At 72.0% G+C, this 107774-nt stretch carries 87 protein-coding genes, 6 pseudogenes and 1 riboswitch; of the genes and pseudogenes, 69 read left to right on the plus strand and 24 right to left on the minus strand.

Annotation, left to right across the window (positions count from 1 at the left end):
* Window positions 1–143: 143 nt before the first annotated feature.
* The 4 genes and pseudogenes from AB0383_RS43060 to AB0383_RS43075 form a co-directional block, all read left to right on the plus strand.
* Window positions 144–1346: pseudogene (locus tag AB0383_RS43060) on the plus strand (serine/threonine-protein kinase); the annotation flags it as partial.
* A 102-nt stretch (window positions 1347–1448) separates the two neighbouring features.
* Window positions 1449–2462 carry a 4-hydroxy-tetrahydrodipicolinate synthase gene (gene dapA / locus AB0383_RS43065; RefSeq protein ID WP_366190296.1) on the plus strand — a complete coding sequence of 338 codons (1014 nt, stop codon included), beginning with the start codon at window positions 1449–1451 and terminating at the stop codon, window positions 2460–2462.
* Complete coding sequence (locus AB0383_RS43070; RefSeq protein WP_364190579.1) at window positions 2459–4156, plus strand: ribonuclease J; 1698 nt, start codon at window positions 2459–2461, stop codon at window positions 4154–4156. Before dapA ends, AB0383_RS43070 begins: the two co-directional genes overlap by 4 nt.
* 360 nt (window positions 4157–4516) lie before the next feature.
* Window positions 4517–6085, plus strand: coding sequence for a VWA domain-containing protein (locus AB0383_RS43075; protein WP_366190297.1), 1569 nt, complete (start codon window positions 4517–4519; stop codon window positions 6083–6085).
* Here the strand turns inward: AB0383_RS43075 and AB0383_RS43080 are convergent.
* Complete coding sequence (locus AB0383_RS43080) at window positions 6082–6654, minus strand: TetR/AcrR family transcriptional regulator (RefSeq protein WP_366190298.1); 573 nt, start codon at window positions 6652–6654, stop codon at window positions 6082–6084. The two genes, AB0383_RS43075 and AB0383_RS43080, sit on opposite strands and share 4 nt — an antisense overlap.
* 101 nt (window positions 6655–6755) lie before the next feature.
* Here AB0383_RS43080 and AB0383_RS43085 point away from each other — a divergent pair, with 101 nt between their 5' ends.
* The gene (locus AB0383_RS43085; RefSeq protein ID WP_366190299.1) at window positions 6756–7496 is read left to right on the plus strand and encodes an SDR family oxidoreductase; all 741 of its coding nucleotides are present in this window, start codon (window positions 6756–6758) and stop codon (window positions 7494–7496) included.
* Here AB0383_RS43085 and AB0383_RS43090 read toward each other — a convergent pair.
* The 3 genes from AB0383_RS43090 to AB0383_RS43100 are packed head-to-tail and all read right to left on the minus strand — an operon-like array spanning window position 7493 to window position 9969.
* Window positions 7493–8437: an EamA family transporter gene (locus AB0383_RS43090; RefSeq protein ID WP_364190569.1), complete on the minus strand. Its 945-nt coding sequence runs from the start codon at window positions 8435–8437 to the stop codon at window positions 7493–7495. The genes AB0383_RS43085 and AB0383_RS43090 overlap by 4 nt on opposite strands.
* 42 nt (window positions 8438–8479) lie before the next feature.
* Window positions 8480–9100 (minus strand): NAD(P)H:quinone oxidoreductase, encoded by a 621-nt coding sequence (gene wrbA, locus AB0383_RS43095; protein ID WP_366190300.1) that lies wholly within the window; start codon window positions 9098–9100, stop codon window positions 8480–8482.
* A 29-nt stretch (window positions 9101–9129) separates the two neighbouring features.
* On the minus strand, window positions 9130–9969 hold the full coding sequence (locus tag AB0383_RS43100) for a lysophospholipid acyltransferase family protein (RefSeq protein WP_364190564.1): 840 nt from the start codon (window positions 9967–9969) through the stop codon (window positions 9130–9132).
* A gap of 44 nt (window positions 9970–10013) precedes the next feature.
* Here AB0383_RS43100 and AB0383_RS43105 point away from each other — a divergent pair.
* Together AB0383_RS43105 and AB0383_RS43110 are read left to right on the plus strand one after the other, a co-directional pair.
* Window positions 10014–10286, plus strand: a pseudogene (locus AB0383_RS43105) (HD domain-containing protein); the annotation flags it as partial.
* Window positions 10287–10450: 164 nt separating this feature from the next.
* Window positions 10451–10792 carry a hypothetical protein gene (locus AB0383_RS43110; protein ID WP_364190561.1) on the plus strand — a complete coding sequence of 114 codons (342 nt, stop codon included), beginning with the start codon at window positions 10451–10453 and terminating at the stop codon, window positions 10790–10792.
* Between the two features lie 87 nt (window positions 10793–10879).
* Here the strand turns inward: AB0383_RS43110 and AB0383_RS43115 are convergent, their stop codons facing one another.
* Complete coding sequence (locus AB0383_RS43115; protein WP_364186435.1) at window positions 10880–11131, minus strand: hypothetical protein; 252 nt, start codon at window positions 11129–11131, stop codon at window positions 10880–10882.
* Here AB0383_RS43115 and AB0383_RS43120 point away from each other — a divergent pair.
* A complete protein-coding gene (locus AB0383_RS43120) occupies window positions 11103–13433 on the plus strand; it encodes a DNA translocase FtsK (RefSeq protein WP_366190301.1) in 2331 nt (776 codons plus the stop codon). The two genes, AB0383_RS43115 and AB0383_RS43120, sit on opposite strands and share 29 nt — an antisense overlap.
* Before the next feature lie 44 nt (window positions 13434–13477).
* The gene (locus tag AB0383_RS43125) at window positions 13478–13921 is read left to right on the plus strand and encodes a hypothetical protein (RefSeq protein ID WP_366190302.1); all 444 of its coding nucleotides are present in this window, start codon (window positions 13478–13480) and stop codon (window positions 13919–13921) included.
* On the opposite strand, the pseudogene AB0383_RS43130 reads toward AB0383_RS43125, so the two are convergent.
* Window positions 13922–14547, minus strand: a pseudogene (locus AB0383_RS43130) (nitroreductase family protein).
* A gap of 182 nt (window positions 14548–14729) precedes the next feature.
* Window positions 14730–15254, minus strand: coding sequence for an amino-acid N-acetyltransferase (locus AB0383_RS43135; RefSeq protein WP_220242269.1), 525 nt, complete (start codon window positions 15252–15254; stop codon window positions 14730–14732).
* Window positions 15255–15421: 167 nt separating this feature from the next.
* Between AB0383_RS43135 and AB0383_RS43140 the strand changes: the two genes are divergently transcribed.
* The 9 genes from AB0383_RS43140 to atzF all read left to right on the plus strand — a co-directional run bounded on the left by AB0383_RS43140 (window position 15422) and on the right by atzF (window position 28357).
* On the plus strand, window positions 15422–17470 hold the full coding sequence (locus AB0383_RS43140) for an acyltransferase family protein (RefSeq protein ID WP_366190303.1): 2049 nt from the start codon (window positions 15422–15424) through the stop codon (window positions 17468–17470).
* A gap of 608 nt (window positions 17471–18078) precedes the next feature.
* Window positions 18079–20823, plus strand: a complete 2745-nt coding sequence (locus AB0383_RS43145; RefSeq protein WP_366190304.1) for an AAA family ATPase — start codon at window positions 18079–18081, stop codon at window positions 20821–20823.
* Between the two features lie 118 nt (window positions 20824–20941).
* Window positions 20942–22390: a 30S ribosomal protein S12 methylthiotransferase RimO gene (gene rimO / locus AB0383_RS43150; RefSeq protein WP_364186413.1), complete on the plus strand. Its 1449-nt coding sequence runs from the start codon at window positions 20942–20944 to the stop codon at window positions 22388–22390.
* A 110-nt stretch (window positions 22391–22500) separates the two neighbouring features.
* Complete coding sequence (gene pgsA, locus AB0383_RS43155; RefSeq protein ID WP_366190320.1) at window positions 22501–23097, plus strand: CDP-diacylglycerol--glycerol-3-phosphate 3-phosphatidyltransferase; 597 nt, start codon at window positions 22501–22503, stop codon at window positions 23095–23097.
* Window positions 23097–23573: a CinA family protein gene (locus AB0383_RS43160; RefSeq protein WP_364186411.1), complete on the plus strand. Its 477-nt coding sequence runs from the start codon at window positions 23097–23099 to the stop codon at window positions 23571–23573. Before pgsA ends, AB0383_RS43160 begins: the two co-directional genes overlap by 1 nt.
* 99 nt (window positions 23574–23672) lie before the next feature.
* Window positions 23673–24143 carry a helix-turn-helix transcriptional regulator gene (locus tag AB0383_RS43165; protein WP_285965682.1) on the plus strand — a complete coding sequence of 157 codons (471 nt, stop codon included), beginning with the start codon at window positions 23673–23675 and terminating at the stop codon, window positions 24141–24143.
* 239 nt (window positions 24144–24382) lie between these two features.
* Window positions 24383–25228 carry a phage shock protein PspA gene (pspA, locus tag AB0383_RS43170; protein WP_326837207.1) on the plus strand — a complete coding sequence of 282 codons (846 nt, stop codon included), beginning with the start codon at window positions 24383–24385 and terminating at the stop codon, window positions 25226–25228.
* Window positions 25229–25264: 36 nt separating this feature from the next.
* Window positions 25265–26263 (plus strand): hypothetical protein, encoded by a 999-nt coding sequence (locus AB0383_RS43175; RefSeq protein WP_364186410.1) that lies wholly within the window; start codon window positions 25265–25267, stop codon window positions 26261–26263.
* Between the two features lie 348 nt (window positions 26264–26611).
* Window positions 26612–28357 (plus strand): allophanate hydrolase, encoded by a 1746-nt coding sequence (gene atzF / locus AB0383_RS43180; RefSeq protein ID WP_366190305.1) that lies wholly within the window; start codon window positions 26612–26614, stop codon window positions 28355–28357.
* Here atzF and AB0383_RS43185 read toward each other — a convergent pair.
* The 4 genes from AB0383_RS43185 to AB0383_RS43200 form a co-directional block, all read right to left on the minus strand.
* The gene (locus AB0383_RS43185) at window positions 28326–29357 is read right to left on the minus strand and encodes a quinone-dependent dihydroorotate dehydrogenase (RefSeq protein WP_366190306.1); all 1032 of its coding nucleotides are present in this window, start codon (window positions 29355–29357) and stop codon (window positions 28326–28328) included. The two genes, atzF and AB0383_RS43185, sit on opposite strands and share 32 nt — an antisense overlap.
* Before the next feature lie 78 nt (window positions 29358–29435).
* Entirely contained in the window at window positions 29436–30002 is a 567-nt protein-coding gene (locus AB0383_RS43190) for a GNAT family protein (RefSeq protein ID WP_364186406.1), read from the minus strand.
* Between the two features lie 537 nt (window positions 30003–30539).
* Window positions 30540–31343, minus strand: coding sequence for a DNA-formamidopyrimidine glycosylase family protein (locus tag AB0383_RS43195; protein WP_366190307.1), 804 nt, complete (start codon window positions 31341–31343; stop codon window positions 30540–30542).
* Window positions 31344–31346: 3 nt separating this feature from the next.
* Window positions 31347–32219, minus strand: coding sequence for a ParA family protein (locus AB0383_RS43200; protein WP_364186402.1), 873 nt, complete (start codon window positions 32217–32219; stop codon window positions 31347–31349).
* Between the two features lie 117 nt (window positions 32220–32336).
* Here AB0383_RS43200 and AB0383_RS43205 point away from each other — a divergent pair, with 117 nt between their 5' ends.
* From AB0383_RS43205 to AB0383_RS43215, 3 genes are all read left to right on the plus strand, one after another.
* Window positions 32337–33074 (plus strand): methyltransferase domain-containing protein, encoded by a 738-nt coding sequence (locus tag AB0383_RS43205; RefSeq protein ID WP_366190308.1) that lies wholly within the window; start codon window positions 32337–32339, stop codon window positions 33072–33074.
* Window positions 33075–33177: 103 nt separating this feature from the next.
* A complete protein-coding gene (locus AB0383_RS43210) occupies window positions 33178–34395 on the plus strand; it encodes a DNA polymerase IV (protein ID WP_366190321.1) in 1218 nt (405 codons plus the stop codon).
* Between the two features lie 244 nt (window positions 34396–34639).
* Window positions 34640–35047 (plus strand): DUF3040 domain-containing protein, encoded by a 408-nt coding sequence (locus AB0383_RS43215; RefSeq protein WP_364186400.1) that lies wholly within the window; start codon window positions 34640–34642, stop codon window positions 35045–35047.
* A gap of 257 nt (window positions 35048–35304) precedes the next feature.
* Here AB0383_RS43215 and AB0383_RS43220 read toward each other — a convergent pair whose 3' ends face one another.
* The 3 genes from AB0383_RS43220 to AB0383_RS43230 are packed head-to-tail and all read right to left on the minus strand — an operon-like array spanning window position 35305 to window position 40136.
* The gene (locus tag AB0383_RS43220; RefSeq protein WP_364186399.1) at window positions 35305–37875 is read right to left on the minus strand and encodes a transglutaminaseTgpA domain-containing protein; all 2571 of its coding nucleotides are present in this window, start codon (window positions 37873–37875) and stop codon (window positions 35305–35307) included.
* Window positions 37872–39143, minus strand: a complete 1272-nt coding sequence (locus AB0383_RS43225) for a DUF58 domain-containing protein (RefSeq protein WP_366190309.1) — start codon at window positions 39141–39143, stop codon at window positions 37872–37874. Before AB0383_RS43225 ends, AB0383_RS43220 begins: the two co-directional genes overlap by 4 nt.
* A gap of 33 nt (window positions 39144–39176) precedes the next feature.
* Entirely contained in the window at window positions 39177–40136 is a 960-nt protein-coding gene (locus tag AB0383_RS43230; protein ID WP_255638198.1) for a MoxR family ATPase, read from the minus strand.
* Between the two features lie 389 nt (window positions 40137–40525).
* Here AB0383_RS43230 and AB0383_RS43235 point away from each other — a divergent pair, with 389 nt between their 5' ends.
* From AB0383_RS43235 to AB0383_RS43250, 4 genes are read left to right on the plus strand one after another with little or no spacing between them, the layout of a single operon-like run.
* Complete coding sequence (locus tag AB0383_RS43235; RefSeq protein ID WP_366190310.1) at window positions 40526–40906, plus strand: hypothetical protein; 381 nt, start codon at window positions 40526–40528, stop codon at window positions 40904–40906.
* A complete protein-coding gene (locus tag AB0383_RS43240; RefSeq protein WP_364186396.1) occupies window positions 40899–41444 on the plus strand; it encodes a DUF3558 family protein in 546 nt (181 codons plus the stop codon). The genes AB0383_RS43235 and AB0383_RS43240 overlap by 8 nt, the downstream gene beginning before the upstream one ends.
* Window positions 41445–41478: 34 nt before the next feature.
* Window positions 41479–42045: a PPE domain-containing protein gene (locus AB0383_RS43245; RefSeq protein WP_364186395.1), complete on the plus strand. Its 567-nt coding sequence runs from the start codon at window positions 41479–41481 to the stop codon at window positions 42043–42045.
* The gene (locus tag AB0383_RS43250) at window positions 42042–42761 is read left to right on the plus strand and encodes an ESX secretion-associated protein EspG (protein ID WP_366190311.1); all 720 of its coding nucleotides are present in this window, start codon (window positions 42042–42044) and stop codon (window positions 42759–42761) included. Before AB0383_RS43245 ends, AB0383_RS43250 begins: the two co-directional genes overlap by 4 nt.
* Before the next feature lie 13 nt (window positions 42762–42774).
* Here the strand turns inward: AB0383_RS43250 and AB0383_RS43255 are convergent, their stop codons facing one another.
* A complete protein-coding gene (locus AB0383_RS43255; protein ID WP_364186393.1) occupies window positions 42775–43227 on the minus strand; it encodes an Lrp/AsnC family transcriptional regulator in 453 nt (150 codons plus the stop codon).
* A gap of 120 nt (window positions 43228–43347) precedes the next feature.
* On the opposite strand from AB0383_RS43255, the gene AB0383_RS43260 reads away from it, so the two are divergent.
* From AB0383_RS43260 to AB0383_RS43330, 15 genes and pseudogenes are all read left to right on the plus strand, one after another.
* Window positions 43348–44133 carry a hypothetical protein gene (locus AB0383_RS43260; RefSeq protein ID WP_364186392.1) on the plus strand — a complete coding sequence of 262 codons (786 nt, stop codon included), beginning with the start codon at window positions 43348–43350 and terminating at the stop codon, window positions 44131–44133.
* Window positions 44134–44231: 98 nt separating this feature from the next.
* Complete coding sequence (locus AB0383_RS43265) at window positions 44232–45335, plus strand: lysylphosphatidylglycerol synthase transmembrane domain-containing protein (protein ID WP_366190312.1); 1104 nt, start codon at window positions 44232–44234, stop codon at window positions 45333–45335.
* Between the two features lie 968 nt (window positions 45336–46303).
* Entirely contained in the window at window positions 46304–46735 is a 432-nt protein-coding gene (gene mraZ / locus AB0383_RS43270) for a division/cell wall cluster transcriptional repressor MraZ (RefSeq protein WP_220242238.1), read from the plus strand.
* 215 nt (window positions 46736–46950) lie between these two features.
* A complete protein-coding gene (gene rsmH, locus AB0383_RS43275) occupies window positions 46951–47907 on the plus strand; it encodes a 16S rRNA (cytosine(1402)-N(4))-methyltransferase RsmH (RefSeq protein ID WP_366190313.1) in 957 nt (318 codons plus the stop codon).
* Entirely contained in the window at window positions 47904–48617 is a 714-nt protein-coding gene (locus tag AB0383_RS43280; RefSeq protein WP_364186389.1) for a hypothetical protein, read from the plus strand. The genes rsmH and AB0383_RS43280 overlap by 4 nt, the downstream gene beginning before the upstream one ends.
* A pseudogene (locus tag AB0383_RS43285) lies at window positions 48617–50530 on the plus strand (penicillin-binding protein 2); the annotation flags it as partial. The gene AB0383_RS43280 and the pseudogene AB0383_RS43285, both read left to right, overlap by 1 nt.
* A 320-nt stretch (window positions 50531–50850) precedes the next feature.
* A complete protein-coding gene (locus AB0383_RS43290; protein WP_364186430.1) occupies window positions 50851–52395 on the plus strand; it encodes a UDP-N-acetylmuramoyl-L-alanyl-D-glutamate--2,6-diaminopimelate ligase in 1545 nt (514 codons plus the stop codon).
* On the plus strand, window positions 52392–53960 hold the full coding sequence (gene murF / locus AB0383_RS43295) for a UDP-N-acetylmuramoyl-tripeptide--D-alanyl-D-alanine ligase (protein ID WP_364186385.1): 1569 nt from the start codon (window positions 52392–52394) through the stop codon (window positions 53958–53960). The genes AB0383_RS43290 and murF overlap by 4 nt, the downstream gene beginning before the upstream one ends.
* On the plus strand, window positions 53957–55039 hold the full coding sequence (gene mraY, locus AB0383_RS43300) for a phospho-N-acetylmuramoyl-pentapeptide-transferase (protein ID WP_220242233.1): 1083 nt from the start codon (window positions 53957–53959) through the stop codon (window positions 55037–55039). The genes murF and mraY overlap by 4 nt, the downstream gene beginning before the upstream one ends.
* Before the next feature lie 3 nt (window positions 55040–55042).
* Window positions 55043–56464 (plus strand): UDP-N-acetylmuramoyl-L-alanine--D-glutamate ligase, encoded by a 1422-nt coding sequence (gene murD, locus AB0383_RS43305; protein WP_364186382.1) that lies wholly within the window; start codon window positions 55043–55045, stop codon window positions 56462–56464.
* Entirely contained in the window at window positions 56451–57956 is a 1506-nt protein-coding gene (gene ftsW, locus AB0383_RS43310; RefSeq protein WP_366190314.1) for a putative lipid II flippase FtsW, read from the plus strand. The genes murD and ftsW overlap by 14 nt, the downstream gene beginning before the upstream one ends.
* The gene (gene murG, locus AB0383_RS43315; RefSeq protein ID WP_364186378.1) at window positions 57953–59077 is read left to right on the plus strand and encodes an undecaprenyldiphospho-muramoylpentapeptide beta-N-acetylglucosaminyltransferase; all 1125 of its coding nucleotides are present in this window, start codon (window positions 57953–57955) and stop codon (window positions 59075–59077) included. The genes ftsW and murG overlap by 4 nt, the downstream gene beginning before the upstream one ends.
* Complete coding sequence (gene murC, locus AB0383_RS43320) at window positions 59070–60479, plus strand: UDP-N-acetylmuramate--L-alanine ligase (RefSeq protein ID WP_364186376.1); 1410 nt, start codon at window positions 59070–59072, stop codon at window positions 60477–60479. Before murG ends, murC begins: the two co-directional genes overlap by 8 nt.
* Window positions 60476–61345, plus strand: a complete 870-nt coding sequence (locus tag AB0383_RS43325) for an FtsQ-type POTRA domain-containing protein (RefSeq protein ID WP_364186375.1) — start codon at window positions 60476–60478, stop codon at window positions 61343–61345. The genes murC and AB0383_RS43325 overlap by 4 nt, the downstream gene beginning before the upstream one ends.
* Before the next feature lie 84 nt (window positions 61346–61429).
* Window positions 61430–62263 (plus strand): NAD(P)H-binding protein, encoded by an 834-nt coding sequence (locus tag AB0383_RS43330; protein WP_364186374.1) that lies wholly within the window; start codon window positions 61430–61432, stop codon window positions 62261–62263.
* A gap of 49 nt (window positions 62264–62312) precedes the next feature.
* On the opposite strand, the gene AB0383_RS43335 is transcribed toward AB0383_RS43330, so the two are convergent.
* A complete protein-coding gene (locus tag AB0383_RS43335; protein ID WP_366190315.1) occupies window positions 62313–63521 on the minus strand; it encodes an MFS transporter in 1209 nt (402 codons plus the stop codon).
* A gap of 489 nt (window positions 63522–64010) precedes the next feature.
* Window positions 64011–64445: an OsmC family peroxiredoxin gene (locus AB0383_RS43340; RefSeq protein WP_364186371.1), complete on the minus strand. Its 435-nt coding sequence runs from the start codon at window positions 64443–64445 to the stop codon at window positions 64011–64013.
* 134 nt (window positions 64446–64579) lie between these two features.
* Here AB0383_RS43340 and AB0383_RS43345 point away from each other — a divergent pair, with 134 nt between their 5' ends.
* On the plus strand, window positions 64580–65089 hold the full coding sequence (locus AB0383_RS43345) for a DinB family protein (RefSeq protein ID WP_364186370.1): 510 nt from the start codon (window positions 64580–64582) through the stop codon (window positions 65087–65089).
* Here the strand turns inward: AB0383_RS43345 and AB0383_RS43350 are convergent.
* Both AB0383_RS43350 and AB0383_RS43355 read right to left on the minus strand, forming a co-directional pair.
* Window positions 65076–65861 carry a DUF1295 domain-containing protein gene (locus AB0383_RS43350; RefSeq protein ID WP_366190322.1) on the minus strand — a complete coding sequence of 262 codons (786 nt, stop codon included), beginning with the start codon at window positions 65859–65861 and terminating at the stop codon, window positions 65076–65078. The genes AB0383_RS43345 and AB0383_RS43350 overlap by 14 nt on opposite strands.
* The gene (locus tag AB0383_RS43355) at window positions 65861–67147 is read right to left on the minus strand and encodes a cyclopropane-fatty-acyl-phospholipid synthase family protein (protein ID WP_366190316.1); all 1287 of its coding nucleotides are present in this window, start codon (window positions 67145–67147) and stop codon (window positions 65861–65863) included. Before AB0383_RS43355 ends, AB0383_RS43350 begins: the two co-directional genes overlap by 1 nt.
* Before the next feature lie 82 nt (window positions 67148–67229).
* Here AB0383_RS43355 and AB0383_RS43360 point away from each other — a divergent pair.
* The 11 genes and pseudogenes from AB0383_RS43360 to AB0383_RS43410 all read left to right on the plus strand — a co-directional run bounded on the left by AB0383_RS43360 (window position 67230) and on the right by AB0383_RS43410 (window position 77590).
* Window positions 67230–68500, plus strand: a pseudogene (locus tag AB0383_RS43360) (FAD-dependent oxidoreductase).
* Window positions 68494–69240 carry a DUF1365 domain-containing protein gene (locus AB0383_RS43365; protein ID WP_366190323.1) on the plus strand — a complete coding sequence of 249 codons (747 nt, stop codon included), beginning with the start codon at window positions 68494–68496 and terminating at the stop codon, window positions 69238–69240. Before AB0383_RS43360 ends, AB0383_RS43365 begins: the two are co-directional and overlap by 7 nt.
* The gene (sigK, locus tag AB0383_RS43370; protein ID WP_220242223.1) at window positions 69233–69841 is read left to right on the plus strand and encodes an ECF RNA polymerase sigma factor SigK; all 609 of its coding nucleotides are present in this window, start codon (window positions 69233–69235) and stop codon (window positions 69839–69841) included. The genes AB0383_RS43365 and sigK overlap by 8 nt, the downstream gene beginning before the upstream one ends.
* Window positions 69838–70602, plus strand: a complete 765-nt coding sequence (locus tag AB0383_RS43375; RefSeq protein WP_364186367.1) for an anti-sigma factor — start codon at window positions 69838–69840, stop codon at window positions 70600–70602. The genes sigK and AB0383_RS43375 overlap by 4 nt, the downstream gene beginning before the upstream one ends.
* Before the next feature lie 318 nt (window positions 70603–70920).
* Complete coding sequence (gene ftsZ, locus AB0383_RS43380) at window positions 70921–72222, plus strand: cell division protein FtsZ (protein ID WP_364186365.1); 1302 nt, start codon at window positions 70921–70923, stop codon at window positions 72220–72222.
* 85 nt (window positions 72223–72307) lie between these two features.
* A complete protein-coding gene (gene pgeF / locus AB0383_RS43385; protein ID WP_364186363.1) occupies window positions 72308–73015 on the plus strand; it encodes a peptidoglycan editing factor PgeF in 708 nt (235 codons plus the stop codon).
* A gap of 70 nt (window positions 73016–73085) precedes the next feature.
* Window positions 73086–73820, plus strand: a complete 735-nt coding sequence (locus tag AB0383_RS43390; protein WP_364186362.1) for a YggS family pyridoxal phosphate-dependent enzyme — start codon at window positions 73086–73088, stop codon at window positions 73818–73820.
* An 80-nt stretch (window positions 73821–73900) separates the two neighbouring features.
* Window positions 73901–74497 (plus strand): cell division protein SepF, encoded by a 597-nt coding sequence (sepF, locus tag AB0383_RS43395; RefSeq protein ID WP_364186361.1) that lies wholly within the window; start codon window positions 73901–73903, stop codon window positions 74495–74497.
* Window positions 74498–74623: 126 nt separating this feature from the next.
* Complete coding sequence (locus tag AB0383_RS43400; protein WP_091616814.1) at window positions 74624–74899, plus strand: YggT family protein; 276 nt, start codon at window positions 74624–74626, stop codon at window positions 74897–74899.
* Between the two features lie 52 nt (window positions 74900–74951).
* Entirely contained in the window at window positions 74952–75800 is an 849-nt protein-coding gene (locus tag AB0383_RS43405) for a DivIVA domain-containing protein (RefSeq protein WP_364186359.1), read from the plus strand.
* A gap of 1040 nt (window positions 75801–76840) precedes the next feature.
* Entirely contained in the window at window positions 76841–77590 is a 750-nt protein-coding gene (locus AB0383_RS43410; protein WP_364186357.1) for a hypothetical protein, read from the plus strand.
* 11 nt (window positions 77591–77601) lie between these two features.
* On the opposite strand, the gene AB0383_RS43415 is transcribed toward AB0383_RS43410, so the two are convergent.
* Window positions 77602–78339 (minus strand): metalloregulator ArsR/SmtB family transcription factor, encoded by a 738-nt coding sequence (locus AB0383_RS43415; RefSeq protein WP_364186355.1) that lies wholly within the window; start codon window positions 78337–78339, stop codon window positions 77602–77604.
* Between the two features lie 66 nt (window positions 78340–78405).
* On the opposite strand from AB0383_RS43415, the gene AB0383_RS43420 reads away from it, so the two are divergent.
* From AB0383_RS43420 to AB0383_RS43440, 5 genes are all read left to right on the plus strand, one after another.
* Window positions 78406–79749: an MFS transporter gene (locus AB0383_RS43420; protein ID WP_364186353.1), complete on the plus strand. Its 1344-nt coding sequence runs from the start codon at window positions 78406–78408 to the stop codon at window positions 79747–79749.
* Window positions 79750–79992: 243 nt separating this feature from the next.
* Entirely contained in the window at window positions 79993–83163 is a 3171-nt protein-coding gene (ileS, locus tag AB0383_RS43425; RefSeq protein WP_366190317.1) for an isoleucine--tRNA ligase, read from the plus strand.
* Between the two features lie 138 nt (window positions 83164–83301).
* A complete protein-coding gene (locus AB0383_RS43430) occupies window positions 83302–84942 on the plus strand; it encodes a penicillin-binding transpeptidase domain-containing protein (protein WP_364186350.1) in 1641 nt (546 codons plus the stop codon).
* A gap of 43 nt (window positions 84943–84985) precedes the next feature.
* Window positions 84986–85681 (plus strand): helix-turn-helix domain-containing protein, encoded by a 696-nt coding sequence (locus AB0383_RS43435; protein WP_364186348.1) that lies wholly within the window; start codon window positions 84986–84988, stop codon window positions 85679–85681.
* Between the two features lie 96 nt (window positions 85682–85777).
* On the plus strand, window positions 85778–87256 hold the full coding sequence (locus tag AB0383_RS43440; protein ID WP_364186346.1) for a potassium/proton antiporter: 1479 nt from the start codon (window positions 85778–85780) through the stop codon (window positions 87254–87256).
* Window positions 87257–87283: 27 nt separating this feature from the next.
* On the opposite strand, the gene AB0383_RS43445 is transcribed toward AB0383_RS43440, so the two are convergent.
* The gene (locus tag AB0383_RS43445; RefSeq protein WP_364186345.1) at window positions 87284–88654 is read right to left on the minus strand and encodes a PLP-dependent aminotransferase family protein; all 1371 of its coding nucleotides are present in this window, start codon (window positions 88652–88654) and stop codon (window positions 87284–87286) included.
* Window positions 88655–88738: 84 nt separating this feature from the next.
* On the opposite strand from AB0383_RS43445, the gene AB0383_RS43450 reads away from it, so the two are divergent.
* The 6 genes from AB0383_RS43450 (at window position 88739) to AB0383_RS43475 (ending at window position 94622) form a co-directional block, all read left to right on the plus strand.
* Window positions 88739–89950 (plus strand): Tm-1-like ATP-binding domain-containing protein, encoded by a 1212-nt coding sequence (locus tag AB0383_RS43450; RefSeq protein ID WP_364186343.1) that lies wholly within the window; start codon window positions 88739–88741, stop codon window positions 89948–89950.
* A gap of 1 nt (window position 89951) precedes the next feature.
* Window positions 89952–90773 (plus strand): phosphoenolpyruvate hydrolase family protein, encoded by an 822-nt coding sequence (locus tag AB0383_RS43455; protein ID WP_364186341.1) that lies wholly within the window; start codon window positions 89952–89954, stop codon window positions 90771–90773.
* Between the two features lie 79 nt (window positions 90774–90852).
* Window positions 90853–90967: riboswitch (SAM riboswitch) on the plus strand.
* Window positions 90968–91007: 40 nt separating this feature from the next.
* On the plus strand, window positions 91008–92351 hold the full coding sequence (locus AB0383_RS43460; RefSeq protein ID WP_364186340.1) for an aminotransferase class V-fold PLP-dependent enzyme: 1344 nt from the start codon (window positions 91008–91010) through the stop codon (window positions 92349–92351).
* A gap of 22 nt (window positions 92352–92373) precedes the next feature.
* Window positions 92374–92994, plus strand: coding sequence for a hypothetical protein (locus AB0383_RS43465; protein WP_364186338.1), 621 nt, complete (start codon window positions 92374–92376; stop codon window positions 92992–92994).
* Window positions 92995–93114: 120 nt separating this feature from the next.
* A complete protein-coding gene (gene lspA, locus AB0383_RS43470) occupies window positions 93115–93696 on the plus strand; it encodes a signal peptidase II (protein WP_364186424.1) in 582 nt (193 codons plus the stop codon).
* Window positions 93693–94622 (plus strand): RluA family pseudouridine synthase, encoded by a 930-nt coding sequence (locus AB0383_RS43475; RefSeq protein WP_364186336.1) that lies wholly within the window; start codon window positions 93693–93695, stop codon window positions 94620–94622. The genes lspA and AB0383_RS43475 overlap by 4 nt, the downstream gene beginning before the upstream one ends.
* On the opposite strand, the gene AB0383_RS43480 is transcribed toward AB0383_RS43475, so the two are convergent.
* Window positions 94619–95641 carry an AsnC family protein gene (locus AB0383_RS43480; protein ID WP_366190318.1) on the minus strand — a complete coding sequence of 341 codons (1023 nt, stop codon included), beginning with the start codon at window positions 95639–95641 and terminating at the stop codon, window positions 94619–94621. The two genes, AB0383_RS43475 and AB0383_RS43480, sit on opposite strands and share 4 nt — an antisense overlap.
* A 222-nt stretch (window positions 95642–95863) precedes the next feature.
* Between AB0383_RS43480 and AB0383_RS43485 the strand changes: the two genes are divergently transcribed.
* Together AB0383_RS43485 and fahA are read left to right on the plus strand one after the other, a co-directional pair.
* Complete coding sequence (locus AB0383_RS43485) at window positions 95864–99193, plus strand: DUF885 domain-containing protein (RefSeq protein WP_366190319.1); 3330 nt, start codon at window positions 95864–95866, stop codon at window positions 99191–99193.
* The gene (gene fahA, locus AB0383_RS43490; protein ID WP_364186332.1) at window positions 99190–100395 is read left to right on the plus strand and encodes a fumarylacetoacetase; all 1206 of its coding nucleotides are present in this window, start codon (window positions 99190–99192) and stop codon (window positions 100393–100395) included. The genes AB0383_RS43485 and fahA overlap by 4 nt, the downstream gene beginning before the upstream one ends.
* 253 nt (window positions 100396–100648) lie before the next feature.
* Here fahA and AB0383_RS43495 read toward each other — a convergent pair whose 3' ends face one another.
* Window positions 100649–101920 (minus strand): MFS transporter, encoded by a 1272-nt coding sequence (locus AB0383_RS43495; protein WP_364186331.1) that lies wholly within the window; start codon window positions 101918–101920, stop codon window positions 100649–100651.
* Between the two features lie 292 nt (window positions 101921–102212).
* Between AB0383_RS43495 and AB0383_RS43500 the strand changes: the two genes are divergently transcribed.
* The gene (locus tag AB0383_RS43500; protein ID WP_364186329.1) at window positions 102213–102806 is read left to right on the plus strand and encodes a TetR/AcrR family transcriptional regulator; all 594 of its coding nucleotides are present in this window, start codon (window positions 102213–102215) and stop codon (window positions 102804–102806) included.
* Window positions 102807–103179: 373 nt separating this feature from the next.
* Here the strand turns inward: AB0383_RS43500 and AB0383_RS43505 are convergent, their stop codons facing one another.
* The gene (locus tag AB0383_RS43505) at window positions 103180–104487 is read right to left on the minus strand and encodes a glycosyl hydrolase family 8 (protein WP_364186328.1); all 1308 of its coding nucleotides are present in this window, start codon (window positions 104485–104487) and stop codon (window positions 103180–103182) included.
* A gap of 140 nt (window positions 104488–104627) precedes the next feature.
* Here AB0383_RS43505 and AB0383_RS43510 point away from each other — a divergent pair, with 140 nt between their 5' ends.
* The 3 genes and pseudogenes from AB0383_RS43510 to AB0383_RS43520 form a co-directional block, all read left to right on the plus strand.
* The gene (locus AB0383_RS43510; protein WP_364186326.1) at window positions 104628–105791 is read left to right on the plus strand and encodes an ROK family protein; all 1164 of its coding nucleotides are present in this window, start codon (window positions 104628–104630) and stop codon (window positions 105789–105791) included.
* Window positions 105792–106174: 383 nt separating this feature from the next.
* Entirely contained in the window at window positions 106175–107215 is a 1041-nt protein-coding gene (locus tag AB0383_RS43515; RefSeq protein ID WP_364186324.1) for an LLM class F420-dependent oxidoreductase, read from the plus strand.
* A 206-nt stretch (window positions 107216–107421) separates the two neighbouring features.
* A pseudogene (locus AB0383_RS43520) lies at window positions 107422–107774 on the plus strand (exopolyphosphatase); the annotation flags it as partial.

Below are 107774 nucleotides of genomic sequence, written 5' to 3' on the forward strand. Positions count from 1 at the left end.
TCCGGAAGACATTCGCCGATCACACAGGACAACCGGAGTGGGGACGGGCCAGCGAAACAAGAAGTCGCCAAGCGCTCCATCGACCGGCCCGTCCAACACCCACGCTAAACCCCACCAAGCGACTTGACATCCCTTAGGAACGCAACGGCACCACGTTCATCGTGATGGAGCTCGTCGAGGCCCCGACGCTGGCCGACCTCGTGCGCCGCCAGGGCCCGATGCCGGCCGCGCACGTCGCGGTGATCGGCGACCGCGTGCTCGCCGCGCTGCAGGCCGCGCACGCAGCCGGGATCGTGCACCGCGACGTGAAGCCCGCCAACATCATGGTCGCGCCCGACGGCCGCGTGAAGCTCACCGACTTCGGCATCGCGCACGCCATCGACGACCCACGTCTCACCACGAGCGGCGTGATCGTGGGTTCGCCGGCGTTCATGGCGCCCGAACGCGTCGAGGGCCGTGAGGCCATGCCCGAGTCGGACCTGTGGTCACTCGGCGCGACGCTGTTCTTCGCCGTGGAGGGCATTGTCGCGTTCGAACGCCCGACCACGGCCGCGACGCTGCACGCGATCATGACCGAGGTCCCGTACCTCACCCGGGGCCAGGGGCCGCTCGCCGCGGCGATCCTCGGACTGCTGGTGGCCAAGCCGGAGGCGCGGCTCACGGCCCCGCAGGCCCGGAACCTGCTCGCCACCGCGGCCGGTCAGCCGCCCACGCCGCCGTCGGACAGCATCGCCCCGGCACCCGGCGCCGCCCCGACGCGGGTCGCCGCGCCGCCGAAGCGCCCGCGCCGGGGCTGGTGGCTCGCCGGCGCCGCCGTGCTCGCCGTCGCCGCGCTGGTCGGCGGCTTCTTCCTCGGCAAACCCGTGTGGACGCCGAAGGTCGACCCGCAGCTGCAGCCCACCGTCACCTACGGCCCCGACGGCTTCCTCAAGACGCAGATCGGCCTGTCCTACCGCTGCTTCAACGCGGCAGTGCAGCAGGGCGTCGTCATCGGCGACGACAACAGCGCGACGTGCGACAAAAGCCACACCCTCGAGGTCTACGACGTCGGTGAGGTGCTGCCGACCGAGAACTACAGCAGCGACGACGCGCAGGTCGCCGCCTACCCCGGTCTCGAGTCCGTGACCCGGCTCGCCGAGGCGCGCTGCGCGGCGTCGTTCCACTCGTCGGTGGTGCCGGAAAACCAGCGGGCGGACCTGACCTACCAGGCGATTGTGCCCACGCAGCGCCAGTGGGAGCTCGCGCCGCCCAACGACTACAGCCAGCCCAGCCGCGAGTTCTACTGCGTGCTCGCGAAGCCCGGCAACGCCCAGATCCCGGCGCAGATCACCACCAAGGTCAAGTAACCGCGCGAGATGTTCCGCCCGGCGCCCGCCCACCCGGGAAAATCTCCGCTCTTCACCAGGTCGGGCCCGGGTTCACCCCTTCGACGAGGTACCGTCAACACCATGTCCACTCCACCTACCGCCGCGCCCGGACGCCCGTTCGGCCGCGTGCTCACCGCGATGGCCGCGCCCTTCGACCGCGACGGCGCGCTGGACCTGAAGCGGGCCCAGGAGCTCGCCGAGCACCTCGTGGAGCTGGGCAACGACGGGCTGGTCCTGAACGGCACCACCGGCGAGAGCCCGACCACGAGCGACGAGGAGAAGACGGCGCTGATCCGCGCCGTCGTCGAGGCCGTCGGCGACCGGGCCACTGTGGTGGCAGGCGCCGGCACCAACAACACCGCGCACAGCGTCGAGCAGGCCCGCGCCGCCGCCGAGGCGGGCGCCCACGGCCTGCTCGTGGTCACGCCGTACTACTCGCGGCCCAGCCAGGCCGGCCTGTTCGCGCACTTCACCACGGTCGCCGACGCCACCGACCTGCCGGTGATGCTCTACGACATCCCGCCGCGCTCGATCGTGCCCATTGAGGTCGACACGCTGCTGCGGCTGGCCGAGCACCCGCGGATCGCCGCGGTGAAGGACGCCAAGGGCGACCTCATCGCCGGCTCCGAGGTGATCGCCAACACGCACCTGGCCTACTACTCGGGCGACGACGGCCTGAACCTGCCGTGGATCGCCGTCGGCGGCGTCGGCGTGGTCAGCGTGATCGGCCACGTGGTGGCCGGGCGCATCCGCGCGATGATCGAGGCCTACGAGAGCGGCGACACCTCCACCGCGCGGACCAACCACCGCGCCATGCTGCCGGTGATGCGCGCGATGTCGCGCGTCGGCGGCGTCGCGTTCGCCAAGGCGGCGCTGCGGCTGCGCGGTTTCGACATCGGCGACCCGCGGCTGCCCGTCGTGCCCGCCACGGAGGAGCAAAGTGCCCTGATCGCCGCCGATCTCGCCCAGGGCGGCGTGCCGCTGGGCGACAGCGCGGCCCAGGACTGGCATGGTGCACGGGTGGCACAAGCGGATTCCCAGGCGGCCTACGTCGCCCCCACCTCACACACCAGCGTTGGGACCTTGCCCCGGTGAGCTCACTTCCCCCCGGACCCGGACCCACGAACCTCCCGCCCGCCCTTCCCGAAGGCGCCCTGCGCGTCGTCGCGCTGGGCGGCATCGGCGAGGTCGGACGCAACATGACCGTCTTCGAGTACGACGGCAGGCTCCTGATCGTCGACTGCGGCGTGCTCTTCCCCGAGGACGACCAGCCCGGTGTCGACCTGATCCTGCCCGACTTCCGCGCGATCGAGGAGCGGCTCGACGACGTCGACGGCCTCGTGCTCACCCACGGGCACGAGGACCACATCGGCGCTGTCCCGTTCCTGCTGAGGCTGCGGCCCGACGTGCCGATCTACGGCTCGCGCTTCACCAACGCGCTGCTCGCGGCCAAGGCCAAGGAGCACCGTCAGCGGCCGAACCTCATCGAGGTGCGCGAAGGCGAGCGCCGCAAGGTCGGCGTGTTCGACCTCGAGTTCTTCGCCGTGAACCACTCGATCCCCGACGCGCTCGCGGTCGCCATCCGCACGCCCGCCGGGGTCGTGCTGCACACCGGTGACATCAAGCTCGACCAGCTGCCGCTCGACGGGCGCCTCACCGACCTCGCGGGTTTCTCGCGCCTGGGAGACGAGGGCGTGGACCTGTTCTGCGTCGACTCCACCAACGCCGAGGTGCCCGGGTTCGTCATGCCCGAGCGTGACATCGGCCCGGTGCTCGACGACGTGATCCGGCGGGTCGACCAGCGCGTGATCGTCGCGTGCTTCGCGAGCCACGTCCACCGCGTGCAGCAGGTGTTGGACGCCGCGGTGCGGCACGGTCGCCGGGTCGCGTTCGTGGGCCGCTCGATGGTCCGCAACATGGGCATCGCGGCCGAGCTGAAGCTGCTCGAGGTGCCGGACGGCCTGCTCGTGGACCTCGACCAGGCGAGCACGCTGCCCGAGAGCAAGGTCCTGTTCGTCTCGACCGGTTCGCAGGGCGAGCCGCTTTCGGCACTCTCGCGCATGGCGCGTGGCGAGCACCGGCAGATCTCGATCCGCGCGGGCGACACCGTGGTGCTCGCCAGCTCGATGATCCCGGGCAACGAGACGGCCGTGTTCGGCGTGGTCAACGGCCTGACCCGGCTCGGGGCCAACGTGGTGCACCAGGGCAACGCCAAGGTCCACGTGTCCGGGCATGCGTCGGCCGGTGAGCTGCTCTACCTGTACAACGCGGTGCGCCCGAGCAACGTGATGCCGGTGCACGGCGAGTGGAAGCACCTGCGCGCCAACGGAGAGCTGGCCATCCGCACGGGTGTGTCGCCGGAGAACGTGGTGATCGCCGAGGACGGCGTGGTCGTGGACCTCGTCGACGGCAAGGCTTCGCGGACCGGCCGCGTCGAGGTGGGCCACGTGTACGTGGACGGCCTGTCGGTGGGCGACGTCGGCGAGTCGACGCTGTCCGACCGGCTGGTGCTCGGCGAGGGTGGGTTCATCTCGATCAGCGTCGCCGTCGACTCCAGCACGGGCCGCGCGGTCAGCAGTCCGACGGTGTCGGGGCGCGGCTTCTCCGACGACCCGAAGGCGCTCGACAGCGTGGTGCCGCTCGTCGAGATGGAGCTGGCGCGCACGGAGGCCGAGGGCATCACCGACACCCACCGCATCGCGCAGGCGGTGCGCCGGGTCGTCGGGCGCTGGGTCGCCGACACCTACCGGCGCCGGCCGATGATCGTCCCGACGGTCATCCCGGTCTGAGTTCTCGCGTCAACGGCCGCCGCCGCTCTCCTCGTCAGGGGAGCGGCGGCGGCCGTTTCGTCAGCGCTGCCGGCCGGGTTTTTCAGCGGGTGATGGCGGCGATCAGCAGTGCGAAGGCGACGACGGCGCCCTGGCGGGCGAGTGCGTTGCGGGCCCGGCGCTGCTCGGACTTGTTCGGTCTGGTCACGGCTGCCCCCGTTTCTCGTGGTCGGTCCCATGGTCGCTCGTCCGGCGGCGCGGCACATCCCGCGTGAGGCGGGTCCTGGCTCCCCCTCAGGTACGAGTCCGGCTTTGAACCGTTCGTCCTACGGCTGCAGGCCGCGGCGGCGTTAACCTGCGTTGAGCAGGAGGGCTGCGCCGATGGGGCGTCATTCGAGCGTACGGGGACGAAGCCGGCTGCTGGTGCCGCTGGCCGTCTGCGTGCTGCTCGTGCTCGGCGGAGCGGTGTGGGTCGCGGCCGCGCTGGAGACCCGGTGCGCGCGGGGGCACGTCGTGGTGTCGGCTTCGCCCGACATCGCCCCGGTGCTTTCCCAGGTGGCTCAAGGACTTTCAGCGAGGTGCCGGTCGTACGAGATCCGCCCGCGCAATACCGCGCAGGCCGTGGCCGAGTTCGCCGCGCCCGGCGGGGAGCGGGCGCAGGTCTGGGTGCCGGACTCGACGATCGCGTTGCAGGGGGCGCGGCAGCTCGGCGCGACGGACGTGCCGGAGTCGGGACCGTCGGTCGCGAGCTCCCCGGTGGTGCTCGCCGTGGCGGAAGGCGCCGCACGCGGCCTCGGCTGGCCGGGTCGCACGCTCACCTGGACCGACGTCGTCGCCGCGCCGGGCGCCGTGCTCACCCTCCCGGACCCGGCCCGCGACCCGGTGGGCACCTCGGCGCTGGTCGGGCTGCGTGACACGGTGGGCTCGGCGCCGGACCCGGCGGGGGCCTTCGCGGCGGTGCTGCGGCGGTTCACCGTCGGTGGTGGCGAGGGAGCGACGGCGTATCCGGCTTCGGAGAGTTCCGTGGTGCAGCACAACGCCGCTTCCGGCGCCGCGCCGCTGGTGGCGGTGTATTCGGCCGGTGCGCCCGCGCTGGACTACCCGTTCGCGCGGCTGACCGGCGGCGGTGGCGAGCAGAGCGCCGCGGTCGACGCGTTGCAGCAGGCGATGCTGGGCGGCGCGGGAACGGCGGCCCTCGAGCGCGCCGCCCTGCGCGTGCCCGGGCAGGCCCTGACCGGGCACGAGGACGACCCGCACGTGCAAGCGGCCGCGCAGCGCAGCGCCCCCGTGCCGTCGAGCGCCGATCTCAAGGCGCTGCTCACCCAGTGGGCGGGGGTGAACCTCGACGCACGTGTGGAGGTGCTGCTGGACGTCTCGGGCTCGATGGAGGCGCGCGTGCAGGGCACGAACCTGAACCGGATGCAGGTGACCGTGGCCGCCGCCGAGCAGGCGCTGCACCTGTTCCGGCCCTCGACGCAGCTGCGGATCTGGGAGTTCGCCACAAGGCTCGACGGGACCAAGGATTACCGCGAGGTGCTTCCCCTCACGCCTGTCTCGCAGCACCTCACGCCTGGTGACATCGCGCGGCTCACCGCGGTGCGCGCCATCCCTAAAGCGGGCACCGGCCTCCACGACTCCGTGCTCGACGTCTACGCCCTCGCCCGCCGCGACTGGCAGCCCGGCGTGCTCAACGTCGTGATCGTGATGACCGACGGCCGCAACGAGGACACGTCCGGCATCACCCGCGACGCGTTCCTGGCCGGCCTCACCCGCCTCGCCGACCCGGCGCACCCGCTGCCGGTGATCGCGATCGGCATCGGCGAGGACGCCGACGAGACCGAGCTGTCCGCCATCACCGCGATCACCGGCGGCGGCGCGTACGTGACGCGCGACCCGGCGAAGATCGGCGAGGTGTTCTACGGGGCGCTGGCCCAGCTCGTGGCGCGCTAGACCGGCTCTCTCGGCGGACGGAGCCCGTCGACGATGACCGTGACCACGGTGCCGGCCCGCGGCTCCCACTCCGCCTCGGGGATCCGCGACAACGCGCCCAGGAGCAGGATGACGTCGGCGGCGTCGACCCCACCACGCACCTGACCGGCGGCTTTCCCGCGATCGAGCAGTGTGCCGAGCGCTTCGTCGAGCCGGTGGTGCTGGCCGGAGTACAGGTCGTGCCACGCCGAGGCCTCGATCGCCGCCATGACCCCGCGTTTGACGCGCGCGTATTCGACCAGCCGGTGCAGCCAGTGGGTCAGGGCCATCAGCGGCGGGTGCTCCGCCAGCAACGGCGGCACGGCGTCGACGAGCTGGGTCAGCTCGTGGCGGTACACCTCCGCCAGCAGGTGCTCGCGGGTGGGGAAGTGCCGGTAGAGCGTGCCCTGGCCCACGCCCGCGGCCTTCGCGACCCCGTGGAGCTTGAGGTCGTCGATCGCCCCGTTGGACCTGCTCAGCTCGGCCCGGGCCGCCTCGACGATGCGGTCCCGGTTGGCCACCGCGTCGGACCGCAGCTCACGGCTCGCCACCGGCGTCACCTCGCTTCCGTTCGACTAAATGGACAAGTGTCCGGTACGGTACGGTGGGAGCCGTAAGCGGACAGTTGTCAGTTTAGGGCGGAGAAGTCGAGATGAGCACAGTGGAAGGCAAGGTCGTCGCCGTCACCGGCGCGAGCAGCGGGATCGGGGAGGCGACGGCACTGGAGCTCGCGGCCCGCGGTGCGGCCGTGGTGCTGGGCGCGCGGCGCACCGACCGGCTGGCCGCGCTCGTGGCGCGGATCCGGGCCGCGGGCGGGCGCGCGGAGATGCTGGACGTCGACGTGACGAAGCGGGCCGATCTCGAGCGGCTGGTCGCGCTGGCCGTGGACCGGTTCGGCCGGCTCGACGTGCTGGTGGCCAACGCCGGCGTCGCGCGGATCGCCCCGGTGGGCGATCTCGACGTGGACAGCTGGGACGCGATGATCGACGTCAACCTGCGCGGGGTTCTGCACGGCATCGCCGCCGCGCTGCCGGTGTTCCGCGAGCAGGGCAGCGGGCACCTCGTGACCACCGCGTCGACGTCGGGCCTCAAGATCGTGCCGGCGCAGGCTGTGTACGCGGGGACCAAGAACGCCGTGCGCACGCTGCTCGAGGCGCTGCGCCAGGAGTCCACCGACGGCGTGCTGCGGACAACCTCCATCTCGCCGGGGTACGTCCGCACGGAGCTCGTCGACTACGTCGAGGATCCCGGGCAGCGGGCGCAGGCGCGCGAAGCCATGGCGGCGCTGGGCATCGCGCCCGAGGCCGTGGCGCGCGCCATCGCGTTCGCGATCGAGCAGCCGGACGACGTCGAGATCGGCGACCTGACCATCCGGCCCGCCCGGCAGGGTTAGGTCACGCCTTTCGAAAACCGTTGCACCACATACGCTCCGCCGAGCAGGATCGCCGCGCCGAGGGCCTGGGGCCACGCCAGCGCCTCGCCGAGCAGGGCCCACGCGAAGGCCGTCGCCGTGACGGGTTCGAGGAGGCCGAGCACGCTGGCGACCGAGGCGGGCAGGTGACGCAGCGCCGTGATGCCGAGCAGGTAGGACAGCACGGTCGAGAGCAGCACCAGCAACGTCAGCAGCAGCCAGATCGGCGGCGTCCACGGGCCGAACTCCACGGCGTGGTCCAGCAGTGACCACGGGATCGTCCACGGTGGACTGACCACGGACACGATCACGGCGCCGATGACCATGCCCCAGGTGACCAGGCCGAGGGGATCGCGGTCGGCGACGGCGCGTTCGCCGATGAGGAAGTAGCCGGCGGAGCAGACCGCGGCGCCCAGGCCCGCGAGGACGCCGATCGCGTCGAGGGTGAGGCCCTGCCAGACCTGGCCGACGAGCGCGAGGCCGGCGATGGCGAGCCCGATGCCCGCCCACATCGCGCGCGGCAGGTGGGTGCGGCGGACCACTCGCACCCACAGTGCGATCAGCACGGGGGAGAGGAACTCGAGCAGGATCGCGATGCCCACGGGCACGCGGTCGGCGGCGATGAAGTACGCGAGCTGCGTGCCGGCGACGCCGAGCAGGCCGTACGCGAGCAGCATCGGCCACTCGCCGCGGCGGACCTTGAGCGTGCGCGGCGCGATGGCGGCCGTGCCGGCGAGCAGCAGCAGGCCCGCGAAGCCGATGCGGAACGTCGCGACCTGCTCGGGCGTCATCCCGGCGGCCATCGCGGGCTTGCCGAGCGTGCCCGACGTGCTGAAGAACAGCGCGGCGAGCAGCACGAACGCCACCCCGCGGGCGCGGTGCGCGACGCGGGGTGGCGTGAAAACGGGCAGTTCGGTGGTCACGCTCGTCGACAGTACGACGTCCGCGTCACCACCGAAACCGATTTAGCGGTTATCGTCCGCTTTCAATCCGGTGGCGACGTGGGTGGTGATCGTCGCGAGGCGCTTGCCCTGCCGGGTCAGCGCGCCGAGCGCGAGATCGTCGGGCGCGGCGGACTTGCGCGAGACGAAGGAGCCACCGTACGGGTTGCCCGACTCCTTCAGGTGCGTGTCGCCGTAGCCGAGCGGCAGGACGATGGCGCCCCAGTGGTAGAAGATGTTGTTCGTGGCCAGCACGGTCGCCTCGAGGCCACCGTGCGCGGTCGACGCCGTGGTGAACGACGTCGCGACCTTGTCGGCCAGCTTTCCCTGTGCCCACAAGCCTCCCGTGCTGTCCAAAAAGGACTTCAGCTGGGCCGCGGGACCGCCGAAGCGGGTGGGACTGCCCACGGCGATCCCGTCGGCCCATTCGAGGTCGGCGAGGGTGGCGTACTCGTGGTGCGGACCGGAGTCCACCCACGCCTGCCAGCGCGGGTTGCTCGCGACGGCCTCGGGGGGCGCGGTCTCGCGCACGGTCCGGACCCGGACTTCGGCGCCGGTCTCCCGGGCGCCCTCGGCCAGCGCGGAGGCGAGGGCGGCGGTGTTGCCGGTGGCGCTGTAGTAGACGACGAGGATGCGTGTGCTCACGCCCTGCGACTCTAGGCGAAAGCGCGGGTTCAGGACTGTGGTGTCCGAGGGGTGGGCGGACCCGGCTTCCACGGGCTCACGGTGTCCGTCGGCCGCGTCGGGTCGTTGAACCGCGGCCGCACGGGCTCGTCGCGGCGCAGCGGCACGAGGCCGTCGGTGATCGCCTGCATGATCTTCGCGTGCGCGCGCACCCCGGCGCCCGGCCGCTCCGGCTCGACCTCCGCCAAGTCCACCGGCGCCCCGAAGTGCACCTTGAACCTCGGCCGCCGCAGGGGCGCGCTCAGGCCCGAACGTGCGAGCGGCACCAGGTCGGCCGGGCCGTTCACGGTCTCGGTGCCCCAGTACACGGCCTCGTGCGCGCCCCACTGGCTGATCGGGATCACCGGCACACCGGCGGCCAGCGCCAGGCGCGCCGCCCCCGTCTTGCCGCGCTCCGGCCACAGCCCGGGGTCGTGGCTGATCCGTCCCTCCGGGTAGACGACGATCGGCTCCCGCGTGGTCTTGAGCTCCTCCACGGCCTCGGCGAACTGCCCGATGGCCGTCGCCGCGTGCTTGCGGTCCACCCGCAGATGCCCGCTCACCCGCAGCGCCGGCCCGATCACCGGCGCGTCCAGGATGCCCCCGGCCAGCATGAACCGCGGGTTGATGCCGATCCTCTTGCACGCCGCCATCAGCACGAACGCGTCGAACACGCCGATGTGGTTCGCCGCCATCAGCAACGGCCGCCCCCGCAACTCCCTCGGCACCGCCCCGGACACCGTCAGCCGGCCCACCATGTTGACCAGCCCGCGGTCGATGTTGAGCATCGTCCGCCAGATCGCCGGGGCACGACGCGGGGCCGGGAAGTCGTCCTGTTGCAGCGCGAACATGGGCAGAGCATGTCACGGGGGTCGATCACGCCCCGAAAGGGTGGGCCGACCAGACGGCCGCCTTGCCGGACGCCTCTCGCGCCATGGTCCGGACCGCGGTGGACGAGTACGAGACCCGGCAGACCCTCGAAGCGCGGTGCGCCAAGGACGCGGACAAGCTCGAAATGCTGCTCCAAGCCGTCGAGTACCGAGACATCGGAGTCGAGCGCGTCGCCGGCTGGATCGACTCCGCCCGCAAGGGCCTCGCGACCGAGACCGCCCGCCGTGTCGCCGAGGCCGCAGCCACCCTGTCCCCGCTGGCCTGGCGGGACCGTTGAGCGCTGGGCGGCGGATCTACGCCGACGTGGTGGCGTGGAAGCGCGGCACCTGACGACACGAAAGTGCCCCGGCCACCGCGAGGGTGACCGGGGCTCCGCGCCGTCGATCGCTACTGCCACCTCGGCTTCGTAACGAACCGGCGCGGATCCACGCTGTAGCGCCCGTGCGCACTCGTCTCCTGATTCTCGGCACCCTGGTTCTGCTCACGGGCTGTGCTGGCCCGGACCCCGCCCCTGCGCCGGCGCCCCGGCCTTCGCGGCATTCCGTCGCGATCGGACCCCGCGAGCGGGCCTACCTCGCGGCCCTCGGCTCGATCGACCCCGGCCTCGTCGAGAACCAGGCTCGCGCGGTCGTGCATGCGCACGATCTGTGCGATGACGTCGCGCAAGGCAAGGACCACTCGACCGTGATCGCGAACGCGATCTGGGACTTCACCGGCGCCGATGTGTCGGTGGACCAGCCGATGGCCGAGCGGATCGTCGCGACGGCCGAAATGATCTGCTAGCCGGAGACCCACAGGTCGGCCGGGATATCCGTGACGATTGTTTCCCCTGCGCTGCGAGTGGCGCATGGGACTATCGCGCCCGGGCCGTTACCGTGGAGGCATGTCTGGGTCGGCGACGAGGAAGCGGAGCACGGCGAGCGGCGGCGGGAAGGCGCCGGCGCGGGGGTCGCGCACGCCGGCGAAACCGAGGTCGTCCGGGGCCCGGCCGGCGAAGGCGAGCCCGGCGCGCAGCAGTTCCGCGCGCGGTAGCTCCGCGCGTAAGCCCCCGCCGCGGCGGGGAAAGGCGAAGCCCGGCGCGTTCGGGCGCGGGGTGCGCGGCACGTGGAACCTGGTGGCCAAGGGCGTCGGTTCGCTGGCCCGCACGGTCGGGCGCACGCGGGAGCTGGAGCCGGAACACCGTCGTGACGGGCTGGCGCTGGGGCTGATCGCGCTGGCGATCATCGCGGCCGTGGGCGTGTGGTGGCGGGCCGCGGGGCCGATCGGGGCGGCCGTGGAGGTCGCGACGCGCACGGTGCTGGGCGCGGGCGCGGTGACATTGCCGCTGGTGCTGGTGGTGGTCGCGGTCGCGTTGATGCGGTCGGAGCCGAACCCCGAGACCCGGCCGCGGATGGTGATCGGCACGGTGCTGGTCGTGCTGTCCGTGCTGGGGATGCTGCACATCTTCACGGCGCTGCCCGAAACCAACGACGGCCGCATGTACGCCGGCGGCATCATCGGGCTGTTGTCCGGCGGGCTGCTGACCAAGGGCGTCACCACGTGGGTCGCCGTGCCGTTGCTGATCCTGGCGCTGCTGTTCGGCGTGCTGGTGTTCACCGGCACGCCCGTGCGCGAGATCCCGCACCGCCTGCGCACGTGGGGTCTCGACGAAGACGAGCTGGCCGACCTCGAGGGCGACAACGCGGAACCCGAGGCCGACGAGGTCATCGAGGCCGACCCGAAGGCCGTGCGGCTGCGCAAGCCGTCGCGTCGGCGCCAGAGCAGCGCCGACACCGAGGGCGAGCAGCTCGACCTCGACGCGATGCTGGCCGAGCCGCCGATGCCGGTGCGCCCGCCCAAGCCGAAGCCCGCCGAAGAGGTCCCCGAGAAGAAGCCGAAGAAGGCGCCGGAGCCGCCGCTGGCGATGACGCGGACCGTCGAGGGCGACTACCAGCTGCCCTCACCCGATCTGCTGAAGCTCGGCGACGTGCCGAAGTCCCGCAGCAAGGCCAACGACGCCATGATCGAGGCGATCACGGGCGTGCTCGACCAGTTCAGCATCGACGCGCAGGTCACCGGCTTCACCCGCGGCCCCACGGTCACGCGCTACGAGGTCGAGCTCGGCCCGGGTGTGAAGGTCGAGAAGATCACGGCGCTCACGAAGAACATCGCGTACGCCGTGGCCACGGACAATGTCCGGCTGCTCGCGCCGATCCCCGGCAAGTCGGCTGTCGGCATCGAGGTGCCGAACTCCGACCGCGAGATGGTGCGCCTGGGCGACGTGCTGCGCGCGCCGTCCACGGTCAAGGACAACCACCCGATGGTGATCGGGCTCGGCAAGGACATCGAGGGCCACTTCGTCACCGCGAACCTCACGAAGATGCCCCACCTGCTGGTGGCGGGCTCGACCGGTTCCGGTAAGTCGAGTTTCGTCAACTCGATGCTGGTGTCGCTGCTCGCCCGCGCGACGCCGGACGAGTGCCGCATGATCCTCATCGACCCGAAGATGGTCGAGCTCACGCCGTACGAGGGCATCCCGCACCTGATCACGCCCATCATCACCCAGCCGAAGAAGGCCGCCGCCGCGCTGGCCTGGCTGGTGGAGGAGATGGAGCAGCGCTACCAGGACATGCAGGTCAACAAGGTCCGCCACATCGACGACTACAACCGGAAGGTCCGCTCCGGCGAGATCACGGCGCCCCCGGGCAGCGAGCGCGAGTACCGGCCGTACCCGTACATCATGGCGATCGTCGACGAGCTGGCCGACCTCATGATGACCGCGCCCCGCGACGTGGAAGACGCGATCGTGCGCATCACGCAGAAGGCGCGCGCCGCCGGCATCCACCTGGTGCTGGCCACGCAGCGGCCGTCGGTCGACGTCGTCACCGGCCTGATCAAGACCAACGTGCCCTCGCGGCTGGCGTTCGCCACGTCGTCGCTCACCGACTCACGGGTCATCCTCGACCAGCCGGGCGCCGAGAAGCTCATCGGCATGGGCGACGCTCTGTACTTGCCGATGGGCGCGGGCAAACCGGTGCGCATCCAGGGCGCGTTCGTGGGCGACGAGGAGATCGCGGCCGTCGTCTCGTTCGCCAAGGACCAGGCGCAGCCCGACTACACCGACGGCGTCACGGCTCAGAAGGCCGGCGAGAAGAAGGAGATCGACCCCGACATCGGCGACGACCTCGACGTGCTGCTCCAGGCCGCCGAGCTCATCGTCACCTCGCAGTTCGGCTCCACGTCCATGCTCCAGCGCAAGCTCCGCGTCGGCTTCGCCAAGGCCGGCCGCCTCATGGACCTGCTCGAAAGCCGCGGCGTCGTGGGCCCCTCGGAGGGCTCGAAGGCCCGCGACGTGCTCATCAAGCCGGAAGAGCTGGACGGCGTCCTGTTCATGATCCGCGGCGGCGACGCCCCGTCGGGCGACTCGGACGACGAAGACTTCTGACGCGGTGGTGCAACCAGTACCGGTGATCGTTCCGTCCTGATCACATGGACGCGCACAAGCTCGCTCTGGCCATCGGGACCGTCGCCGTGCTCGCGGTGGGCGCGGGGAGCTCGGTGGCGCTCGCGCACACGCTCGACGGTGCGGGCGGCGCGCCGCGGCCGGCCGCGGCGGTGGGGACCGTGCCGGCGGAGCCCGGCCGGGACGTGACGCTCAAGGTCGGTCAGGAGGCGCAGCTGAGCACGAAGGACCTGACCGTGCGGTACACGCGCCTGGTCGAGGACTCGCGGTGCCCGGCGAACGTCACGTGCGTGTGGGCCGGCGACGCGGTCGTGGCCGTGTCGTTGAGCCAGCCGGGACGAGGGGAGCAGACCGCGGCGCAGCTGCACACCGGCCGGCGCGGGCCGCACGACCTGACGTACGCGGCGGCTCACGTCGAGCTCGTCGACGTGAGCCGCGCGGGCGAGCGGATCACGCTGCGGGTGAGCTGATCAGCCGAGCGGCTTTCCCCAGTGGTCGAGGTAGGCGACCTCCGACAGCGGGCGGCGCGGGGTGGTCTTGAAGTCGGTCGTGGTCGTGTAGGCGACGGGCAGCAGGCAGGCCTGCGTGTAGCCCTCGGGGCGCCGAGGATCTCGGCCGCCTCGGCCTCGGTCTGCAGGTGGTACGTGGTGAGCGTCGAGCCCAGGCCACGCGAGCGCAGCGCCAGCTGGAAGCTCCACACGGCGGGGAAGATGCCTCCGTAGAGCACCGCGTCGGCCACGTTCGCGCCGGTCGTGCGGCCTTCGACGCACGGCACCACGAACGCCGGGACCTGCTCGATCACGTCGATCAGGTGCCGGCCGGAGGCGACCGAGCGGGCCATGGCCGGGTCGGCGGCCGCGACGTCCGCGTACTGCTCCAGGTACGCCAGGCCGACGCGGCGGAACAGCTCGCCCAGCCGGTTCTTCACGCCCTGGTCGCGCACGACGAGCCAGCGCCACGACTGCTGGTTGCCGGGCGTGGGCGCGTGCAGCGCCAGCTCGAGGCACTCGGCGAGCACCTCGTTCTCCACCGGACGCCGCAGGTCCAGCTTGCGCCGCACCGACGGCGTGGTGGTCAGGACGTGGTCGAACTCCATCAGGGCTCCCTGTCGCGAGGCGAAGATCGTCTCGGCCGCCGCGGCGGCCGCACTCGATCTTGGCCGCCGGGAGGCCGGCGCGCGCCCGCAACCGGCCGAGCGTGAGCGAAGGGCCCGAGGTTTTCGGCTTTCCGGACGGACCAGGCTGCGCGCCGGCACCTCGTCCCTGGCTCGGCGCCGGTCTAGAACTCCAGCAGCATGCGCGAGTTGCCCAGGGTGTTCGGCTTGACGTAGGGCAGGTCGAGGAACTCCGCGACACCCGGGTCGAGCGAGTGGCGCATCTCCTCGTAGACCTCGTGCGACACGGGTGTGCCGTCGATCTCGACGAAGCCGTGGCGCAGGAAGAAGCCGGTCTCGAACGTGAGCACGAACAGCCGCTTGAGGCCCAGGTCGCGCGCCTCGTCCACGAGCCGGCCCACCAACGCGTGACCGATGCCCCGGCCGCGCGCGGCCTTGTCGACCACGACCGTGCGCAGCTCGGCGATGTCCTCCCACAGCACGTGCAGCGCGGCGGCGCCGAGCACGTCCTCGTCGCCGGTGCCGTCCTCGTCCACCGCCACCCAGAACTCCTGGATCGCCTCGTACAGCGTGACCAGGTCTTTCTCGAGCAGCACGCGGCCGGCGTCGGCGTCGACCAGTGCTTTGATCTTGCGGACGTCGGCTATGCGCGCGCGGCGGACAGTGGGTCGGACGGAGTCAAGGGGCACACGGTCCAAGATATCGATCGCGGCGTCCGGCGCCCCGGACGGCTCGATCGAGGTACCCCGGATGCGTGAGCTTAACGGCCTTCACGTATAGCTATTGCACGCCCCGATCGATCAGTAGCCGCTCAGAACATCTGGCCGCCCCGTGTGGCCTCTGGGGGAGGAAGCGCATGTCCGGGACCACCGTGGTCGCGCCTGAACGACCCGGTAAGCCTCCGGCGCCCAGCGCGGCGCAGAGCCGCTTCAGGCCCGAGCTGCAGGGCGTGCGAGCCCTCGCTTCGCTGCTGGTCGTGGTCTACCACGTGTGGCTCGACCGGATCTCCGGCGGCGTCGACGTGTTCTTCCTGGTGTCGGGCTTCCTGATCACCGGCCAGCTCTACCGCGCGCTGCTGCGCGGGAAGATCGAGCTGCGGCCGATGTGGGGCCGGATGATCAAGCGGCTCTTCCCGGCGGCGATGACCGTGCTCCTCACGGTGGTGGTCGTCTCCACGCTGCTGCTGCCCGAGGACCGCTGGTTCCAGAGCATCCGCGAGGTCTTCGCCTCCGCGCTGTTCTACGAGAACTGGCAGCTGGCCGCCGACTCCGTCGACTACTTCGCCCAGCACAACAGCGCGAGCCTGGTCCAGCACTTCTGGTCGCTGTCGATCCAGGGCCAGTTCTACCTGCTGTGGCCGCTGATCTTCGTCGCGCTCGGCTTCCTCGTGCGCCGCCTCGGGCTGTCGCTGCGCCACACCGTGAACACGCTGCTCATCACGCTGTTCGTGGCTTCGCTGGCGTACTCGGTGTACCTCACCGCGGTCGACCAGCCGCTGGCCTACTTCCACGGCCTCACCCGCGTGTGGGAGTTCGCGCTCGGCGGCCTGATGGTGATGTTCCTCGACGCGTTCACGCTGCCGCGGAGCCTGCGCGTGGTACTCGGCTGGATCGGCGTGGCCGGGCTGGTGCTGTGCGGCATCGTGCTGCGCGTCGACTCGGTGTTCCCTGGCTGGATCGCGCTGTGGCCGACGCTCTCGGCCGGGCTCGTGCTCGTGGCCGGCCAGACGAACACCGTCTTCGGCGCCGACCGCTGGCTCAGCTCGAAGCCGCTGGGCTACCTCGGCAACCTGAGCTTCTCGCTGTACCTGTGGCACTGGCCGGTGCTGGTGTTCTACCTGGTCGTGCGCGACCGCGCGGCCGTCGGCCTGCTCGGCGGCGCGGTGGTGATCGGCGCGTCGTTCGTGCTCTCGATCCTCACCTACCACTTCATCGAGAACCCGATCCGGCTGTCGAAGATCGGCACGGTGAAGCGCTGGGGCGCCTACCGGTTCGGCATCCTCGCGCTGGCGCCGGTGCTGATCGCGGCCGGTGTGTGGGGCACGTACACCTCGGCACAGGCCAATTACACGATCTCGCTCGCGGACGCCGACCACCCCGGAGCCGCCGCGCACGCGCCCGGGTTCGCCTACCGCGGTTCGGCGGAGCCTTCGATCGTGCCGCCGACGCTGAAGCTGCCCGAAGACTGGGCCGGCATCACCGACGACAAGTGCACGATGTCGCCGCGCAACGAAGAACTGAAGGTCTGCACACAGAACCCCGACGGCCCGCCGAAGAAGCGCGTGGTCCTTGTCGGCGACTCGCACATGCAGCAGTACATCGCCGCCTTCCTGCCGATGGTCCAGACCGAGGGCTGGGCAGTGACGTCGATGCTGAAGGGCGCGTGCCCGTTCTCCAGCAACGCCGATCTGATGCCCGGCGACCAGGCCTGCATGGACTGGAACAAGGCCGCGGCCGACGAGATCGTCGCGATGCACCCCGACGCCGTGGTCACCCTGGCGAGCGTGAACACCCACGCGGGCATCACCGAGACGACCCCGCCGGGGTTCGTGAACCAGTGGTCGGTGATGGACAAGGCGGGCATCCCCGTGGTGGCCTTGCGCGACAACCCGCGGTTCGCGTTCAACATGGCCGCGTGCGTCGCGCAGCAGGGCCCGACCAACCCGGCATGTGTGCTCGACCGCGACGCCGTGCAGCCGGCCACCCCGTCGTACACGAGCACGCGCGGCGTGCCGGGCAACGTGTCGTTCCTCGATTTCACGGATTACTTCTGCGACAAGGACACCTGCCCGCCGGTGGTCGGCAACGTGCTGGTGTACATGGACGACAACCACCTCACCGCCACTTTCCTGACCACGCTGGCCCCCATCGCCGACAAGCAGATGAAGGCCGCCCTGAAGTGGTGATCGCCCCGGTTCCCTGAGCCCCGTATGCTGCGGCACCGGGAGATCGACAGGGGGAAGCGGGGGAGATGACACGCGCGGGGTGGGACGCGTTCCAGGCCGCCCAGGCCGAGGCTGCGGCGGGCCGGACGACGATGCTGGCCGGGCCGGACGGCACTTCGTGGCTGTTGGTGCCGGGACAGCCGTGGCAGTGGTCACGACCGGGTGGTGCGTGGCAGTTCGGGGTGGTGCCGCCGGATCCGGCTTACCGGGCCGGGACGCGGATGGTGCCGCCCAACGGTGGCGGGCAGCCAGGTCCGGGGCCTTCGGGCCGAGGTGGTCCGCGGGGACCGGTCGCGGCGCCCGCCGGCCCTGGTGGTCAAGGCGGACGGCCGATACCGGCCGCGCCACCGCCCGCACCACTGGTCCAGGCCGGGCCGCCGCCGGCTCAGACCGGGTTCCCTCCCGCACCACCGGTCCAGATGGGACCGCCGCCGGTCCAGTCCGGGTTCCCGCCCGCGCCGCCGGTTCCGTCCGGGCCGGTGCCCGCACAGCCATGGCCGGGTCGATCCGCGCCACCGCCGGTCCCGTCCGCGCCGATTCCTGCTCAACCGCCGGCCCAGTCCGGGCCAGTGCCCGCCCAACCCGCGTCGCCGCAGAGCGGTCCGGCCGGTCCCGGCGCGCCGCCGATGCCCGTGCGGCCGGCGGAAAGCCCGGTGCGGGTGGAGAACCTGAGCGGCACAGCGTTCGTCTCGGGCGACGAGTCGGCAGCCGAATTCGTGCGCCGCGTGGTGCAGGTCGTCTCGTGGGCCGACCGCACGCGCCACGGCCAGGGTGGCTCGGGTGAACCGCCGCCGCCGGAACCCGAGCGACCCCAGAGCAAGCAGGGCGGGCTCCTCGACGACCTCGCCCGCAACACCCGCTCGATGACCTTCGACCTGCTGGCCGCGGGCAATCGCGCGCGGGGCCGGAAAGAGCAGGAGCGGTACGACCAGGCGCACGCCGAGTGGACCGTCGCGTACCAGGAATGGGAGCGGCGCAACGCTTCCGGCAACCGGCAGCCGAACCCGCTCGTGCTGCTCGTCGGCGAACCGCACACGGGCCAGCGCCGGCTGTGGCGCTCGGTGCGTGACGAGCTCGGCGCGGCCGACGTCGGGTTCGAGGACTTCGTCACGGCCGGCGCGGCCGAGGTACTCGGCGACGAAGATTCGGCCGGCGACGCGCTGCGCGGGTTCGTCTCGCAACGCACCGACCCGGCACTGGTCCTGATCGAAGACGTCGATGTGCTGTTCGACAAGGACCTTGCCGGCGTGCTGCGTGCGTTGCGGGACTACGCGCACGACCAAGGCAGCTGCCGCCTGCTCGTGCTCGCGGGCACCGACCGCGTGATCGAGCGGCTGCGCACCGAGGCGCCGGACCTGGTCTCCGCCGTGCTGCAGTACCGGCTGCCGCGGTTCACCCGCCCCGCGCACGCGGCCGCGCTGCTGGACGTCGTCGCGACCGAACGCTCCTTCGTCCTGCCCCCGGACGTCCGCGACCGGCTGGCGCAGCTGGCAAACCTCTCCGCCGGCGCCCGCGGTGTCGAGGCGCTGCTGGACGCCGCCGGACGGGAGGCCGTCGCGAGCGGTCCGTCACCCGACGGCCGGATCCACCTCGCGGCGCAGCACGTCGCGCCGCTGGTCGCCGCGGCCGAGCACCGCGCCGGGCGGCCGATCGAAGAGCTGCTCGGCGAGCTGGACGGGATGATCGGCCTCACGTCGGTCAAGCAGCGCGTGCGCGCGCTGGTCGCCGAGGCGCAGGTCGACGCCCGCCGCCGCGACGCGGGCCTGCCCGTGGCCACGCGCAGCCGCCACCTCGTGCTCACCGGCAACCCCGGCACGGCGAAGACCACTGTCGCGAGACTGGTCGGCAAGATCTACCAGGCGCTCGGGATGCTGCCCAAGGGCCACGTCGTGGAGGTCACGCGGCCGGACCTGGTGGGCGAGTACCTCGGCGAGACGTCGAAGAAGACCCGCGCGGTCTGCGAACGGGCCTCCGGCGGCGTGCTTTTCATCGACGAGGCCTACAGCCTCGCGCAGGACGCCGACGACGACTACGGCCGCGAAGCCGTCGCCGAAGTGCTGGTGCAGATGGAGAACCACCGCGACGACCTCGTGGTGTTCGCCGCCGGCTACCCGAAGGAGATGGACGCGTTCCTGGAGACGAACCCGGGCCTGCGCTCGCGGTTCGCCGCCCGGATCGAGTTCCCGGACTACACCGCCGAGGAGCTCGCCGGGATCTTCCGCGCGCTCGCGCAGGGGCAAGGTTACGAGCTCGACGCCGATCTCGTCGCCGCGCTGCCCGAGGCGATGCGCCAGATCCCGCGTGGCCGCGGCTTCGCCAACGGCCGCTCGGCGCGCGGCGTGCTGGAGACCACGATCAGCCGCCAGTCGGCCCGGCTCGCCGCCCAGCCGGACGCCCCGGCGGCCGCACTGTCCACTTTGGTCGCCGCCGACCTGCCCGCCCGCGGCGAAGCCGGCGTCTCGGCCACCGACGACGCCGGGCCGCCCCGTGGTCTCGACGAGCTACTGGCCGAACTCGACGGCATGATCGGCCTGGACGCAGTCAAGCAGCGCGTCCGCGCGCTCGTCGCCGGGGCGCGGATGGACACGCGGCGGCGCAAGGCCGGGCTGCCCGTCGGGGCGAGCAGCCGTCACCTCGTCTTCACCGGCAACCCGGGCACGGCGAAGACGACCGTCGCGCGGCTGATGGGGCGGCTGTACCGGGAACTGGGCCTGCTCTCGTCCGGGCACCTGGTGGAGGTGGCGCGGCCGGACCTGGTGGGGGAGTACCTGGGCCAGACCGCGCCCAAGACGCGTGAGGTGTGCGAACGCGCGCTCGGCGGCGTGCTGTTCATCGACGAGGCCTACAACCTCGTGCAGACCTACGGCAACGGCGGCGCCGACTACGGCCAGGAGTCGGTCGCGGAACTGCTGGTCCAGATGGAGAACCACCGCGACGACCTGATCGTCATCGCCGCCGGCTATCCCGCCGACATGGACCGCTTCCTCGACGCCAACGCCGGCCTGCGCTCGCGATTCGGCGGCACCGTCGAGTTCGCGGACTACACCGACGAGCAGCTGGCCGCGATCTTCACGGCGATGACCACCCAGCGCGGCTACCGGCTCGCCCCCGACCTCACGGCGGCGCTGCCCGCGGTCATGGCCGGGCTCGACCGCGGCAGCGGCTTCGCCAACGGCCGCTCGGCCCGCGGCTTGCTGGAGCAGGCGATCGCCGCGCAGGCGCTGCGCCTCGCCGGCCCGGACGTCGACCTCGAGTCCGTCGACGACGCCGAACTGACGCTCCTGACACTGGCGGATTTGCCCGCGCACGGGTGACTTTCGGCGCGCGCCGCCGATGGGGGAGCGGGAAAGCCCGCCCACCGGCGGGGCCGGGCCACCGCACTGGGTGACGCCGTCGCCGACCGGCGCGGGTGCGGCGGCTACCCTGAACGTCGTGCCTTCTCCCACCACTGAGCCAGCCCGCAGCCGTCGTGTCTCCCTCGTGACCCTGGGCTGCGCCCGCAACGAGGTCGACTCCGAGGAGCTGGCCGGACGGCTCGCGGCCGGGGGCTGGGAGCTGGCGGCGGACCCCGAAGACTCCGATGTGGTCGTGGTGAACACGTGCGGCTTCGTGGAGTCGGCGAAGAAGGACTCGGTCGACACGCTGCTCGCCGCGTCCGACACCGGCCGCAAGGTCGTGGCCGTCGGGTGCATGGCGGAGCGCTACGGCACGGAGCTGGCCGAAAGCCTGCCCGAGGCCGACGCCGTGCTCGGGTTCGACCACTACGCCGAGCTGTCCGACCGCCTCGACGACGTGGTGGCCGGCCGCACGGTCGCGTCGCACACGCCGTCGGACCGGCGCAAGCTGCTGCCGATCAGCCCGGTGCAGCGGCCCGCGGCCGCGGAGGCCGTGGAGGTCCCCGGGCACGCCCAGCACGGCTGGGGCCCGCGCGTGCTGCGCACCCGGCTCGACGATTCGCCCGTGGCCGCGCTGAAGATCGCGTCGGGCTGCGACCGGCGCTGCTCGTTCTGCGCCATCCCGTCGTTCCGCGGCTCGTTCGTGTCGCGCCAGCCGGACGAGATCGTGGCCGAAGCGCAGTGGCTCGCGGAGAACGGCGTGAAGGAGCTGTTCCTCGTCAGCGAGAACTCCACGTCCTACGGCAAGGACTTCGGCCGCGACGGCACGCGCGCACTGGAGCTGCTCCTGCCGCGCCTGGCCGAGATCGAGGGCATCGACCGCGTGCGCGTGTCCTACCTGCAGCCCGCCGAGACGCGCCCGCAGCTGGTGAAGGCCATCGCGACCACGCCGGGCGTAGCCGACTACTTCGACCTGTCCTTCCAGCACTCGAGCGAGCAGGTGCTGCGCCGGATGCGCCGGTTCGGGTCCACCGACTCGTTCCTCGCGCTCACCGAGCAGATCCGCGAGTACGCGCCGGAAGCCGGGATCCGCACCAACGTGATCGTCGGGTTCCCCGGCGAGACCGAGGACGACCTCGCGGAGCTCGAACGCTTCCTCACCGGCGCGCGCCTCGACGCCGTCGGCGTGTTCGGCTACTCCGACGAGGACGGCACGGAGGCCGAGACCTTCGACGGCAAGCTCGACCCCGCCGTGGTCGCCGAGCGCGTCACCCGGATCTCGGCGCTGGTCGAAGAGCTCACCGCCCAGCGGGCCGAGGATCGCATCGGCACGTTCGTGGACGTGCTGGTGGAGCAGCCGGCCGAGGACGGCGACGACGCCGTCGGCCGTGCCGCCCACCAGGCGCCCGAGGTCGACGGCGAGTGTGTGATCCTCGAAGACCCGGACCGCGCCGCCGTCGAGGTGGGCGATCTGGTGCGCTGCGAGGTCGTCGACTCCGCCGGGGTCGACCTGATCGTCCGCCCGGTGCCGGACGCGGACCGGTGAGTGCCGCACCCAGCGACGCCGGCGAGGGCATGACCCGCGCCGCGCAGGCGTCGTCCCAGGGAGCGGCCCCCCAGACCCACGAGGTGCCTGCTGAAACGGGGGCCGCCCGCATGCCCGAGCCTGCCGTACCCGAACCGACGCCCGTCCCGACGCTGAACGTCGCGAACCTGCTCACGCTCTCGCGGCTGGTGCTGGTGCCGCTGTTCGTCCTCGCGCTCTTCGCCGGCGACGGCGTGGACACCACGTGGCGCGCGATCGCCACGGGCCTGTTCGTCATCGCCTCGGCCACCGACCAGGTCGACGGCTGGGTGGCCCGCAAGTACGGCCTGATCACCGACTTCGGCAAGATCGCCGATCCCATCGCGGACAAGGCGCTCATCGGCGCCGCGCTCGTCGGGCTCAGCGTGCTCGGGGAGCTGCCGTGGTGGGTCACGATCGTGATCGCGGTCAGGGAGATAGGCGTCACACTTCTGCGCTTCTGGGTGATTCGTCACGGTGTGATCCCGGCGAGCCGCGGCGGCAAGGCCAAGACGATGACGCAGATCCTGGCCATCGTCGTCTACCTGCTGCCGCTGCCGGCCGGGGCGGACCCGCTGCGCTGGGTGCTGATGGGGCTTGCCGTCCTGCTGACCGTGGTCACCGGCGTCGACTACCTGATCCGCGCGATCCGCCTGCGCGCGGCGGCCCGCCGGGCGACGGGCGCTTGATGGCGGAGCTCGACGAGGCGGCCGCGCAGCTGGTGGCCGTCCTGACCCGGCGCGGGGAGACCGTGGCCACGGCCGAGTCGCTGACCGCCGGACTGGTGTGCGCCACCGTCGCCCGCATCCCGGGCGCAAGCGTGGTGCTGCGAGGCGGGCTCGTCGTCTACGCCACGGAGCTGAAAGCCGCGCTGGCGGGCGTCGACGAGAAGTTGCTGGCCGAGCACGGCGCCGTGCACCCCGAGGTCGCGGCGCAGCTGGCCGACGGCGCTCGTGAGCGGTGCGGCGCCACGTGGGGCCTGGGGCTGACCGGTGTCGCGGGCCCGACAGCCCAGGACGGGGTGCCGCCGGGCACCGTGTACATCGGTCTCAGTGGGCCGTCGACCCGGATCGTCCGTACCCTGGCGGAGACCGGTGACCGGGACATGATCAGGACCGCGTCGGTGCGTTCGGCGTTTTCCCTGCTCGGGGAACATCTACACTGAAGGGGGCGTTCGCCCTTGGCGGACGCACGTGTCAAGTCCTGCGCTCGGGGCACCGCTCTGGGTAACGTAGGAGGCACCAGTTCGGGAAGGAGGCGCGTGATGACCGTGCTGTTGCGTGAGGCGATCGGTGATCGGCTCCGTCATGCCCGCACCAACCAGCGTCGGACGCTGCGTGACATCTCCCGCGCCGCCAGGGTGAGCCTCGGCTACCTGTCCGAGGTCGAGCGTGGTCAGAAGGAGGCCTCCAGCGAGCTGCTGGCTTCCATCTGCGACGCCCTGGACCTTCCGCTCGGCGAGTTGCTCCACAAGGTCGCGGCCGACGTGACGGCCCTCGAGTCGGTGGAGGTGGCTCCGGTCGACGAGCGCGTGGTCGACGGTGCCCCGAGGGAGACCGTGCCGGCGGAGCGGGAAGCCACCGCGTCGGCGAGCGGGTTCGAAGGTGGCCGCCTGGTCTCCGAGCTGGTCGGCGACGACCTGTCCGACCTGCGGCTTTCGCCCGCTCCGCGGATGAACACCCAGCTGCGGACCACGATCGGCGCGCCGAAGCTCGCGTCCACGATCGCCGCCTAGGAACGCGCAGAGAAACGCTTCGTACACGTACGGCCCCGGGTTGTGACCCCGGGGCCGTACGCGTATCCACAGAATCGATCAGGGTCGTCCCTGAATTCCCCCGGGGTCGCCTGGAACGGCAGGGGCTGACCTGACACGATGGAACCCAACGCCGGGGTCGGGACGTTGTGAACTAGGGGAGCGACGCCCCACCTCGAGACACACAGGGCCCGTGGGACGCAAGAAGGCAGGCGGAGGAGATGGCCAACCCGTTCGTGAAGTTCTGGAAGTACCTCATGGCGTCGTTCTCGTCGAAGATCGACGAGCACGCCGACCCGAAGGTGCAGATCCAGCAGGCCATCGAGGAGGCACAGCGCAACCACCAGGCGCTGACGCAGCAGGCCGCCTCCGTGATCGGCAACCAGCGTCAGCTGGAGATGAAGCTCAACCGGCAGCTCGGCGAGGTCGAGAAGCTGCAGGCGTCGACCCGGCAGGCCTTGGTGCTCGCCGACGAGGCCCGCGGCAAGGGCGACGAGCAGAAGGCGACCGAGTTCGAGACGGCGGCGGAGAGCTTCGCCGCGCAGCTCGTCACGGCCGAGCAGAGCATCGAAGACCTCAAGACGCTGCACGACCAGTCGCTGCAGGCCGCGGCCCAGGCCAAGAAGGCCGTGGAGCGCAACGCCACGATGCTGCAGCAGAAGCTGGCCGAGCGCACCAAGCTGCTCTCGCAGCTGGAGCAGGCGAAGATGCAGGAGCAGGTCTCCGCGTCGCTGAACCAGATGAGCCAGCTGGCCGCGCCGGGCAACACGCCGTCGCTGGAAGAGGTTCGCGACAAGATCGAAAAGCGCTACACCACCGCGCTGGGCCAGGCCGAGCTGGCGCAGAACTCGGTGCAGGGCCGCATGCTCGAGGTGCAGGAGTCCGCCACGCAGATGGCGGGCCACTCGCGCCTGGAGCAGATCCGCGCGTCGATGCGTGGTGACTCGGTCGCGCAGGTCACCGACGGTGGCGGCGCCGCGAAGTCGGCCGGCACGGCGGGCAGCGCGGACATCCAGCGCGAGATCCAGGCCCGCGTGCAGGCCGAGCAGGGCAAGAACCCGGCCTGACCGCCGGACGCGAGGACGACTACCGGGGGGTAGGGGATGGCCGGCAGCAGCGGACGGCGGGACTTCAACGAGTTCAACGCCAAGCTCGAGAAGCACATCGAGAAGCTGCCGGAGTACGCCCAGCGTGCCCAGGAGAAGCTGCAGCGGTACTTCCCGCCGGCCGATGAGGCCGGCGGGAAGCCCGCCGCGAGGCCGTCCTCGCCGAGGCGTCCGGCACCGAAACGTCCCGCGCCGCCCGTGGTGCGCCGGACCGCCGTGCCCACCGCGTTCGCGCAGGTGGCCGGCCAGGTCCCGGCCGTTGCCGAAGTGCGCGCGAAGTGGCAGCGGTGGAACGAACCCGCGGCCAAGCACCAGCGGCGCATCACCCGCACCTCCCGGGTGCTCACGTTGTGGCTGCTCATCACGATCCTGCTCGGCGTCCTGACCGTGCTCGCCGGAACCGGCCTGATGGGCGCCGGCGGCACCGACGTGGCCCAGACCGTGCTCGCGGGCTTCGGCACTGTCGTGTTCGGCACGTTCAGCGTGCGGACCGGCCTGAAGCTTCGTCAGCTGAAGAAACTCGAACTCCCGGCGGCGAGCAGCGCGGCCCCGCCGCCGCTGCCCCCGGCCGCCTCGGCCGCCCGTGAACCGATGGAACGGCTGGCGGAGTCCGAAGCCTCCCTCGGCGAGCTGTTGCGGCAGCTGTCCGTGCCGACCTCGCTGGGCACCACCGCCGTCCCCGAGGTCTCCGTGGCCGACGCCCGTGCCACGGCCCAGGAAGCGGCCCGCGCCCTGCGTGGTCTGGCCGCCCGCATCCAGGCCATCGAACGCGGCCGCAACTCCGCCCCCGAACGTGAGCGCGGCGCGCTGGACGCGGCCGTGGCGAAGCTGCGCGAGCAGCTGGACGACGGCATCGAAGGCTTCGGCAGCCTGGTCGCCGCGGCGGGACGCGCGGTCGCGGCCAGCAGCGACGGCATGGGCACGTCCAAGCAGGCGCTGACCGACGCGACCGACCACCTCGCGGGGCTCGCGCTGGCGTTGCGGGACCTGTCCTAGGGGCTGCGACGCGGTTCGGCGGGTTTTTCCGCGGGTGATTTTTCCCGCGTGCACGGATTCCCGTGCGGTGACGGGGTGCTGTGCACGGCACCGGAACGAGCCGGATGGCGCAGTTTGGGTTTCCGGTCGGCCTAGTCCCCGGCACCCCGCGCCGACGGTGGGTGAGTGTCCCCGAATACCGAAACAATGGCGTAATCCGAAACAGCTGGTTACGGAAACGCGTGCGGTTTAACGTTTTTCTCATGAAGTCAGTGGTGGCACCCGCCAGGATCGGCGCCTTGGCCTGAGGTTCCGCGGCGCCGGACGTACACAGTGGACTCATCCGTTCCGTCGAGGAAAGGACCCCCCGTGACCACGCTCCCGCCCGAACCGGAACCCGTGCCCGTCCCGCCACCCAGCTCGCACCAGAGGGTGGTGGCCGCGTTCGAACGCCTCGCGCAAGTCGACCGCCCCGAGCTGTGGATCAGCCTCCGCACGCTGGAAGAGGTGCTGGTCGACGCGAAGGCCGTCGACGAGCGCGTCCGCGCTGGGGAGGCCCTCCCGCTGGCCGGGACCGTCGTCGCGGTCAAGGACCTCATCGACGTCGCCGGGCTGCCCACCACCGCGGGGTGTCCGGGTTTTTCGCGGGTGCCCGTGACCAGCGCCACGGCGGTCACGCGGCTCACCGGCGCGGGTGCCGTGGTGCTGGGCAAGACGAACCTCGACCAGTTCGCCTCCGGGCTGGCCGGCACGCGCAGCCCGTACGGCGCGGTGGCTTCGGCCGGCGACCCCCAGAAGGTCGCGGGTGGGTCCAGCAGCGGTTCTGCCGTGGCCGTCGCGCTCGGGATCGCCGACCTCGCGCTCGGTACTGACACCGCCGGCTCCGGCCGGGTGCCGGCGGCGCTGAACGCCGTCGTCGGCCTCAAACCGACCCTCGGGCTGGTGCCGAAGACCGGGGTTTTCCCGGCGTCGCCGTCGTTCGACTGCGTTTCGGTGTTCGCGAGCAGCCTCAAGCTCGGCCAGCGCGCGCTCGCCGTGCTGACCGGCCCGGACGGCCAGGACGCGTCCGTGCGCGAGTGGCCCGCCGACGTCCGCCTCGGCGCGGGGGAGCGGCCGCGGGTCGCGATCCCCGACGACGCCGGGCTCGCCGCGTTGTCCGGACCGGCGAGGCGCGCGTTCGGCGTGGCCGTGGCGTCGCTGGAGGCGTCCGGCGCGGTGATCGAGCCGATCGATCTCGGTGTGTTCTTGGAAGCCGGGGAGCTGCTTTACGGCAGCGCGCTGGTGGCCGAGCGCTACGCGTCGGCCGGAGACGTGCTGGCCGGGAAACCGGAAGGCGCCGATCCGACGGTCGCCGGCCTCGTCGCGGCGGCGGGCACCCACCTCGCCCACGAGCTCGCCGACGCCCACGGCCAGGTCGCCCGGTTGCGCGCGGTGGCCCGCGAAGCGCTCGGCGAGTGCGACGCGCTGCTGCTGCCCACCGTGCCCGACCACCCGGATCTCGGCGAGGCGTTGGCCGATCCGCTCGGCGTGAGCGCGCGGCTGGGGAGGTACAGCGCGTTCGTGAACGTCCTCGACCTCGCCGCCGTGACCGTGCCGGTCGCGCCGGGGGACCAGCGGCCGTTCGGCGTCACGATCGCCGTGCGGGCGTTCGAGGACCAGATCGCGCTCGACCTCGCCGCGGTGCTCACCGGGGAGCAGGCGAGCGAGCCGTACCCGCCCGAAGGGGTCGACCTGGTCGTGTTCGGCGCGCACCTGCGCGGCCAGCCGCTGCACGACGAACTGCGGGGCGCGCGGTTCGTGACGCCGGTTCAAACCGCCGAGCGGTACCGCATGGTGCTGCTCGACACCGAGCCGCCGCAGCCCGGCGTGATCCCCGGCCACGGCGCGCTCGACGGCGAACTCTGGCGGCTTTCGCCGACGGGCTTCGGCCGGTTCGCCGCGGCGCTGCCGGAGCCGTTCGTGCTCGGGCACGTGGAGCTGGAGGACGGCAGCACGCCGCTCGCCGTGCTGTGCCGACCGGCCGCCACGGGCGGCGCGCCGAACCTCGACCGGTACGAGTCGTGGCGCGGCTACCTGCGGTTCGTCAGCACGGCCGGCCTGCGATCCCCCGGCTGATGCGGCGCACCAGCGCCGGTCCGTGCAGTGCGAAGCCGGTGTAGAGCTGTACGAGGCTGGCGCCGGCGTCGAGCAGCCGGCTCGCGTCGTCGGGGCCGAGGATGCCGCCGACGCCGATGATCGGCAGCTTGCCCTCGGTGCGCTCGTGGACGAAGCGGACGACTTCGAGCGAGCGCGCCGTGAGCGGGCGGCCGGACAGACCGCCGGCCTCGGTGGCGAGGTGCGCTTCGGCCGGGGCGACACCGTCGCGGGAGAGCGTGGTGTTGGTGGCGATGAGCCCCGCGACGCCGTGGCCGAGGCACACCTCGAGCAGCTCCGCGAGCGCCTCGTCGGTGAGGTCCGGCGCGACCTTCACCAGCAGCGGCGTGTCCCCGCCCAGCTCGGCGGACGTCTTGCGCAGCTCGGCGAGCAGCTCGCCCAGCGCGGCCTTGTCCTGCAACGCGCGCAGCCCCGGGGTGTTGGGTGAGCTGACGTTGATCGCGAAGTAGTCGGCGTACGGGTGCAGCGCGCGCAGCGAGAAGCGGTAGTCGGCCACGGCCTCGTCGAGCGGGGTCACCTTGGACTTGCCGATGCTGATCCCCAGCGGCACGCGGGGCTTGCCCTGCGCGGCGAGCCGGCGGGCCAGGGCTTCGGCGCCGTCGTTGTTGAAGCCCATCCGGTTGATCACGGCGTCGCTCTGGGGGAGGCTGAACAGCCGCGGCTTCGGGTTGCCCGGCTGCGCGTGCCGGGTGACGGTGCCGACCTCGACGAACCCGAACCCCAGCGCCGGCCACGCCGTGAGCGCGCGCCCGTTCTTGTCCATGCCCGCGGCCAGCCCCACGCGGTTCGGGAACCGCAGCCCCAGCACGGTGACGGGGTCCTTGGTGCCGTAGACCCGCGCGAGCGGCCCGAGCGCCGGGCCCACGCGGCTCAGCAGCCGCACGGTGCGCTCGTGCACCAGCTCGGGGTCGTGGTAGGCCAGCCGGTACAGCCCGGGGCGGGCGATCTTCTCGAAGAGCACGCGCCCATGCTGCCTCATCGGCTCCGCAGCGGCGTCCGGAACCCGGGCCACCTGTGGCGCGGGTCGCCGCAGAGACGCTCAGCCGGCGGCGCCTTCCTTCCACTCCTCTTCGAGCATGGCGTAGACCAGCTCGTCGGTCCACTCGCCCTTGACGATCTCGTTCTCCTTCAGGTGTGCTTCCTTGCGCATCCCGAGACGTTCCATCAGGGCGCTCGACGCGCTGTTGCGGCCGTCGCAGCGCCCCACGACACGGTGCAGGCCCAGGTCCTCGAACCCGAGGCGCAGCAGCTCTTTCGTGGCCTCCAGCGCGAGGCCGCGGCCGTGGTGGTCGGGGTGGAAGACGAACCCGATCTCGCCCTGGCGGTGCTCGGAGCTGAGGTACTCGAGGTTCAGGTCGCCGATCAGCTGGCCGGTCTCGGCGAGCTCGACCGCGACGGCGAGGAACTGGCCCTCCTGGGTCAGCGTGGAGCTGTGCACGCGCTTCGCGAGGGCGGCGGCGGATTCGGCCCGGCTGCGCGGTCCCCAGTAGAGGTAGCGGGCGACGTCGGCCCGGGACTGGAAGGAGTTCAGCGCGTCGAGGTCCTCGAGCTTGAACGGGCGCAGGAGCAACCGTTCCGTCGTGATCGGGTAGTCGGGCCGGAGCATGCCGTTCAGGCTAGCCACGTACGGCCGTTCGGGGTATGCGCCCGTGCCGATCGATCGGCGAAGAAGGGGGATCGATCGCCGGACGGTCGCCCAGCGGGGCCCGGCGGCGAGATCTCGTATATGAAGGGGTGCTCCCGGGGCGGCTCTCGGACGCCGTCAAACGTCCGAGTCCAAGCCGGACCGGTGCTCGAAAGCCCCGGGAGCCCGGTGGCTGCCTGGTATTCGCTATCAGGCAAACACGCGAAGCAGGCGATGAGCCGAAGGTGGCTCAGGTTGTATCGCTGCTCAAAGTCCCTACGCGTGCCATCCGCTAGCGGACAGTCACCTCACGAGTCCTGTGAGAATACAACTTAGGACCACCTCCTCTCTCGTGTAAGACCACGCTAACCGCGAATGCCGGTGCCCGGCAACATCATTTGGGCCAACTCACGGTTGCCTGCCTGGGATGTCCGAATCCGTTCGCCCGGCGCGAACAGCGGGCGGCGGACAAGGGCCGGCGGGCGCGGTCGGTTTGGCGTCGTTGCCCGGCGTGGCGGTTCAGTCCACCGGGCGCGGACCGGGCTGGCAGCGCGGGCAGAACCACGTGGGCCGCCGGTGGACGCCTTCGCCCTGGTCGTGGACCTCGACCCGGCCGCCGCAGCGGAAACAGCCCTGGCGCGTGCGCTCGTAGACCCAGTTGCGCCGGCCGCGGCCGAGGTCGCCGGTGGTCACCTGCTCGTGGCGCCACGCGTTGGCCAGCAGCAGCTTCCGGGCCAGCGCCACGACCTTCCGGGTGTCCACTTCGGACACCGGCGTCCACGGTGACACCTTGAGCAAGTGGCAGATCTCGACCTTGTACAGGTTGCCGACGCCGGCCATCGCCCGCTGGTCGAGCAGTGCGTCACCCAGCTCACGGTCCGGCTGCGCGGCCAATGCGGCCGCGGCTTTCTCCGCGTGCTCGTCGCTCCACTGTGGATCGAGCAGGTCCGGACCGAGGTGCGCGACGAGGTCGTGTTCCGCCGTCGTGGGCACGAGTTTCAGGTCGTGGACGCGGAAGCCGATCGCCTGCACGTCGGCCGTCGCGAGGATCACGCGCGCGTGGTGGGCCGGGGTGCGCCAGCGGCCGCCGGCGGGGTAGATGTCCCAGCTGCCGTCCATACGCAGGTGGCTGTGGAGCGTGAGGTCGCCGGAGAAGCGCGTGAACAGGTGCTTGCCGACCGTCCCGACGCCGAGCACGTCACGACCCGAGAGGTCCACAGTGGCCAGTTCGGGATGGCGGAACTCCCCGCGTAGCAGCGTCTTCCCGGCCAGCGCCTTGTCGAGCAGCTTGCCGGTCAGGAAAACGGTGTCGCCCTCGGGCACGGCTCAGCCCGCGGCGTCGGGCACGGTCGCCGACGGCTCGGCGGTGGTCTCGAGGGCCTCGTCCTCGTCGCCGCGCACGCGGTGGCGCCCGGCGCGGTTGGACCGCAGAATCTTGGCCAGCACCATGTTGAACGTCAGCGCGATCTCCTGGGCGCCGGGGGAGTGCCACTCGTGGATGGGGCTGCACGCGCCCTGCGCCTGCTGCACGGCCAGCCGGTCGGGGATCGCCGTGGGCATCACCAGCGAGCCGAAGTTCTCGCGCAGCTCGGCGACGCGGAACTGGTGCTCGTAGGAGCGCACGCGCAGCTTGTTGACCAGCACGCCGATCGGGCGCAGACCCGGGTTGCTCTCCTCGCGGATGCGCTCGATGGCCTCCAGCGCGCGCTGGGCGCCCGCCACGGCGTACATCGTGGGCTCGGTGACGATCAGAGCGCTGTCGGCCGCCACGAGGGCGGACTTCGTCAGCCGGCCGAGTGACGGCGGGCAGTCGATGACCACGAGCTCGTACGGCTCTTCACGCAGCGGGTTCTGGTGGAGCTCGTCGAGCGCGCGCGAGAGGTTCTCCAGGCGCCGGCCGTCGGAGTCTGGCTCGTTGAGCAGCTCCAGCTCCTCGGTGCCGACCAGCACGTCGACCTCGTCGCTCCACACGCTGGGCGCGATCGCGCGTTCGAGGACCGCCCGCGCGGGGGTCTCGAGGACGTCGGCGAGCGTCGCGTCGGTGTAGGGCGGATCGAGCGAGGTGGTGGCGTTGCCCTGCGGGTCGAGGTCGGCCACGAGCGTGCGGGTACCCCTACGCAGAGCGGCCGACGCGATACCGAGCGCGACCGTCGTTTTACCGACGCCACCCTTGAGGCTGAGAACGGCGACCGTGTGCACTCGGCACAGCCTACGGGCCGCGGGCGGGGCGGGTCGCGAGGAAGGTGCCGAACACCTCTTCCGGGCAGGCCCGGGTGACGGCGGGTGACCGGCAGGCGGGCACTACCCTGTCCGACTATGAAGACGGACACCGTGGCGGCCCGGGGTTCGGGCGCCGTTCGCCGGGCGCTCGAGGCGGAGCTGCGGGCTGCCCGCGCCCGCGGCGTGGAGCAGCCCTCCGTCGTCGACGTCGGCGGCGGCAGTGGCGGCTGGGCGGTGCCGTTCGCGTCGGCGGGCTGCCTCGTGACCGTGGTCGAGCCCAATCCCAACGCGCTGGCGACGCTGCGCCGGCGCGCCGAGGAGGAGGGCGTCTCGCACCGGATCACGGTGATCGCGGACGACTCCGACGCCCTCGGCGCCAACGTCGAGGCCGGCTCGGCCGACCTCGTGCTCGCCCACGGCCTGCTCGAGGTCGTCGACGATCCGGCGGTGGCTCTCGCCGCGCTGGCCGCGGCCGTCGCACCCGGCGGGGCGCTGTCCGTGCTCGTGGCCAACCGCAACGCGGCCGTGCTGCATCGCGCGCTGGCCGGCCGGATCGCCGAGGCCCAGCGGCTGCTCGACGGCGCCGACGGCGTGGTGCCCGGCGGGCGCGACACCGTGCTGCGCCGCTTCGACAGCGCCGGCCTGACCGACCTGCTGGTGGCGGCGGGCCTCGAGGTGACGCTGCTGCAGGGCGACCGCGTGATCTCCGACGTCGTGCCCGGCGAGGTGCGCGAGGACGAGCTGGCGGAGTTCGAGCTGGCGGCGGCCGCGGTGCCGGCGTTGCGCGACGTGGCCGGGCGCCTGCACGCGATAGCGCGGCCCGCGCAGGTCTGAACCTGCGAGCTTCCGGCGCTGAGCAGGGCGTTCCCGGAATTGTCGGGGGTCCCCGGTAGCGTCGGTTCCCGTGGGGAGCAGAAACACCGAACTGCCCAGCGGCATGGGCCGCTACCGCGTCACCACGGGTGCCGAGACGCTGCCGGACGACACCGGCTGCGGGATCCTGCACGTCGACATGGACGCGTTCTTCGTGTCGTGCGAACTGAGGACCCGGCCTGAGCTGGTGGACAAACCCGTCGTGGTGTCCGGCGGCGGGCCGCGGTCGGTGGTGGCCGCGGCCAACTACCCGGCGCGCAAGTACGGCGTGCAGTCGGCGATGCCGTTCTCCACGGCGAAACGGCTGTGCCCGCACCTGATCTGCATCACGCCCACGTCGGGGCTCTACGGCGAGGTCTCGCGGCAGGTGATGGACATCTTCCGCGAGCTGACGCCGCTCGTGGAGCCGCTGAGCCTCGACGAGGCGTTCCTCGACGTGAGCGGGGCGTTGCGGCGGCTGGGGGCCACGCCCGCGCGGCTGGGCGCGCGGATCCGTTCGCGGGTGCAGGCCGAGCACGGGATCACGTGCTCGGTGGGCGTCGCGAAGGTCAAATTCGTCGCGAAGCTCGCGTCGGGGATGGCGAAGCCCGACGGGATGGTCGTGGTGCCGGCGGCCGAGACGCTGGCGTTCCTGCACCCGTTGCCGGTCTCGGCGCTGTGGGGAGTGGGGAAGCGCACCGAGGAGCAGCTGCGGGGGCAGGCGCTGCACACGATCGCCGACGTCGCCGCCGCGCCGCCCGCGCGGCTGCGGCGGTCGCTGGGCAACGCGATGGGGGACCAGCTGTGGGCGCTGGCCAACGGGCACGACGACCGCGCCGTGGTCCCGGAGGCGGCGGAGAAGTCGATCGGGGCGGAGCGGACGTTCGACGTCGACCTGCACAGCCGCGACGAGCTCGGGCTGGAGCTGCTGCGGCTGTCCGAACGGGTCGGCGCGACCCTGCGGGCGCGCGGGCTGCGTGGGCGCACGGTGTCGATCAAGGTCCGCTTCGCCGACTTCACCACGATCACCCGGGCGCGCACGCTGTACGCGGCCACGGACGTCGCGCGCGACATCCACCGGACGGCGGTCGAGCTGCTGGCCGAGCACGCGCCCACGGGGGCCGTGCGGCTGATCGGCGTGCGCGTGGAGGGCCTCGACACGGGCGAGGGCGGCGAGCAGCTCCAGTTCGCCTCCGCCGAGCCGCGCTGGCGCGACGCGGAAGTGGCCGCCGACGTGGCGAGGTCGAAGTTCGGGTCGGCCGCGGTGCGTCCGGCGTCGTTGCTGACGCCCCGCGAGACGTGAACTGCGTGGCCCATTGTGTCGTCTATTGTGTCGCCCGTTGTACCGTCACCGGGCCGTCGTGACCCAGTGTCAACCCACGTCAGTCGTGATTTCCCCCAATTCGATCCCTTCTGGATGCGGGATCGGGTAGTCGGACGCGCGCGGGGCTCGTATCCTGGACAGTGCCGCCCCGCCTGGGGCCGGCAGTTGGGTCCAGAACGTTGCGCGGCCCGGCGCCCGCGACAGCTGTGCCGGAGGAGGAAAGATGCCACTCTCCGAGCATGAGCAGCGGCTGCTCGATCAGATCGAGCGCGAGCTCTATGCCGAGGACCCCAAGTTCGCATCCACGGTGCGTGGCACCCGGTTGCGCCGCCCCGCCCGTCGACGGCGCATCCAAGGGATCGCGCTGTTCGTGGTGGGGGTAGCGCTCCTGGTGCTCGGCGTGGTGGTGCCCGTGCTGCGGGTCGCCGACATCCCGTTGATCAGCGTGCTGGGGTTCCTCGTGATGTTCTTCGGGGTCATGTTGGCGGTCACGTCGATACGGCACGGCGACAGCGGTGGAGGCGGCAAAGACTCCGGCCGCGGCGGTGGTGGCGGCAAGGGATCGGGCGGCAAGAGCTCGTTCACGCAACGGATGGAAGAGCGCTTCCGCCAGCGCTTCGAGGAGCAGTAGCTCCCTTCGGCCACGTCGTGGGATCCGCGCTTCACCCGGCTGGGGTGGAGCGCGGATTCTCGTGTGCGCGGGTCCAGCCGAAGCAGCCACGGCGCGGGCGTTGTCCGAGGCCTGTTCGATCGTGCACCACCGGGTGACTCTTCGGCCCCGGGCCGCACGTGCCGGGCCGGGTCGTCACACCCCTGCCGGCTCACCCAAGACAAGCCGCCGGCCCCGGTCGTCAGGGCCGACGAGCCGGGGCCGGTAACCGCGTCAGGTCAGGAGCGGCGTCGGAGGATCGACTTCGGGAACAGCCGTCCCCGCCAGGACAGGGGGGCCGTCGTACGCAGGCTGTGGCGGAGGCGGTCGAAGGCCGGGGCCAGTTCCGGGTCCGCCGTGGTCGCGCCGCTGTACCAAGTGCGCTCGACGGCGCCGATCACCGTGCGCAGGCTGTCGCGGCCGGAGTCGTCGAGGTGGTGGCGTTCGGCGATCTTCTGGCCGGCCACGCGGACGGTGTCGCTGCCGGCCAGCGGCAGGCCGCGGTCGGCGCACTCGGCCTTGAGTTCGCGCCACGCCGCGTCGGCGGAGCCGGGGGCGTGGGTGACGATCGCCTGGAGGTGGCGGCGGCGGGAGAAGTCGCGCAGGGCCGCTGGGCCGCCGAAGCCGACCAGGAGCAGCACGACGATCACGGCGAACCACCAAGCCACGAGGCCGGCCAGGAAACCCAGCGCGGCAACGAGGAGCACGCCGCCCGCCAGGGGCAGCCACAGGGCGACCTGGCTGGTGCGTGCGGCCGTGGGAGCCGGGGCATGGACCAGGACGTCGCCGTCCGGGACGGCGCCGGGCGGCAGGCCCGGAGTCGCGGTACCCGGAGCGGGAGGCCGCCGCCGCAGGACGTACGCCGTGACCACCGCCGCGGCACCCAGGACGGCGAGCACGGCGGCGAGGATCGCGAGCCAGCCGTCGTGCGATTCGGCCGTGGCCGTGGTGGTCGGGGTGGCCTCGTTCTGGCCCTTGTCGAGGGGCGACTGCGTGGCCGGGGCGTTGGAGCGCGGCGCGGTGGGCAGATCGTCGGTGGCGTCTGGCTGCTGGGAGTTCTTGTTGTTCTGCTGCAGGTACGCCGGGACGATGCCGCGGCCGTCGGCGAGCGGCGTCGGATCGAAGCTGACCCAGCCCTTGTCGCCGAAGTACGCCTCGACCCACGCGTGCGCGTCCTGTGAGCTGATCGACTGGTAGTCACCCTTCGGCACGCCCGGCGTGAAGCCGATGGCCACTCGCGCGGGGATGTGGGCGACGCGCAGCATCACGGCCATCGCCGACGCGTACTGCTCGCAGTAGCCGCGCTTGCCGTTGAGGATGAAGTCGGCCAGTGCGTCCGCGTCGGTGGCGTCCGCGGTCTTCGTGTCGTACACGAAACCGTTCTGCGCGCTGAAGAACTGCCACAGCGCGGTGGCCTTGTCGAAGTTGTCGGTCTTGCCCGCGATGAGCTGGTTGGTCTTCGCGACGACCCGTGGGTCCACTCGGCCGATCTGCGAGTAGAACGCCGGCACCTCGTCGGACTTCGGATCAGTGGCCCGCAGCTCGGCGGCCGTCGGTTCCTTCAGCGACGCGACCTCGGTGTAGGTCGGCGCGGACTCGCTCTTCGTGGTGAACACGGCGCCACTGACCCGGTCGTACAGCCACTGCGGCGAAAGCCCGCGCAGCGCGCGCGGTGCACCGTAGACGGGCAGCCAGTTGTCAACCCACTGCGTGGGCTGGATCTGGATCTGCCGCGACACGCCGGTGCCGTCGTCGCCGGGCGCCGCGGGCAGGGTGCTGTTGGCCAGCACACCCGTCTGCGCCTGACCGCCGCCGCGCAGGCCCCAGCCCTGGTTGGGCGTGTAGGTGTCGAGCGTGAACGCCCGGAGGTACCGCCGGTCGTTGCCGAGACCACGGACCTGGAACAGCTCGGTGTTTTGACCCTGGTCGAGCAGGCCGCGCAGCTGCGTGAACGGCGCGACGCCGAACCCGCCGCTGCCGTCACCGCCCGCGCCCGAGCCGGCGCCGAAGGGGATCTTCCCGACGGTGCCCACCCACGTGATCCCGCCGCCGAGCAGACCGAGCACGACGGCCGCGCTCACCACGGCCACGGGCGCCTGCAACGCTCGCGCGCGCCCGCCCGAACCCGGTGCCTCACGGTTGCGCCAGCGCCGGTGCCGGTGGTTGCCGTCGAGGGCGAGCAGGCACGCGAACGCGGCCGCGCCGAGCAGGAACGTCCACCACGGCAGCATTTCGTCGGACAGCGCCGCCGGCACCGCGTACACACACAGGAGGACCAGACCGGTCGCCGCCGGTGCCGCGGCGGCCACCGCGAGCGTGTCGACGAGCACCGCGACCAGCCCGATCGCGATCGTCACCAGGCACAGGATCGGCTGCGTGCCCTCGACCGGCGGCAGCCCGGTGCGGATCTGCTCGGCCGACGCCGCGAGCGTCGCCTGCAGCTCGCCGAAGGCCATGGGCCCCGGAATGATCTTGAGGACGCCCTGCGTGGTGAACGCGCCCGTGACCAGGAACAGCAGCACCAGAAGCTGGCCGAGACCGACCAGCACGGTCGGGGCGCGCAGCGAGCGCAACGCCAGGCCGGTCGACGCGATCAGGATGACCGCGACGAACAGGTAGCCGAACCACGCCCACCCGGAAACGACGCCGGTGAGCGACGTGGCCGCGCACAGCGTCGCGATGCCTGCGGCGACCGGCGGCAGGATCCCGCTGGACCAGACCGGCGGCTGGGCGGCCGGCTGCGGGGTCGGCGTGTGCGGGATCGGCGGGGGAGCCTGGGAAACGGGCGGACGGGGTGCCGTCGTGGTCATCGCGCACCGCCGATCAGGGCGCCGCGGTGGGCACCCGTGCGGCACAGCTCGGCCCACGCCTGCGGCATCTGCGTCTGCGGGCCGGCGATCACGACGCCCCAGCCGTTCGCGCGCAGCAGCTCGGCGGCGTCCTTCGTGGCCGCGGCCTGGTGGTCGGACGAGCCGGATCCGGCCCAGCTCGGCGTGTCCAGCACGACCGCGAGGCTGCGCACACCGCGTGGGCGGTAGCGGGCCAGCTCGTGCACCGACTCCGCGCTGACCGTGCCGAGCACCGCGATGAGCTCCTGTCCTTCGGCCGGGTCGTGGCCCAGTGTCACGTCGCGCTGATGCGCGGGCTGCAGCCCGGCCAGCGCGTCGAGCACCACGTTGTCGTAGCCTTCGCCGCCTTCACCCGGGGTGTCGGCGAGCGCGATGCCATGTTCGGTGACCAGGCGGACGCGGTGGCCGGAGCGGCGCAGGTGCAGCGCCACCGAAGCCGCGAAAGACACCGCCCACTCGAGACTGGCCGTAGGCCCGGTGCCGTGGTGGGCGGCGGCGCGGTGGTCGACCAGCACGGTCGTGCCGCCCCGCCACGGCCGTTCCTCCACGCGCACCATGACCTCGTCACGGCGGGCGGTGGAGCGCCAGTGGACCTTCCGCATGTCGTCGCCGGTGCGGTAGTGGCGCACGATCACGTCGGGCTCACCCTGACCGGCGTGCAGGCGGACGGTGCCGTCGTCGCCCGCGCCGACCCCGGCGCCGCCGGGCAGCCCCCAAAGACCGACCACGCGGGGCACCACCACGAGCCGCGAGTGCCCGATCAGCTCGCGTTCGAACTCGCACAGCCCGAACGGGTCGGTGATCGTCGCGCGCAACGGGCCCACCTGCTGGATCCCGCGCAGCGGCGGCTGCAGCGGGTAGCGCAGCAGCACCCGGCGATCGTGTGGCAGCCGCTCGACCACGAACCGCGGCTTCGAGCCCAGCGCGTACGGCACGCCGTCCTCGAGCAGGACCTCACCGCCCGGGAGCCGGCCGCTGCGCCACAGCTCGAGGTGCACCTCGCCGCTCGCGCCGACGGCCACACGTTCCGGCCGCAGCGCCCGCGTGGCGCCGAGCCTCAGCCGGGTCGCCGAGATGAACGCCGCGACCAGCAGCGGCAGCGCCACCACGAAGACGGCGACGCGCAGCAAGTCACGCTCGTTGAGCACCAGCGAGCACACGGCCGCGGCGATCCCCGCGGCCAGGAGGCAGCGGCCACGGGTGGTGAGGCCGGACAGTGCACGCAGCATGCGGTTCTCGGATTCGGGTAAGGGGATCGCCGGTCAGCGGGTGCCGGTGGAGCCCTGGGGGACGGGGACGCGGTGCAGCACAGCGCGGACCACGTCGGTCGCCGAGCGGCGGGCGGCGTGCGCCTCGGTGGTGAGCACGAGCCGGTGCGCCAGCACGGGCACGGCGACCGTGTGCAGGTCGTCCGGCACCACGTACTCGCGGCCCGACAGCGCCGCCTGCGCCCGCGCGGCGCGGACCAGGTGCAGCGTCGCGCGCGGCGAGGCGCCCAGCCGGATCTCCGGCACCTGCCGCGTCGCGGAGACCAGGTCCACGGCGTAGCGGCGGACCTCGGGCGCCATGTGCACCGCGCGCACGGTCTCGATGAGCCGCTGCACGGTCGCCCCGTCGGACACCGCCGACAGCTCGGCCAGCGGGTTGTGGCCCGCGTGCTCGTCGACCATGGCCAGCTCGGCCTGCTGGTCGGGGTAGCCGATCGACACCCGCGCGGTGAAGCGGTCGCGCTGGGCCTCGGGCAGGGCGTAGGTGCCCTCCATCTCGATCGGGTTCTGTGTGGCGATCACCATGAACGGCGCGCCGAGTAGGTACGTGCTCGTGTCGACCGTGACCTGGTGTTCTTCCATGCACTCGAGCAGCGCCGACTGCGTCTTCGGCGAGGCGCGGTTGATCTCGTCGCCCACCACGATGTTCGCGAACACCGGGCCGGGCCGGAACTCGAACTCGCCGGTCTGGCGGTTGTAGATCGACACGCCCGTGACGTCGCTCGGCAGCAGGTCGGGGGTGAACTGCACGCGGCTCACGGTGCAGTCGATGGACCGCGCGAGCGCCTTGGCCAGCGAGGTTTTGCCGACGCCCGGCACGTCCTCCACGAGCAGGTGACCCTCGGCGAGGAGGGTCACCAGCGCGATCCGGATGACGTCGGGCTTGCCGACCAGCACGCGTTCGACGTTGGCGGCGATCCGGCGGGCCGTGTCGTGCAGCTCGTCGAGGGACACTCTCGGGGCGTACCCGTTGCCTCGCCCGTTCGGGGCATCCGCCGAGGGGTAGGGCGGCTGCCCGGCCCCGCCGCCCTGCGGTCCGGCAGGGGTGGCGGACTGGATTCTCGACGTCACTCGTCCTCCTGGTGGCGCATGGCTGTGCGGCTTCCACCGGCTCCGCCGGGTCGCTCGCTGTCCGCGCAGCGATCAGCCTTCCATGCAGTGTGTCAAACTCGGGCGAACTCGGCGCCGGAACCCCGCGAACGGCCGCCGATGACTCTCCGGTAATGACCTCCGTCCACCGTTCGGGTGTACGGAGGCCCGTTTTCGGGTGCTCCCGCTGACGGACTGCTCTCACGTATGCTCCGAAACCGAGGTCGCTCGACTACGGAGAGGCGTAACCGCTCATGAGCGAGGTGGGGGCCGCACCGCTGCCCGACGTGCCGGGCCTGACGAGTTCGGGATCCGGCTCCGGCCGGTTCGCGGTGGCGCTGGAGCTGGCGACAGCCACCTACACGAAGCTCGGCGAGCTGCAGGACGTGGTGGGCGAGATGGTCCGCGAAGCCAACGTCCTGGGTCGCTCGGTGCCGCTCGGCAGCGGGTACGCCGGCGAGGTCGGCGCCTTCATGGCGCAGTACGGCTTCGGCCGAGACGGGTCGGCGGTCGCGCAGCTGACCGCGTTCGGCAAGCAGATCGAAGACCTCAAGGAACGCATCGCGAGCGCGTTGAAAAAGTACCAGCGCGAAGACGACGCGGCGGCCGCCGGCGTGGACTGCGCCGGTGGCTGAGCCCGTGCGCAAGCTCCTGCTGCTCGTGCCGGTCGTCCCGGCCCTCGTGGTGCTCGCCGCGTGCGGCCGCCCGGTGACCCCGAAGGCGGTCGCGGCCGACGGCGGCCCGGAGCCCGCGCCGTCGAGCGCGGCCCGCGAGACGCTGGCCGATCTGGACCCGTGCGCGCTGCTCTCGCCGAGCGACCGCTCGAGCGCGGGGCTCACCGAGCTGGGCAAGCCGAAGACGATCGGCCCGGCGCGCGCGTGCGACTGGACCGTGCCCTCGACGTTCGGCGTCACGGTCACGCTCGACGAGACCGCCGGGCTCGCCAACCTCGACGTCTCCCACGGCACCCGCACCAACAAGAAGGTCGGCGCGCACCAGGCACTGCAGGTGGCGGACAAGAAGGCCGCCGCCGGCACGTGCGCCGTGCTGCTCGGCGTCGGGGAGTCCGCGAGCGTGCAGGTGGACGTGAGCAACGCGAGCTTCTCCGACACCACGCTGGCGTGCTCCCGCGCGGCGACCGTCGCCGGGCTGGTCGAGCCGAAGCTGCCCTGAGCGTTTCCCGATCCCGTCAACCGGAAGGTGTGCCGTGTCCGCAGCCGTGCCCGAGCCGACGGCCCGTTACGAGTCCTTCAGCCACGAGGCGCTGGCGGCGCAGGTCGAGCACGGCAACGACCCCGTCGCCGCCGGCCAGGCCGGGGCGCGCTGGACCGAGCTGGCGCGCAAGTTCGAGGACTCGACCGCGTCGCTGGCCGCGCTGTCGGCGGGCAGCCACGAGACGTGGGAAGGCGAGGCGGGCGACGCGATGCGCGCGGTGCTCGCGCAGGCGGCCGGCTGGCTCGGGGAGTCCGCCGCCGTGTCCACTGTGGTCGGTGACTCGGTGGCGGGGCAGGCCGACGTCGCGGCACGGGCGCGGGCCGAGATGCCGCCACCCGTCGAGTTCGACCCGGCGGCGATGATCCGCTCGGCCGCCGCGAGCGGCAACGTCCTGGAGCTCGCCGGGTTGTCCTTCGCGATGGACGCGCGCCGCGCGGAAGCCGAAGCGGCGCGGCAGAAGGCGATCGACGTCGTGCGCACCCGCGATACGGCGTTGCACGGGCTGGTGCCGGGCATCGCGTTCCCGGACGCCCCGGCGCTGGGCTCGGGGCCGGCTTGATCCGGCTCTCCGCGTCGGCCTTCGACGTGGTGTGGCACGACCTCGGGCTCGGCCACGTGCCGGTGCCCTTGGCGGTGCCCGGCGTCGGCGCGACGGAGGCCGAACGCGCGGCCGTGCGCGCCGAGGTCTACCGCGGCCTGACCGACCGCGGCCTCTTCGACGGGCAGCTCGCGCCCGAGCTGCAGAACCGGCTGAGGCTGCTGGACAGCGGTTCGCGCTACGTCGCGTGCGAAGCCCTGGTGGACATGACGGCCGACACGCCGTTCCGCGCCGTGACCGCCGTGCGCGGACGCAACGGGGTGCTGGCGGTGCAGCCGGAACGGACGATCGGGCTCAGCGAGATCCGTGAGGGGGAGCTCGTGTCGGCGCTCGTCGAGGTGCTGCCGGAGCTGTCCGCCGGGCCCGGGTTCGGTGTGAGCCTGCCGGCTTCGGGGTGGGATTCGACGTCGGTCGCGACCTCGGCTTCGACGGCGCGCCAGGCGGAGGAGGTCGCCGCGATCCAGGCGCGGCCGGTGTTCGCGGCGGGGCAGTTCGGCGTCTACACGCGGGACAGCGGCGGGCGGATCGAGCGCTGCGGCGGGCTGACCTGGTTCGACACCGACGTGGGCGCGTACTCCGCCGGCGTGTCGAGCGGGCGGGGTGGCCAGGACTGGGTCAACGTCGCCCCGGTCGACGGGCCGCGGCTGGTCGAGCGGGTGCTGGCGCTGTTCTGCTGAGCCGGCCGGCACCTCACGCGAGGTCGAGCAGGCCGGTCGCGCTCACGTCGAGCTCGTGGAGCACCAGGCGGCTGCGCAGCTCGCGCACGCCGTGCTCGCGTTTGAGGCGGTCGACGACCGTTTCGAACTCCGCGGGGTCCAGGCAGGCCAGGCGGAGCTGGTAGTCGTACTCGCCGGTCATGCGGGCGCCCGACACGACCTGCGGGACGCCGTGCAGGTCGCGTTCGAAGTGGGTGCGGTCGATGTCCTCGCGCAGGCGTATGTCGCTCACCATGGTCAGGCCGCGGCCCAGGGCGGCGGGGTCCAGATCGGCCCGGAAGCCGCGGATGACACCGGCGGCGCGGAGGCGGCGGACCCGGTCCGCGACGGTGTTGGCCGACAGGCGCACCTGGGCGCTGAGCTCGTTGTAGGTGCGGCGGGCGTCCTCTTCGAGGAGCCGGACGAGCGAGCGGTCGATGGCGTCCACCCGGTCGATTGTGCAGAACTCGGTGTGACCGGGCAAGGGCCGAGGAAAGCTCGGCGGTGACGCGGCGGGTCCCGTGATTTCCGAGCCACCTTCGGCGGACTTCCTGGAAACGTTCAGGGCATGGAAGTCCTGCTGCCGCCCGTTCTGCCCGTGTTCAGCGTCCTGCTCGTGACCGTCGTCCAGCGCCGCTACGGCCCGCGGCTCGGCGGGCGGCTCGCCGGCTTCCCGACGACCACCTTCCCGTTCCTCCTCGTCCTCCTCGCGCGCGACGGCACCGCCGCCGTGGCCGACGCGGCGCGCGGGATGATCGCCGGCCAGCTCGTGGTGGCGGCCTTCTGCCTCGGCTACGGCCGGGTCGCCCGCCGGGTGCGGCGCCCGGCCGTCGCGGTCACGATGGCGCTCGCCATCGCCGCCGGGGCGTTGTCGCTGGTGGCCGAAGTGCGCTCGCCGTGGCTCGCGGCGGCGGTGACCGGCGCGGTCGTCCTCGTCGGGCTGGTGACCTGGCCGCCGGCGCCCCGGGTCGACACCGTCGCGCCGGCCCCGCGCTGGGACGTGCCCGTGCGCGTCGGCGCCGCGGCGGCCGTCGTGACGGCGCTGGCCGTCCTGTCGAGCCTGCTGGGCCCGCACCTGGCCGGCGTGCTCGCCTGCACGCCGGTCGTGCTGGCGATCCTCACCCCGACCACCCACCACGGGTCCGGCTTCGCCGCCGCGGAGACCCTGGTGCGCTCCGCCTTGCGCTCGCTGCCTGGGACGCTGGTGTTCGCCGTGGTCACGGCGTGGTGCGTGGTGCCGCTCGGGCCGGTGGTGGCGTTCGCTCTGGCGGGGGCCGGGCTGCTGACGGCCGACCACCTCGTCGGCCGGTTGCCGGCCGCACGGCAGCCGGTCGGGGCAGGTCAACCCCGCTGACCCCACTTCGCGGCGTGATACTTCACGCCGTGGCGGTCGGAATGCCCGGCCGCACACTGGGGTTGTCGCCAGTAAGAGAAGCGTGGGAGGAGGCGGGCGTGACGAGCCTTGAAATGGCGGACACGGAGTCCGGAGCGGTCGAGCACCGCACGCGGGCGCGGCGCCGCCTACCCTGGCGGCCCGCGCTCCACTGGGCTGTCGTGGCCGCCGCCCTCGGGTACCTCGTGTGGCGCGTGCCGGAGCTGGCCACGGAGTTCTCGCAGCTCGACCACGTGCAGTGGGGCTGGGTCGCGGCCGCCGGGCTCGCCGGGCTCGCGGCGCTGGCCGTGTACGGCGAACTGCACCGCCAGCTGCTGCTGGTCGGGGGAGCGCACGTGCCGGCCTCGACCGTGCAGGGCATCACCTTCGCGCAGAACGCCGTGTCCACCACGGTCCCCGTGGTCGGCGGGGCGGGCTCGCTCGCCTACGCGATCAACCAGCTGCGCCGCCGCGGCGTCGACAGCGCGCTGTCGGCCTGGGCGGTCCTGCTCGCCGGCGTGATCACCACCGTGCTGCTCATCGTCCTCGGCTGGTTCGGGCTCGCCTGGGCCGGCCGGGTGCCGCTGCGTCTGGCGGTGCCCGCGGCCATCGTGGTCGCGGTGGGTTCCGCCGGGGTGTGGGCGCTGCTGACGCACCCGGCCGTCCTGCAGCGCGGGCTCACCTCACTGCTGCGTGTGTTCGGCCGCACCCCGGGCACCTGCGCCACCTGCCGCAAGACCTGGCTCGAGAAAGCCGACGCCGCCGCGCTGCAACTCTCGGAACGCGTCGCGCGGCTGCGCCCGGGCGGCACCCGCTGGACCATTCTGCTGGTCCTCGCGCTCGCCAGCTGGGGCTTCGACTTCTTCGCCCTCATCGCCAGCGCCGAGGGCACCGGCGCGCACATCCGCTGGGACGTCCTCGCCGTGGGCTTCCTGGTCGTCCAGGCCAGCATCGCCCTCCAGATCCTTCCCGGCGGCGCCGGCCTCGCCGAAGCCGGTCTGCTCGGCGTGCTGGTGGCCGCGGGCGTCCCCGCCGCACCGGCCGCCGCGACCGTGCTCATCTACCGCGCGATCAGCTGGGCGGGCCTGTCGCTCGTCGGCTGGGTCGTCTACGCCCTGCAACCGCACGCGACGCCGGCCCACGGCCACGAGCCGACCGCGGCCGCCGCCCTGCCCCAGGCCTGATCCGCCCTCACGTTCGAGCCCGGTGGCCACGGGCGCCCGGTGACTGCGAGGGTCCGGTGGCCTTGAGTGCCCGGCGGCTGCGGGGTGCACGGTGACTGGGAGAGTCCGGTGGTCATGAGTATTCGGTGGCCAAGAGCGCACGGTGGCCGCGAAGGTCCGGTGGCCACGGGTGATCGGTGACCGCGAGGGCCTGGCGACCACTGGCGTCCGGCGACCGCGAGTGCTTGGTGACCACGAGGTTCCTGGGCCACCGGCGATCGGTGACCGCGAGGCCCAGCGACCGCGAGGACCGGCGGCTGCCTGGGTAACTACGAGGTCCGTCGAATACGGCGACCACGGGCGTCCGGCGACTGCGAGGGTGCGCGGTGACTGCCGAGCGTCCGGCGACCGCGAGTGCTGGGCGACCGCGAGTGCTGGGCGACCCCGAGGGTCCGGTGGCCACGGGCGCGCTGCAACTGCCAGGGCCCGGCGACCGCGAGTGCCCTTTGACCAGGTGTTTCCCGGAGTCCCCACGTCGCTCCACCGCAAGCCCCGGCCCGGCCCCGCCGGTCTCCCCACCTCACCCCACCCGCGTCGCCACCGCGCCTCACTGCGATCCCCACCGCCCCCACCCGCGGCCCCACCCGCGGCCCCCACTGCGATCCCCACCGGGCCCCACCGGGGTCCCCACCGGGCCCCACCCAGGGGATCCCTGGTCTTCACGCTGCCGTTCCGCGGACGTCCGGCACCCGGTCGGGTTGCTCCGAGACCCCGGCGCGGGGGATCTTGACCACGGGCCCCCACCCACCCCCCACCAGGCCCCACGGCGCTGACCTGCGTAAACGCGTGACACGACGGAGTTAACGCGAGGCAGGTCGCGTTGACTGTGGTGAAAAGTGGGGTACGGTGGTGACCAGTGGGGCAGAAGGGAGCCCCGGGGCCGGAGTCGGGTGGTTCGCCAGCCGGAGCCGGTAGGGAGGTGGAGGCCGGTGTTCCTCGGCACCCACACCCCGAAGCTGGACGACAAAGGGCGGCTCGCGCTGCCCGCGAAGTTCCGCGACGAGCTGGCCGGCGGGCTGATGGTCACCAAGGGGCAGGACCACTGCCTCTTCGTCTTCCCCCGCGCCGAGTTCGAGCAGATGGCACGGAAGGTCGCCGACGCCCCGTTCACGAACGAGGCGGTTCGGGCCTACCAGCGCTACCTGTTCGCTGGAACAGACGAACAACGCCCGGACGGGCAGGGGCGCATCACCATCGCGTCCGAGCTCCGGCGCTACGCCGGGCTGAACAAGGAGTGCGTGGTGATCGGCGCGATCACCAGGCTGGAGATCTGGGACGCCCAGGCGTGGCAGGGCTACCTGGACGAACACGAGGACAGCTACGCGAAGGCTCGAGAGGAAGTTCTACCGGGCGTCTTCTAGGGGACACGGACACCGGAGCACCTGCGTCGTCGGGGGACGCGGGTCCGCCGAGGCCGTGGAACCGGAAAACGTCCCCGCGGATGCCGTGAGGCCTCTGTCCGCTCTTTGGCCCTGGCGCACCTTCCCCGGTGCCAGGTCGGACCGCGGGCGGGCAGGGACCTGACGGCATCCGCCGCATCTTCCCCGGGAATTCGGAGCACGAAAGGGGGAGGGGCATGGCGACCGAACACGAGCACGTTCCGGTGCTGCTGGACCGCATCGTCGAGCTGTTCACCCCCGCCTTCGCCGACCGCGACGCGGTGCTGGTCGACGCGACCGTCGGCCTCGGCGGCCACTCCGACGCGCTCCTCACGGCTTTCCCCCGCCTGCGGCTCGTCGCGCTGGACCGCGACCCCGCCGCGCTCGAGCGCTCGGCCGAGCGGCTCGCGCGGCACGGTGACCGCGTCGACCTCATCCACACCGTCTACGACGGGCTCCCCGAAGCCATCGAGGGCTTGGGACTGTCCCGTGTGGACGGCATCCTCTTCGACCTCGGCGTGTCCTCGATGCAGCTGGACCGCGCCGAACGCGGCTTCGCGTACTCGAAGGACTCCCCGCTGGACATGCGAATGGACCCGACCACCGGGTTCACCGCCGCCGACGTGCTCAACACCTACACACCCGGCGAGCTGATCCGGATCCTGCGCGACTACGGCGAAGAGCGCTTCGCGCAACGGATCGTGCGGGCGGTCGTCGCCGAGCGGGAGAAGGAGCCGTTCACGCGCAGCGCGCGGCTCGTCGAGCTGCTTTACGACGCCGTGCCGGCCGCGAGCCGCCGAACCGGCGGGCACCCGGCCAAGCGCACGTTCCAGGCGTTGCGGATCGAGGTCAACGGCGAGCTGGAAGTGCTGCGGCGGGCGATGCCGGCCGCGCTCTCGGCGCTCGCGATGGACGGCCGCATCGTCGTGGAGTCCTACCAGTCGCTCGAAGACCGCCTGGTGAAGCAGGCGTTCGCGGAGCTCGCGAAGTCGCGGACCCCGGAGGGGCTCCCGGTCGAACTGCCCGGGCACGGCCCCGAGCTGAAACTCCTGACCCGAGGAGCCGAGAAGGCAGGCGAAGGCGAGATCGAGCACAACCCGAGGGCCGCCTCCGTGCGGCTGCGGGCAGCACAGAGGATCGGAGAGCCGCGATGACCGCACCCACGAAGTCCCGCCGCCGCTCCGGCGCGCCGGCGACGCGCCGGAGCGCGCAAGCGGGGACCACGGTCGAGCAGGAACCGCAGACCACGACCGGCCGCACCACCGCGCAGCCGGAAACCACGCCGCGCCGGTCCTCGCGCGGCCGCACCACGGCCGCGGAGCGGGCGTACGCGCGCCGCGCGCAGCGGGCCGACCTGCTGCAGCAGCGGGAGCCGAAGAAGCCCCAAGCCCAGGTCGAACGCACCGAGGCCGAGGTCAAGCCGAAGCGGCTGCTGCTGCGCTGGCCGCGTTCGCGCGCCTCGTTCGTGCTGGTCATGATGGGGCTGCTGGCCGTCGGCGTCGCCTCGACGCTGTGGCTGACCACGCAGGCCATCGCCGACTCCTACCGCCTCGAGCAGCTGCGCACGACCAACGCCGGCCTGGCCGAGGCCAAGGACCGGCTCGAGCGCGACGTCGCGAAGGCGCAGTCGCCCGCGTCGCTGGCGCCGGCCGCGAAGCAGCTGGGCATGGTGCCCGGCGGCGACCCGGCCCGCATCGTGGTGGGGCCGGACGGCAAGACCACCGTCGTCGGCGAGCCGACGAAGGCCCAGCCTGCCGCCGGCTCGACGAACGAGACGCCGCCGCAGCCCGGTAACACCGGTCAGCCCGCTTCGGGTCAGCAAGAGGGCGGCATCGAGGGCGACCTGCCGTCCGCGGGACAGTGATGGTGGCTTCGGGGGCGAGCCGGGCGCGTGCCGCGGGCAGCGCCCGGCGGACCTACGCCGCGGGCACGCGCCGCGCCGTGGCCAAGCGCGGCAACGGCGGGCAGCGCAGCCGCTTCTCGGCGGTGCGCATCCTGCTGGTGGCGCTCATGGTCGTCGCGGGCGTGAAGCTGGTGCAGGTGCAGTGGTTCGAGGCGCCCACGCTCTCGGCCGCGGCCGAGCGGCAGCGCAGCCTCACCATCGACATCCCCGCGCAGCGCGGGTCCATTGTGGACCGCAACGGCAACAAGCTCGCCTTCAGCGTGGAAACCCGCACGCTGTCGGTGAACCTGCGCGTGCTGCACAAGACGATGGACGACTACGCGAAGAAGAACCCCGCGAAGGGGGTGAACTTCGAAAGCGAGGTGACGCAGGCGGCCAAGTACATCGCCGCCAAGGTGCCGAACCTGACCACCGAGCAGGAACTGTTGACGAAGCTGCACAAGCCGCAGTCGTTCACCTACCTCGTGGACAACGTCGAGCCGTCCGTGGCCACCGACATCGTCAAGCAGTTCGCGTGGATCGGCGTGGAGAACCGCGCGATGCGCGAATACCCGGGCGACACGCTCGCGTCGAACATCGTCGGCCTCGCCAACTGGCGCATGGACGACCCCGACGTGTCCAAGCACAACCTCCACGGCGTGGTCGGGCTGGAGCAGTCGCGCGACAACGACCTGGCGGGCACGCCGGGCCGCGAGATCGTGAACACCCAGAACGGCAACGACAACCTGTATCTGCCGGGCTCCGAGCACGTGCTGCAGGCGGCGATCCCCGGTTCGGACCTCGAGCTCACCATCGACTCGGACCTGCAGTACGAGCTGCAGCGGCAGCTGAGCGACTACGTCGCGCAGTCGCACGCAAAGGGCGGCCAGGCCGTGATCATGGACTCGAAGACCGGCGAGATCTACGCGCTGGCCGACGACAAGACGTTCAACCCGAACGACCAGTCGACCTTCCAGGACGAACTGCTCAACGACCGCGCGGTGACCACACCGTACGAACCGGGATCGGTGAACAAGATCGTCACGGCCACCGCGGCCATCGACGAGGGCATCGCCACGCCGCAGTCGACGATCGCGGTGCCGGGCGAGATCAAGATCGCCGACCGCACGGTGCACGACGCCTGGGTGCACGGCACGCAGAACTTCACCACCACGGGCATCTTCGCCAAGTCCTCCAACGTGGGCACGCTGGAGCTGGCGCAGAAGATCGGCCCGGACCGCTACTCGGACTTGCTGAAGAAGTTCGGCATCGGCCAGCGCACCGGCCTCGGCCTGCCCGGTGAGAGCCCTGGTTACGTGCCGCCGCGCAGCCAGTGGTCGGCCAGTACGTTCGGCAACCTGCCGATCGGCCAGGGCCTGTCGATGACCGTGGTCCAGATGGCCGGGATGTACCAGACGATCGCCAATAACGGCCTGCGCGTGCCGCCGCGGATCGTGAAGGCGAAGAAGAACCCGGACGGCACGGTCGTGCCCGAGCCGGCGCCGAAGCCGGTGCAGGTGGTCAGCCCGCAGACCGCGACGACGGTGCGCGACATGCTGCGCGCGGTGGTGCAGAACGCCAAGAGCCCCAACGCGGGTACGGCGCCGTCGGCCGCGCTGGAGGGCTACCAGATCTCGGGCAAGACAGGCACCGGCCAGCAGGTCGACCCGCGCACGAAGGCCTACAGCCAGAGCCTGGCCAACATCACCTTCGCCGGGATCCTGCCCGCCGACCACCCGAGGTTCGTCGTCGGCATCCGCCTCGACGCCCCCGACACCACGCTGCCGGCCGGGCACTCGGCTGGCCCGCTGTTCCACTCCATCGCCTCGTACCTCACGCAGCGCTACCAGATCCCGCTGTCCGACGGTCCGTCGCCGGAGGTCCCGCTCATCATCCCGTACGGTTCCGCGACGTTCCCGCGACACGACCGGAACGCCTTCGCAACACACGGCCCGGGGCCGCCTCGCACCGAGCGAGGCGGCCCCGGGCCGTGTGTTTCCGGCTGCGATAGTCCACATCGGCTGGTGGCGGCGGGCGGAAACGCTTGCCCCGCAACGACGTTGCGCGCGCCGCATAGCACACACGGTGCGCGGCGGCGCTTTCGCCGTACCGCCTTGGGTCACCCGATCGCGCTCTCGGTAACCTCTCGGACGTGTCCGTGTCCTCGTCCAAACCCCAGAGCGGGCCGGCTGCCTCGTCGCTGCCGGAAAGCCCGGTGAAGGCGGTCGCCGCCCCGCCCCGCCCGGCCCGGATCGACCCGGTCCCGCTGGCCACCCTGCTCGCGCGCGCGGGCGCCCGGCTGATCGCCGAGAGCCCCGAGGCCGCCGACCTCACTGTCACCGGCACCACGCTGCGTGCGCAGCACGTGCTGCCGGGCGACCTGTTCGCCGGCTTGCCCGGCGCGCGCGCCCACGGCGCCGACTTCAGCGACCAGGCCGTGGCCGCCGGCGCGGCCGCGGTGCTCACCGACGCCGAGGGCGCCGAGCGCCCCGCGTTGCGCGACGCCGGTATCCCGGTCCTCGTGCACCCGGACCCGCGCGCCGCGCTCGGCGAGATGGCCGCGTGGATCTACGGGGAGCCGTCGCTGCACCTGTCGGTGCTGGGGGTCACCGGCACGTCGGGCAAGACCACCACCTCCTACCTCGTCGACTCCGGGCTGCGTGCTGCGGGCCTGACCACGGGCCTGATCGGCACGGTCGAGACGCGCATCGCGGGCGAGCGCCTGGTCAGCGGCTTCACCACGCCGGAGGCGCCGGACCTGCAGGCGCTGCTCGCGGTGATGCTGGAGCGCGGCGTGACCCACGTGCCGATGGAGGTTTCGAGCCACGCGCTGTCGCTGGGCCGCGTCAACGGCACGCGCTTCGCGGTCGGCGCGTTCACGAACCTCTCGCAGGATCACCTCGACTTCCACCACGACATGGAGGAGTACTTCGCCGCCAAGTCGCTGCTGTTCGACGGCCGTTCGACCACCGAGGTCGTGGTCGTGGACAGCGCGTGGGGCCGGGCGCTGCTCACGCCGCAGACGGTGACGGTGTCGATCGAGCAGGGCGTCGACGCCGCGTGGCGCGCCTCCGACATCGAGCCCACCGCGGCGGGGGAGCAGACCTTCACCCTCCACGGCCCGGACGGGCTCACACTCGCCGCGAAGATCCCGCTGCCGGGTACGTTCAACGTGGCCAACGCCGTGCTCGCCGCCGCGATCCTGGGCAGCGCCGGCGTGGACCCGGCGGCCATCATCGCGGGCCTCGGAGCCGTGGAGGTGCCGGGCCGGATGGAGCGCGTGTACCTGGGCCAGGACTTCACCGCCGTCGTCGACTACGCGCACAAGCCCGCGGCCGTCGCGCAGGGACTCGACGCACTGCGCGCCCGCACCGACGGCCGCATCATCACGGTGCTCGGCTGCGGTGGTGACCGCGACACGGCCAAGCGCCCGATGATGGGCGAGGAAGCCGTCCGCCGCAGCGACGTGCTGATCGTGACCGACGACAACCCGCGGTCCGAGGACCCGGCCCTGATCCGCGCCGCGATGCTCGCCGGTGCGCGGGGCGTCGGGCCGTCCCACGGCGGTGAGATCGTGGAGATCGGCGACCGCCGCGAGGCCATCACCCACGCCGTGTCGCTCGCCCGCGCGGGTGACATCGTCTTCATCGCCGGCAAGGGCCACGAGACCGGCCAGGAGGTCCAGGGTGTCGTGCACCCGTTCTCCGACCGCGACGAGCTCGAGGCCGCCATTCGCAAGCATCTCGAGGTGAGTGCGTGATCGAGCTCAGCCTGGCCGAGATCGCCGACGTCGTCGGCGGCCGGCTGCACGGAGCCGACGGCTCGTTGACCGTCACAGGGTGTGTCGAGTTCGACACGCGCAAGGTCGGGCCCGGCGGCCTCTTCGTCGCCCTTCCCGGCGAGCGCGTGGACGGACACGACTTCGCCGCGAAGGCCGTGGCGTCCGGTGCCGTCGCGGTGCTGGCCGGCCGCGAGGTCGACGCGCCCGCGATCGTGGTGCCGCCGCTGCCCGAGGGCCAGGCCAACGACCGTTCGGTCGCGCTGGCCGGCGACACCGACGGGTCCGGCGCCGCGGTGCTGGCCGCGCTCGCGAAGCTGGCGAACCACGTCGTCGGTCGGCTCGCCGCCGAGGGCCTCACGGTCGTGGCGCTGACCGGCTCGTCGGGCAAGACCTCGACCAAGGACGTCATCGCGCAGCTGCTGGAGCCGATGGGCCCCACGGTCGCGCCGCCCGGCTCGTTCAACAGCGAGCTGGGCCACCCGTGGACCGCGTTGCGCGCCGACCACCGCACCAAGTACCTGGTGCTGGAGATGTCCGCGCGCGGGATGGGGCACATCGCCGACGCGGCCGCGATCACACCGCCGCGCATCGGGGCGGTGCTCAACGTCGGCAGCGCGCACGTCGGCGAGTTCGGCTCGCGCGAAGCCATCGCGAAGGCCAAGGGCGAGCTCGTGGAGGCGCTGCCGAGCGCCGACGCGGGTGGAGTCGCCGTGCTGAACCTCGACGACCCGCTGGTCGCCGCCATGGCCGGCCGCACGAGCGCCCGCGTGGTCGGCGTCGGCGAGACCGCGTCCGCGCAGGTCCGCGCCGCCGACATCACGCTCGACGCCGAGGCCCGCGCATCGTTCCGGCTGATCACTCCCGACGGCGAAGCGTCGGTGACGCTGCCGTTGCACGGCGAGCACCACGTCGGCAACGCGCTCTCGGCCGCCGCCATCGCGCTGGAGCTCGGCGCGACGCCGGCCGAGGTCGCGCAGCGGCTGTCCGCCCTCGAGCGCCGCTCGGCCCACCGCATGGCCGTGACCACGCGCGCCGACGGCGTCACCGTCCTCAACGACGCGTACAACGCCAACCCCGAATCAGTGCGAGCCGCGCTGAAGGCCCTCGCGTCGATGCGCCGGACCGGCCGCCGCGCGTGGGCCGTGCTCGGGGTGATGGGCGAGCTCGGCGCCGACTCCGTGACCGAGCACGACTCCATCGGCCGCCTCGTGGTGCGCCTCAACATCGACAAGCTCGTCGTCGTCGGTGACGAGGCCGCGCCGATGCACCAGGGCGCCTCGCAGGAGGGCTCCTGGAACGAGGAGTCGGTGCAGGTACCCGACGGCGACGCCGCCGTGGCCCTGCTGAATGATCAGCTCCGTCCCGGAGACGTGGTGCTGGTCAAGGCCTCCAACGCCGCCGGCCTGTGGCACGTGGCCGAGGCGCTGCTCGCCCCCTCCGGGCCGGGCTCGCAGTCGACTTCCTCTTCCCCATCTCATTCCTCCCTGTCTCTTTCCTCCTCCCCGTCCCCCTCCTCTGAACGCTCGAACGGTGGTCACGCGTGATCAACATCCTGATCGCGGCCGCGGCGGGTCTGCTGGTCTCCATCCTGCTCACGCCCTACCTGATCCGGGTCTTCTCCCGGCAGGGCTTCGGCCAGGAGATCCGCGAAGAAGGGCCCCAGGGCCACAAGTCGAAGCGCGGCACCCCGACGATGGGTGGCGTCGCGATCATCATCGCGATGGTCGTCGGCTACTTCGTCGCACACCTGATCAGCTGGCTCGGCAACTCCCACAGCTCGGCGCCGTCGGCGTCCGGCCTGCTGGTGCTCATGCTGGCCGTGGGACTCGGCATCGTCGGGTTCCTCGACGACTTCATCAAGATCCGCAAGCAGCGCAACCTCGGCTTGAACAAGACCGCGAAGCTGGTCGGCCAGCTCGTGGTCACGATCCTGTTCGCGGTGCTGTCGCTGCAGTTCGCCGACGAGCACGGCCTCACGCCCGCGTCGCAGAGCCTCTCCTATGTGCGCGACCTGGCGCTGATCACGTTCCCGTGGATCGTGTTCGTGATCTTCTGCTACGTGGTCATCTCCGGCTGGTCGAACGCGGTGAACTTCACCGACGGCCTCGATGGCCTGGCCGGCGGCGCCGCGGCGATGGTGCTGGCGACCTACGTGATCATCTCCTTCTGGCAGGCGCGCCTCTCCTGCGCCGACGGGCCCACGACCGCCTGTTACGACGTGCGCGACCCGCTGGACCTCGCTGTGGTCGCCGCCGCGGCGACCGGCGCGTGCGTCGGCTTCCTGTGGTGGAACGCCGCGCCGGCCAAGATCTTCATGGGCGACACCGGTTCGCTGGCGCTCGGCGGTCTCGTCGCCGGCCTGTCGATGACCACCCGCACGGAGCTGCTCGCCATCGTGATCGGCGGCCTGTTCATGGTCGAGATGATCTCGGTGGTCACCCAGATCGCGGTGTTCCGCACAACGCGGCGAAGGCTCTTCCGGATGGCGCCCTTCCACCACCACTTCGAGCTCGCCGGGTGGGCGGAAACCACGGTGATCATCCGCTTCTGGCTGCTGTCGGCCATCTGCTGCATGTTCGGCCTGGGGCTGTTCTACAGCGAACAGCTCGGTGTCGGGAGCTAGGTCGTGACCGACAGGGAGCTCCTGCTCGAAGGCAAGAACGTGCTCGTGGCAGGCGCCGGCGTCACCGGGAAGTCGGTGGTGCCGGTTCTGCGGGAGCTGGGCGCCCACGTGACGGTCACCGACGGCAACGCCGAGCGGCTCGAAGAGCTGGCGGGCCTCGGTGCCGAGCTGGTGCCGGGGCTGAGCGCTCCGCCGCCGGGCACCGTGCTCGTGGTGACGAGCCCGGGCTGGCGGCCCACGTCGCCGCTGCTGGCCGCCGCGGCCGCTGCCGGCGTCGAGGTGATCGGCGACGTCGAGCTGGCCTGGCGCCTCGGCCAGCTGCGGGAACACCCGCCGTCGTGGCTGGTGATCACCGGCACCAACGGCAAGACCACCACCGTCGGCATGCTCGAGTCGATGCTGCGCGCGGGTGGCGTCGACGCCGTGGCCTGCGGGAACGTCGGCTACGCGGTGCTCGACGCCGTGCGGGCCGGCCACGCCGTGCTCGCGGTGGAGCTGTCCAGCTTCCAGCTGCACTGGTCCTCGACGCTCGCGCCCGACGCGTCGGTGGTGCTCAACCTCGCCGAGGACCACATCGACTGGCATGGCTCCATGGAGGAGTACGGCGCCGCGAAGGGCCGGGCTCACGAGCGCTCGCGCGTGGTCGTGCACAACGCCGACGACGAGTGGTCCACCCGCATCGCCGACGAGCACGCGCCCGAGAGCGCCCGGCGCATCGGGTTCCGCCTGGACACGCCGTACGCCGGTGAGCTCGGGTTGGTCGAGGACCTGCTGGTGGACCGCGCGTTCGTCGCCGACCCCGCCACGAGCGCGGAAGAACTGGCGACCATCGCCGACGTCCGCCCGGCCGGGCCGCACAACGTCGCCAACGCGCTGGCCGCCGGCGCCCTCGCGCGCGCCCACGGCGTGTCACCCGAGGCCGTGCTCAAGGGGCTGCGCGAGTACCAGCCGGCGCCGCACCGCGCTCAGGAGGTCGCCGAGATCGGCGGCGTGCGCTACGTGAACGATTCGAAGGCCACCAACCCCCACGCCGCGGGCGGTTCGCTGCGGGCCCACGAGAGCATCGTGTGGATCGCCGGGGGCCAGCTCAAGGGCGCCGCGGTCGACGAACTCGTGGCCTCGATCGCTGGCCGGCTTCGCGGAGTTGTGCTACTCGGCGTGGATTCACCCGTGATCGCAGCCGCTGTTGCGCGACACGCGCCGGATGTCCCGGTGAACCGCCTCCGTCCGGGTGACCATGAACCCATGACTGCGGCGGTGGATGCGGCCAGCGCGATGGCTCGCCCTGGTGACGTGGTGCTGCTCGCGCCCGCCGCCGCCTCGTTGGACATGTTCCGCAACTACGGCGAGCGCGGCGACGCGTTCATCGCGGCGGTGCGTGTCCTCGCGGGCGGTGCGGCGGGGGCGGCGAATGACGGTAGTTGACGACAAACGGACCCAGGACCGGCCCGAGCGGCCGCGGCGGCGCGAGCGCAAGGAAAGCCCGTTCGTGGCGTTCCGCACCGCGCTGACGGCGTGGCTCTCACGGCCGCTGGCGTCGTTCCACCTCGTGCTCGCGCTCACCGGCGTGCTGATCGTGATCGGCATCGTGATGGTGCTGTCGGCGTCGTCGGTCGCCTCTTACGACCCCAAGACCGGCAGCGGCGTGTACTCGCTGTTCTTCCGGCAGCTGATGTTCGTCGCCATCGGGTCGGTGGTGTTCTGGGTGGGGCTGCGGATCAAGCTCGAACGCATCCGCCGGATGTCGGCCACGATGGTGGTCGTCTGCCTCGGCATGCTGATGCTCGTGCTGACGCCGCTGGGCGCCACCGTGAACGGCTCGCAGGGCTGGTTCAAACTCGGCGTGTTCACGTTCCAGCCGGTGGAGGCCGCGAAGGTCGCGCTGGCGTTCTGGGGCGCGCACATCCTGGTGATCAAGTACAACGTGATCCACCAGTGGCGCCACCTGCTCGTGCCGGTCGTCCCGGTCGCGCTCGTGATGTTCGCGCTGGTCATGCTGCAGCCCGACCTCGGCGGCACGGTCACACTCGCCGTCGTGCTGCTGGCCCTGCTGTGGTTCGCCGGCGCGCCGAAGCGGCTCTTCGGCGTGATCCTCGCCGGCGGTCTCGCCGGCATCCTGGTGCTGGCGATCATCGCCCCGTACCGGCTCGCGCGCGTGATGTCGTTCCTGTCGCCGAACGCCGACACCACGGTGGAGGGCTACCAGGCCAACCAGGCCAAGCTCGCGCTCGCCGACGGCGGCCTGTTCGGCAAGGGCCTCGGCCAGGGCGCGTCCAACTGGGGCTACCTGCCCAACGTGCAGAACGACTTCATCTTCGCCCTCGTCGGCGAGGAACTCGGGTTCGTGGGCTGCGCCGTGGTGCTGGCCCTGTTCGCCCTCGTCGCCGTGGTGGGGCTGCGGATCGCGACGCGGAACATCGACCCGTGGATCCGGATCGTCGCGGGCACGCTCACGATGTTCCTGGTCGCGCAGGCCGCCATCAACATCGGTTACGTCGTCGGCCTGCTGCCCGTCACGGGCGTCACGCTGCCGTTGATCTCCTACGGCGGCACCTCCCTGGTGATCACGATGCTCATCATGGGCGTGCTCGCCAACGCCGCCCGGCACGAACCGGAGGCGGTGGCCGCACTGCGTTCGCAGGGCCCGGGTAAATTCGGACGCCTGCTGAGGCTGCCCGCGCCCGACCCGTACCGCCCGCCCACGACCACCCGCAAGGGACTGGCCGGGCGGGGGACCGGTTCGGGGGCCAAGGCGGCCCGGCCGGCGCCTCGCGCGGCCCGGCCCGCACCGGCGCAGGAGCGCCGCAGGTCGGTCCGCCAGCCGACGCGGCGCAGCACTGCCGCACGGACGAACGCGGCGCGGACAACAGCGAACCGCGGTGCCAGGGGTACCGCGAACCGGAGAGGTCATTGGTGAGTAACCCCGTCAAGGGAGCCGAGCGATCACCCTCGGGCAAGGTGCCCGTGGTGGTCGTCGCCGGAGGTGGCACCGCAGGACACATCGAACCCGCCCTCGCCCTGGCCGACGCCGTCATGCGGCTGCGCCCCGACGCCAAGGTGATCGCCCTGGGCACGGCGCGCGGCCTGGAGAACAAGCTGGTGCCGGCTCGCGGTTACCCGCTGGAGCTCATCCCGCCGGTGCCGTTGCCGCGCAAGCCGACCCCGGAGCTGCTGCGGCTCCCGCTGAAGGTCCGCGACTCCGTGCGCCGGACCCGCGACGTGCTGGAGCGCGTCGGCGCCGACGTCGTGGTGGGCTTCGGCGGCTACGTCGCGCTGCCCGCGTACCTCGCCGCGCGCGGCCGTACGCCGATCGTGGTCCACGAGGCCAACCAGTCGCCGGGCCTGGCCAACAAGGTGGGCGCCCGCTTCGCCGCGCGCGTCGCCGTCGCCGTGCCGGGCACGCCGCTGCCGAAGGCCGAGGTCGTCGGGATCCCGCTGCGCCGGTCGATCACGTCGCTCGACCGCGCCGCGCTGCGCGCCGAGGCCCGCGAGTTCTTCGACCTCGACGCGGACGCCCCGACGCTGCTGGTGTTCGGCGGCTCGCAGGGCGCGCAGTCGATCAACAGCGCCGTTTCCGGCGCCGCGAAGGAGCTGGCCGAGGCCGGCGTCGGCGTCCTCCACGCCCACGGCCCGAAGAACACCCTCGTGGTGCAGGAGTTCCCGGGCAAGCCGGCCTATGTGCCGGTGCCCTACCTGGAACGCATGGACCTCGCCTACGCCGCGGCCGACGTGGTGCTGTGCCGCTCGGGCGCGATGACCGCGGCCGAGGTATCCGCCGTCGGGCTGCCCGCGGTGTTCGTGCCGCTGCCGCACGGCAACGGCGAGCAGGCCGTGAACGCCCGTCCCGCCGTCGACGCGGGCGCCGCCTTCCTGGTGCCCGACGGAGAGCTGACCCCGGCCAAGGTGGCCGAGCTGGTGGTGCCGCTGATCACCGACGCCGCGCGCGTCGCGAAGATGAGCGAGGCCGCCGTGGGGATGGGACACCGCGAGGCCGACGAGACGCTCGCCAAGATCGTGCTGGAGGCCGCAGGTGCCTGAGCTGCCCGAAGAACTGCGCCGCGCGCACCTGATCGGCATCGGCGGGGCCGGCATGTCCGGCATCGCGCGGATCCTGCTCGCCCGCGGGGCGGCCGTGTCCGGTTCGGACGCCAAGGAGTCGCGCGCGCTGCTGTCGCTGCGCGCCCAGGGCGCCGAGCTGTTCGTGGGCCAGCGCGCGGAGAACCTCGACGCGCTCGCCGAAGCCCCGTCGGCCGTCGTGGTGTCGACGGCGATCAAGGAGTCCAACCCGGAGCTGGCCGCGGCCCGTGCGCGCGACATCCCGGTGCTGCACCGCGCGCAGGCGCTCGCGGGGTTGATGGAGGGCCACCGCGTGGCCTGCATCGCCGGCACGCACGGCAAGACGTCGACCACGTCGATGCTCACCGTGGCGCTGCAGCACTGCCGGCTCGACCCGTCGTTCGCGATCGGCGGCGACCTCAACGAGTCGGGTGCCAACGCGCACCACGGCGAGGGCGGGGTCTTCATCGCGGAGGCCGACGAGAGTGACGGTTCGTTCCTCACGTACTCGCCGTCGGTCGCCGTGGTCACCAACGTCGAGCCCGACCACCTCGACCACCACGGCACGGCCGAGGCCTACGTGAAGGTGTTCACGGAGTTCGTCGGGCGCCTGCAGCCGGGTGGCCTGCTCGTGGTGTGCGCCGACGACCCGGGCGCCGCGAAACTCGGCGACGAGGCCGCGGCCGAGGGCGTGCGCGTGCGCCGCTACGGCCGCACCGCCACCGGCGAGGGCGACGCGCGCGTGCTCGACTACAAGCCCGCCCCGGACGGCGGCCAGGTCCGGCTTTCGCTCGACGGCGAGGAGCTCGACCTGCGCGTGGCCGTGCCGGGCGAGCACATGGCGCTCAACGCGGTCGCGGCTCTGCTGGCCGGGCTCGAGCTGGGCGCGCCCGTGGCCGGCCTGGCCGAGGGGCTCGCCGCGTTCGGCGGGGTGCGCCGGCGCTTCGAGTTCAAGGGCCGCTCCGGCGATGTCCGCGTGTACGACGACTACGCCCACCACCCGACCGAGGTGGCCGCTCAGCTCAGGGCCGTGCGCACGGCGGCCGGGCTCGGCCGGGTGCTCGTGGTGTTCCAGCCGCACCTGTACTCGCGCACGCAGACCTTCGCGGCGGAGTTCGCCGAAGCGCTGTCACTGGCCGACGAGGTCGTGGTGCTCGACGTGTACGGCGCTCGCGAAGAACCGGTGCCGGGCGTGACGGGCACGCTGATCGCCGACCGCGTGACGAGCCCGGTGCACTACCAGCCCGCATTCGACCTCGCGGCGAAGCTCGTGGCCGACCTCGTGAAGCCGGGTGACCTCGTGGTGACCATGGGCGCGGGTGACGTGACGCAGCTGGGCCCGGAGATCCTGGCCGAGCTCGACCGGAGGACCGCGGGCGCATGACGTCGACCAGGGAGCGCCGCAACCCGCCCTCGTCCGAAGAGGACGAGCGGGATCGCGCTGCCCTGGCCCGGGCCCGGCGGGGGCGGCGCTCGGAAGAGGAGCGCCGCCGTACCCGTTCGAGCCGCTCGACGGCACCGCGCTCGGGCCGGGCGACTCGGGCGGAGAGCCTGCGCGCGCGTCCGACGCGGAAGAAGGAGATCCGGCGCCGCTGGGTCGCGCTGCTCGTGGTCGTCACGCTCGTGGGCCTGGGGTATCTGCTGTTCTTCAGCTCCATGCTCGGGGTGAAGGACGTGGCCGTGCAGGGTGCGAAAGCGGTGTCGGCGGAGCAGATCCGGGCCGTCGCGGCCGTGCCGGCCGACAAGCCGATGCTGCTCGTCGACGTCGACGGGATCCGCGACCGCGTGGCGGAGATGCCGGGTGTCGCGACCGTGGACGTGTCGCGTTCGTGGCCCAACACCGTGGACATCGCGGTGACCGAGCGCACGGCCATCGCGTTCTTCGACAGCGGCCCGGGCGGCGACGGGGTGCACCTCGTCGACGGTGGCGGAGTCGTGTTCAAGACCGTGAAGACGCGCCCGGCGGGGCTGCCGGAGCTGAAGCTGCCGAAGGTGTCGGCCGACGACCCGGTGACGCGTGCGGTGACCGCGGTGCTCGGCGTGATCCCGCAGGCCCTGCTCAAGCAGGTCACCACCGCGACGGCCCAGACGCCGGCCAGCGTCCAGTTCACCCTCACCGACGGCAAGACCGTCCGCTGGGGCGACGCCGGCAAGACCGATCGCAAGGCGAAAGTCCTGGCCGCCCTGCTCACACAGAAGGGCAAGGTCTACGACGTCTCGGCGCCCGAGCTGCCGACCATCACGTCCTGACCTCGTCTTTTCCACTGGCACCACCTTCTCCGTATGCTGTACGCTGTTTTATTTCGTACGGCATACGAGAGAAGGTGGGGCAGCATGCCGATCCTGGTGACGGGTGCGACCGGAAACGTCGGGCGGCTCGTGGTCGACGAACTCCTGGCCCGCGGCGCGGCGGTGCGCGCGCTGACGAAGGACCCTGAGCAGGCGGCGCTGCCGGCCGGGGCCGAGGTGGTCGTGGGGTCGCTCGCGCGGCCGTCGACGTTGCCGCAGGCGCTCAAGGGGGTCGAGGAGGTGTACCTCGCGCCGATGGCGCGCACGGTCACGCGGTTCTGCGAGCTCGCCGCCGAGGCGGGAGTGCGGCGGGTGGTCGCGCTGTCCGGCAGCAGTGTCGGCGACGAGCACGACGGGTCGAGCGGGCCGGAGTTCGCGGCGGTGGAGGCCGCCGTGACGAAGGCCGGGTTCGCCAGGACGTTCCTGCGGCCGGGGGTGTTCATGGCGAACTCGCTCGGTTGGGCGCATTCCGTGCACACGCACGGGGAAATCCGCACCGCGTATGCGGAAGCGGCGCAGACGCCGATCGACCTGGCCGACATCGCGGCCGTCGCCGCGCACGTGCTCACCACCGAAGGCCATGACGGGCAGACTTATGTCCTCAGTGGACCGGAGGCGCTCACGTTGCGGGAGATGGCCGGGAAAATCGCCGAAGCGCTGGGCCGCGACGTGCCGTTCGTGGAGCTGACCCGGGAGCAGCAGCACTCCGAGTGGGTCGAGCTGGGGATCCCGGGGGAGATCGCCGACTGGCTGCTCGACGGGTTCGCCGCCGCGGTGGCGCGGCCGGAGGTACCGACCGGGGTCGTGGAGGACCTGCTGGGCCACCGCGGCGTGACCTACGCCGAGTGGGCCGCGCGTCACACCGGCGCGTTCTCCTGAGCGCGGGTCCGTTGTCAGTACTCAGTTGTCGGCGCTCAGTTGTCGGCGCTCAGTTGTCAGCAGAGCGCCGTTCGGTTGTCCACCAGGCCAGCGCGATCAGCGGGATGGCGGCGCCGAACACCGACACGGCCGTCCAGCCGCCCAGGTGGTAGAGGACCGACCCGATCTCCGACCCGATCGCTCCGCCCACGAAGAACGTGGCCAGGTAGATGCTGTTCACGCGGGCGCGGGCGTTCGGGTCGAGCTGGTAGATCACGTGCTGGCCGGACACCATCGTGGTTTGCACGGCCATGTCGAGGGCGATCGCCCCCACAGCGAGCAGGATCACGCTGTGCGCGCCGAACCCGCCGACGGCGAACGCCACCGCGCACAACAGGAAGGACGCGCCGGTGGCCACGCGGCCGTGGCCGTGGTCCGCCCAGCGCCCGGCGAGCGGCGCGATGGCCGCCCCGGCCGCGCCGACGAGCGCGAACAGTCCGACGCCGAGTTGCGAGTAGCGGAACGGCGCGGAGGTGAGTACGAACGCGATCGTGGTCCAGAAGGCGCTGAACACCGAGTAGAGCGCGGCCTGGTACAGCGCGCGGCGGCGCAGCGCCGGGTGGTCGCGGGCGAGCCGCAGCGTCGAGCGCAGCAGCTCTCCATAGTGGACGGACGTCTTCGGCGCGCGCCGCGGCAGGCTGAAGCGCAGTGCCACGGCGAGGATGGCCATCAGCCCGGCCGAGATCAGGAACACGACCCGCCAGGTCGTGACCTCGGCCAGCAGGCTCGCCGCGACGCGGGAGAGCAGGATGCCGAACAGCAGCCCGCTCATCACCCGCCCGACGATGCGCCCGCGCACGGCGTCGGGCGTGAGGTCGGCCGTGAGCGGGATCAGGATCTGCACCACCACCGACGTCGAGCCGGCGATGAGCGACGCGATCAGCAGCACGGAGAACTGCGGCGCGAGGCCGGTGGCCACGAGCCCGGCGCACGCGATGGCCAGCAGCAGTGACACCAGGCTGCGGTTCTCCACGCGGTCGCCGAGCGGGACGATCAGCAGCATGCCCGCCGCGTAGCCGATCTGGGTGGCGGTGACCACACCGCCGGCCGCGGCCTCGCCGACGCCGAACGTGGTCCGCAGCTCGTTGAGCAACGGCTGCGCGTAGTAGAGGTTCGCGACTGTCAGTCCACAAGAGACGGCGAGGAGCAGGACGAGCCACGAGGGTGGCGCCTGCTGGGGCGCCGCGGGAGACGTGGTCTCGGCTTCGGGCTGGGCCACGGGCACCTCGTTCTCGACAACCGGAATAACCGGTTCCCGATTCTAACAGCCGGTAACCGGCGGCCCGGGGTGATCTTCGCGACCCGGAACCGCTTGCGTACCGCCGGTTTCCGTCCGGAGTGTCCGGGTTACCCGGAGCGCGCTCCGGCCACTGTGGACAGTGTTGCGCTCGCTGGCGCGGCCGGAGCGGCCACCCGCCGGCAGGCGCGGGAATCGCCCTCGGGCGGTCCGGGTGACTTCACCGGGCCTGTTTCGCCGCGGACGATCGTGGCCTCGGGCGCGCATGTCCGGCGTCGCAGCCCATTGGCGGGTGGCGGACAGCCGTGGGGCGGCATGGGGAGCGGCCCGGGTGACTTCGCGGGGCCCGTTTCGGCGCGGACGATCGTGAGGCTCGGCTGCTCTGGCGTCCGGCAGGCAGGCGAACACCTCGTGGACCGGACAGCGCGGTGAAAGCCCCTCGGGATGGAGGGGCTTTCACCGCCTGGTGAATCAAGCGAGCGCCGCGTCCATCGTGATCGTGGTGCCGGCGAGCGCTTTGGTGACCGGGCAGGTCTTCTCGGCGGTCTCGGCCAGCTCCGCGAACTGCTCCGGCGTCACGCCGTCGAGCTTCGCGCGCAGGGTGATGGCGATGCCGCTGATCTCGAAGCCGCCGCCCTGGGCCGGGCCGAGCGTGACCTCGGCGGAGACGTCGATGGACTCCGCCTCGAGCTTCTGTGACTCCAGCACGCCCGACAGGTTCATCGCGAGGCACGAGGAGTGCGCGGCGGCGATGAGCTCTTCGGGGCTGGTCTGGCCGTCGGGGTTGCCCGAGCGGGTGGGGAACGACACGTCGAAACTGCCGGCATTGGACGAGTCGAGCGTGACCTCGCCCTTGCCCTTCTGCAGTCCGCCGGTCCAGTGGGTCGTCGCGTCGCGGCTGGGCACAACTGCCTCCTCGGTGCCGGATCCCCCGGGGTGGGGGATCGCTGTGGTTCATCTGTCATGAACATATTGCGCAATCAGATTGTGCGCAACCTATCCGGCGAAAAAAGATTGCCCGGTGCGGAAGGCTGCACCTCGTGACCACCGCGCCGGAACGCCCCGACCCGCCCATGGACGCCGACGAGCGCACCCAGCTCACCGGTTTCCTCGACTTCCTTCGCGCGACCGTCGTCTGGAAAACCAGCGGGCTCACCGACGAGCAGGCCCGCCGCCGCCACCTGCCCAGCGAGCTGACCACCATCGCCGGCCTGCTGAGCCACCTCACGCTCGTGGAGAACTGGTGGTTCCGCGTGGTGCTCGACGGTCAGCCCGACGAGTGGGAAGAGGCTCTGGAGCTCGACCGCGACGCCGAGTTCCGCGCGGCGATGACGACCCCGATCGAGCAGCTCGTGGCCGGCTACGAAGCCGAAATCGCGCTCAGCCGCGAGGTCGTTGCGGCGCGCGAGTTCACCGACACCGTGCTCCACAAAGGCGACCGGCAGCTCAACGTGCGCTGGGTCGTGACGCACATGATCGAGGAGACCGCCCGCCACCTCGGCCACCTCGACCTGCTGCGCGAGCTGACCGACGGGCTCACCGGCGAGTGAGCCTCTTCGGCGGCAACGGGAAGAACCCGCTGGTGCGCTCCACGTACGTCGCGCAACCCGGCCGCGTGCGCGCCATGCTCTTCTCCAGCATCGGTTTCCCGGTGCCGCGGGCGAGGGTGAACGTCATGGCGATCGGCGAGAGGATCGTCGCCGCGCCGGGCCACGTCGAGCAAGCCAGCAGGTACAGGCCCCACCACACGCAGGCGTCGCCGAAGTAGTTCGGGTGCCGCGTGTAGCGCCACAGCCCGGTGTCGAGCACCTCACCACGGTTGCCGGGGTCCGCGCGGAAACGGCTCAGCTGGGCGTCGCCGACGGACTCGAAGGTGAAGCCGAGCACCCACACCGCGACGCCGATCCAGCCGAGCACGCCGAGGCCGGTGCCGTACACCGCGAACTGCACCGGCAGCGAGACGAACCACAGGATCCCGGCCTGCAGGAGGTAGACGCGGACGAAGATCCGCGCACCTGGGTTGTCGCCGGCGCGCTCGACCATCCGCTGGTAGCGCGGGTCCTCGTCGCCGCCGCGGTTGCGCAGGTGCAGGTGGACGGCGAGCCGCACGCCCCACACGACCGTGAGCGCGGCCGTGACCAGCCGCAGCACGAGTGGTCCGCTGCCCAGCGGGAACGCGACCACGGCGACCAGGGCGAACCCGAGCCCCCAGAACGTGTCGATGGTGTCGCAGCGGCGGCGCAGGCGGGCGATCCCGAACGTCACCGTCACCGCCACCAGCACCACGCCGGCGGTGATCGCGACGAGCGGGCCGAGGCCGATCACGCCCACTCCCGCGTGGCCGGCAGCCCGCTTCCGCCGGTTTCGGTCGGCCGCACGGCCAGGATCTGGTCCACGCCCATGCGGTTCTCCTCGAACGCCAGCGCGCCACCGACGAGGTAGAGCCGCCACACGCGCGCCTCGGCCTCGCCGACCAGCGCGACGGCCTCGGCCCAGTGGAACTCCAGGGTCTCGGCCCACTCGCGCACAGTCGTCACGTAGTGCTCGCGCAGCGCGTGCACGTCGCGGATCTCGAACCCGGCCGTCTCGAGGTGTCCGAGCGTGCGGCTCAGCGGCCGCATCGTCATGTCCGGGGCGATGTAGCGCTCGATGAACGCGCCGCCACCGGGCGCTGTGTCCCCGGCGCGCCCGCGCGACATCTGCTGCAGCACGAGCCGCCCGGCCGGGTTGAGCATGCGGAACAGCGTATTCGCGTACGTCGGATAGTTCTTTTCGCCGACGTGCTCGCCCATCTCGACCGACGCGACGGCGTCGAACGGCTCGTCGGTCAACTCTCGGTAGTCCTGCTGCCGCACCTCGACGCGGCCTTCGAGGTCGTGCTGGGCCAGGCGCCCTCGCACGTGCTGCACCTGCTCGGCCGACAGCGTCACGCCCACCGAGTGCACGCCGTGGTGCTTGGCCGCGTGCACCAGCAGCGAACCCCAGCCACAGCCGACGTCGAGCAGCCGCATGCCGGGGCGCAGGCCGAGCTTGCGGCAGATCAGCTCCAGCTTGTCGTGCTGCGCCTGCGCGAGGCCGTAGCCGGGCGCAGGAGGGTTTCCGGCCGTCCAGTACCCCGACGAGTAGGCCATCGAGTCGTCGAGCAGCGGCTGGTAGAAGGCGTTGGACAGGTCGTAGTGATGGGCGATGGCCGACCGGTCGCGCCGCAGGCTGTGCAGCACGCCGGTCAGCCTCGCCTCCTCCGCGGGCGGTTTCGGCGGCAGGCCCAGCACGCCCAGGCGCGCGGCGAGCCCCACCGCGCCGGCCCAGTCCCGTGGGGCGAGCTGCACCCTCCTCAGCTCGCCCGAGCGGGTCAGCGCCCAGATCCGCCGGAACCCCTCGGTGAGGTCTCCTTCCACGTCGAGGTCGCCCGACACGTACGCGCGCGCCAGGCCCAGCTCGCCCGGTGCGTAGAGCAGCCGGCGCAGCGCGCGGCGGTTCTTCAGGACGACGGTCGGGCCCTCGGGGCCCACGCGCTCGCCGTCCCACGTGCGGACGGCGATCGGCAGCGGCGCGCCGAGGAGGCGTTCGACGAAGGTGGCCAAGCGGTTCGCGGTGCTGTTCGGCATACCCGGGGTTCGGAGCCCTCCGCCAGGCGGATGGGGCCCGATTCCCACCAATCCACGGCGGCACCGGTCCCGAATCCCTGCCGTGCACCAGACCACAGGACACCGCATCGCTGTCATCGGCAGCGGGGTCGCCGGCCTCACCGCCGCCTACCTGCTGCAGCGCCGCCACGAGGTGCGGCTGTTCGAAGCCGACCCCCGGCTCGGCGGGCACGCCCACACCCACGACGTGCCCAGTGCCCACTGCGGCACGATCGGCGTGGACTCCGGCTTCATCGTCCACAACGAACGCACGTACCCGACGCTGCTGCGCTTGTTCGGCGAGCTCGGCGTGCGCACCCGCGAGACCGAGATGTCGATGAGCATCCGCTGCGACGGCTGCGGCCTCGAGTACGCCGGCGCGAAGGGCGTGCGGGGCCTGTTCGCGCAGCGGCGCAACGCCACCGACCACCGCTACCTGCGCATGCTCACCGAGGTCAAGCGCTTCCACCGGCACGCGGCGCGGCTGCTGCAGCGCGAGGACGCCGGCGACGTGGGCCTCGGCGCGTTCGTCGCGATCGGCGGGTACTCGCGCTACTTCGTGGACCACTTCGTGCTGCCGCTCGTGTCCACCGTCTGGTCGGCCGACCGCACGGACACGCTGAAGTACCCGGCGCGCTACCTGTTCGAGTTCCTGCGCAACCACGGGATGCTCACGGTGAAAACTCGCCGACGTGGCGGACGGTCGAAGGCGGCTCGCGCGAGTACGTGGAGCTGGCCGCGAAGCAGCTCACCGCCGTGCACCTGTCCACGCCGGTGCGCTCGGTGCGGCGGACCGCGCGCGGCATCGAGATCCGCGACGACGGCGACACCCGCCACCGCGTCGACCGCGTCGTGGTCGCCACCCACGCCGACCAGGCGCTGCGGCTGCTGGCCGACCCGACTCCCGCCGAGCGCGAAGTGCTCGGCGCGTTCCGCTACTCCCGCAACGACGCCTGGCTGCACACCGACACGAGCGTGCTGCCGAACGCCGAGGCCGCGCGGTCCGGCTGGAACTACCGCACGCCCGTGTGCGGCGCGGGCAGCGACGCCGTGCAGGTGAGCTACGACATGAACCGCCTGATGCGCCTCGACGAACCCACCGGCTACGTCGTCACGCTCAACCCGCGGGCCGAGCCCGACGCGTCGTCCGTAGTCGCGAAGATGACCTACGATCATCCCGTTTACACGCCGGAATCGGTTGCGGCGCAACGGAAGCTCGCCGCGTTGAACGACGGGGTGATCGCCTACGCCGGCGCCTACCACGGCTGGGGGTTCCACGAGGACGGCTGCTCGTCGGGCGTCCGCGCGGCCGAGAGCTTCGGGGTGGGCTGGTGACCGCCGCGCTGTACGACGCCACGGTCGGCCACGTGCGCCGCGCCGACCCGCCGCACGCGTTCGTGCACAAGCTGTACCTGTGGCTGACCGACCTCGACTCGCTGCCGCGGCTGCCGTGGTGGCTGCGGCCCTTCGCGACATTCGACGGCCGCGACCACTTCGACCCCGGCGACCCGGGCGACATCCGGTCCAAACTGGACCGCTGGCTCGCCGACCACGGGGTGGACCTGCGCGGCGGGGCGGTGACGATGCTCGCGTCGGCGCGCGTGCTGGGCTACGTGTTCAACCCGATCACCGTCTACTGGTGCCACACGCCGGACGGGGCGCTCGAGTGCGTCGTCGCCGAGGTCCACAACACCTACGGCGGGCGGCACGCGTACCTGCTGCGCCCCGACGCGGCGGGTGAGTCCCGTGCCGAAAAGGAGTTCTACGTGTCGCCGTTCCAGGAGATGGCGGGGGAGTACCGCATGCTCTTGCCGCGGCCCGACGCGCTGCTCGACCTCACCGTCGCCTTGCACCACCGTGCCCGAAACAGTGACACCGCGCCGTTGCTCGCTACGCTGCGAGGAGTCCGGAGGCCGGCCGGCGCGCGTTCGCTCGCGCGGCTCGTGCTCGGCCGGCCCCTGCAGCCGCAGCGCGTGGCAGCCCTGATCCGCCGCCACGGCGTCACGTTGTGGCTGCGCAAGGCCCCGGTGGCCACCCGGACCCCACAGAACTCGTCAGGAGCGCTCCATGGATGAGACCGCCCGCCCGCGCCCGGTCGCGGCCGTGCCGGTGGGCGCCGAGCAGGCGGCGCCCACCGCCGAAGACCTCATGGCCCAGGTCGCCAAGGGCGACGAGCGCGCGTTCGAGCTGCTCTACGACCAGCTCGCCGGACCGGTCTACGGCCTCGTGCGGCGGATCGTGCGCGACTCGGCGCAGTCGGAGGAGGTGACGCAGGAGGTGCTCGTCGAGCTCTGGAAGACCGCCACGCGCTACTCGCCCGAGAAGGGCAGCGCGCTCAACTGGGCGATGACGCTGGCGCACCGCCGCGCCGTGGACCGCGTGCGGTCCGCGCGGGCCGGCACCGAACGCGAGCAGAAGGCGACGTTCGAGGCCGCGCGCGGCCGGCCGTTCGACGAGGTGGCCGAGTCGGTCACCGCCCGGCTGGAGCGCTCGCAGGTGCGCCGCTGCCTCAAGTCGCTCACGGAGCTGCAGCGCGAGTCGGTGCTCCTGGCCTACTACCAGGGCTACACCTACCGCGAGGTCGCCGACGTGCTGGCGACTCCGCAGGGGACGATCAAGACGAGGGTGCGCGACGGGCTGATCCGGCTGCGCGACTGCCTGGGGGTGACCGCGTGAACTCGCCGGAGATGCACACGTTGACCGGTGCGTACGCGCTCAACGCCCTTTCGGACACCGAGCGCGCCCTGTTCCGTCGGCACCTCGAGCAGTGCGTGGCCTGCGCGCAGGAGGTCCGCGAGCTGCGGGCCACCGCGGCCCGGCTCGGCGCGGCGATGGCCGAGGAGCCGCCCGCGTCGCTGAAGCAGCGCGTGCTCGCCGAGATGCGCTCGACACCGCAGCTGCCGCCGTTGTCCGGGCCGGAGCCCGGGGAGCGGTCGCGCGGCCGGCGCCGTTGGCCGCTGATCCTGGCCACGGCGGCCGCGGTCGTGGGCCTCGCGCTCGCCGGAGTGTTCGGCGGGCTCGCGGTGACCACGCAGGGGCGCCTCGACGCGGCGCAGTCGCAGCTGGACCAGGCGCGCGTGCGCTACCAGCCCGTCGCGGAGATCCTCGCCGCGCCGGACGCGCAGGCGATCCACGGCACCGCGCCCGGCGGGGGCGGGGGCACGGTGGTCGTGTCGAAGCAGCTCGACCGCATGATGTTCATGGAATCAGACCTGCCGCCGTATCCGGCGGGGCACGTCTACCAGGCATGGCTGATGGGCCCGGACCTCGCGCCGCGCCCGGCCGGGCTCCTGCCGGGCGGACCCGCGGGTTCGCTGGTGGTGGCCGACGGGCTGGCCGGCGCGGACCAGTTCGCGATCAGCGTGGAGCAGGCCGGTGGCTCGCCGACCGGAAAGCCTTCGGACGACGTGGTTCTCGTGATGTCGATGCCCGCCTGATCTGGTGCTGACGCTGCGGTGATTCCGCCAGGAGCGGCGGTACCGGTTTCCCGCCGGTGCCGCCGCTCCCGTGTTTCTCCGGTGCCATAGCAGACGAGTGGATCACGGGGTGATCGGGTTCCCGGCCTTGCGCAGGCGTTCGCGTTGTGGCAAAACACCTTTGCCGCACACGGCGTGGCTACTGGATTAGAGCCTGCCTGGTGCCTACCGTCCTGCTCTAACGCCGGTGGTTGACATAACTCTCATTCTCGGGTTGAGGGTCAGGGTTGCGGCCCCGGTGGGCAGCACGAGCACATCACGATCAGGAAGGCGGCCACGATGACGCCCCCGCACAACTACCTTGCGGTGATCAAGGTCGTCGGCATCGGCGGCGGCGGCGTGAACGCCGTGAACCGGATGATCGAGGTCGGCCTCAAGGGTGTCGAGTTCATCGCGGTGAACACCGACGCGCAAGCACTGCTCATGTCCGACGCCGACGTCAAGCTCGACATCGGCCGGGAACTGACTCGCGGCCTCGGTGCCGGCGCCGCCCCCGAGGTGGGGCAGAAGGCCGCCGAGGACCACCGCGAGGAGATCGAAGAGGTCATCAAGGGCGCCGACATGGTGTTCGTGACCGCCGGCGAGGGTGGTGGCACCGGCACCGGTGGCGCCCCCGTGGTCGCGCAGATCGCCCGCAAGCTGGGCGCGCTGACCATCGGCGTGGTGACCCGCCCGTTCACCTTCGAGGGCAAGCGCCGCGGCAAGCAGGCCGAGGACGGCATCCAGTCGCTGCGCAACGAGTGCGACACGCTGATCGTGATCCCGAACGACCGGCTGCTGCAGCTCGGCGACATCGGCGTGTCCCTCATGGACGCGTTCCGGTCGGCCGACGAGGTGCTGCTGTCCGGTGTCCAGGGCATCACCGATCTGATCACCACGCCCGGTCTGATCAACCTCGACTTCGCCGACGTGAAGAGCGTGATGTCCGGCGCGGGGTCCGCGCTCATGGGCATCGGCTCGGCGCGCGGCGAGGGCCGGGCCATCCAGGCGGCGGAGAAGGCGATCAACTCGCCGCTGCTCGAGGCGTCGATGGACGGCGCCCACGGCGCGCTGCTGTCGATCGCAGGCGGCTCCGACCTGGGCCTGTTCGAGATCAACGAGGCCGCGTCGCTGGTGCAGGAGTCGGCCCACCCCGACGCCAACATCATCTTCGGCACGATCATCGACGACTCCCTCGGCGACGAGGTCCGCGTCACGGTGATCGCGGCCGGCTTCGACGCCGGCGCGCCCACGCACAAGAAGCTCGACCCGCCCGCGTTCGGTTCGCGCTCGGGCGGCACCACGGCGTCGGCCTCGGCCGGGCACGTGGGCGGCTCGCAGCCGCCGGCTCCGTCGGGTGGCGCCACGCCGGTGCCGCCGGCGAGCAGCTCCGGCTACCCGGTGGCGCCGCCGCGCACCCAGCCACCGCTGCCGCAGCCCGGCACCCCGCCGGGCGGCCTGCCCCAGCCGGGCGGCGGCTCGCGCGGTTACTCGCCGATCGGCTCCGGGCCCACGACCGGCAGCCTGCCGAGCCGTCCGGCCACGGTGCACGACGACCCGTCGGACGACGAGGTCGACGTGCCGCCGTTCATGCGCCGGTAGGGAACCCGTTCACCGCGAAGGCCACCTCGACCCGCCGTCGAGGTGGCCTTCGGCGTGTTCCGGCGTGCTTTGGAAGGATGGCCGGGTGCGAGTACGACGAGTCGTGACGACCAGGGCGGGCGGGGCTTCCCGGCCGCCGTACGACAGTTTCAACCTCGGCGACCACGTCGGGGACGAAGAGGGCAACGTCTTCGCGAACCGCGAGCGGCTGGCTTCCGAGCTCGGCCTCGCGAAGGAGCGGCTGGCGTGGATGGAGCAGGTGCACGGCCGCACGGCCACCGTGGTGGACGGCACCGAGACCCGGGCGGCGGAGGCCACCGACGCGCTGGTGACGGACAAGCCGGGCGTCGCGCTCGTGGTTCTCGTCGCCGACTGCGTGCCGCTGCTGCTGGCCGACCCCGAGGCGGGCGTGGTCGCGGCGGTGCACGCCGGACGCGTGGGCGCGCGCATCGGCGTGGTCCCGGCGGCGGTGGAGGCCATGCGTGGCCTTGGCGCCGAACCGGCCCGCATCGAGGCGCTGCTCGGCCCGGCGATCTGCGGCGCTTGTTACGAAGTGCCCGCCGACATGGCGGCCGACGTCGAGAAGCACGTGCCCGGAAGCGCCTGCAAGACCCGCCAGGGCACGACGGGGCTCGACCTGCGCGCCGGGCTGTGGCGTCAGCTGGCCGGGCTCGGTGTCGGGCGCATCGGCGTTGATCCGCGGTGCACGGCGGAGGACAAGACGCTTTTCAGCTACCGCCGCGACGGGACCACCGGCCGGATCGCCGGGATCACGTGGCTGGAGGCGGCGTGAGCACCCGATCGCGCCGGCCTGCGCGTGCCGCCGACCAGGTGCGGGTGTCCCGCAAAACATGGGAGGCGGCATGAGCGAGGCCGCCCGGCGGGACGAACTGGCGGCCTCGCTGGCTGCGATCGAGGACCGGATCGCCGCGGCGTGCGCGGCCGCGGGACGCGCGCGCGACGAGGTGCGGTTGGTCGGGGTGACCAAGACCTTCCCGGCGTCCGACGCGGCGCTTCTCGTGGATCTGGGGCTGCGTTACCTGGCCGAGAACCGCGACCAGGAGGCCGGTCCCAAGGCTGCGGAGGTCGGGCAGCTGCGCCCCGACGCCGCGCCGCGCTGGCACATGGTCGGCAGCCTGCAGCGCAACAAGGCGCGCTCGGTCGTGCGCTGGGCGGCGGAAGTCCAGTCGGTCGACTCGGCGCGGCTGGCCGACGCGCTGGGCCGCGCGGCGGGCACCGCGCGGGAGGCGGGGGAGCGGGCCGATCCGCTCGACGTCCTCATCCAGGTGAGCCTCGACGGCGACCCGGCGCGGGGCGGCACACCCCTGTCCGACCTCGCCGCGCTGGCCGACCACATCACTCACGTGAGTGAGCTCAGGTTGCGTGGCGTGATGGCCGTCGCACCCCGGGAAGAGGATCCGGGCAGGGCCTTTGCCCTGCTTGCCCAGGTGTCGGAGCGACTTCGCAAAGATCACCCGAATGCCGCAGAAGTCTCCGCCGGGATGAGCCATGATCTCGAACAGGCGATCACGCACGGCTCGACATGTGTGCGTGTCGGAACCGCACTGCTCGGTGGGCGCGGTTTAGCCTCGCCGTAGGGAGTCCGCGTGGCCGTCACGTTTCGTGATCGGTCGGGTGGGGTAGCACGGTGCGGGAGCGGTTAGGGCTAGGGAGAGGCATGAGCGCGCTGCAGAAGCTGAAGGCCTACTTCGGGATGGTGCCCGCGGACGAGGACGGCTACGACGTCGAGGACGAGGACTACCGGCGTGACTACGACGACGAGTACGACTCCTACGACGAACCGCCGGCGCGATCGCGCTCACGGTACCGTGAGGCCGATGACACTTACGACGAGCCCGCTTCGCGGGCCCGGTCACGGTCGGTCACCGCTGCGGAACCGACCACGCACGGCGCTCTCGCCGTGGACCGCCAGCCCGAGCCCGTCGCCCGGCTACGGCCGGTCACCGAGCCCGTGCGCGCGCCCGTCCGCGATCCGTTGAGCCGCATCACCACGCTGCACCCGACGAGCTACGTCGAGGCGCGCGCGATCGGCGAGCACTACCGCGAAGGCATCCCCGTGATCATCAATCTCACGGAGATGGAGAACGCGGACGCCAAGCGGCTCGTCGACTTCGCCGCGGGGCTCGCGTTCGCGCTCCGGGGGTCGATGGACAAGGTCACCAACAAGGTGTTCCTTCTCTCACCGCCGGATGTCGACGTGACCGCGGAGGACCGCCGGCGGATCGCCGAGGGCGGACTTTTCCTGCGCAGCTGAAGTGCGGCTGAAGTCCGGCAGGCCGCTGGGCGCAGCCAGACGTGATTTTGTCGACTCGGCGCCACGCCGGGGCTGCTGGCTGCGACTTCCCCCGGCGTCCCCCGCTAGAGTGGTCGAGTGAATGCTGTGTGGCTGGTGGTCTGGTACGTGCTGTTCGCCTTCTGGCTTCTGTTGACGGCGCGTATCGTGATCGAGCTCGTGCGGACCTTCGCACGAGAGTGGCGTCCCGCCGGAGGGGTTGCGGTCACGCTCGAGACCATCTACACAGTGACCGACCCGCCGGTTCGTCTGTTCAGACGAATGATCCCGATGGTTCGGATCGGCGGGATGGGACTGGACTTATCGATTATGGTGCTGCTGTTGGTTGTGTTCTTCGCGATGCAACTGGCAACTCCCAGGTGATCGGGGAAACCTGGGTGGACCCTGCAGGCCATGGAGTGCGTGAGGTGATCTGATGTCGTTGACCCCCGCTGACGTGCATAACGTCGCGTTCAGCAAGCCGCCCATCGGCAAGAGGGGCTACAACGAGGACGAGGTGGACGCGTTCCTCGACCTGGTGGAGACCGAGCTTGCCCGGTTGATCGAGGACAACAACGAGCTGCGCCAGCAGATCGAACAGCTCGACAACGAGCTGGAGTCGACCCGGGGCGAGCTCGAGAACGCGAAGGTGAGCGGTCCTCCGCCGGTGCGGGACGAGCCGTCCCGCCGCCTGGCGCCCGTGCCGCCGCCGGCTTCGGCGATGGAGCAGACGCAGGCGCACTCGATGGTCGGTGACAGTGGTGAGCCGAACGTGCAGGCCGCCAAGGTCCTCGGCCTCGCCCAGGAGATGGCCGACCGGCTCACCGCCGAGGCGAAGACCGAGTCCGACGGCATGCTGGCGGAGGCGCGGACCAAGTCCGAGCAGCTGCTTTCCGACGCCAGGGCGAAGTCCGACTCGATGGTCAACGAGGCGCGCACTCGCGCCGAGACCATGCTGAACGACGCGCGCACGCGCGCCGAAACGCTCGAGCGCCAGGCGCGCGACAAGGCGACCACCATGGAACGCGAGTCGCAGCGCAAGTACACCGAGACGATGAACAACCTGAACGCCGAGAAGGGTTCGCTGGGCAAGAAGATCGAAGAGCTGCGCACCATCGAGCGCGAGTACCGCACTCGCCTGCGCGGCTTCCTCGAGTCCCAGCTGCGCGAACTCGACGATCGCGGGTCCGCGGCCCCGGCCTCGGCGTCGTCGAACTCGGGCCAGTCCTCCGGCTCCAGCAGCGGCCAGGGCTACTCCTTCGGCCCCCGCGCCGAAGCCGGCTGAGGTTCTTCGCTTCTCTGAGTCTCTGACTTGGCTGATGCCCCGCCGGATCCCCGCTCACCGGGGATCCGGCGGGGCTTCGTCATGCGCGTCGAACGGGTCGTCGTCCTGCGGTTTCCGCATTTTCGGTAGTCGGGTAGTGGCAATTCGTGATCGGCGTTTTCGACGGCCTGGAATGCCCCTGCGCATTAGGTGATGGAATGCGCACGGAATGTCGCGGGCGTGAATTCCGGGATGGGCTTTCGGGCCGGGAAACTGCCCGTTCGGGCCGACCTTGATCGCAAGTTTTTTCCGGGTGGCCTGGCGATTTCCGGTTGTTGCTCCGAGGCGGTGCGCACGGAGTGCGCCGGCCCGCTCGCGCTCTGCGAGACCGGGGTTCGCTCGGTCGGCTTTGCGGCGCCCGACGCGCCCGGGGTCCGGACCGACTTTCCGTGACGTGAGCCTCGCCTGACTCGCGAGGCGCTGGCTCGCCGGGAGCGGACCGGTTCGGCGAGCGCGGCGACCCACGGCGGGCAGGTGTCCTCGGCGCCCCTGATTCGGGAGGGCTTCGGCTCGTTGGGTGCGTCGGGTGGAGTGTTCGGGTTGGCCAGTTCGAGTGGGTGTGCCGGAGATACCCCGGGGTTGGCGAGTGCGGTGCCGCCGCCGCAAGTGATCGACGGCAGGGCGAGTCTTGCGGCTGGGTGGAAGTAGTTTTCCTCGGCGCTCGGCGCGAGTACTCGACCGCCGGGCGAAGCCGGAGTGCTGCCGTTCGGTTCGGTGAATCCGGTGGCGCCCGCGGTTGGCGCGGCGTCGGCCCAGCGGGAGTGGGCGCGTCCGGTCGGTCCGGTGTTGCGGTGGATCGCCGGTTTGTGCGGTTCGGCGCAAGTGATCAACCGCTTGGCGACTGGGGGCCGGCGGGTGAGTGGTGGGGTGGTTGTCGCTGGGGGTGGTGTGGATCTTGGGGGCGGGGGCGGCGGTGGGGTGGCCACGGAATGCATCCGGTGCGGTACCCGGCGTGGGCGGGTCGTGTCCCGGGATCCGGGTTTCGCGTGCTGTAATTCAGCGTGCTCTACATCGTCCTCGTTCTGGTGCTGGCGGCGCTCGCGCTGCTCGTCACGGCGCTCATCACGGCAACCTCGCTGTGGGCGTGGGTCTCGATCGGCCTGTCGGTGCTCGCCGGGCTGATCCTGCTCGTGGACTGGCTGCGGCGGCGCAACCGCCCCGAGCCGGGCGAGGCCAAGGCGGCCGTCGAGGACGCTGGGGCGGGTGAGAAGGCCGCCGAGGTCGAGAATTTCGACGCCGAGCAGACCGCCCTGCTGCCTTCGCGGGGCGAGCTCGGCAACCTGGCCGACGTGCCCGAGCCCGAGATCGAGCCGGCACCCGAGGCGGAGGCCGAAACCGCGCCCGCACCTCAGCCGGCCGGAGCCGCCGCGGACAGCGATGCCACCGTGGACACCTCCGCAGCAGCCAAGGAGACCGCGACCACCGCGACCGCCGAATCCTCGACGGCTGCGACGGCCGCGACCGCTACCGCCGCGACGGCCGAGCCGGCGACCGCCGCCGCCGAAAAGGCGCCTGTCCGCGAAACCCCGCCTGCCGAGGAAAACACGAGCGCCGAGGATCTCGCGGTCGTCAAGGAGCTCGAGGACGTGGTCGTGGTGGTCGACGAGTACCCCCGCTACCACCTCGTCGACTGCCCCTGGCTCTCCGGCCGCGACACCATCCCCATCGGCGTCGGCGAGGCGCGCCAGCTCGGCTTCACCCCGTGCGCGCGCTGCGGTCCCGACGCCGTCCTCGCCGCCGCGCACCGCTGACCGGCCGCGCGCTAAATCCCGAGGATCTCGCCCAGTGCGGCGCTTCCCGCGGGCGTCAGCCGGACCGCGCGATGGGCCTGAGTGCGGCGGCGCAGCCAGCCCGCGTCCAGCAACCGCTCAGCAACGGCCGCACCGAGCGCACCCGCCAAGTGGTGCCGCTGTTCGCTCCAATCCAGACAGAAGCGCAACAACGGCCGCCGCGCTGCGGAAGCCGCCTCGAGATCGACGCCCAAAGAAGCGAACACCGCCGGAGCGGCGGGCCCCAATGCATACGGATGATCCTGTAGCTGCGCGGAAATCCGGTCACCGGGCCGACGCGCAGTGCTCGGGTCACCGTCCACAGTGATCAGTGCGTCGTGCGAAACCAGGGCCGCCGTGATGGCGACGCCCAGCTGACCGGCGACGTGGTCGTAGCAAGTCCGCGCCGAGCGCAAGGCGCCCGCCCGCGTGCCTTCGCGCAGCGAACGGACCGGTCGCGCAGGGGAGAACCGAGCCAAAGTCTTCAACAGCTCCGGGGCCGGGCCGGCGATGCGGTAGAAGCGGTGCCGGCCGGAGCGTTCGGCCGTGACGAGCCCCGCGTCGAGCAGTTTGGCCAGGTGGGAGCTCGCGCCCTGGGCCGACAAGCCCGCCTCGGCGGCCAGCACCGACGCGGCCAGCGCGCGGCCGTCGCCCAGGGCGAGCAGCACGCGGACCCGCGCAGGGTCGGCGAAGAGGGCCGCGGTCGCGGCGATGTCTGCGTCTCCGTCCACGATGTCCAGGGTGCACCCGCGACACTTCCACCGCGACGGAAGCGTCCACGAGGTCCACTGGGGACCATGAGACCGGCGCTCCTGATCACCCTGTGCACCGGGATGTTCCTGGTGCAGCTCGACGTCACCGTCGTCAACGTCGCCCTCCCCACCCTCGGCGAGCAACTCCACGCAGGACTGACCGCGCTGCAATGGGTCGTCGACGGCTACTCCGTCGTCCTCGCGGCGCTGCTGCTCGCGGGCGGCGCGCTCGGCGACGTCCTCGGCCACCGCGGCGTGGTGCTCACGGGGCTGGTGGTGTTCGGCGTCGCGTCCGCCGCGTGCGGGTTCGCCCAGTCCGCGTCCTGGCTGATCGCCGCCCGGGCCGTACAGGGGATCGGCGCCGCGCTGCTGCTGCCGGGCACACTCGCCGTGATCAACCGGCAGTGCCCGGATCCGAGCACCCGAGCCCGCGCCCTCGGTGTCTGGGCCGGCGTGTCAGCGCTCGCCTTGCCCGCCGGCCCGCTGCTCGGCGGGGTGCTCGTCTCCCTCGCCGGCTGGCGACCTGTCTTCCTGCTCAATGTGCCGATCGTCGTGGCAGCGGCGCTCGCCGTCCGGAAGCTGGTCCAACCCGGCGCCCGCACACCCGGCCGCATCGACCTGCCGGGTGCCGCCACGGCCGCCCTCGCCCTCGGCGCCGGCGTCTACGCCGTGATCGGACACCAGCCCGTCGCCGCCGTCATCGCCGTGACGGCGGCGGCGACATTCCTCGTCGTCGAGTACCGCTCCGCCGACCCGATGCTGCCCCTGGGCCTGCTCAAATCCCGCCGCACCGCCGGCGCCACCACCATCTCCGCCGCCATGAACTTCGTCGGACTCGGCGCGGTCCTTGTGTTCACCCTCTACCTGCAGAGCGTGCTGTACCTGAAACCGCTCGACGCGGGACTCGCCCTGCTCCCGCTCTTCCTGCCCCTGGTCCTGCTCGGCCCGTTCAGCGGCCGCCTCACCGCGAAGCTCGGCCCCCGCTCGCCGATCATCGGCGGACTCCTCCTCGGAGCGACCGGCCTCGGCGCACTCCTGCGCGTCGACACGACAACGACTTACCCCACCCTCCTGCCCGCGCTTCTCGGCCTCGGCGCAGGCATGGGGCTGCTCACCGCCGCCGTCGTCACGGCCGCCGTCACCGACGCGCCTCCCGAACGCGCGGGCGTCGCCGGCGGCGTCAACAACGCCGCCCGCCAAGCCGCCGGAGCACTCGGCGTCGCGGTTTTCGGCGCAGTCGCGGGAGATCCGGCGAACCACCCGGCCTTCGTGCACGGCCTCCACACCCTCGGCGTCATCGCCGCCGCACTCTGGCTCGCCGCCGCGGCCCTCGCCGCCGTCACCACCGGACCCCGGGCCACCGCAAACGCGGTTGCGCACCCGGGCTAACCTGGTACCAGCAAGGCGTCGATCCGGCCATCACCGGGGAGCCTCCGGAAGAACGGGGCGCGTGCGTCCCCAGTAGACCCGGACGGGGCGGCCCGTCACAGCCGACGAACGAGTGGCCCGGCAGTACGAACGCCGGGCAAGCGGGGTGGTACCGCGTGACGCGCGAGCGTCTCGTCCCCGTGTGGGTGACCGGTAGGCACCGGTCATCCGTACGCGAGCGACGAACGCAAGGAGCGCACCCCGATGTACCCGAAGGCCCAGGTGGACGGCGAGACGTCGGTCCCGGCCCAGCCGTCGTTCCCCGCGCTGGAGCAGCGCGTGCTCGAGTACTGGGAGACCGACCGGACGTTCCAGGCCTCGATCGACGCGCGCCCGGCCGGGGCGAACGGCGACAACGAGTACGTGTTCTACGACGGCCCGCCCTTCGCCAACGGCCTGCCGCACTACGGGCACCTGCTCACCGGGTACGTGAAGGACATCGTCCCGCGCTACCAGACGATGAAGGGCAAGCACGTCGACCGCCGGTTCGGCTGGGACACCCACGGCCTGCCCGCCGAACTCGAGGCGATGCGACAGCTCGGCATCACGGAGAAGGAAGAGATCGAGGCGATGGGGGTCGCCAAGTTCAACGACGCCTCCCGCGAGTCCGTGCTGCGCTACACCAAGGAGTGGGAGGAGTACGTCACCCGCCAGGCGCGCTGGGTCGACTTCGACAACGACTACAAGACGCTCGACCTGCCCTACATGGAGTCGGTCATCTGGGCGTTCAAGCAGCTGTGGGACAAGGGGCTGGTGTACGAGGGCTACCGCGTGCTGCCCTACTGCTGGCGCGACGAGACGCCGCTGTCCAACCACGAACTGCGCATGGACGACGACGTCTACCGCACCCGCCAGGACCCGGCCGTCACGGTCGGGTTCCGCTTGGAAGGCAACGGGAACGAGCTCGACGGCACGTACCTGCTCATCTGGACGACCACGCCGTGGACCCTGCCCTCGAACCTCGCCACCGCCGTGCACCCCGAGGTGCGCTACGTGGTGGTGGAGAGCGAGAACTTCCCCGGCAAGCGGTTCCTGCTCGCCGAAGCCCGCGTCGGCGCGTACGCGCGCGAGCTCGGCGAAGAGCCGACGGTCGTGGCGCACTACACCGGTGCGGAGCTGCTCGGAAACCGTTACGCCCCACCGTTCCCGTACTTCCTCGGCCGCGAGAACGCGCACCGGGTCCTGTCGGCGGACTACGTCACGACCGAAGACGGCACCGGCGTCGTGCACATCGCTCCCGCCTACGGTGAAGAGGACAAGGTCGTCACCGACGCCGCGGGCATCACGCCGGCCACCCCGGTCGACGCGCGCGGCCGTTTCGACGCGACCGTGCCCGACTACGAGGGCCAGCAGGTGTTCGAGGCCAACCCGAACATCATCCGCGACCTCAAGAACGGCACGGGTTCCGCCGCGCAGCAGAGCCCGATCCTGTTGCGCCACGAGACCTACGAGCACCCGTATCCGCACTGCTGGCGCTGCCGCAACCCGCTGATCTACCGGGCGGTGTCGTCGTGGTTCGTCGCGGTGACGCAGTTCAAGGACCGCATGGTCGAGCTCAACCAGCAGATCACGTGGTACCCGGACAACGTCAAGGACGGCCAGTTCGGCAAGTGGCTGGAGAACGCCCGCGACTGGTCGATCTCCCGCAACCGCTACTGGGGCTCGCCGATCCCGGTGTGGCAGTCGGACGACCCGACCTACCCGCGCACCGACGTCTACGGTTCACTCGACGACCTCGAGCGCGATTTCGGGGTGCGGCTGGACAACTTGCACCGGCCGTACATCGACGAGCTGACCCGGCCGAACCCGGACGACCCGACCGGGAACTCGACCATGCGCCGCGTGCCCGAGGTGCTCGACGTGTGGTTCGACTCGGGCTCGATGCCGTACGCCCAGGTGCACTACCCGTTCGAGAACGCCGAGTGGTTCGAGCACCACTACCCGAGCGACTTCATCGTGGAGTACATCGGGCAGACGCGCGGCTGGTTCTACCTGCTGCACGTGCTCGCGACGGCGCTGTTCGACCGGCCGGCGTTCCGCACCTGCATCAGCCACGGCATCGTGCTCGGCTCCGACGGGCAGAAGATGTCGAAGTCGCTGCGGAACTACCCGGACGTGACCGAGGTGTTCGACCGCGACGGGTCCGACGCCATGCGGTGGTACCTCATGGCGAGCCCGATCCTGCGCGGCGGCAACCTCGTCGTCACCGACCGGGGCATCCGCGACGCCGTGCGCCAGGCTGTGCTGCCGCTGTGGAACTCGTACTACTTCCTCGCCCTCTACGCCAACGCCGAGGGCGTGGAAGGCCGGTGGCGTACGGATTCGGCGCACCTGCTCGACCGCTACGTGCTCGCGAAGACCCACGAGCTCGTGACGGACGTCGAGTACGCGCTGGACAACTACGACATCGCCGACGCGTGCCAGACCGTGCGCGACTTCCTGGAGGTGCTCACGAACTGGTACGTGCGCCGTTCGCGCGACCGGTTCTGGGCGGGTGACCAGGACGCGATCGACACGCTGCACACGGTGCTCGAGGTGACCTCCCGCGTCGTCGCGCCGCTGCTGCCGCTCACGACCGAGACGGTGTGGCGCGGCCTCACCGGCGGCCGTTCGGTGCACCTGACCGACTGGCCGAGCTCGCTCGACCTGCCGGCCGACGCGGCGCTGGTCACGGCCATGGACCGCGTGCGGCAGGTGGCGTCGACGGCGCTCTCGCTGCGCAAGGCCAACAAGCTGCGCGTGCGGCTGCCGCTGGCGAAGCTGCTGGTCGCGGCCGAGGACGTGGAGGCGCTGCGCGAGTTCACCGACATCCTGCGCGACGAGGTGAACGTGAAGTCGGTCGAGCTGACCACCGACGTCGCGGCGCACGGCTCGTTCGAGGTCGCCGTGAACGCGCGGGCGGCCGGGCCGCGGCTGGGCAAGGACGTGCAGAAGGTCATCAAGGCCGTGAAGGCCGGTGACTGGACCACGAACCCGGGCGGCGTCGTGGTGGCGGCAGGAGTCGAGCTGCTCGAAGGCGAGTACGAGCGGCGCTTGGTGGCCAAGGACGGCGGCGCGGCGGCCGAGCTGCCGGGCGGCAGCGGGCTGGTGCAGCTCGACACCGAGGTCACGGCCGACCTGGCCGACGAGGGCATCGCCCGTGACCTGGTGCGCGTGGTGCAGCAGGCCCGCCGCGAAGCCGGCCTCGACGTGTCCGACCGAGTCGCGCTCACGATCGACCCCCCGGACGAGGTCGTGGCCGCGGTGCGCAAGTTCGAGGAGTTCGTGGCGTCGGAAACGCTGGCCACCTCGGTGACCTACGGCGACGCTCCCGAGGGCTTCGAGGGCACTGTCGGCGACGGCGTGAAGGTCCGCGTGGCGGTCGAGAAGGCGTAGCGAACCGGCCTTCCCGGCGTTGATCACGAATCGGCGTCGGGAAGGCCGCTTTCTCACCTGTAACGCCTCTTGTCCGTCAGCGATGGGCAAGCTGGGCCGAGTGCGCGCACGTCGCACGGGCCTGGGGGAGAGTCGCAAGTGAGTCCAGCCGGTAAGAGAGCTGTCCTGATCGGTGGCGCGGTCGCGATGGTGGCGATCGTCGTCGCGGCGGTGGTGCTGCTGACCGGCGGTTCGCCGGCGCCCGAGGCAGCGGCCGAGCCGACCGAGAGCTCGGTCGCGGCGGGACCGGTCGCCCCGGACCCGACGTCGGCGGCGCAGCTCTACCTGAACGACTTCGCGGGCAACCAGACCGACGAGGCCAGCCTGCTCACCGACAACCCGCACGACGCGGCCGCCGCGCTGCGCGACGCCTGGTACACGCTCAAGCCGCAGGACGTGCAGGCCAAGATCGACAAGGTCGAGCCTGCCGCCGCGACTGCGACGAAGACGGCCGCGAGCTACACGCTCACCTGGAACCTCGGCCCCGGCCACGTCTGGTCCTACAGCGGCAGCTTCGACGTGGTGAAGTCCGGCGACAGCTGGCGGGTGCACTGGACGCCCGCCACGCTGCACCCGAAGCTGCAGGCCGGCCAGCGGCTCGTGATCGCGGCCGCGGCGGCCGACGAGGCCGTGGTGGTGGACCGCGACGGCAAGCCGGTGGTCATCAGCGGGCCGGGTGGCACGCACCTCGATCCTGCCGCGAAGTTCCCGTTGCTGACGCAGGCGCTGACCGGACAGGGCACGTCGGCGCCGTCGGACACCTTCGCGGTCCAGCGGGTCGACACCTCGGGCAAGGCGCTGGAAACGCTCTTCGGCAAGACCGAGAGCGGGCAGCAGGCGGTGAAGTCCACGGTGAGCGTCTCCGTGCAGAACGCGGCCCAGTCGGCCGTCGACTCCTACCGCGGCAAGGCCGTGATCGTGGCGATCCAGCCGTCCAACGGCGGGGTGCTGGCGGTGGCGCAGAACGCCGCCGCGGGTACGAGTCCCTCGGCGCTGAACGGCCTGTACGCGCCGGGTTCGACGTTCAAGATCGCGACCGCGACGGCGGCCCTGGAGGCCGGCGTTGTCACGAAGGACTCGCAGGTGCCGTGCCCGCTCACCGCGCGGATCGGCACCCGCACGATCTCCAACGAGGGCTTCGACCTCGGCACCACCACCGTGCACCGCGCGTTCGCGCATTCGTGCAACACCTCGTTCGGTCAGCTCGCCTCGCAGCTGCCGCCGGACGCGCTCGCCAAGGCCGCGAGCCAGTACGGCCTCAACGCCGACTTCGACATCCCCGGCCTCACCACCGAGATGGGCAAGGTCGGTGCCGCCGGCAGCGCCGACGAGCAGGTGGAGGACGGTATCGGCCAAGGCACCGTGCAGGTGAGCCCGTTCGGCGAGGCGGTGATGGCCGCGACGGTGGCCGCGGGTAAGGCGGTGACGCCGAAGCTGTGGCTGGACGCCTCGTCGGCCACGACCGTGAACGAGGGCTACCGGGCGCCGTCGGCGAGCGTGCTGGCCTCGGTGCGCGCGATGATGCGCGAGGTCGTCACGGGCGGTACCGCGACCGGACTGGCGCGCTCGGGCACCGTCTACGGCAAGACCGGCACCGCGCAGTTCGGTGACGGCGCCGAAGCGCACGGCTGGTTCGTGGGCTACCGCGGAGACGTCGCGTTCTGCGTGTTCCTGGAGGGCGGCAACGACTCCGGCCCCGCCGTCACGCTCGGCGCGAAGTTCCTCGCCGGCGTGAAGTAGCGCTTCGGCGGCGGCCGAAGCGTCGGGCTCCTACGGTGAGGGCATGGAGACCGTCGCGCTGGCCGAGGTGGCCGCGGTGCTCGCCGACCCGAGCCGGGCGACGATGTGCCTCGCCCTGCTGGACGGGCGCGCCTGGACGATCGGCGAGCTGGCCGCGGCGGCACGGATCGCGGTGTCGACCGCGAGCGAGCACGTGACCCGGCTGCACGACGCCGGGTTCGTCGCCCGGGTGAAGCAGGGCCGGCACGCGTACGTCCGCATCGCCGACCCGCGCGTGGCCGAGCTGATCGAGCACCTGGCGCAGCACGCCGAGCACCGCGAACCGGTGGGGCTGAAGGCGTCCCTGCGTACGCAGCGGCTGAGTTTCGCGCGCAGCTGCTACGACCATCTCGCGGGCACCGTCGGTGTGGCGCTGCGCGAGGGCTTGATCGCGAAGGGGATCGTCGACACGGGGGACGGACTGACGCTGACCGCGGCCGGGCGCGAGGTGCTCGGCCAACTCGGTGTCGCCGTGCCGGAGCGCGGCCGGCGCCCCTTGCTGCGTGACTGTCTGGATTGGACGGAGCGGCGCGACCACCTCGCCGGTGCCGTGCCCGCGGCGATCCTGGCGCGGGCCGTCGACGCGGGGTGGGTGACCCGGGACCGGCAACGCGCGGTGCGGTTGAGGCCGGCCGGGGAGAAGCCGTTCGCGGCGCTCGGTGTCGATCTGGCGACACTGGGTGGCGATCGAGTGTCCTAACACACCACTTTGCCCGAGTTGTCCAGTGGTGCACGAACGAGTGAACGCCCCCGTCTCTCTATTCTGGAAGCCCACGGCGACCGGGAGGGGGCGGAGATGGATCAGCTTCCCCTGCTGCTCGGCGTCGGCGGAGTGGTGCTGCTCGCGTCGGTGGTCGCCGTGCGCGTGTCGATCCGGCTGGGCCTGCCGTCGCTGCTGCTGTACCTCGGCATCGGCGTGGCGCTGGGCGAGTCGGGCATCGGCATCCAATTCGACAACCCCGGCCTGACGCAGTCGCTCGGGCTCGCCGCGCTCGTCATGATCCTCACCGAAGGCGGGCTCACCACGCGGTGGCAGGCCGTGAAACCCGCACTGGGGCTGGGTATCCTGCTGTCCACAGTGGCCGTGATCGTGACCATCGCGGCGACCGGCGCCGCGCTGCACTGGCTGCTCGGGCTCGACTGGCGGCTCGCGCTGCTGTGGGGTGCGGTGCTCGCCTCGACCGACGCGGCGGCGGTGTTCTCGGTGTTGCGTTCGGTGGGGGTGCGCCCGAAGCTCGTCGGCGCGCTGGAGTTGGAGTCCGGCATCAACGACGCGCCGGCGTACATCGCGGTGATCGTGCTCGCGTCGGGGGCCGCCGTGGACTGGACCCTGCCGCTGTTGGTCGTTTACGAGCTCGCCGCCGGGCTCGTGATCGGCTTGCTGTTCGGCTGGCTGGGCGCGATGGCGCTGCGCCGGGCCGCACTGCCGGCCACCGGCCTGTACCCGCTGGCGACGGTGGCCGTGTGCATCCTCGCGTACTCCTCCGGCCAACTGGCGCACGCGTCCGGGCTGCTCGCCACGTACGTCGCGGCGCTGGTGCTGGGCAACTCCAGGCTGCCGCACCGCTCCGACACGCTCTCGTTCGCCGAAGGCCTCGGCTGGCTCGCGCAGATCGGCCTGTTCGTGCTGCTCGGGCTCTTCGCGTCGCCGAGCCGGCTGCTGGAGACGCTCGTGCCCGGCCTCGTCGCGGGCGCGGTGGTGCTGCTGCTCGCGCGGCCCCTGTCGGTGGTGATCTCGCTGCTGCCGTTCCGGCTGCCGTGGCGGGAGCAGGCGTTCCTGTCGTGGGCGGGCCTGCGCGGAGCCGTGCCGATCGTGCTCGCGATGATCCCGCTTTCGCAGGGCGTGCCGGGTGCACAACGGCTGGTCGACGCCGTGTTCGTGCTGGTCATCGTGGTCACGCTGCTGCAGGGGGTCACACTCGGGCCGTTCGCGCGCCGGCTCGGGCTCACGAAGAGGGCCGAGGCCCAGGAGATCGAGGTCGACGCCGCGCCGCTCGACGAGCTCGGCGCGGAGTTGCTGCAGGTGCGCATCCAGAAGGGCTCGAAGCTGCACGGCGTATACATCTCCGAGCTCGGGCTGCCCGCCGGCGCCACCGTGAGCCTCGTGGTCCGCCACGGCTCCGGGTTCACGCCGCAGAAGACCAGCCGCCTGCAGGAGGACGACCAGCTGCTGGTGGTCACCACGGCGGCGGTCCGTGACGCGACCGAGCGCCGGATCCGCGCCGTCGACCGGGCCGGGCGGCTCGCGCGTTGGCGCGGTGAGCTGGGCCGCTGAGTCGAGCTGGCGTCCTCGAAGCGGGAGTTACCGCAGGGACGCGAGCACGGGCTCCAGCTCCTCCGGCGCGTGCCACAGCGGCAGCCGCAGATGCGTCCGGAACCCGTCGTAGACCGAAAACGCGGGCCCCGGCGCCAGTTTCACCCCCGTGGCGAGCGCCCGCTGGGCCAGGCGCACGGCGTCTTCGCCGGTGTCGGTCCACAGCCCGGTGCCGCCGGCCGGCCGCGTCCAGCGCCAGTGGGGGAACAGCCGGCCGAGCACGTCCACAGTGGACTCCAGGCGCGCGGTGAGCAGCGTGCGCCGGGCTTCCCGGGCTTCGGCGGCCCGCCGGAGCAACCCGACGGCGAGCAGCTGGTCGACGACCGAGCAGCCCAGGTCGATCGCCTTGCGGGCCTCGACCAGCCGGGCGACCGTCGGCGCGTCCGCGCGGATCCACCCGATCCGCACGCCGCCCCAGAACAGCTTCGACGCGGTGCCGATGCTCACCAGCAGCTCCGGTGGCACGTGTGCGGCCAGCCCTGGCGCCGTGCCGCGGAACACCAGGTCGGCGCTGCTGCGGTCCTCCACGGTGCGCAGACCGGCGGCCGTGACGAGCTCGCCGAGCTCACGCCGCGCGGCCGCGGGCATGCGCTCGCCGGTCGGGTTGTGTACGGACGGCTGGCAGTACAGCAGCGCGGGGGAGCGGCGCAGCGCGGCGCGCAGGTGGTCGCGGTCGATCCCGCCCGCGCTCCAGCGGATGCCCCGCAGCCGGGTCCCGGCGCCGGCGAACGCTTCGAGCGCGCCGCGGTAGCTCGGTTCCTCCACCAGGACCAGATCACCCGCCGCGACCAGCGTGTTGGCCACGAGCCACACGGCCTGCTGGGCGCCGGCGGTTACCACGACCTGCTCCGGGGCGGTGGGCACGCCGTCGTCGGTGAGCAGCCGGGCGATCGTGGCCCGCAGCCGCGGGACGCCGGCGGGGAAGTAGCCGTCAGTGTCGAGATAGGGCACCAGATCGGCGGGGCCGAGCGCGGCGAGCGCGTCCGCGGTCAGGGCCGAGCCGGGCAGGGCGCCGCTCGACAGGTCCGCCGGCGCCGCCGCACCGGTGAACGAGACGAGCCGGCCACCCGGCACGCCCGGGCCGCCGGGCTGGCGCCGCCGCACCCGGGAGCCGGAGCCGGCTTCGGCCGTGAGGAGCCCGTCGGCCGCCAGCCGGTCGTACGCCGAGGTCACCGTGCCCCGGGAAATGCCGAGTGCTCGCGCGAGCGGCCGCTGTGCCGGCAGGACGGCGGCTTCGGGCAGCACGGCGGAGTCGACCAGCTCGGCCAGCGTGGTGGCGAGCGCGGCCGGGAGCGTGGGGCCGCCGCCGCGCCACGCGCCGAGTAGCCGAGCCAGTTCGGCGGTCTCGACCCGGTGCATGGGCACCTCCTTCACCAGCCAGTTTGGACCACTTCCGGCCAACTGGCCCAGCGGCGGCGCCCGCGGGGGGCGACGATGGCGGGCATGGCCACGGTCTGCCTCGTCGGCACCCTCGACACGAAACACGCCGAATACGACTGGCTGCGCACCCGCCTCGAAATCGACGGGGTGCACACGCTGCTGGTCGACGCCGGTTCGTCGGCGTCCGACGGCGCCGACGTGCCCGCCGAGGAGGTGGCCCGCGCCGCCGGCGTCGACCTCGCGTCACTGCGGGGAGACCGCGGACGCGCCGTGGAGACGATGGCGCGCGGTGCGGCGGTGGCCGTGCGACGGCTGTTCGACGAAGGCCGCGTCGACGCCGTCCTGGCGGTCGGTGGCTCGGGCGGCTCGTCGATCGCGGCGGCCGTGATGCGCGAGCTGCCGGTGGGGGTGCCGAAACTGCTGGTCTCCACCATGGCGTCCGGCGACGTGCGCCCGTACGTGGGCGAGACCGACGTGACGCTGATGTACTCCGTGGTCGACATCGCGGGCCTCAACACGGTGTCGAAGACCGTGCTGGGCAACGCGGCGGCCGCGATCGCCGCCATGGCCCGCCACCACGAGACCGGCCGGGAGACCAGCGAGCGGCGGGTGGTCGCGGTGACGATGTTCGGCGTCACCACCCCCGCTGCCGACGAGGCCCGCGCCGAGCTGGAACGGCTCGGCTACGAGGTGCTCGTGTTCCACGCGACCGGATCCGGCGGCCGGGCGATGGAGAAGCTGGTGTCCGACGGCCTGCTGGCCGGTGTCCTCGATCTGACCACCACGGAGCTGGCCGACGAGCTCGTCGGCGGGGTGCTGTCGGCGGGCCCGCACCGGCTGGAGGCTGCGGGGCGAGCGGGCGTGGCGCAGGTGGTCAGCGTCGGCGCGCTCGACATGGTCAACTTCGGCCCGGCCGACACCGTACCGGAGCGGTTCGCGGGCCGGCACCTGCTGGTGCACAACCCGACTGTCACGCTCATGCGGACCACACCGGAGGAATCCGCGGAGCTGGGCACGCTGCTCGGGCGCAAACTCCGGGCGGCACAAGGGCCGGTCTCGGTGTTCCTGCCGCTCGGCGGAGTGTCCGCTGTGGACGTTCCGGACGGCCCGTTCCACGACCCTGCGGCCGACGCCGAGCTGTTCGCCCACCTCACCGAAGCGTTGTCCGGCAGCGCGGTGACCGTGACCCGGCGCGAAGAAGCCATCAACGACGCCGGGTTCGGCGCCGCCGCCGCGAGCGAACTGCACCGGCTCATCGGCGAAGGGAAGTCCTGACGTGGACCGCGAAACAGCGCTGACCCGGCTCACCGCGGCGGTCGCCGAAGGCAGGCCCGTGATCGGCGGCGGCGCGGGCACCGGCCTGTCCGCCAAGGCCGCCGAGGCCGGCGGCATCGACCTGCTGATCATCTACAACTCCGGCCGCTACCGCATGGCCGGGCGCGGGTCGCTCGCCGGACTGCTGGCCTACGGCGACGCCAACGGCATCGTCGTGGACATGGCGCGCGAGGTGCTCCCGGTCGTGCGCGACACGCCGGTACTGGCCGGTGTCAACGGCACCGACCCGTTCCGGCTGATGGGCCCGTTTCTCGACGAGCTCAAGCGGACGGGGTTCGCCGGCGTGCAGAACTTCCCGACGGTCGGGCTGATCGACGGCGTGTTCCGCCAGAACCTGGAGGAGACCGGCATGGGCTACGGCCTGGAGGTCGACCTCGTCGCGCTGGCCCGCGAACGCGACCTGCTCTCCGCGCCGTACGTGTTCGACCCCGAGCAAGCCGCCGACATGACCCGCGCGGGCGCCGACGTGCTCGTGCCGCACCTCGGGCTCACCACGAGCGGCACGATCGGCGCGCGCACTGCCGTCACGCTCGACGAGGCCGTGACCCGTGTGCAGGCGATGCACGACGCCGCCAAGCGGGTGAACCCGGACGTGCTCGTGCTGTGTCACGGCGGCCCGATCGCCGAGCCCGCCGACGCGCAGTACATGCTCGACCACACCGAGGGAATTGTGGGTTTCTTCGGCGCTTCCTCGATCGAACGGCTCCCGGCCGAGCGCGCGATCCGTGAGCAGACGGAAGCTTTCCGCGCCCTGCGGCGGTGATCGCCGGCGTGTGAGCGCCATCTCAGATCACGGGACGGGGCTTTCTTCGCACGGCCGGAATCAGTTACCTTCATCAACAGGTCATGAGTGCCAGCGTTCAGCCCCGGCTTGCTGGCCGGCAACCCTCCTACCGCGGTGGGGTGCCCCGGGTGAAGACCGGGCCGGTCGTGTTGTGCGACGGGCAAGCGCGGGCCCCTCGCCGGGGGTCCCCCGGACTGCCGAGGAGGCACCGCCATGACTCTCGCTCTGGACCGCACCGCTGAAAACACCGAAACCGTTGCCGCACAGGGGATTCCCGGCGTCGCGGGGGCGGCGCTGCGGGTGCCGCTGGTGACCGGCGGCGAGATCGGCTACGCGAACCTCGACCACGCCGCGAGCGCGCCGTGTCTCGACGCGGTCCGCTCCGCCGTCGACGAGTTCCTGCCCTGGTACGCGAGCGTGCACCGCGGCGCGGGCTTCGCTTCGCAGGTGTCCACGCGCCTTTACGAGCGCACGCGCGACATCCTGCGCCGGTTCGTCGACGCGCGTGCCACCGACACCGTCGTGTTCACCCGCAACACCACGGATTCCTTCAACCTGCTGGCGCGTTCGCTGCCGCGGCGCACGTCCGTGGTCGTGTTCGACACCGAGCACCACGCGGCCCTGCTGCCTTGGCGCGGCCCGAATGTGCGCCGCGTGCAGCTGCCGCGCACGCGCCTGGCCGCGGTGTCCGTTGTGGACGAAGCGCTGGCCGCCTGCCCGGAGGGACCGCGGCTCGTGGTGGTCACCGGAGCGTCCAACGTGACCGGCGAGCTGCTGCCGGTGGCCGAGATCGCCGCCGTGGCACGGAAGCACGGCGCCCGGGTGGCGCTGGACGCCGCACAGCTCGCGCCGCACCGCCGGATTTCCCTGCGGGAGCTGGACGTCGACTACGTCGCGCTTTCGGGGCACAAGGTCTACGCGCCCTTCGGCGCCGGCGCGCTCATCGGCCGGTCCGACTGGCTGCGCGCCGCCGAGCCGTACCTCGCCGGCGGGGGAGCGACGAAGCTCGTGACCGAGGACGCCGTGGTGTGGAACACCGGTGCCGAGCGGCACGAGGCCGGTTCGCCGAACACCGTCGGCGTCTACGCGCTCGGCGTCGCGTGCGAGCAGCTGTCCGCGCGCTGGGCCGCCGTGGGCGAGCACGAGGCCACGCTGCTGGAGCGGCTGCGCAAGGGCCTGTCCGGCGTGCCCGGCTGCGCCGAGCTGCGCCTGTTCGACGCGCCGGTGGACCGCGTGGGCACGGTGAGCTTCATCGTCGACGGCTTCGAACCCGGCTGGCTCGCCGCGGTCCTTTCGGCCGAGTACGGCATCGGCGTACGCGACGGCGCGTTCTGCGCCCACGTCGCCACCAAACGCCTCATCGGCGAATGCGGCCGCGACGGGCAGCAGGCCGTGCGCGTGAGCCTCGGCCTGGGCAGCACCGAGGAGCACGTGGACCGCCTCGTGTTGGCGCTGCGCCAGATCGTCGCCCGCGGCGCCCGCTGGGAGTACACGAAGGTCGACGGCCGCTGGGCCCCGGTGGGGGACCCGCGGGAGCTGCCGCCGTTCTGCGCCTGAGCCCGCTCGCTACCCTCGGCGCGTGGGGAGATCTTGGGGTTTCTGGGTTCCGCTCGCACTGCTGGGCTTCGCCGAGCTGATCCTGGCCGCGGTGCGGCTCGCGGCCGGTGCCGGTTCTGCCGTGGGCGAGTTCGTGAACCTGTCCGCGGTGCCGATGGACCGCGTGCACGTGGACTACTTCGGCACGGCCATCGGCGGTGAGCAGTTCCTGAGCCAGGATTCGCTGCCCGCGCCGGCCTCCACGTCGGCGCTGGGCTGGCCGATCGCACTCGCGCTGGTCGTGGCGATCGTGCTCTTCGGCTATGCGCGAGCCGGGACCAGGCCGAAACCCGGCCGGATCGCCCTGGTCCTCGCCGGCGGTGTGCTGGCGGTGCCCGTGCTCGACCTCGCCGCCTACGCCCAATTCGACCTCGACGCCGACGCCCGCGGCCCGGCGCTGGCCGCCGTGGGGCTGGTGGTGCTGGCGGGGTACGAGCGCAGTCTCCTGGTCCTCGCGGTCACAGTGGGCTTCGTGGCGGTGGCGGTGCTGCTACCGGGGGTCGCGGGGGTGGTTTCGTCGGCAGTGGTGCTGCTCGCGGCGGCGTTTCTGGTGGTCGCCGGACCCGTGAAGGGGCGTTCGCGGCCTGCCGCCGCGAACGGGTGAGGCCGGGGCGTGGACAATGGGGGCGTGAGCACCGAGCCCTCCTCGTCCGAACACGATCTGTCCGAGCCCGGTTCGCCCGAACCCGGCCGGCCCGAAGGCGCGCCCGCCGTCGAACCGGCGGTGAGCGGTGACGCGGCCTCAGCGGTCTCGGAGGAGCCCGAAGCGCCCGTGGTGCTGCCCAAGCGCCGGGTCGGGCTGGTGTTCGCGGTCGCGGCCCTGATCTGGGTGATCGACCTGGTGTCGAAGAACCTCGTGGCGGCCAACCTCGAGGGCAAGGAGCCGGTGCGCGTCCTCGGCGGGCTCATCTACCTGCAGGTGATCCGTAACCCCGGTGCCGCGTTCTCGATGGCCACGGGCATGACGTGGGTGCTCGCGCTGGTCGCGGCGGCCGTGGCCGTCGCCATCATCTGGCTCTCGCGGCGGCTGCGCAGCGTCGGCTGGGCCATCGGCCTCGGCCTGGTGCTCGCGGGCGCGCTCGGCAACCTCACCGACCGCATCTTCCGGGCCCCCGGCCCGCTGCGCGGCCACGTCATCGACTTCATCTCGGCCTTCGCCCCCAACGGCGAGGGCTTCGCGATCTTCAACATCGCCGACTCCGCGATCTGCTGCGGCGGCGTGCTCATCGTGCTGCTGTCGCTGCTGGGCAAGGACTACGACGGCACCTCGACCCGCGACAAGAACAGCAAGAAGGAGACCGCGTGACCGCGCGCCTGCTGCCCGTCCCCGACGGGCTCGACGGCATGCGCGTCGACGCCGGCCTCGCCAAGCTACTGGGCCTGTCCCGCACGGTGGTGGCGGAGCTCGCCGAAGCCGGGGACGTACTGGTGGACGGCCGGCCCGCCGGCAAGTCCGACCGCCTGACCGCCGGCGGCCTGCTCGAAGTGACGCTGCCGGAGCCGGAGTCCCCGATCCAGGTCGTCGCCGAGCCCGTGGAGGGCATGAAGATCCTCCACGACGACGACGACATCATCGTGATCTCCAAGCCGGTGGGCGTCGCCGTGCACCCGAGCCCCGGCTGGACCGGGCCGACGGTCGTCGGCGGCCTGGCCGCCGCGGGCCTGCGAATCTCGACCTCGGGCGCCGCCGAACGCCAGGGTGTGGTGCACCGGCTCGACGCGGGCACCACCGGCGTGATGGTGGTGGCCAAGAGCGAGCACGCGTACACGGTGCTCAAGCGCGCGTTCAAGGAGCGCACCGTCGACAAGGGCTACCACGCCGTGGTCCAGGGCCACCCGGACCCGACGCGCGGCACCATCGACGCGCCGATCGACCGCCACCCGCGCCACGACTACAAGTTCGCCGTGGTCGCGGGCGGACGCCCGAGCGTGACGCACTACGAGGTGGTGGAGGCGTTCCGAGCCGCGTCGCTGGCCCACGTGAAGCTCGAGACGGGCCGCACGCACCAGATCCGCGTGCACTTCTCCGCGCTGCGCCACCCGTGCGCGGGCGACCTGACCTACGGCGCCGACCCGGTGCTGGCGCGCCACCTCGGCCTCACGCGGCAGTGGCTGCACGCCCGAACCCTCGGCTTCGCGCACCCGGCCGACGGCCGCTGGGTCGAGTTCGAGGCCGAGTACCCCGACGACCTCGCCCGCGCGCTGGAGATCCTGCGCGAGGAGAGCTACTAGCCCTCGACGGCCCAGGTCAGCGTGCGGTCGTCCGGCTCAGGGCGGGGGCTCCAACGGACCGAGACCACGCGCGTCGTGTCCGGGATGACGTAGACGGTGTGGCCGCCGAGCGTCTCGCCGGGCCGCACGCCGATCTTGTGCGGCGGCCGGGAGGTCAGCGACACGGGCGCCTTGGCGACCGTCGTGCCGTCGGCCGTGACGAGCTCCAGATAGTTGTCCGGCAGCGACGCGAACGGCACGTTGCCGCGGTTGGTGATCTCGGTGTGCACGACCACCGCCCGCTCGCCCGCGTCGAGCCGGTAGCCGGCGGCGCCGAACAGGTAGTCGGCAGGGTCCTGCACTTCCAGCAGCTGCACGGTGAGCTGCTCGCCTTCGAGCCCCTGCGTCGCGAGCGTCTCGCCGATCCGGCCGCGTTTGCCCTCGGCGGGCCCTGCGCGGCGCGGTTCGTCGCCGCGCGCCCAAGACGCCGTCTGCGGCACCCCCCACGTGCTCAACGCGGGGTCGAGCGGGGGCGGTGCAGCCGCGTACGCGCCGGACGGCACGCCATAGGAACCCGAAGGGACTCCGTACGGGCCGGACGGCACGCCGTGCACGGGTCTCGACGGTCCACCGTGGACGGACGGCGCACCCGGCGTTCCGGGTCCGTTCCCGGGACGCGGAACGGGGGCGCTCGGTGGGGCCGCGGCCGGAAGTCCTTGTCCCGTCGGCATCCCGGGACCCGCTCCGTCCGGCATGCCCGGGCCGGGCCGTCCGCCGGGCGCGGCGACGGGCATCGCCCCCGAGGGCGGCGGGGCCTGCTGCCACGACGGCGGCGCCCCCGCGATCGCCGCGCGCAGCCCGGCCGGGTCGCTCTCCACGCCCACGAGCAGCGGCAACCCGCTACCGGACAAGGCAACCAGGCGGTAGGCGACCTCACGCGGGTCCATGCCCACCTTCGCGGCGAGGTCGTGCACGGCCGTTTTGCCCACCTCGGCGAGGGCGGCGAGCAGGCGGACATCGGCGGGATCGGTCACGGCCACTCGGGGAACGCTACCTTCCGGGCCGCTCCGGGCGAGGCCGGGCCGCGTCGCCCGGTCCGGTGGCCCCAGCCCGGTTTCGGTGGCTCCGGGTATCCGGAACGGCACGGATCCGCCGTTCACCATGGGTGAACGGGACGCTCGTGCCGGAACGCCACCCCGGGGCCTGGGTCTCCATTAGGGTCGGAATCGCACGGCACCACCGAACCCCGGGAGTCCGCACCCATGACCGTCGTCACCGATCTCGCCGACGAGCTCGTCGACGAGATGTTCGGCTTCGAACCGCTCTCCGCCGCGATCCTGGGCATCAAGCCCGACGCGCCGGGGCTCGGCGACCCGAGCGCTGCCGCCGAAGCCGCATACCGCGAGCGGCTCGCCGGGCTGCTGGAGCGCGCGCGGGCGATCGAGGCCGGCGAGCTCGACGCGACGGACCGCGTCACGCGCGAGGTGGTGATCAACTCGATCGAGGGCAAGCTCGACCTCATCGACAGCCACTTCGGCGAGTTCACCGTGACCGACCTGTTCGTCGGACCCGCGGCGGGCCTGCTCTCGGCGCTGCCGATGGTGCCCGTGCTGCCGGGGGACAAAGCCGCCGTCCACCTCGACCGGCTGGCCGGGATCCCGGCCTTCCTGCGCGCGGTCGCGCTGCGGCACCGCGAGGGCATCGAGGCCGGGCTGGTGCCGGTCGAACGGCTGGTGAAGGGCGCGATCGCCCATGTCGACCGCTACCTCGCCGAGCCGGCGGGCGACCCGCTGCTGCGCCAGCCGGCGCCGGACGCGGGGTTCGCGAGCCGGCGTGAGGAGCTGCTGCGCGACGTCGTGCGCCCGGCGTTCAAGGAATACCGCGACTTCCTCGAAGCCGAGGTGCTCGCCCACGGCCGGCCCGACGACCGCGTGGGCGTGTCGTGGCTGCCCGGCGGGGACGAGATCTACGCGCGCCTCGCGCGCATGCACACCACCACCGACCGTTCGCCGCAGGAGCTGCACGACACCGGCCTCGAGGTGATCGCGGGCCAGGTCGAGCAGTACCAGGCACTGGGCGAGCGCGTGTTCGGCACGCGCGACCTGCAGGAGATCTTCGAGCGGCTGCGCACCGACCCGAAGCTGCGCTGGACGAGCGCCGAGGAGCTGCTCGACACCGCGCGCTCGGCCATCACGCGCGCGGCGGCCGAGTCGCCGAAGTGGTTCGGCACGATCCCGCCGCAGCCGTGGACGGTCGAGGCCGTGCCGGAGGACTCCGCGCCCGGCGCACCGCCCGCGTACTTCATGCCGCCGGCCGTCGACGGCTCGCGCCCGGGCACCTACTTCGCCAACACCTACGAGGCCACCGAACGGTTCCGGCACACCGCCGAGGCCACGGCGTTCCACGAGGCGATCCCGGGCCACCACTTCCAGCTGAGCACCGCGCTCGAGCTCACCGACCTGCCGCTGCTGCGCCGCCTCGGCGATTTCAACGCCTACGTGGAGGGCTGGGGTCTCTACACCGAGCGCCTCGCCGACGAGATGGGCCTGTACTCCGACGACGTCTCGCTGCTCGGCATGCTCACGCTGGAGTCGATGCGCGCCGGGCGGCTCGTGGTCGACACCGGGCTGCACGCGCTGGGCTGGACCCGGCAGCAGGCCGTGGACTACCTCGTCGGCAACACGCCCATGGGCCGGTTGGAGATCGAGGCCGAGGTCGACCGCTACATCGGCTACCCGGGCCAGGCGCTCGCGTACCTGGTGGGGCGCCTGGAGATCCAGCGGATCCGTGCCGCCGCCGAGACCCGGCTGGGCGGTGAGTTCGACGTCCGCGCGTTCCACGATGTGGTGCTCTCCGGCGGCGCGCTCCCGCTGTCGGTGCTCGACACCGTGGTCGCGCAGTGGGTCGCCGGCCACGGGGACACCGTCGCGGGCCTGGCCGAAGACCTGTTGGAGCTCGAGTTCGAACGCGAGCCGCTCGTGCGCACGATGTACGGCTTGCCCGGCGACCACGGCGCGCTGCCCGACCCGAGCCTCGCCGCGACTGCGAGCTTCCGCGCCCGCTTCGCCGACCTCGCCGACCGTGCGGAGGCCATCGACCGCGCCGGCCTTTCGGCCACGGACGCCGTGACGCGCGACGTGGTGATCGCCCGCGCCCGCGGCGTCGTCGACACGCTCGACTCGAGACTGCCCGGGTTCGCCGTGAGCGACGGGTTCAGCTCGCCCGCGCTGAACCTCGTCACCACTCTCTCGGCGATGGTGCCGGACGACGAGGAGAAGGCGCGGGGCTACCTGCGCCGGCTCGCGGGCTACGGCGGCTACCTCGACGCGGTGATCGAGGCCCAGCGCGCCACCCTGGCCGACGGGTTCGCGCCGCCGGACTTCCTCGTGCGCGTGGGCATCGAGTACGTCGAGCGCTACCTCGCCGCCGGGGACGCCGACCCGCTGCGCGTCAGCCCGGCCATCGAGATCGCGGGGTTCGCGGAGGAACGCGACCGGCTGCTGGCCGAGGTCGTGCACCCGGCGTATGCGCGCTACCGTGCGTTCCTGGCCGACGAGGTGGCGCCGCTGGCCAAGCCCGAGTCGGAGCCGGGCATCGGGCACCTGCCGGGCGGGCAGGAGAAGTACCAGGGCCTGATCCGCGCCGAGACCACCACCGACCGCACGGCGCAGGACCTGCACGACACGGGTCTGCGGATCGCCGAGAAGCTGGCGGGGGAGTACCGCGAGCTGGGCGGGCGGGTGTTCGGCACCGAGGACCTCGCCGAGATCTTCGAGCACCTGCGCAGCGACCCCGAGCTGCGCTGGCGCGACGGCGAGGAGCTGCTGGCCGGCGCGCGCGCCGCCATCACGCGGGCGGAAGCCGTTGCGCCGCAGTGGTTCTCACGCGTGCCCGCGGCGAAGTGCGTGGTGGCGCCGGTGCCCGAGGCCGACGCGGCCAGCGGCACCATCGCCTACTACCTGCCCGCGTCGCTCGACGGCTCGCGGCCGGGCACGTACTACGCCAACACCCACGAGGCGAGCTCGCGGCCGCGGTTCACCAGCGAGGGGATCGCGTTCCACGAAGCCGTGCCGGGGCACCACTTCCAGCTCTCGTTCGCGCAGGAGCTCACGGACCTGCCGCTGCTGCGGCGGCTGGTGCCGTTCAACGCCTACATCGAGGGCTGGGGCCTCTACTCCGAGCGGCTGGCCGAGGAGATGGGCCTGTACTCCGACGACGTCACACGCCTGGGCATGCTCACGCAGGACTCGATGCGCGCCGCCCGCCTCGTGGTCGACACGGGCCTGCACGCGCTGGGCTGGACCAGGCAGCAGGCCGTGGACTACGCCGTGGCCAACACGCCGATGGCACGGATCGAGATCGAGGCGGAGATCGACCGCTACGTCGCGAACCCGGGCCAGGCGCTCGGCTACATGGTGGGGCGCCTGGAGATCGAGCGCGTGCGCGCCGCGGCCGAGGAGGCGCTGGGCGCGGACTTCGACATCCGCGAGTTCCACGGCGTGGTGCTGGGCAACGGGAACCTGCCACTGTCCACACTGGACACGCTCGTGACCGGGTGGATCGCCGCCAGGCAGGCGGAGAGCGCGCGGTGACCTGGCTCGACCTGTCCGAGGACACGGACTTCGGGCTCGACAACCTGCCCTACGGCGTGTTCTCCCGCGGCGGCGAGCCCGAACGCCGCGTCGGCGTGGCGGTGGGCGAGCACGCGCTCGACCTGTCGGCGGCGGCCGAGGAAGCGGCGGCGCCGTTCGCACAGCTGCTCACGAGCGGCGTGCTCAACCCGCTGCTGGCGGCCGGGCCCGCGACGTGGCACGACGTGCGCGAGCAGGTGCGGGAGTGGCTCACGGCCGAGCGCTACGCCGGCCAGGTGCGCCCGCACCTCGTGCCGCGCACGGAGATCACGAACCACCTGCCGTTCGAGGTCGCGGACTACGTCGACTTCTACTCGAGCGAGCAGCACGCGATCAACGCCGGGCGGATCTTCCGCGGCGCCGACGACGAGCTGATGCCGAACTGGAAGCACCTCCCGATCGGCTACCACGGGCGCGCCGGCACGGTCGTGGTGTCGGGAACGCCGGTCGTGCGGCCGTCGGGGCAGCGCAAGCCGCGCACGGCCACGGAGCCGTCGTTCGGGCCGTCGCGGCTGCTCGACATCGAGGCCGAGGTCGGCTTCGTGGTGGGCACCCCGTCGACGCTGGGCACGCGGGTGCCGGTCGAGGACTTCGCGAAGCACGTGTTCGGCGTGTGCCTGGTCAACGACTGGTCGGCGCGCGACATCCAGGGCTGGGAGTCGCAGCCGCTGGGGCCGTTCCTCGGGAAGTCGTTCGCCACGTCGGTGGCGCCCTGGATCGTGCCGCTGGCCGCGCTTGAGCACGCGCGCGTGCCGCAGCCGACGCAGGATCCGGAGCCGCTGGAGTACCTGCGGGTCACCGAGCCGTGGGGGCTGGACCTGGCGCTGGAGATCCGGATCAACGGCCACCTCGTGTCGAGCCCGCCGTTCGCCACGCAGTACTGGACGGCGCCGCAGCAGCTCGCGCACATGACCGTGAACGGCGCGAGCCTGCGGACCGGCGACTTGTACGCGTCGGGCACCGTCACCGGCGCGGCCAAGGAGCAGCGCGGGTCGCTGCTGGAGCTGAGCTGGGGCGGGCGCGAACCGTTCGCGCTGGGCGACGGCGAGACGCGGACGTTCCTCGAAGACGGCGACGAGGTCTCGATCAGCGCCACCGCGCCCGGGCCGGCCGGCAGCCGGATCGGCTTCGGGGAGGTGGCCGGGCGGGTCGTGCCCCGCTAGGCCGGGAGGTTCCGCTCCCGTCGCGACCACCGGCGCCGCACCGTGAGAGCTCCGTCGGAGTGCCGCATGGGTGCGAGGAGAGCGGCGTGCAACTGCTGCGGACGGTGCCCGACAACCCCTGCGCGTTCGCGCCGCAATCCGTGGTGGCAGCACGCGAACACCCCAAGGGGCCGTACCCGCGTGGGCACGGCCCCCGAGGCGCGCAGGCAGATCCGCGCAGCCGAAAACTCCGAGGTGATCGGGGATGGAGTGATCACACGGAGTCGAGGTCGGCACTCCCTCGGGCCAGTGCCGCCCGGCTGACGCCCAGCACGCAGCCCAGCGACAGCAACGACACCAGACAGACGTAGACGGCGACCGAGACGACCGAGCCGGTGGCCCGCACCAGTGAAGCCGCGATGATCGGCGCGAGCGCGCCGCCCAGCAGGACACCGATCTGGAAACTGGTCGACGCGGCGCTGAACCGGACCCGGGCGTCGAACATCTCGACGATGAAGGTGGCCTGCGGCCCGTAGCTGATGCTGAAGAAGACCGCGCCCACGAGGTAGGCCGCCATCACGGCGGCGAAGTTGCCGCTCGCGACCGCGAGGATCGTCGGGTAGATCCACGCCGCCATCGCGGCGAGGCCGATCAGGATCATGCGGCGCCTGCCGAACCGTTCGCTCATCGAGCCGAAGTACGGCAGTGCCGCGCACGCGACCACGCCGGAGACCATGATGGCGGTGAGCAAGGAGGCCCGGTCGATGGTTTTCGCCGAGGCGGCATAGCTCAGGGCGTAGGCGTTGACGATGTAGTAGTAAGCACCGGTGCTGACCATCGACCCGATGGCGAGCAGGATCTGCTTGGGGTACGCGCGGATCGCGGTGATCAGCGGCGCGCGCTGAGCCTCGTTGCGTTCACGGACCTTCTCGAACACCGGCGTCTCGCGCAGCTGCAACCGCACCACGAGCCCCACGGCCACCAGCACGATGCTGATGAGGAACGGAATCCGCCAGCCCCACGCCATGAACTGCTGCTCGGGCAGCTGCGAAACCAGCAGGAACACCAGCGTGGACAGCACCAGCCCGGCCGGGACGCCGATCTGGGGGAGGCTGCCGTAGAGGCCGCGCTTGCGGGGCGAGGCGTATTCCACGGCCGTGAGCACGGCGCCGCCCCATTCGCCACCGACTCCGAAGCCCTGCACCAGGCGCAACAGCACCATGAGGATCGGCGCCCACACGCCCACTTGCGCATACGTCGGCAGCACGCCCATGAGGAAGGTCGCGAACCCCATCATGGTCAGCGACAGGACCAGCATCTTCTTGCGGCCGATCCGGTCGCCGAAGTGGCCGAGGATGATCCCGCCGATCGGCCGGGCCCCGAACCCGATCGCGAAGGTGGAGAACGCGAGCAACGAGCCGGCGAGCGGGTCCGCGGATGGAAAGTACAGCGGTGCGATGACCAGGGCGGCGGCGATCCCGTAGAGCTGGAAGTCGTACCACTCGATGGTCGTGCCGATCAGCACCGACAGGGCGACCCGCCGCATCGGTGGACGAGCTTGGGGCGACGGCCCCGCGGAAGCACCCTCCGCGGTCGCGGATCTCGATGTGCTCGGTGACCGGTCCGGCGTCAGCTCACTCGCCATGTACCTCTCCTCGTCGTTTTGGGGGCGGCGGGAAGCGCCGTCCGAACCCGATGACTGCATTGGCATCCAGGAGCGAGGGCGGCCGCGTGGCTGTGGCTGAGTCGGCCGTTCGCGAGATCGATCGGCCGGAGTCGGCCGATCGACGGTTAATTAACGTTCATTAATGGGTGGAAAAGGACGATAGTCTGGAGCTGTGACCAAGTCAACGGCCGTCTCGCCGCAGGCCGTGCACGAAGCCGCTCGCGATCTGTTCGCGAGCCGGGGCTACAGCGGCACCTCGATGAAGGACATCGCGCAGGTCTTGGCGGTCTCCGCGCCGAACCTCTACAACCACGTCACGTCCAAGCAGGATCTCCTCTACCGGATCATGGACGTGGCGATGGACCGCGCCCTGGCCGCGCTCGCCGCCGCCCTCGACGGGGTGACCGACCTGGCGGACCAGCTGCGGCGGGCCACCGAGGTGACGGTGCTGGACTTCCTCGAGAACCCCGCCGAGGTCACGGTCTGCAACAGCGAGATCCGCAACCTGGAGACACCGTTGCGCCAGGCCATCATCGACAAACGTGACGCCTACGGCGCGCAGATCCTCGCCATCGTCGACCGCGGGTGCGCGCAAGGCCGGTTCGACGTGCCCGAACCGCGGGTCGCCTCGTTCGCGATTCTGGAGATGGGCAACAACGCGAAGGCCTGGTTCCACCCGGACGGTCACTACACCGCGGCCGAAGTGGCCGCGCTCTACGGCACTTTCGCCCTGCGGATCGTCGGCTGCCGGCCCGCGCAGCCGTGATCCGTGCGGGCGGTGGTCGCGCGGGTCGTGCCCCGCTGGGCCAAGCGCGCGCTTAGTAGAGAGAACTGCGGAAACATCCCTGGTCGGGGATGGCGGGACAGGGGAGCTTCCTGTCGATTGAGGCTCGGACCTTCCTCTCAGGGCAGGACCAGGGCGCCTGACCTGGAAGGGTGCAGGTCGGCGGCCGCGCCTCCCGCCCGGCGTGCCCTCAGCGGCGACGGGTGCCTCCGGCTGCCCGCGCAAGTCCGCCACCTTCGCCGAACCGGGAAATGCGCGGCTCGGCAGTGATGCGACCTTGATTCGAAGAAAAGAAGCCAGGGTGGGAGAGAATTCCGACTCTCCCGCCCTGGCTTCTTCTTGCCCGGCATGCCGCTCAGTGGTTACCGTGCGGTGCCCAGATCCTGAATTGGCCGCTGTCGTAGAGCAGCCCGAGCAGGTAGAGCATTCCGTCGTAATAACGGGCCCGCCCGGTCGGGATCGGCGTGTTCCAGAAATCCCGGATAAAAGCGTTCTTGTCCGGATTGGTGGCCGAGATCGCGGATGTCGAGTTCATCGCCACGAGCCCCTCGGCGTGCGCGGGTTCGTAGGTGTTCTGGCCGGAGGTCAACGGTGTGCCGTCGAGGTGGTAGCGGCTGACATACGTGCTGACGCCCTGGCCCTGGAAGAAGCGCTCCAGCGTGTTGGAGTACTGCGTCTCCCACGGCTTGACGCCGTACCAGGAAGCGTCGACGTTGGCGTTGGCGATGGCGCGCCACGCGTCTTCCTGGAAGTTGTGGTCATAGGCATTGTCGGTGGCCGTCTCGGTCGGCCGCAGGTAAGGCGTGCCGTCGAAGTGGGCGTAGTCCGGCGCCAAGCCCGTCGCCGGGTTCGCCGCTTTCTGCAGCAGCTTTTCGCCCGCGGTGTAGGCCTTGTCCCACAGCTCGCGATCCGACGGATCGGCCGCGGCGAACACCCTGTAGAACCCGGTGAGGCTGTAGGAGGGATCGGTGTAGCCGACCGCGAACGGCGGCGAGAACGTCGGCAGGGAGGACTGGCGGTCGAACATGTCGACGCCGCCGTGGTCGGACTCGTGCCACATCGCGTGCAGGATCTGCTCCGCCTGCTGCCCGTAGTCGTAAGTCCCACGCCCGTCGCCCCACCGGCCGGACGCGAAGTCGAGCGCCGCGGCGATCCACTGGTCCCCGTCGGGTGCCACGCCGGTGTCGATGATCTTCCCGGTGGTGTCGGTGTGCCAGGCGAAGTAGTACTGCTCGGGCCCGCTCTGGATCTGCATCTTCGTCTTGGCGAAGTTCCACAGCGAGTCGAACTCCTGCTTGTGGCCCAGTTGCACCGCGATCATCATGGCGTAACCCATGCCTTCGGTGCGCACGTCCTGGTTGCCGATGTCCTCGACGTAGGCCAAGTCCGGCGCGAGCTGGTAGTACAGCGTCTGGCCGTCGTAGCGGTTCGCGTCGGTGCCCGGGCTGCCGTGGAAGAGCTGTTGCCAGGTGGCGTTCACCTTGGCATCGACCTGTCTCTTCGAGTACCCGGCGCGGGCGAACGCGTCGGGGTACGGCCCGGCGTGCAGATTTCCGGGTGGATTGTGGGCGGGGAATGGTGCGGCGAATGCGGTCGCGGATACGGAGGACAACAAAGCAGCGGTCGCGAGAATCAGCGTGCTGAGTTTCATCGTCTTGCGCACACGACACCTCCTCGTGTCAGGGCGGGCACGGTGGCTGCGGGGCCGTCGTCAACTTAAGAGGCCGAGATAGAGCGAGTCAATGGCCAACCCCCGCCAGAAATGGGGGAGGTTATTTCAATTATGGGGCTAACCTTGCTAACGTGACCGGAGTGGAAACGCGACAAATGCGCAATCGGCGCACAGTTCTCGCCGCGGCACGATTCGGGCGGCCGACGACTCGTCTCGAGATCGCGCGCATGACGGGCCTCTCGGCGGCCACTGTCTCCGGCCTCGTCGCCGACCTGATCACGGACGGTGTCCTGGTCGAGCTGGCCCAGCGAGTCCCCGCCGCGGGCGTGGCGGGCGGGCGCCCGGCGGCGGCGCTCGCCGTAAACCCGGCGCTGGGCGCGCTGATCGGCATCCACCTGGCCCACGCGGGGGTCCGGATCCTGCTCGCCGGTGTGGACGGCACCGTGCGCGCCGAACACACCCACGACATCGACGTCGAACACCAGCCGGCCGACACCCTCGAGTATGTGGCCTCCACGGCGCTCGACCTCGTCGCGGACCTCGAAATCCCGCACCGGGAGCTGCTGGGCGTCGGGGTGGCGGTCTCGGCTCCGGTGTTGCTGCGTTCGCAGACCCTCAGCTCGCCGCCGATGCTGAGCAATTGGGGGGAGGTCGACATCGCGGCCCGGCTCGGGAAGCGCATGGGCCTGCCGGTGCACGTCGGCAACGACGCCGACCTCGGCGCGCTCGCCGAATGGCGCCTCGGCGCGGCGGCGTCCGCGGACAACTTCGTCTACGTGATGCTGTCCGAGGGGGTCGGCGCCGGCCTCGTCCTGCAGGGCCGGCTCTACGAGGGTGACGCCGGTGCCGCGGGCGAGCTCGGGCACGTCACGGTGGTACCGGACGGGCACATCTGCCGATGCGGCAACCGGGGCTGCCTGGAGACCGTCGTCGGGGCTCGCGCACTCGCCGCCACGCTCGCCCACAGCCACGGCCCCACCTGCAGCTTCGCCGATCTGATCTCCCTGGCGCGCCAGGGAGATCCCGGCGTCCGGCGCCTGCTCGGCGACGCGGGCCGGGCCGTCGGCATCGCGCTGGCCCCCGTCTGCACCGTGCTCAACCCGAAACTGGTCGTCGTCGGCGGCACCCTCGCGCAGACCGGCGAGCCCCTGCTCACCGGTATCAGGGAGACGCTGGCGCGCAACGTTTCGCCGGTCACCAACCGGACGCCGGAGGTTCTCCCGGGTGCGCTCGGCACCGGCGCCGAAGCGCTCGGCGCGGTGATCACGGCGAACCAGTTCGCCGACCTCGGCTGAGAGCCGTCACCAACGCCGATCGCTCGACTCCACGGCGCCGATCGCGTTCGTCACGCACCCTCGCCCCGTGTGCCTTCCGGACCCGAGGCTCTTTCGTACCGGGCGCACGGCTGTGGTTTCCCGGCTTTCGATGGGAGCGCGACGCGCCGAGACGCTGCGGGGTCGACGGAACGCTGGTGGCGATCCGGCGAAATGCCGGCGGCGCCGGTGGCCGGGAGAACGGACGGTCCGGCCATTGCGCGTCGGTGCAGGAGGTGCGGGAAACGTGCCGGCGCCGATGAAGTCGGCGCGGGCGCCGTGTCAGCCGCGAGAGCCCCGGTAGCCTCCACTTAGCGCACGCTTAGCCAGGCTGGCGCGCCGGGCCGTGGGAACGAGGGAGCACGATGAGGATCGGGACGGGCATCAACTACTCCGGCGGGTTCGCCGACAGCGTGGCGGACATCGTCGAGCTGGAGAAGGTCGGGCTCGACATCGCCTTCGTCCCGGAGGCCTACAGCTTCGACGCGGTGAGCCAGCTGGGGTACCTCGCGGCGAAGACCGAGCGCGTGCAGCTGGCGTCGGGGATCTTCCAGATCTATACGCGCACGCCGAGCCTCACCGCAATGACGGCGGCGGGCCTGGACTTCGTGTCCGGCGGCCGGTTCACGCTCGGGCTGGGCGCGTCGGGCCCGCAGGTGATCGAGGGGTTCCACGGCGTGAAGTACGACGCGCCGCTGGCCCGCACGCGCGAGATCGTGGAGATCTGCCGGCAGGTGTGGCGGCGCGAGCGAGTGGTGCACGAGGGCAAGCACTACCCGATCCCGCTGCCGCCGGAGCAGGGCACGGGGCTGGGCAAGCCGCTGAAGCTGATCAACCACCCGGTGCGCGAGCGGATTCCGATCCTGCTGGCGGCGCTGGGGCCGAAGAACGTCGCGCTGACCGCGGAGCTGGCCGAGGGCTGGGAGCCGATCTTCTTCCACCCGGAGAAGGCGAACGACGTGTGGGGCGAGGCGCTGGCCGAGGGCAAGGCCAAGCGCGACCCAGCGCTGGGTGAGTTGGACGTGTTCGCGGGCCCGGCGCTCGCGATCGGTGACGACGTGGAGCACCTGCTCGACCGGATCCGGCCGCACCTGGCGCTCTACATCGGCGGGATGGGCGCGCGCGGCAAGAACTTCTACAACACCCTCGCCCAGCGCTACGGCTTCGAGGCCGAGGCGAAGGAGATCCAGGACCTCTACCTGGACGGCAAGAAGGACGAGGCCGCGGCCGCCGTGCCCCTGGAATTGCTGCGCGCGATCTCGCTCGTGGGCCCCGCGTCGTACGTCAAGGAGCGGGTGGCGGCTTTCGAGGAAGCGGGGGTGACCACCCTTGTGGTCAGTCCACTGCAGCCCGGCCGTGAGGCCCGGGTCGACGCGGTGGCGAAGCTGACGGAGATCATCGGCTGACCTGCGCCGACGCGCCGGTGAGCGGGACGAACCGGAGTCGCTCAGGCGTTCGGTTTATCCTGTCGTAATAGGAAGGTGTGAAGAAGTCGCACCTCGAGCCCAGCGGCGGTGGTGGGAAAACCGTAAATCTGCCTCTGATGGGTCACGTCAGGTGTAGGAACGGTGTTCCGGGGGAACACGAAGGCGAAAGCGAGGTAGGCCTGACTGTGCGCAGAATAGCGGGGCCGGCTGCAGGAGTTCTGGACGTGGGTTCGTTCAGCGCTCGGCTCGTCGTCCTCGAGCCCGGGGGTACGCCGCTGGCCCCCGCCCTGAGCCATCAGACGCGGCTGCGCCTCGACCGTGAGCTCGACAACGACTGCCGGCTGAGCCCGCGTGGGATCGCTGCCATCTCCGCGGCGGTGGCCGACGGGGTGGGCGTGGCGAGGGATCACGGCGTAGGCGACGTGTTCCCGCTGGCGACGTCTTCGATCCGGGACGCGGCCAACGCCACCGAGGTGGTGCGCCGCGTCCGTCGCGACACCGGTGTGGAGCTGCAGTTCCTCTCCGGCCGGCGCGAGGC

The sequence above is a fragment of the Amycolatopsis sp. NPDC051373 genome (assembly GCF_040689465.1).
In the GTDB taxonomy this organism is placed as follows: domain Bacteria; phylum Actinomycetota; class Actinomycetes; order Mycobacteriales; family Pseudonocardiaceae; genus Amycolatopsis.

Coding starts and splice junctions, on each gene's coding strand:
- AB0383_RS43405 (WP_364186359.1), top strand. CDS start 74,952: ATGTCGTTGACCCCCGCTGACGTGCATAACGTCGCGTTCAGCAAGCCG.
- AB0383_RS43445 (WP_364186345.1), bottom strand. CDS start 88,654: ATGCACCGGGTCGAGACCGCCGAACTGGCTCGGCTACTCGGCGCGTGG.
- AB0383_RS43355 (WP_366190316.1), bottom strand. CDS start 67,147: ATGCCGAACAGCACCGCGAACCGCTTGGCCACCTTCGTCGAACGCCTC.
- AB0383_RS43190 (WP_364186406.1), bottom strand. CDS start 30,002: ATGCTCCGGCCCGACTACCCGATCACGACGGAACGGTTGCTCCTGCGC.
- AB0383_RS43140 (WP_366190303.1), top strand. CDS start 15,422: ATGTCCGGGACCACCGTGGTCGCGCCTGAACGACCCGGTAAGCCTCCG.
- AB0383_RS43165 (WP_285965682.1), top strand. CDS start 23,673: ATGACCGTGCTGTTGCGTGAGGCGATCGGTGATCGGCTCCGTCATGCC.
- AB0383_RS43225 (WP_366190309.1), bottom strand. CDS start 39,143: ATGCTGCGTGCACTGTCCGGCCTCACCACCCGTGGCCGCTGCCTCCTG.
- AB0383_RS43450 (WP_364186343.1), top strand. CDS start 88,739: ATGGCCACGGTCTGCCTCGTCGGCACCCTCGACACGAAACACGCCGAA.
- ftsW (WP_366190314.1), top strand. CDS start 56,451: ATGACGGTAGTTGACGACAAACGGACCCAGGACCGGCCCGAGCGGCCG.
- AB0383_RS43325 (WP_364186375.1), top strand. CDS start 60,476: ATGACGTCGACCAGGGAGCGCCGCAACCCGCCCTCGTCCGAAGAGGAC.
- AB0383_RS43280 (WP_364186389.1), top strand. CDS start 47,904: ATGACCGCACCCACGAAGTCCCGCCGCCGCTCCGGCGCGCCGGCGACG.
- AB0383_RS43330 (WP_364186374.1), top strand. CDS start 61,430: ATGCCGATCCTGGTGACGGGTGCGACCGGAAACGTCGGGCGGCTCGTG.
- sigK (WP_220242223.1), top strand. CDS start 69,233: ATGGATGAGACCGCCCGCCCGCGCCCGGTCGCGGCCGTGCCGGTGGGC.
- AB0383_RS43085 (WP_366190299.1), top strand. CDS start 6,756: ATGAGCACAGTGGAAGGCAAGGTCGTCGCCGTCACCGGCGCGAGCAGC.
- AB0383_RS43435 (WP_364186348.1), top strand. CDS start 84,986: ATGGAGACCGTCGCGCTGGCCGAGGTGGCCGCGGTGCTCGCCGACCCG.
- AB0383_RS43210 (WP_366190321.1), top strand. CDS start 33,178: ATGGGCCGCTACCGCGTCACCACGGGTGCCGAGACGCTGCCGGACGAC.
- pspA (WP_326837207.1), top strand. CDS start 24,383: ATGGCCAACCCGTTCGTGAAGTTCTGGAAGTACCTCATGGCGTCGTTC.
- AB0383_RS43235 (WP_366190310.1), top strand. CDS start 40,526: ATGAGCGAGGTGGGGGCCGCACCGCTGCCCGACGTGCCGGGCCTGACG.
- AB0383_RS43075 (WP_366190297.1), top strand. CDS start 4,517: ATGGGGCGTCATTCGAGCGTACGGGGACGAAGCCGGCTGCTGGTGCCG.
- pgsA (WP_366190320.1), top strand. CDS start 22,501: ATGCCCGAGCCTGCCGTACCCGAACCGACGCCCGTCCCGACGCTGAAC.
- AB0383_RS43495 (WP_364186331.1), bottom strand. CDS start 101,920: ATGCGGCGGGTCGCCCTGTCGGTGCTGATCGGCACGACCATCGAGTGG.
- AB0383_RS43205 (WP_366190308.1), top strand. CDS start 32,337: ATGAAGACGGACACCGTGGCGGCCCGGGGTTCGGGCGCCGTTCGCCGG.
- AB0383_RS43160 (WP_364186411.1), top strand. CDS start 23,097: ATGGCGGAGCTCGACGAGGCGGCCGCGCAGCTGGTGGCCGTCCTGACC.
- ileS (WP_366190317.1), top strand. CDS start 79,993: ATGTACCCGAAGGCCCAGGTGGACGGCGAGACGTCGGTCCCGGCCCAG.
- dapA (WP_366190296.1), top strand. CDS start 1,449: ATGTCCACTCCACCTACCGCCGCGCCCGGACGCCCGTTCGGCCGCGTG.
- AB0383_RS43390 (WP_364186362.1), top strand. CDS start 73,086: ATGAGCGAGGCCGCCCGGCGGGACGAACTGGCGGCCTCGCTGGCTGCG.
- AB0383_RS43175 (WP_364186410.1), top strand. CDS start 25,265: ATGGCCGGCAGCAGCGGACGGCGGGACTTCAACGAGTTCAACGCCAAG.
- rsmH (WP_366190313.1), top strand. CDS start 46,951: ATGGCGACCGAACACGAGCACGTTCCGGTGCTGCTGGACCGCATCGTC.
- AB0383_RS43220 (WP_364186399.1), bottom strand. CDS start 37,875: ATGACCACGACGGCACCCCGTCCGCCCGTTTCCCAGGCTCCCCCGCCG.
- AB0383_RS43440 (WP_364186346.1), top strand. CDS start 85,778: ATGGATCAGCTTCCCCTGCTGCTCGGCGTCGGCGGAGTGGTGCTGCTC.
- AB0383_RS43125 (WP_366190302.1), top strand. CDS start 13,478: ATGGACGCGCACAAGCTCGCTCTGGCCATCGGGACCGTCGCCGTGCTC.
- ftsZ (WP_364186365.1), top strand. CDS start 70,921: ATGACGCCCCCGCACAACTACCTTGCGGTGATCAAGGTCGTCGGCATC.
- AB0383_RS43460 (WP_364186340.1), top strand. CDS start 91,008: ATGACTCTCGCTCTGGACCGCACCGCTGAAAACACCGAAACCGTTGCC.
- AB0383_RS43100 (WP_364190564.1), bottom strand. CDS start 9,969: ATGTTCGCGCTGCAACAGGACGACTTCCCGGCCCCGCGTCGTGCCCCG.
- AB0383_RS43515 (WP_364186324.1), top strand. CDS start 106,175: ATGAGGATCGGGACGGGCATCAACTACTCCGGCGGGTTCGCCGACAGC.
- AB0383_RS43260 (WP_364186392.1), top strand. CDS start 43,348: ATGGAAGTCCTGCTGCCGCCCGTTCTGCCCGTGTTCAGCGTCCTGCTC.
- AB0383_RS43215 (WP_364186400.1), top strand. CDS start 34,640: ATGCCACTCTCCGAGCATGAGCAGCGGCTGCTCGATCAGATCGAGCGC.
- AB0383_RS43485 (WP_366190319.1), top strand. CDS start 95,864: ATGACCGTCGTCACCGATCTCGCCGACGAGCTCGTCGACGAGATGTTC.
- AB0383_RS43420 (WP_364186353.1), top strand. CDS start 78,406: ATGAGACCGGCGCTCCTGATCACCCTGTGCACCGGGATGTTCCTGGTG.
- sepF (WP_364186361.1), top strand. CDS start 73,901: ATGAGCGCGCTGCAGAAGCTGAAGGCCTACTTCGGGATGGTGCCCGCG.